The following is a 115,343-nucleotide window of genomic DNA, read 5'->3' as shown; positions in this document are numbered from 1 at the left end:
GGATATGGAAGCCGCGCTGCGTGAAAACCGTATGACGCTGGAAGCGATTCGCGTTACGCAGTCCGATCGCGATCTGTTTAAGCACCTGATCTCCGAAGCGACCAGCTATGTGTCCGCCGACTACATGCGCCACGCCAATGAGCGCCGCATTCACCTCGATGGCGCGCTGCAGCTGCGTAACGAGCTGTTTACCAGCCGCAACCAGCTGGCGTCTGAGCAGTATCGCCACATTGAGATGGCGCGCGAGTTGTCCGAACACAACGGGGCGGAGAACGATCTCGAGACCGATTATCAGGCGGCGAGTGATCACCTGAATCTGGTGCAGACCGCGATGCGGCAGCAGGAGAAGATTGCGCGTTATGATGCCGATCTGGAGGAGCTGACCTACCGCCTGGAAGAGCAGAATGAAGTGGTCGCCGAAGCGCGTGAGGTGCAGGAAGAGAACGAAGCCCGCGCCGAAGCCGCTGAAATTGAAGTGGATGAGCTGAAGAGCCAGCTGGCCGATTTCCAGCAGGCACTTGATGTGCAACAAACGCGCGCCATCCAGTATCAGCAGGCGCTGCAGGCGCTGGAGCGAGCGCGTACGCAGTGTCAGCTGCCGGATCTGACCATCGATAACGCCGCTGACTGGCAGGAGACCTTCCAGGCGCGCGAAGAGGAAGCTACCGAACGCCTGCTGCGTCTGGAGCAGAAGCTGAGCGTGGCCGAAGCGGCGCACAGCCAGTTTGAGCAGGCGCTGGCGCTGGTCACCAGCATCGCCGGTGAAGTGAGCCGTCAGGATGCCTGGCAGACCGGCCGTGAGTTGTTGCGTGATGCGGCGAATCAGCGCCATCACGCCGAGCAGCTCTCTTCGCTGCGCCTGCGTCTGAACGAGCTGGAAACGCGCCTGCGTGAACAGCACGACGCCGAACGTCTGCTGGCTGACTTCTGCAAACGTCAGGGCCAGCAGTATGAAGCCGATGCGCTGGAGGGCCTGCAGCGTGAACTGGAAGCGCAGATCGAACAGCTGAACGAAAGCGTGGCCGATGCCGGTGAGCGCCGCATGCTGATGCGTCAGGAGCTGGAGCAGCTGCGTGAACGTATCAGCACGCTGACAGCACGGGCACCGCACTGGCTGGCCGCGCAGGAGATTCTGACGCAGCTGAGCGAGCAGACCGGTCAGCAGCTCAGCAGCAGCCAGCAGATCACGGAATACATGCAGCAGCTGCTGGAGCGCGAGCGTGAAACCACCGTAGAGCGCGATGAAGTGGCCGCGCGGAAACGTGAGGTTGAGCAGCAGATCGAACGGCTCAGCCAGCCGGGCGGTGCAGAAGATGCGCGCCTGACGCAGCTCGCTGAGCGATTTGGGGGTGTGCTGCTGTCAGAGATTTACGATGACGTTACGCTGGACGATGCGCCGTACTTCTCGGCGCTGTACGGTCCGTCACGCCACGCCATCGTGGTACCGGATCTGTCGCTGGTGCGTGAAATGCTCGACGGCCTGGAGGAGTGTCCGGAAGATCTCTATCTGATCGAGGGCGATCCGCAGGCGTTTGATGACAGCGTGTTCAGCGTGGATGAGCTACAGAACGCGGTAGTTGTGAAAGTGGCGGAGCGACAGTGGCGCTATTCGCGCTTCCCGAAAATACCGCTGTTTGGCCGCGCCGCGCGTGAGAACCAGCTGGAGCTGCTTGGTAACGAGCGCGATCGGCTGGCAGAGCGCTTTGCCACTCTCTCATTTGACGTGCAGAAAACGCAGCGTCTGCATCAATCCTTCAGCCGCTTTATCGGCAGCCATCTGGCCGTGGCGTTTGACGATGATCCGGAAGCGCAGATTCGTCAGCTCAGCAGCCGCCGTGGCGAGCTGGAGCGTGCGCTGGCGCAGCACGAAAATGATAACCAGCAGCAGCGTGCGCAGTTTGAACAGGCGAAAGAGGGCGTAGCTCAGCTCAACCGTCTGTTACCGCGCGTTAATCTGCTGCTGGATGATTCGCTGGGCGATCGCTGTGAGGAGATCCGCGAGCGGGTTGAAGAGGCACAGGACGCGGCACGCTTCCTGCATCAGCACGGCAGCAAACTCGCGAAGCTGGAGACGCTGGTTAGCGTGCTGCAGAGCGATCCGCAGCAGCACGATCAGCTGCAGCGCGACTATCAGCAGGCGCAGCAGCAGCAGCGCGATGCGCGTCAGCAGGCCTTTGCCCTGACCGAGGTGGTACAGCGTCGGGCGCACTTCAGCTACGAAGACTCTGCCGGCATGCTGAACGGCAACAGCGATTTGAATGACAAACTGCGCCAGCGTCTCGAGCAGGCTGAGGGCGAACGCAACCGTGCGCGCGAACGTCTGCGTGAGCATCAGGCGCAGCTGACGCAATATTCACAGGTGCTGGCATCCCTGAAGAGCTCTTATGACGCCAAGCGCGACATGCTGAAAGAGCTGCAGCAGGAGATGCAGGATATTGGCGTGCCAGCGGACGCCAGCGCTGAAGCGCGGGCGCGTACCCGGCGCGATGAGCTGTACAGTGCGCTCAGCCATAACCGCGCGCGTCGCAATCAGCTGGAGAAACAGCTTACCTTCTGCGAAGCCGAAATGGACGGCCTGCAGAAGAAGCTGCGTAAGCTGGAGCGCGATTACCACATGATGCGTGAGCAGGTGGTGAGCGCCAAAGCGGGCTGGTGCACCGTACTGCGTCTGGTGAAAGATAACGGCGTGGAGCGTCGTCTGCATCGCCGTGAGCTGGCCTATCTGAGCGGTGACGAGCTGCGTTCGATGTCGGATAAGGCGCTGGGGGCGCTGCGTCTGGCGGTAGCGGATAACGAGCATCTGCGCGATGTTCTGCGCATGTCAGAAGATCCCAAGCGGCCGGAGCGCAAAATTCAGTTCTTTATTGCTGTCTACCAGCATCTGCGTGAACGTATCCGCCAGGATATTATCCGCACTGACGATCCGGTTGAAGCCATTGAGCAGATGGAGATCGAACTGAACCGTCTGACCGAGGAGCTGACGGCGCGCGAACAGACGCTGGCGATCAGTTCACGCAGTGCGGCGAATATCATCCGCAAAACCATTCAGCGCGAGCAGAACCGTATTCGCCAGCTGAACCAGGGCTTGCAAACCGTGAGCTTCGGCCAGGTGCGCAGCGTACGGCTTAACGTGAACGTGCGGGAAACCCACGCCATGCTGCTGGATACGCTGTCGGAAGAGCATGAACAGCACCAGGATCTGTTTACCAGCAACCGTCTGACCTTCTCGGAAGCGCTGGCAAAACTGTATCAGCGCCTGAATCCGCACATTGACATGGGCCAGCGTACCCCGCAAACCATCGGCGAAGAGCTGCTGGACTACCGCAACTATCTTGAGATGGAAGTCGAAGTGAACCGCGGCTCAGACGGCTGGCTGCGCGCAGAGAGTGGCGCGCTCTCCACCGGTGAAGCTATTGGTACCGGCATGTCAATTCTGGTCATGGTGGTCCAAAGCTGGGAAGAGGAGTCCCGCCGTCTGCGCGGCAAAGATATTTCGCCGTGTCGCCTGCTGTTCCTGGATGAGGCTGCGCGTCTGGATGCCCGTTCAATCGCGACCCTGTTCGAGCTGTGTGAGCGTCTGGAGATGCAGCTGGTGATCGCCGCACCGGAAAATATCAGTCCGGAGAAGGGCACCACCTACAAGCTGGTACGTAAAGTCTTTAACAATACGGAGCATGTGCACGTGGTCGGACTGCGCGGTTTTTCTGCCGATCCGGCACCGGTTAAACATGAAAATAGCGGGCTGGGTCTGGAAACAGAAAATAGCTAGCGGCTCATCTGGTTAAAAACCGGCGCTCCGGTTAATCTGTAAGCGGCATCTGTCTTTGAGGCAGGTGCCGTTTTTTATTCATATACTCAATCATAAGAGTAAGGCAGTACACGGCGCTATCAGGATGCTGTGTCTTTGGTAAGAAGGGGGCAGGGATGTTGCTGAACAATAAAAACAGATTTAACCGTGCTGTACTGGCACTCACTTTGTCACTGACTGGCGCGCCCCTGGCGATCGGCCAGGCAGCGATGGGCTCGGCCCTGTCAGGCACCACACACAGTACGCTGTCGGTGGCGGCCAGTCAGCAGCAGATCCGGCAGGCATTCAGTGCCAGTGAACAACCCTTCTATCTGCCTGGTCTGGCCGGTATTTATGCCGCACGCAACATGGCGCCGCTGTGGCAGGATCGTGATGCCGTGCAGGCGTTCCAGCAGCAGCTGGCCGAAGTGGCGCTCTCCGGCGTGCAGCCGCAGTTTACCCGCTGGGTGAGCCTGCTCACCAATGCGGAGATTAAGGGGATCGCGCGCGATATCGTGCTGAGTGATGCGATGTTGGGCTATCTGCAGTTTGTCTCCGGCGTACCCACTCAGGGCGAAACATGGCTCTACAGCAATGTGCCGTACAAAATGAGCATGCCGTCGATCTCAGCCATTAATCAGTGGCAGAACGCGGTAAACGGCGGCGGCGGGCGGGCTTTTGTGCAATCGCTGCAGCCGCAGCATCCGCAGTATGCCCCTATGCACAGCGCGCTAAAAACCTTGCTGACCGATAACCGCCCGTGGCCACAGCTGCGTGATAAAGCCACGCTGCGTCCGGGCCAGATCAGCGATGACGTGCCGGCACTGCGCGAAATCCTGCAGCGCACCGGGATGTTAAGCAATGCACCTGCCGCAACCCCCAATCCGGCCGAGGATGCAGTGCCCACCGCGCCTGTACCGGTTAGCCAGAGCAACCAGCCGGTAGCGGTCAGCCCGTCAGCGACCAGCGTCAGCGATCTGCCACCTGCGAACCCGGAAGCCGCAGGGAACGTGAGTGCGGATACGCACCCCTCCAGTAACAATGTCTATGACACCACGCTGGTGGATGGCGTAAAGCGCTTCCAGCACTGGCAAGGGCTGGCGGACGATGGCGCCATTGGCCCGCGGACGCGTGAGTGGCTTAATGTGTCGCCGCAGATGCGTGCGGCGCTGCTGGCACTGAACATTCAGCGCCTGCGCCTGCTGCCGGACGATATGCATAACGGCATTATGGTTAACATCCCCAACTACTCGCTCACCTACTACAACAATGGCACGACGATTCTCTCGTCACGGGTGATTGTCGGACGTCCGGATCGCAAAACGCCGCTGATGCGCAGCGCGCTCAATAACGTGGTGCTTAATCCGCCGTGGAACGTCCCGACCACGCTGGTGCGCCAGGATATCGTGCCAAAAGTGAAACAGGATCCGGGTTATCTGTATAAACACGGCTATACGCTGCTGTCTGGCTGGAGCGCCGACGCAGAGGTCATCGATCCCTCAATGATTGACTGGCACATGGTGTCCGCGGCCAGCTTCCCCTATCGTATCCGTCAGGCGCCGGGGGCAACGAACTCACTGGGCCGCTACAAATTCAATATGCCCAGCTCGGACGCCATTTATCTGCACGATACGCCGAATCACGGGCTGTTCCAGCGCGACATCCGTGCACTGAGCTCAGGCTGCGTGCGCGTGAATAAAGCTTCAGAACTGGCCGATCTGCTGCTGCAGGATGCGGGCTGGAATGATAACCGTATCTCCGACACCCTGAAGCAGGGCGATACGCGCTACGTGCCGATTCGTCATCGCATTCCGGTCAATCTCTACTATCTGACGGCCTGGGTAGCCGATGACGGGCAGCCCCAGTATCGTACAGATATTTACAATTATGATAACCCCGCACGTTCCGGTAGCCAGGTGCTGACAAAAGCCGGGCAACTCCTGCTCTAATCGTTGATTTGGTTGCGATACCCCTTCTGTAAAACATACCAGGACCGGTCTTGAAAAATTGATTTCAGGCCGGTTTTGGTCATTCTGTGACGTGGCGCGGGTTGACTGGCCAGTTCACGGCAGGTACTGTTCGGCCTTGTGTGCTTTTTGCTCAAATTTTTATCGCTTTAGATTAGGTAACCCCGCTTCATGGCTAATTTTGATTCTCACCGTCGTCGATTATTGCTGCTGGGTGGCGCAGCGGCTGGATTGTCACTGCTGCCAGGCTCAGCTCTGGCCTCGCTCTCCACCTCACGCCCGCGCATATTGACGCTTAGTAACATGCATACCGGCGAAACCCTTAAAACGGAATTTTTCAATGGTAAGAGTTATGACAAGGATGAGTTAGCGCGTTTAAACCACTTCTTCCGCGATTACCGCTCCAACAAGGTTAAAAACATTGATCCGCATCTGTTTGATCAGCTTTATCGCCTGCAGACCCTGCTGAATACGCGCAAGCCGGTTCAGTTGATCTCGGGCTATCGCACGCTGGCGACAAACAATATGCTGCGTGAATCCGGTCCTGGCGTGGCAAAACACAGCTACCACACCAAAGGGCAGGCGATGGATTTCCACATTGAGGGCATTGCGCTGAGCAATGTACGCAAAGCGGCGTTATCTATGCGCGCCGGTGGTGTAGGATATTACCCGCGCAGCAACTTCGTACACATAGATACCGGGCCTGCAAGGCACTGGTCCTGATACCGGCAGCGCTGCGTGTGTCGGTCATGGAGCGCTATGAATTATCTGATTATTCCGGTCACCGCCTTCTCTCAGAACTGTTCTGTTATCTGGGACGACGAAACTCAGCAAGCCGCGCTGGTTGATCCAGGCGGCGATGCGGACACCCTTATTGCCGTACTGGCAGAGCGAGGATTAACGCCGTCGCAGATTCTGCTGACGCACGGACATCTCGATCACGTTGGCGCGGCGGCTGAGCTGGCGGCACACTATCAGGTGCCGATTGTCGGGCCGCATCCGCTGGATGCCTTCTGGCTGGATAATTTGCCCACGCAGAGCCGCATGTTTGGTTTGCCTGAGTGCGCGCCCCTGACGCCGGATCGCTGGCTGGAGGCGGGTGAAACTGTGCAGCTGGGCAACGTGACGCTTGAGGTCCTGCACTGTCCGGGCCATACGCCGGGGCACATTGTCTTTTTCGACCGTGCAGCACGTCTGCTGATTTCAGGTGATGTGATTTTTAACGGCGGCGTGGGACGCACCGATTTCCCGCAGGCAGTCACGAGGATTTGATCAACGCGATCAAAACCCGCTTACTGCCGCTGGGCGATGACGTGACCTTTGTGCCCGGCCATGGCCCGATCTCTACCCTCGGCCATGAGCGCATCAGTAATCCGTTTCTGCAGTAAATAGAGGAAAAGGCGCTAAACCGCAATCTTTCAGGCTATATCATCGCTGATGCTGAAAACCTGACACAGCGGTACTGTGGACTGGGGGAAGAGGGGATGTTGAGCTAAGCCGGACGGCACGCGGCAGGGATGCCGTGTGCCGGGGCTCGCAGGGAAGCGGGTGTAGCCGTTCCGGGCCTGCTCAATTTCCCCTCTGACCGTTCCGTATTACAGTGCGAAAAGGCGTTGCAACGTTAATTAATTAAACGAGAGGCCGCTTAAAGCACTGCCACAATCGCTTCGCACAGTGCTGACATATTGTCAGGCGTCATGCCGGCGACGTTCACACGGCCGGAGTTCACCGCGTACACGCCAAACTCTTCACGCAAACGCACCACCTGATCTTTCGTCAGGCCGCTGAAAGAGAACATACCGTTCTGCTTGATGATGAAGCTGAAGTCCTGCTGCGCACCTTTCTCGGCCAGGGTGTTCACAAACAGCTGGCGCATGCGCTGAATACGCTGACGCATATCGGTCAGCTCCTGCACCCAAATGGTCCGCAGCGCATCGTTACCCAGAATCGTGGCGACCACTGCCGCACCGTGCGATGGCGGGTTAGAGTAGTTAGCGCGGATGCTGAATTTCACCTGGCTGAACGCGGTCTTAGCCACTTCACTGTTCGCAGCAACCAGCGTCAGTGCACCAACGCGCTCATTGTACAGGCCAAAGTTTTTCGAGTAGGAGCTGGCAACGATCAGCTCCTGATGCGTGGCAGCAAAAATGCGCAGGCCCTCAGCATCCTCATCCAGGCCACGCGCGAAGCCTGATAGGCGAAGTCAAACAGCGGCAGCCAGCCTCTCTCCTGCGACAGCTGCGCCAGCTGTTGCCACTGGTCAGCAGTGGGATCGATACCGGTTGGGTTATGGCAGCAGCCGTGGAACAGCACCACATCACCGGCTTTGGCCTCCTGCAGTGAAGCGAGCATGCCGTCAAAATCCAGGCTATGGCTGGCGGCATTGTAGTACTGGTAATCGCACACTTCCAGACCCGCTGCGTTGAACACGTTGTTATGGTTCGGCCAGCTTGGATTGCTCACCCATACGCGTTTTACGCTGGTCTGATTAGCCAGGAAATCTGCCGCAACGCGCAGCGCGCCGGTGCCGCCTGGCGTCTGTGCCGTGCAGGCGCGACCGGCGCTAATCAGCGCGCTCTCTTTACCAAACAACAATTCCTGAGTGCAGTGCGCAAAATCAGCGAGACCATCAATGCTGAGATAGTTCTTGGTGGTTTCGTTCTCCAGCAGATACTGCTCAGCCTTCTTCACACTGGTCAGCACCGGCGTTTTGCCGGTTTCATCTTTATAAACACCAATGCCAAGGTTGATTTTATTCGGGCGGTCGTCGGCGCGAAACAGGTCAGCCAGTCCCAGAATAGGATCGGCAGGTGCGGCAGAGATAGATTCAAACATGAGTCAGTTCCGTTTGGGTGAACTTTAGCAAAATGAGCTATCAGGTTAGCGTCAGACGCAACGCTTGCCAACCGCTGATATAAAAAAGAAATAACCGTCGCGTGCAAAGTAATGGCGCTAATCGGGAGGCAGATCACTGAAATGCAAAACGGAGCCCGAAGGCTCCGTTTCAGAGGTGTTACGCAGATCTAATCGGCAGATTAGAACTGGTAAACCAGGCCAACGCCAACCACGTCGTCGGTAGAAGTACCGGTAGAGCGGGTGAAGTCGTTGTCGTCCAGCAGGTTGATTTTGTAGTCAACATAGGTGGACATGTTTTTGTTGAAGTAGTAGTAGGTACCCACTTCGATGTATTTAACCAGGTCAGCATCGCCGCCGCCGAAGGTACCTACAGCGTTCAGGTCCTTGCCTTTAGACTGCAGGTAAGCGATGGATGGACGCAGACCGAAGTCGAACTGGTACTGAGCAACCACTTCGAAAGCCTGTGCTTTGTTAGCAGCGAAGTTGAAATCGCCGTTTACGTTAGTACCGTTGTTGCCATACTGAGTAGTGTTACGTGACTCACCGTAGAAGGCTGCCAGGTAAACGTTGTTCGCGTCATATTTCAGACCGAAACCGTAGGCGCTTGCTTTATCGCCGTTGCCATCAGTTGCCTGCTGGTCAGTACGGTCAGAGTTGAAGTATGCACCCACTGCGCTGATGCCCATGCCAGTGTCATAGGACAGAGAGGTACCCCAGCCGTCGCCATTGTCGTAGCGTGGACCGCGGCCTTCGTTTTTGCCCTGATACTGAACAGCGAAGCCCAGGCCATCAACCAGACCGAAGAAGTTGCTGTTGCGGTAGGTAGCCAGGCCATTTGAACGGCCGGTCATGAAGTTGTCGTTGTCCTGATACAGGGTATCATCACCGAACACAGGCAGCTGGTCGGTATAGGCCATTGCGTCGTACAGTACGCCGTAGTTACGGCCGTAGTCGAAGGAGCCTGCATCACCGAATTTCAGACCAGCGAAGCCCAGACGAGTTTTAGAACCTGTGGTGCCCTGAGATTCAGCAACGTTAGCCTGCACGTTGTATTCCCACTGGCCGTAACCGGTCAGCTGGTCAGTAATCTGAGTTTCACCCTTGAAGCCGAAACGCACATAGGATGCATCGCCATCGCTGCCTGCATCATCAGAGAAAGTGTGACGCGCATCAACTTTACCGTAGAGGTCCAGTTTGTTGCCATCTTTGTTATAGATTTCTGCTGCGTTTGCTGCACCTGCAGCTAACAGAGCAGGGATAACCACTGCAAGAATGTTGCGCTTCATCATTATTTATTACCCTCATTGGAGTTATTTGGACATCTGCCACTGCCGTCAAGAAACCTTTACGGGAACCTTGAAAGAAGTTTGATGTCTCCTGTGTCTGCACGCATCTTTCCATCACGGGGTTGCTAATTCTAGCCCGAAAATGATTCAATTCTCGCAATTGAGTATCAAAAAGCAAAATTGTATTACATTTTGTAAAATTTCGGGAACTTTGTGAGAGAACTCAAAATTTACAAAAATAAAAAAAGGCCGGCGGTGCCGACCTCGATATATATATGAATTTCTTATATTTAATAGCTTAAATCAGAAATTCGCGTTGCGTGGGGTGCGTGGGAACGGGATAACGTCTCTTACATTTTGTACGCCGGTGACATAGGCGATTAATCGTTCGAAACCTAAACCGAAGCCCGAATGCGGAACGGTGCCATAGCGACGCAGATCGCGATACCACCAGTAATCCTCTTTATTCAGCCCCATCTCTGCCAGGCGCGCATCCAGAACATCCAGACGCTCTTCACGCTGTGAGCCCCCGATGATTTCACCGATGCCCGGCGCCAGAACGTCCATCGCTGCCACGGTTTTGCCATCGTCGTTCATACGCATGTAAAACGCTTTGATGTCTTTCGGGTAGTTTTTCACCACGACCGGCGCTTTGAAGTGCTGCTCGGCAAGATAGCGTTCATGCTCAGAGGAGAGATCCACGCCCCAGGAGACCGGGTTCTCGAAGCTTTGACCGCTCTTCAGCAGAATATCAACCGCGTCGGTGTAATCTACCTGCGCGAAGTCGGTGGTGACGAAGCGCTCCAGGCGGGCAATCGCCTCTTTGTCTACGCGTTCAGCGAAGAACGCCATATCGTCGGCACGCTCTTCCAGCACCGCTTTAAACACATACTTCAGCATGGCTTCTGCCAGCGCCGCAGCGTCATCCAGCGTGGCGAAGGCCACTTCCGGCTCCAGCATCCAGAACTCCGCCAGATGGCGACTGGTATTGGAGTTTTCGGCACGGAAGGTGGGGCCGAAGGTATACACTTTTGACAGTGCACAGGCGTAGGTTTCAGCATTCAACTGACCAGAAACGGTCAGGAAGGCCTCTTTACCAAAGAAGTCTTTATCAAAATCGATCTTGCCCTGCGGATCGCGCGGCAGGTTCTCCAGATCCAGGGTGGAGACGCGGAACATCTCGCCCGCACCTTCGGTATCGGAAGCGGTGATCAGCGGTGTTGAAACCCAAAAATAGCCGTTTTCATGGAAGAAGCGATGCAGCGCCTGCGCCAGCGTATGGCGAACGCGCGCCACGGCGCCAACCAGGTTGGTGCGCGGACGCAGGTGAGCCACTTCGCGCAGATATTCGATGCTGTGACGTTTCGCCGCCATCGGGTAGGTATCCGGATCGTCTACCCAGCCGGTCACCTCAACGCGGGTTGCCTGCAGCTCGAACGCCTGGCCTTCGCCCGGCGATTCCACCACTTTACCGGTGATAATTACGGAGCAACCGGTGGTCAGGCGCAGCACTTCATCCTGATAATTATTCAGAGAATTATTGACGACGGCCTGAACGGGATTAAAGCAGGAACCGTCATAAACGGCGATAAAGGAAAGACCGGCTTTGGAATCTCTTCGGGTACGCACCCAACCACGTACGGTGACTTCACTGTCAACCGCGACACGGCCGTGCAGTACATCCGCTACAGGCACTACGCTCATAAATTTCTCGCTATATAGATGAAAGGAGTTAATTAAGCCCCATTCCGGGGTTTTGCTATGTTACTTGCGAGCCACAAGGAAACAAGCAAAATTGGGAGTTTTTATCAGAGAGGAGCAGGGCGCACGCACCCTGCTGCTTATGTCAGCTGGCGCGTTTGACCAGCGGCAGATCGAAGGCTTTGCGCAGGGCGCGTACAAAGGCTTTATCCTGGCAGATGGTTTTGCCGGGGCTATCGGAGAGTTTTGCCACCGGTTTACCGTTGCAGGTCACCAGTTTGATCACGATATTGAGCGGCGTTACGCCGGGAATATCACACGTCAGGCGGGTACCGATACCGAACACCACATTGGCACGCTGACCGAAGTGGCGGTACAGCGCCAGCGCTTTATCCAGGTTGAGATTATCGGAGAAGACCAGCGTTTTACTGTTCGGATCGATGTCGAGACGCTGATAGTGCGCAATGGCTTTTTCACCCCACTCAACCGGATCGCCCGAATCATGGCGCAGCCCCTGATAACGGTGCGCGAAGCCCGGACCGAAATCGCGCAGAAACGCATCCATGGTGATGCAGTCGGTCAGGGCGATACCAAGCTGGCCGTTATACTCGTCCAGCCAGGATTGTAGCGCTGCGCGCTGGCTGTTCGCCAGCACCGGGCTGATCTGCTGGTGCGCCTGGAACCACTCATGCGCCTGCGTGCCCACCGGATTAAGCTGTAAACGGCGAGCCAGATCGTAGTTGCTGCTACCCACCAGCCAGGGGAACGCGCTTTTCAGCGTACTGACGATCCCCTCCTGTACCGCCTGAGAGTATCGGCGGCGGGTACCAAAATCCATGAGCTGGAAGCGCGACATATCCAGATCGCCCACCTGTTCACGGAAGTTCACCAGCTTGTGCTGCAGATGGGCAACGGCCTGTTCAACACCCAGTTCAGGCGTACGGTGGCGATGCACCACTTCACTGATCAGCGCCAGCAGCGGTACCTCCCATAAGATCACTTCACGCCATGGGCCCGCGATCTGAATGCGCAGATGCCCCTGCTCGTTGCGTACGTCAACCTGTGAAGGGTCATAGCGGAACTGCCGCAGCCAGCTAAGGTAATCGGCCTGGAAAAAGGGTAAGCCGCTGAGATAGGTGTATTCGTCATCGCTCAGGGTGAGGTCGCGCAGCATCGCGATCTGTGCACGAATTTCGTCGGCATACTGGCCGAGCAGCTCATCGCTGCGGCAGCGAAACTCTGCCGTAACCGGGACATCGTAATAACGATGATAAACGGCCTGCTGCATGTGAAGCTTGTACGCATCGGTATCAAGCAGCGTGGTCAAAATCGGGGAAGCGTGTCCAGTCATGGTGCGTTTCAGCATCCTCTTCCGCGGAGCAGAGCCCGGTGTTCAACAAAGTCATAAAGACGCAGGAGTATAAAACAGTAATGACCGCGATCACACCATAATTGCGGGTAGCGGGTCGAGGGTCATTTGTGCCATTGTTAATAAATTGTAGACTTCAGGCGCAACGCACGCATTGTGCGTGGCAACCAAAGCGCAACCCGCTTAGACTTTGAGGGTTCAACCTGTTAACCCTGCGAGAAGGATTTATGACGCAACAGCCGCAAATTAAATATCGCCACGACTACCGTGCGCCGGACTTCACCATTACTGATATTGACCTGACTTTTGATCTGGACGCGGCGAACACGCGCGTGACCGCCGTCAGCCAGGTTAAGCGCCTGGGCGCGGCGGATGCTGAACTGCGTCTGGACGGGGAAGATCTTACGCTGATCTCGCTGGCGGTGGATGGCAGCCCGTGGCCGCACTACCGTGAGGAGCCGGGCGCGCTGGTGATTAGCCAACTGCCGGATAACTTTACGCTGACCATCGTTAACGCGATTCAGCCGGATAAGAATACTGCGCTGGAAGGGCTGTATAAATCGGGTGATGCACTGTGCACCCAGTGTGAAGCCGAAGGTTTCCGCCACATTACCTGGTACCTTGATCGTCCGGATGTTCTGGCGCGCTTCACCACCACAATTTTCGCCGATGCGGCGAAGTACCCGTTCCTGCTCTCTAACGGCAACAAGCTGGAGAGTGGCCGCCACGAGGATGGCCGTCACTGGGTGAAATGGCAGGATCCCTTCCCGAAACCGTGCTACCTGTTTGCGCTGGTGGCGGGTGATTTTGACGTGCTGCGCGATAGCTTTACCACCCGCTCCGGCCGTGATGTGGCGCTGGAGATCTTTGTCGATCGCGGCAATCTGGATCGCGCCGACTGGGCCATGACGTCACTGAAAGCCAGTATGAAGTGGGATGAGGAGCGGTTTGGCCTGGAGTACGATCTCGACATCTTCATGATCGTTGCCGTGGACTTCTTCAACATGGGCGCCATGGAGAACAAAGGCCTGAACGTCTTTAACTCCAAATATGTGCTGGCAAAAGCGGAAACTGCAACCGACAAAGATTATCTCGGCATTGAAGCGGTGATCGGCCACGAATATTTCCACAACTGGACCGGCAACCGTGTGACTTGCCGTGACTGGTTCCAGCTCAGCCTGAAAGAGGGGCTGACGGTATTCCGCGATCAGGAGTTCAGCTCCGATCTCGGTTCGCGTGCGGTAAACCGCATTGATAATGTGCGCGTGATGCGTGGCGCGCAGTTTGCCGAAGACGCCAGCCCAATGGCGCATCCGATTCGTCCCGATCAGGTGATCGAGATGAACAACTTCTACACCCTGACGGTGTATGAGAAGGGATCTGAAGTGATTCGCATGCTGCACACGCTGCTGGGCGAAGAGAATTTCCAGAAAGGTATGCAGCTCTACTTTGAACGCCACGACGGCAGCGCGGCCACCTGCGACGACTTCGTGCAGGCGATGGAAGATGCCTCCAATGTTGATCTGTCGCAGTTCCGCCGCTGGTACAGCCAGGCCGGTACACCAGTGCTGTCGGTGCGTGACGATTACAACCCGGAGCTGGAGCAGTACACGCTGCACGTTACCCAGCACACGCCGCCGACCACCGGACAGCGAGAGAAGCTGCCGCTGCATATTCCGCTGGATATTGAGCTGTATGACAATGAAGGCAAGGTCATTCCGCTACAGCATAATGGTCACCCGGTGCACCACGTGCTCAACGTAACGGAGGAGTTCCAGACCTTTATCTTCGATAACGTCTATTTCCAGCCCGTGCCGTCACTGCTGCGTGAGTTTTCTGCGCCCGTGAAGCTGGATTACAAATGGAGCGATGCGCAGCTCACCTTCCTGATGCGCCATGCCCGTAATGAATTCTCGCGCTGGGATGCCGCCCAGAGTCTGCTGGCAACCTACATTCGTCTGAATGTGGCGCGCCATCAGCAGGGGCAGCCGTTATCGCTGCCGTTACATGTGGCCGATGCGTTCCGGGCGATTCTGCTGGATGAGCAGGGCGATCCGGCGCTGATGGCGCTGATCCTGACGCTGCCCTCTGAAAATGAGATCGCCGAGCTGTTTGAGATCATCGATCCCCAGGCGATTGCAGCGGTGCGTGATGCGCTGGTGCGTACGCTGGCGAAGGAGCTCAGCGATGAGTTCTATGCGCTCTGGCTGGCGAACCAGCGTGATGAGTACAAGGTTGAGCATGCTGAAATCGGTAAGCGCGCACTGAAAAACGTCTGTCTGAGTTATCTGGCATTTGGCGATGTGGCGCAGGCCGATAAGCTGGTGCAGGCGCAGTATCACGCCGCCAACAACATGACCGATGCGCTGGCGGCGCTCTCGGCAGCGGTAGCGGCGCAGCTGCCGTGCCGGGAAGCGCTGCTGGCGGCGTACGACGATCGCTGGCACCAGGATGGACTGGTGATGGACAAATGGTTTGCGCTACAGGCCACCAGCCCGGCGCCGGATGTGCTGAGCAACGTACGTAAACTGCTGACCCATCGCTCCTTTACCATGAGCAACCCAAACCGTATCCGTTCACTGATTGGTGCGTTTGCGGCGGGCAATCCGGCGGCGTTCCACGCCAAAGATGGCAGCGGTTATCAGTTCCTCGTGGAGATGCTGACCGATCTGAATACCCGCAATCCGCAGGTGGCAGCGCGAATGATCGAGCCGTTAATTCGTCTGAAGCGTTACGATGCTGAACGTCAGGCGTTGATGCGCCAGGCGCTGGAGGCGCTGCAAGGGCTGGATAAGCTCTCGGGCGATCTGTATGAGAAGATCACCAAAGCGCTGAACGCATAAAAAACAGAGCGTAATGAATGGCGCCGCTACAAACATCCGTAGCGGCGCGATTTATCGCGCATTTTTGCTCAACGCTGCTGCGCAAACTTCAGTGGCCGATCAGACTGGCCACGCTTCATTACGCGATCCAGCACTTCTGCTTCCAGTTCAGCCAGCCGCGCAGAGCCTTTGCGCCGCGGACGCGGTAAATCCACCGTTAAATCCAGCCCAATCTGCCCCTCTTCAATCAGCAGGACGCGATCGGCCATGGCCACCGCTTCACTGACATCATGCGTCACCAGCAGTACGGTGAAATGGTGCTGCTGCCACAGCGACTCAATCAGCCCCTGCATCTCAATGCGCGTCAGCGCATCCAGCGCCCCGAGCGGCTCATCCAGCAGCAATAAGCCTGGTCGATGAATCAGCGCGCGCGCCAGCGCAACCCGCTGCTTCTGCCCGCCGGACAGCGCCGCAGGCCACTCGTTCGCCCGCTCTGCCAGGCCAACGGCCTCCAGTGCCGCCAGCGCTGCGCTGCGCCATGCGCGGCCTTTCAGGCCAAGGCCGACATTATCAATCACCTTTTTCCACGGCAGCAGGCGCGCATCCTGAAACATCAGACGCGTTTCTTCGCGTGCGTGTGCCAGCGGCGCATTGCCCGCCAGCAGCTCGCCGTGCGTGGTGGACTCCAGCCCGGCCAGCAGACGCAGCAGCGTACTTTTACCGCAGCCGCTACGGCCCACCACGGCAACAAACTGCCCGGCCGGAATATGCAGGTCAATATGGCGCAAAATGGTGCGGTCACCATACTGCTTGGTTACGCCATTGACGCCCACCGGGGTGCCGCTGTTCAGACGCGCCGGGCTTAACGTTGCGTTGCTCATGCGTTCTCCTCCTTCAGTTGGTAAGCCGGATGCCAGCGCAACCAGAGGCGTTCCAGCAGCTGCGCGGCCACATCGGCCAGTTTACCCAGCAGGGCGTAAAGAATGATGGCGACCACCACCACATCGGTTTGCAGGAATTCGCGCGCGTTCATCGCCAGATAGCCAATACCGGCGTTAGCGGAGATGGTCTCGGCCACGATCAACGTCAGCCACATCAGGCCAAGCGCGAAACGCACACCCACCATGATTGACGGCAGCGCGCCCGGTAAGATCACCTGAATAAACAGGCTCCAGCCAGACAAGCCATAGCTGCGTGCCATCTCCACCAGGCCGCGATCAATATTACGGATGCCGTGATAAGTGTTGAGGTAGATCGGGAACAGGTACCCAGCGCAACCAGGAAGATTTTGGCGGACTCATCAATGCCAAACCATAAAATAACCAGCGGGATCAGGGCCAGATGCGGCACGTTGCGCAGCATCTGCAGCGAAGTGTCCAGCAGTCGCTCACCGGTACGCGAGGTGCCGGTGATCAACCCAAGAATCAATCCGAGAGAGCCCCCAATCGCAAAGCCTATTGCCGCTCGCCAGCTGCTGATCGCCAGATGCTGCCAAAGCTCGCCGCTGGCTGCCAGTTTCCAGAAGGTAATAACAATATTCTCCGGCGACGGCAGAATACGCGTTGATAACCAGCCACTCTGTGAAGCAATCTGCCACACCGCGACCAGCAGTACCGGCAGCGCCCACGGCAGCAGGGCATGCGACAGCTGTTTTGTTGCTTTGGCCATCTGCGGCTCCTTAACTCTGTGACACTTTTTGCGGGGTGAAATCATTGGCCACCGCTTCACCGTGCGCGGATACCACACGCGGGGCCGGCACATCAGGAACCGCCAGATCGAGATGCGGGAACAGTAGCTCGCCCACGCGATACGCCTCCTCCAGATGCGGATAGCCGGAAAGAATAAAGGTCTCAATACCGAGATCCTGATACTCCTGCATACGCGCCGCTACCGTGGCGCCATCGCCCACCAGTGCGGTGCCTGCGCCGCCACGCACCAGCCCTACACCGGCCCACAGATTGGGGCTGATCTCCAGCTTGTCACGGCGTCCGCCGTGCAGGGCGGCCATACGCTGTTGGCCTACGGAGTCGGTGCGGGCGAAGGCAGACTGCGCTTTGGCGATAGTGGCATCGTCGAGGTGAGCAATCAGACGATCGGCGGCTTGCCAGGCCTCTTCATTGGTTTCCCGCACAATTACGTGCAGGCGGATGCCAAAGCGCACCGTGCGACCCTGCGCCGCCGCTTTGGCACGTACCTGATCAATTTTCTCTTTCACTAACGCCGGCGGTTCGCCCCACGTGAGATAGACATCAACCTGCTCAGCCGCCAGATCCTGCGCTGCATCTGATGAGCCGCCAAACCACAGCGGGGGACGCGGCTGCTGGACCGGTTTAAACATCAGACGTGCACCGCGCACTTTGACGTACTTACCGTCATAATCGACGGTTTCCCCTTCCGAAACCCGGCGCCAGACGCGGGTAAATTCAGCCGATTCTGCATAGCGCTCACGGTGATCGAGGAACACGCCGTCACCGGCCAGCTCCTCCGGATCGCCGCCGGTCACCAGATTAAACAGCGCACGACCGTTGGACAGGCGATCGAGCGTCGCGGCCTGGCGGGCAGCCTGGGTAGGCGAAATCACGCCGGGGCGCAGCGCGACCAGAAAACGCAGGCGCTGCGTCACCGGGATCAGCGAGGCGGCAACCAGCCAGGCATCTTCACATGACCGACCCGTGGGAATCAGTACCCCACCGAAGCCAAGCCGGTCGGCGGCTTGCGCCACCTGTTGCAGGTAGCCATGATCGACCGGGCGGGCGCCTTCAGCGGTGCCAAGGTAGTGGCCGTCGCCATGGGTCGGAAGAAACCAGAATACGGATACGCTCATGATGTCACTCCTTATGGACGGGCTGATTGGGGATGCCATATGCGGTCAGCAATAGTGACTTTCACCGGCATTAAATGGCTGGCATAGAACAGATCGGCCGTTTGCTGCTGAGCCTGCGCGGTGTGCGCGCTGACCGGCGTAATGGTGGTGGGCGGGCGATGATCAAGGTAGCTGGCGATCACCGGCTGCGGCAGGCCCATCGCCTGGGCCAGCAGCGCGATACTCTGGTCGCGCTGGTTTAACGTCAGGGCATCGGCGTCACTAAAGGTGCGCAGCACCTGCGCGACAACATCGCCATGCGCTTCAGCAAACGCGCGCGTGGCTAAGTAAAACGAACCGGTCAGGTTCAGCGTGCTGCCATCTTTCAGTACGCGTACATTGCCTTGCAGCAGCGCGGCGGAGTAGTAGGGATCCCAGATCGCCCATGCATCAACGTCGCCCTGCTGGAAAGCGGCACGCGCATCTGCAGGGGTCAGGTAGGCGGGCTGAATATCGCTAAAGCTGAGTCCGGCCTCTTTCAGCGCGCGCAGCAGTAAGTTGTGCGAGCTGGACCCTTTCTGGAACGCGACTTTATGGCCTTTCAGATCGGCGACGCTGTGAATCGGGCTCTCTTTCGGCACCAGAATCACTTCAGATTTCGGCTTTGGCGGTTCCGAACCGATATACAGCAGATCGGCACCGGCCGCCTGGGCAAACAGCGGCGGAATATCGCCGGTACTGCCTATATCAATGCTATTGACGTTTAGCGCCTCCAGCATTTGCGGGCCGGCCGGAAATTCAATCCATTTGATCTGCGTATGCGGAAAGCGCTTCTCCAGTAGCTGGTGGGATTTGGCCAGCACCATACTGATGGAGCCTTTCTGGTAGCCAATACGCAGCTGTGCTGGCGTATCGTTCGCCTGAACGGCACCGCTCAGCGCAAACAGAGCGCTGAGCGCCGGTAACAGTAAAGCGGTCACTATCCTTTTCATCGGGGCTCCTTTATACCGCTTGTGCATAGGGCTGATGACGGCGCTGCAGCGCCTGCCAGAAGGTGTCAAGCGCTTCATCAATGCGCTGGTTCAGCAGGTCATCCAGCACGGGCTGACGGTCGTAATCGGTGATCTGCGTGTCGCTGGCGAATACGCCATGCAGCACCTCCTGTGCTTTCAGCGCGTTCAGGACGGGTTTCAGGGCATAATCCACCGCCAGCATGTGCGCCACGCTGCCGCCACTCGCCAGCGGTAGCACCACTTTGTGCGCCAGCGCGCGTTCCGGCAGCAGATCAAGCAGCGTTTTTAACGCGCCAGAAAATGACGCCTTATAAATGGGCGTGGCGACAATCAGGCCGTCAGCCAGCGCGAGATCCGCTTTCAGCGCCGTCAGCGCCGGTGAGTCAAAACGCGCATACAGCAGATCTTCCGGCTGAAAGTTGTGAATATTCCATGGCACAACCTCAACGCCACGCGCTTCCAGCCTCTGCTGGCAAAGGCTTAGCAGCGCCGCCGAGCGCGAAGGAAAGCGAGGACTGCCCGCCAGCGTAATAACCCGCATCGTCACTCCTTATAACTGAAAGTTATTGATTATCTATTATTGAGAACTGATGCGTTTAATCCTGACAGAGCGGGCGGCGAGGCGTAAATGATTTATCCGGCAATGATTAGTCGCAGAGCGGGATTACCCGCGCGCCTGTAAAGAGGAGAGAGTGAAGAAAAAAGGGACGCCTCAGGTTTATCCTAAATCCGCACCCGTTCAGGCCGCTTCATATAAGGGCGCCGCGTCACGCTTTACGTTTTAATGATTAAAAAGCCTGAAGCGTGACATTACTGGAGAGGAAAAAAGCGCCATGACGGAGTCAGTTACACTTTACCGCTGCGTTTTAAATTAAATTCCCGCAGATAACCAGGGAATTATGCGGTGATTCATTTTAATTCCTGCGACAGGGAATCGGATTAATGCCAGAGGAGAAACGTGTTTCTCTTATTTTAAATGGCCTGGCACTGATGAATAAGTGTATCAAAATCCGGATAATTATTAAGAAGTGCATGCGTTGTTATTAATGCTGTAACAGCTGTTGCCGGTTTTATCTGCGGCGGATAACAGTTGCTAAAGAGAAATTAAACATTCAGCGTCTGATAATAAGGCTGCCTGACGAATAGAAAGTAGAATAAGCGTTTAACGACTGTTTATAATCCCTCGAGTTTAATGACGACAGAAACTAACAGCGATTATCTTTGCGTTTATTTACGCTGCGTTTTGCCGCGTGTGTGCCCTGGCCGTTATCCAGTTTTATTCTTAGGGAGATGAATATGGGAAGTTCCGCCCCTGCTCAGCGTTTCGCTGAGCCACCAATGGCTGCGCCGCAGCCGCCACTCGCCGCCCTGGCCTGCTACAGGCTGCAGAGCCCGGCTGCAGGAGATGTCTCTGCCTCTGCGCTGCCGGATTATCCGCAAGGTATATACAGCGAGGATGATTTTCTGCTGTTTGCTGCCGATCCCTGGACGCCTTCCGCCGCGGTACTGGAAGAGATCGCCGGCCTGAGCGACCAGCGCCCGGAGCTCAACTGTTTTCTGATCTCCCTTGCGCCGCGCTCGCTCACCAGCGGTCTGCACGCCTCTGTTCAGCTGTTTCAACAGCTGCAAACGCAGCGCGCCTGGCGCCAAAATAACTTCGCGGTGATCCTGCGCGCCGGGCTGGCGAAGACCGCTGCGCCGCTGGAGACCCTGCAGGATGTGATGCTGGCGGGCCTGTTAAACAGTCAGTCCGTCTGGCTGATCAATGCGGCAGAGGAGAGCGAGGTAACAACAGAAAATCCGGCGCTCGCCTATCAGCAATTTATGTCGGAATATGAGAAAGTCACACGCCTGTCACATTTTATTCCGGAGCGAAACCGCTATCGTCAAAGTTATTTACGCAACGGATTAATGCAATTAGTTCAGCAGGAGTTAAATCACGAGAGCCAATTCTCTGATAATGTGCGATACGCGCTCTCTTACTTTGCCGACGATTTTCCGGCAAAAGGCGTGATGGAGAAACTGATGCTGAAACAACCGGACATCTATTTCTCATTAATGAAAGTGAGAAAAAGTCGCTAACTCAGCGCCAGCGTTAATTTTAAGAATTACTCCCGTGTGCGTTCCGGTATTTTTATGTCAGGCTTACCGCACTGAGAAAAATACCCAGACGCCAGAACCCTTATGTCCATAAAACGTAACGCGATTGCCAACTATGTTGGCCAGATCTATCTGACGCTGTCAGGTATTTTAGTTGTACCGCTCTATATTCAACATTTAGGCATGGAAGCTTACGGTCTCGTTGGCTTCTTCTCTATATTACTCACCTGGCTGCAGCTGCTGGACGCCGGTGTCTCCACGACGCTGATGCGCGAAGCGGCACGCTACCGGGCGAATCAGGCGGAGTTTGTCTGGTTCCCGGCGCTGTTTGCCACGCTGACCAAATTCTTCCTCTTCTCCACCCTTGTGCTGGTGGTGCTCGGCTGGCTGGCCACGCCGTGGATCGCCACGCACTGGCTGGATGCGCGGCATCTGCCGGCAGAGGATGTAGTGATCGCCGTGGCGATTATGGTGATTACCGCGGCGATCCGCTGGCGTACCAGCCCCTACCGCAGTGTGATTGTGGGGTTTGAACATCAGGTCTGGCTCAACGGCGTCAACCTGATCATCACCACGCTGCGCACCTTTGGCGCGGTGCTGGTGATTCAGCTGTTTCCTAACCCGGTGCTGACCTTCTTTGTCTGGCAACTACTGGTTTCCATTGCCGAAGCTGCCTGCTGCATCTGGAAATCCTGTCAGCTGGTGCCACGGGCGGCACGTAAAGAGAAGCGCGACGATCTGAAGGGCGTGCTGAAACCCTTTATTCGTTTCGCGCTAAGCGCCGCTTTCTCCAGCGCCGTCTGGACCTTTATTTCGCAGATCGACCGCCTGGTGCTGTCGAAAACACTGCCGCTCAGTGAATACGGCTCCTTTACTGTGGTTGCCACGGCAGCGACCGGTATTCTGCTGCTCAGCAGCCCGATTATGCAGGCGATTGTCCCACGCATGACCGGCATGAAGACGCGTCAGGAGGGGGATGCGGAGTCACTGAAGCTCTACCGTTACACCACGCAGGCGGTCTCCATCTTTATGGCACCGCTCAGTATTACCATCGCCTGTTACGCCGGGCCGCTGCTGTGGGCGTGGACGCAAAAAAGCCAGATTGTTGATGAGATGTCGTTTGTGCTGAGCCTCTATGCGCTGGGCAGCGGAATCCAGGCTATTTGCGGTTTGCTCTATCACCTGCAGTACGTCAACGGCAATCTCAAGCTGCACATGAAGGGCTTTACCTGCTTTGCCGTGCTGCTGGTGCCGCTCAACATCTGGTGTGCCATCCACTTCGGTGCGCTGGGGACCGGCTGGCTGTGGGTGGGACAGAACATCTTCTATCTGGTCGGCTGGGCGTGGCTGGTGCATCGCCGCTTCGCACCAGGCATTCACTTCACCTGGCTGACGCGTGATGTGGCGCTGATTTGGGCTGTGTCTGGGCTAATCGCCGGGCTCAGCACCTTGCTGCCGATTGACTGGAATCAAAACCGCTGGATCAACCTGCTGTGGCTGGGGCTGATTGGCGCTGTAAACCTTGGTGTGTGCTGCCTGTTGCACAGCCTGGTCCTGAAACGCCTGCGCGCTCCGTTACTGAAAGCAGAGAGAGGATAAACATGACAACCCGTCGCACGCCGACCGTCTCGGTCATTATCCCTAACTGGAACTGCGCGCCGTGGCTGCCGGAAGCGATGAGTTCGCTGCTGCGCCAGTCCTCACCGCCGCAAGAGATCATCATTATTGATGATGGCTCAAAAGATAACAGCGTGGCGTGGCTCAACGCCTTCGCCGCACAGCACCCGCAGGTGACTCTGCTGAGCGGTGAGCGCGGCGGCGTCAGCGCGGCCCGCATGAAGGGGCTTGCGGTGGCGACCGGTGATTTTGTCTACTTCATGGATGCAGACGATTTTGTCTCAACCGATCTGTTCGCTGACTTTCGTCGCGTGCAGGCGCGCCATGACGATCTTGATCTGTTCTGCTTTGGCGCGAAAATGTTCTTCGATCTGCCCGCCGCGCAGCGTCAGTATCAGTCTATTCATCAGCGCCACGTCAGCGGATTAATGCCGGGTGGTAGCGCCAGCCTGCGCACGCTAATCCAGCATCAGTCCGCTCATCGCGTGGTGTGGAGCAGCATTATCTCGCGCCGGCTGATCGATCAGCTTCAGCTGCAGTTCCTGCCGATTCAGAACCATGAAGATGCGCCTTTCATGTTTGCCCTCTACATGCAGGCGCGGAGTTTTTACTGCACCAGCCAGAGCTATTACTACAAGCGCTTTATGCTGACGTCACTGTCGCAGAGCACGCGCGATTTTTCGTGGATAAAAAACTACTTTATCGCCCGCGGCAGCAGCGAGCAGTTCCTGCGTGACCATCAGCTGCCGCTGGATGAAGCGCTGCTGGATGACTACTACCAGACGGTGATGCAGGGCTGCCTGTCGCAGATCCGCTATAACCATGTGAAGGTGCCGCCGGAGTGGCTGCCGCAGGTGAATCAGGTGGTGCGCAAAGTGCTGCAGCGCAGTGCGCGCCATAAGCTGCTGTGGTACTGCCCGACGGTATGGCGCGGTTTACAGGCCTGCCGGAACCGGATCGGACGCTATTCCGCACGTCGCTGACGGCGATCAAATTGTCTGACCCCAGAGTAATTTACTTTTGCGCCAGAGCACCTTACCATTCTGGCGCACAAATTCCCGTGCACCCGACTTTCACGAAGCTTCCGCCATTCAGGAGAGTGCATGTTATATCCTATCGTCCGGCCGGCGCTGTTTAAGCTCGATCCAGAGCGCGCGCACGAACTCACCTTTCAACAATTACGCTTTATCAGCGGCACACCGCTGGAAGGGCTGATTCGCCAGTCGCTGCCGTCCCGTCCGGTTACCTGCATGGGGCTGACGTTCCCGAATGCGCTCGGCCTTGCTGCCGGTCTCGATAAGAATGCAGAGTGTATTGATGCCTTTGGCGCCATGGGGTTTGGTTTCGTTGAAGTGGGTACGGTTACGCCGCGTCCGCAGCCGGGTAATGACAAGCCGCGTATGTTCCGTCTGGTGGAGGCGGAAGGCATTATTAATCGCATGGGATTTAATAATCACGGTGTTGATCATCTGGTCGAAAACGTTAAAAAGGCGCGCTTTAACGGTATCCTCGGCATCAATATTGGTAAAAATAAAGATACGCCTGTTGAACAGGGTAAAGACGATTATCTGATCTGCATGGAGAAGGTCTATGCCCATGCCGGATATATCGCGATCAATATCTCCTCACCCAACACGCCAGGATTACGCACGCTGCAATATGGAGAAGCTCTGGACGATCTGCTGTCAGCGATAAAAGCAAAACAGAAAGCGTTGCAGGCCTCGCACCTGAAATATGTGCCGGTTGCGGTAAAGATTGCGCCGGATCTCTCTGAAGAGGAGTTGATTCAGGTCGCAGACAGTTTAGTTCGTCATCAGATTGATGGTGTTATTGCAACAAACACTACGCTGGATCGTGCGCTGGTGACTGGCCTTAAATATGCCGAAGAGGCGGGTGGATTAAGTGGCCGCCCGGTGCAGTCGCGCAGCACGGAAGTGATCCGTCGCCTGGCACAGGAGCTGCAGGGCCGTCTGCCGATTATTGGCGTGGGCGGCATTGATTCTCTGGTGGCCGCTCGGGAGAAAATGGCGGCGGGCGCCACGCTGGTGCAGATATACTCCGGTTTTATTTATAAAGGTCCGGGTTTAATTAAAGACATCGTGACTCACCTCTAAGACATTTCTCACTTTCCCCGGCCGGGGGGTTTATTTATCCCTCCGGCTCCTTTATATTTTGTCCTGCTGGTGTATTTTTCAGCTTTTCCTTAGAGAATATTTTTAAATTAAGCGCCATTACACCCGAAATAGTGTGGATTGCCGTGAAGCAATCGCAGCAGAGTCAGGCTCTATGAGACCTGAATGCAGACGGGTTTAGCGCAGTGATAAACCACAGGGCACATCATGAAAATAAAACCGGATGACAACTGGCGGTGGTATTTCGACGCAGAACATGACCGCATGATGCTGGATTTGGCCGACGGCATGCTGTTTCGCTCACGTTTCTCGCGCAAGATGCTGACGCCGGATGCCTTTAATGAGTGTGGTTTTTGCGTTGACGATGCGGCGCTTTACTTCTCCTTTGAGGAGCGCTGCCGGCAAAGTGGATTAAAAGGCGATCAGCAAGCGGAGCTGGTATTGAACGCGCTGGTTGCCAGCCGCTTTCTGAAACCACTGATGCCCAAGAGCTGGCACTTTACCCGCTATATCCGCAGCTGGCAGCCCGCCGCAGGTGATATGGTTGCCGTGACGCTGGCCGACAGCGGTGAGCAGGCGCAGCTGCTGGTGGTAGAGAGCGGCGAAAATGCGGCGCTCTGTCTGCTGGCGCAAAATGCACTGACGGTGGCCGGAAAAGGTATGCAGCTTGGTGATGCCATCAAGATCATGAACGACCGCCTGCAGCCGCAGCAGCAGGAACAGCCCGCGCATTATGCCCGGGCAGTGTAACGCTTACACCAAATCAATATCACCTGCCGGAATACAGCTGCAGCTGAGAATAGTGCCGTCATCCCGTACTGCGCTCTGCTTCAGCGCTTTTACCTCGCCTGAGACCAGTGTCATCCTGCAACTGCCGCAAATGCCGGCGCGGCATGAGTAGGGCACGCGGAAACCCTGCATCTCCAGCTGTTCCAGTAAGACCTGCTGGTTGTCGCCGGTAAAGGTGGTGCCCTGGTAGCCAATCGTGACGTTTGCCAGGCTGCTGTTTTTTACCGCCAGCGTCTCCACCACCTCTCCGGGCCCGTAAGCGCGCGGCGTCTGGCGCTCAAGCACCTCCAGCGTGTCGCCCACGCGGATAATGCCGCTGTTAAGCGCTATCAGATTTAAACCAAAATCGATGTCGCCGCTACCGTCCTGCGCGCTGCGAAAACGCTGCAGCGTGGCCAGCGGTTCGCCGTCGGGATGTTTACGGCCGCTCTCGGTGCCCACCGTGGTAAATACGCAGCGGCTGCACGGCTTCGGCATCTCAAATGTAATCTCGCCAATCTTCACCCGTCTCCAGCTGTCCTCTTCCCAGGCGCTGGCGCCGCTGATAATCAGATTGGGCCTGAACTGCTCAACGCGCACGCTGGCCGGGCAGCGCTGCTGCAGATCCTGCAGTGAAGCCATGTTCACCAGCAGATAGGGAAAACCATCGGCAAAGCTGAGCGGGATCGCGTCAAAGCGTTTTACGCGACGGGTTAATTCGTCGCCGACCCAGCGCAGCTGCACCGGACGCGGAAAAAACTGACTCAGCCAGCGGTTGATCGCGTCCGGCGCGATGCGGGCAGTAAAGTGGTTGCCCCACACTTCGGTGGGCGCGGCCTGCGCCGCGAAGTCGGCAAAACGGATCAGCGCCTGGCTGCCGTCCGGCGCGGTAATAAACAGTCCGTCCGGCAGCAGCGCGGGCGTGAAACGCACCATCTCCGGAAACTGACGTGCAGTGATAAAGGTGCCGTCCGGCTCGGTCACCATGAAGATGCGATCGAACGCCAGACCGCTTTCCTGCACCTGCGCGTGCGACAACTGCAAACCCCGCATTGACTTAACCGGGTGAATAAACAGGCGAGAGAGCGTAATCATCGGAACTCCGTGCGGACAAAAAGAAGCTAACTTTATGACATAGGACGCTGATTCGCTATAATGCGCAACAATTTTAGCAAGAGTAAAAGTGACGATATGAATTCTCTGTTTGCCAGTACGGCGCGTGGGCTCGAAGAGCTGTTAAAAACTGAGCTGGACGCGCTGGGTGCGCAGGATTTGCAGGTGGTGCAGGGCGGCGTCCACTTCCGAGCCGACGACCGTGTTATGTACCAAAGCCTGCTGTGGAGCCGTCTGGCTTCACGTATTTTGCTGCCGCTGGGAGAGTTCGGCGTCTGGAGCGATCTCGATCTCTATGTCGGTGCGCAGAGCATCCCGTGGAGTGAGATGTTCGACAGCAATACCACCTTCGCTATTCACTTCAGCGGCACCAATGAGGTGATCCGTAACAGCCAGTTCGGCGCGCTGCGTATTAAAGATGCGATTGTTGATAGCTTTACCCGCCAGAACCTGGAGCGGCCGAGCGTGGATCGTGAGCAGCCGGGTATTCGTATCAACGCCTGGTTAAACAAAGATCGCGTCAGCATCGCGCTGGACCTGAGCGGTACGGCACTGCACCAGCGCGGCTACCGCCAGCAGACCGGCCAGGCACCGCTGAAAGAGAACCTGGCGGCGGCGATTGTGATGCGCGCCGGCTGGCAAAACGGCACGCCACTGGTGGATCCAATGTGTGGTTCCGGCACGCTGCTGATTGAAGCGGCGCTGATCGCCTGCGATCGTGCGCCGGGCCTGCTGCGCTCTCACTGGGGCTTTACCCGCTGGAAAAAACACGATGCGGCGTTGTGGCAGGAGGTGCGCAGCGAGGCACTGCAGCGTGCGCGCACCGGCACGGCAGCGACCACGTCGCGCTTCTTCGGCTATGACAACGACGGCCGCGTGCTGGAGTGGGCGCGTGCCAATGCGCGCCGCGCCGGCGTGTTTGAGCTGTTCACCTTTAACCAGCAGGATGTGCTGAAGCTGAAAAATCCGCTGGCGGGAGAAGCGATCACCGGTACGGTGCTGAGCAACCCGCCGTACGGCGAGCGTCTGGAGAGCGAACCGGCGCTGATTGCGCTCCACAGCCAGCTGGGCCGCATCATGAAACAGCACTTCGGTGGCTGGAATCTGTCGCTGTTCAGCGCTTCGCCAGAGCTGCTGAGCTGCCTGCAGCTGCGTGCGGAGCGCCAGTTCAAAGCGAAAAACGGTCCGCTGGAGTGCGTACAGAAAAATTATCAGCTGGCAGCAAACAGCGCAGAAGGCGGCGCGCAGATCGCCGAAGATTTCGCCAACCGCCTGCGCAAGAATATTAAAAAGCTGGAGAAGTGGGCGCGTCAGTCAAATATTGAATGCTATCGCCTGTATGATGCCGACCTGCCGGAGTACAACGTGGCGGTCGATCGCTATGGCGAGTGGGTGGTGATTCAGGAGTATGCTCCGCCGAAAACCATCGACGCCAGTAAAGCTCGCCAGCGTCTGTTTGATGTCATCAGCGCCACCTTAAGCGTGCTGGAGATCCCGGCGAACCGTCTGGTGCTGAAAACGCGCGAGCGGCAGAAGGGTAAAAACCAGTATCAGAAGCTGAGCGAAAAGGGCGACTTCTTCGAAGTGCAGGAGTTCAACGCGCGCCTGCTGGTGAACCTGACCGACTACCTGGATACGGGCCTGTTCCTGGATCACCGTATCGCTCGCCAGATGCTGGGTCAGATGAGCAAGGGCAAAGACTTCCTGAACCTGTTTGCCTACACCGGCACCGCCAGCGTGCACGCCGGGCTGGGCGGCGCCAAATCCACCACTACGGTTGATATGTCCCGTACCTATCTGGAGTGGGCGGAGCGTAACCTGCGTCTCAACGGTCTGACCGGCCGTCAGCACCGTCTGATGCAGGCAGATTGCCTGAGCTGGCTGCGCGAGAGCGATGAGCAGTTCGACTTAATCTTTATCGATCCGCCGACATTCTCAAACTCCAAACGCATGGAAGACGATTTCGACGTGCAGCGCGACCATCTGATGCTGATGCAGAATCTGAAACGTCTGCTGCGTCGCGGCGGCACTATTATGTTCTCTAACAACAAGCGCGGTTTCAAAATGGATCTGGACGGTCTGGCACGTCTTGGTCTGCAGGCGCAGGAAATTACCCAGAAAACGCTGTCGCAGGATTTTGCGCGCAACCGTCAAATTCACAACTGCTGGCTGGTTAGCCACGCCGGTAAGGAATAAGTTTTATGTCTCTGATCAGTATCCATGGCGCTTACCTCTCATTCAGCGATGCGCCGCTGTTGGATAACACCGAACTGCATATCGAAGAGGGCGAGCGCGTCTGTCTGGTTGGCCGTAACGGTGCCGGTAAGTCCACGCTCATGAAGATCATCAACGGCGAGCAGCCGCTGGATGATGGCCGTATTATTTATGAGCAGGACTTAGTGGTCTCCCGCCTGCAGCAGGACCCGCCGCGCAACATTACCGGTTCGGTGTATGACTTTGTGGCCGAGGGCGTTGCCGAGCAGGCTGAACATCTCAAGGCCTATCACGCGATCTCGCATCTGGTGATGGAAGACCCGAGTGAAAAGAACCTGAATGAGATGGGCCGCCTGCAGACGATTCTGGATCATCAGAACCTGTGGCAGCTTGATTCGCGCATCAACGATGTGCTGCAGCAGATTGGTTTAGCGCCGGATACCGAGCTCTCTTCGCTCTCCGGCGGCTGGCTGCGTAAAGCGGCGCTGGGCCGCGCGCTGGTGAGTAACCCGCGCGTGCTGATGCTGGATGAACCGACCAACCACCTCGATATCGAAACCATCGACTGGCTGGAGACCTTCCTGAAGACCTTCACCGGCAGCATTGTATTTATCTCGCACGACCGCTCCTTCATCCGCAATATGGCGACGCGTATCGTCGATCTGGATCGCGGTAAGCTGGTGTCATGGCCGGGTGATTACGATCAGTTCCTCGTCGGTAAAGAGGAGGCGCTGCGGGTTGAAGAGATGCAGAACGCTGAGTTCGATCGCAAGCTGGCGCAGGAAGAGGTGTGGATTCGCCAGGGCATTAAAGCGCGCCGTACCCGTAATGAAGGGCGCGTACGCGCGCTGAAAGCCCTGCGTCGCGAACGCTCAGAGCGCCGTGACGTAATGGGCAAAGCCAACATGCAGGTTGGCGAAGCGGCGCGCTCCGGCAAAATTGTCTTTGAGCTGGAGAACGTGAACTACAGCGTAGAGGGCAAAACGCTGGTACACGATTTCTCCACCCAGGTACAGCGTGGCGACAAAATTGCGCTTATCGGCCCGAACGGCTGCGGGAAAACCACGCTGCTGCGCCTGATGCTTGACCAGCTCAAAGCCGACAGCGGCCGGGTGCACTGCGGCACCAAGCTTGAGATCGCTTACTTTGACCAGCACCGCGCCGAGCTCGATCCGGACAGAACCGTGATGGATAACCTGGCCGAGGGCAAGCAGGAGGTGATGGTCAACGGTAAACCGCGCCATGTGCTGGGCTATCTGCAGGACTTCCTGTTCCATCCCAAACGCGCCATGACGCCGGTGCGTGCGCTGTCCGGTGGTGAGCGTAACCGCCTGCTGCTGGCGCGTCTGTTCCTCAAGCCCAGCAACCTGCTGATTCTTGATGAACCGACCAACGACCTGGATGTGGAGACGCTGGAGCTGCTGGAGGAGCTGGTGGATGGCTATCAGGGCACCGTGCTGCTGGTGAGCCACGATCGTCAGTTTGTCGATAACACCGTTACCGAGTGCTGGATTTTTGAAGGCAACGGTGAAATCGGTGCGTTTGTCGGCGGGTACCATGATGCGCAGCTGCAGCGTGCCGCCTATAAGCAAACCAAAACGGCCGTGAAAGCGGCAACGCCGGCGGCAAAACCGGCTGAGAAAAACGAGTCCGCCAAACGCAGCGCCGGCAAGCTAAGCTATAACCTGACGCGCGAGCTGGAACAGCTGCCGCAGAAGCTGGAGCAGCTGGAGACGCGCATTGGTGAACTCCAGGCGCAGATGAGCCATCCGGATTTCTTCAGCCAGCCGCATGACAAGACGCAGCCGGTACTGGATGCCCTGGCTGAGACCGAGAAGGCGCTGGAGACAGCATTTCAGCGCTGGGAAGAGCTGGAAGCGCTAAAAAACGGCGCATAACGCAGAGGACATCAGCATGTGTGCAACGCATCAGGCGCAGCATTGGATGCTCTGCCCACACTGTGATTTAACCGTAAAACTGCCCGCCGTACCGGTGGGCAGTCGCGCACGCTGTCCGCGCTGCCATACCACGCTCATCGCCAACTGGCATGAGCCGCGTAAACGCCCTACAGGTTATGCGCTGGCGGCGCTGTTTATGCTGCTGCTGGCGAACCTGTTCCCTTTTATCACCATGCACGTTGCCGGACTGAGCAGCCAGATATCGCTGCCACAGATCCCACAGGTGATGGTGCGTGAGGATTATCGCAGTCTCGCCACGCTGTTTATGCTGTTCGTGCAGGGCATACCGGCGTTCTGCATGATCACCATTCTGCTGCTGGTAAACCCGGTACGCATGCCGCACAGCCTGCGGCTGGGGCTGGCGCGCATACTGTTCCAGCTGCGTAGCTGGGGCATGGCGGAAATCTTTATGGCGGGCGTGCTGGTGAGTTTCGTTAAGCTCATGGCCTACGGTGAAATTGGCCTGGGCAGCAGCTTCTGGCCGTGGTGTCTGTTCTGTGTACTGCAGTTACGGGCATTCCAGTGCGTCGATCGCCGCTGGGTGTGGCAGCGTATCGATCCGCTGCCACCTTTACCGCGGCAGCCGCAGGCGGGTATCAGTGGCTTGCAGCAGGGATTACGCAGCTGCCCCTGCTGTACTGCCATTCTGCCTGCCGCACAGCCACACTGCCCACGCTGTGGCGTGAACGCCGCGCCGCGCCGTCGGCACAGCCTGCAGTGGACGCTGGCGCTGCTGCTGACCTCGGTGATGTTGTATATCCCGTCGAATATCATGCCGATCATGGTGACGGAGACACTTGGCTCGCAATATCCCTCCAACATTATGTCCGGGGTGATCTTGCTGTGGAGCGACGGCTCGTGGCCGGTTGCACTGGTAATTTTTATCGCCAGTATTATGGTGCCTTCGCTGAAGATGGTGGCGATTGGCTGGCTTTGCTGGCACGCCAGCGGACGCGGCCGGCGCGATGGCGAGAAGATGCACCTGGTTTATGAGGTGGTGGAGTTTGTTGGCCGCTGGTCAATGATTGATGTGTTTGTTATCGCTGTGCTCTCTGCGCTGGTGCGTATGGGCCAGCTGATGAGTGTTTATCCTGCGCCGGGCGCGCTGTTATTTGCTTTGGTGGTGATACTAACAATGTTCGCCGCCATGGCATTTGACCCGCGACTGATCTGGGATCGCCTACAGGAAACTGAACCTAAGGAGCCGCGTCTTGACGGACAATCAACACGGCATTGCTAACATCGACCAGATTAAACGCTGGTCGCCGGTCTGGATCGTACCCATTGTTACGCTGTTAATCGGCGGATGGATTCTGTTTTATCACTTCAGCCATCAGGGCCCGCAGGTCACCCTGATTACCGAAAGTGCCGAGGGCATCGTTGCCGGTAAAACCACCATAAAGAGCCGCAGCGTGGATATCGGCACGGTTGAGAGCGCGGTACTGACTGATGATCTGCATCACGTTGAGATCACTGCGCGCCTGAACGCCGGCATGGAAAAACTGCTGCATAAAGATAGCGTGTTTTGGGTAGTGAAACCGCAGGTTGGGCGTGAAGGGATCACCGGACTTGGCACGTTACTCTCGGGCGCCTACATCGAACTGCAGCCGGGCGCAAAGGGCGAGCAGCCGGAGCACTATCAGCTGCTGGATGCACCGCCGCTGGCGCCGCCGGATGCGAAAGGCATCCGCGTCATTCTTGATAGCAAAAAAGCCGGTCAGCTGAATGCGGGCGATCCGGTGCTGTTCCGGGGCTATCGCGTAGGGACGGTGGAGACCAGCAGCTTCGACACCGATAAGCGCATGATGACTTATCAGCTGTTTATCGCCGCGCCGTACGATCGACTGGTCACCACTAACGTGCGCTTCTGGAAGGACAGCGGCATCGCCGTGGACATGTCGGCCTCCGGCATGCGCGTCGAGATGGGCTCGCTGACCACGCTGTTCAGCGGCGGCGTCAGTTTCGACGTTCCGGACGGCTGGGAGCTGGGCGAGCTGGCCAAAAACCAGAGCGATTACCATCTGTTTGACGATCAGCGCAGCATTCAGGATTCGCTCTACACCGCGCATACTGATTTCCTGATGTTCTTCACGGACTCCATTCGCGGCCTGCAGGTGGGGGCGCCGGTTGAGTTCCGTGGCATTCGTCTGGGTACCGTGGCGCAGGTGCCGTATATGATTCCGGGTGTAAACCAGGCGCTGAATACCGACTATCGCGTGCCGGTATTGATCCGTATTGAGCCGGATCGCTTTATCAGCCGGCTGGGTGGGGACTTCAATCTTGAGAAGCATCTGCAGGATGGTAAGCGACGCGGACTGCGCGCCACGCTGAAAACCGGCAACCTGCTGTCAGGCGCGCTGTTTGTCGATCTCGACTTCTATGACAATGCGCCCGCCTATAAAGGCCCGAACGAGGTGGCCGGACTGGAGGTGATTCCAACCGTAAGCGGCGGGCTGAGCCAGATTCAGCAGAAGCTGATGGCCGCGCTGGATAAGATCAACGCCTTGCCACTCAATCCGATGCTGAATGAGGCTACCGGCACCCTGAAAGAGAGCCAGCGCACGCTGCAGCAGATGCAGAAGACGCTGAATAACCTTAATCAAATTACCGGCAGCCCGGCGATGAAAACCTTGCCAGCGGATATGCAGCAAACGCTGCGCGAGCTGAATCGCAGCATGAAAGGGCTGCAGCCGGGCTCGCCCGCCTATAACAAGCTGGTGGGTGATATGCAGCGTCTGGATCAGGTTCTGCGTGAACTGCAGCCGGTGCTGAAAACGCTCAATGCAAAGAGCAACGCACTGGTGTTTGAAGCAAAACCGGGTCAGGACCCACAGCCAAAGAGGGCGAAACAGTGAAAAAAGGGCTGATTATCGGCGCGTTGCTGCTGCTGGCAGGGTGCAGCAGCACCATTGATACCACTTACTATCAGCTGCCTGCGGGCAGCAGTGTGGCGAGCGTGCGGAGTGAAGCCGGCAGCGACCAGCCGATGATATGGGTTGAGCAGGTCAGCGTGCCGGACTATCTGGCAGGTAACGGGCTGGTCTATCAGACCAGCGATGTAAAATATGTTATCGCCGCCAATAACCTGTGGGCCAGCCCGCTGGATCAACAGTTACAGCAGACGTTGGTCACTAATCTGAGCAAGGCGCTGCCGGGTCGGCTGGTGGCCAGCAAACCGGTGGGTGACACGCACGACACGCTCAACGTTAACGTCACAGGGTTCCAGGGACGTTATGATGGCCAGGTGGTGGTCAGCGGTGAGTGGCTGCTGCAGCATCAAGGGCATCTTATCAAACGCGGCTTCAATTTTACGCTGCCGCAAACGGAAGATGGCTACGATGCGCTGGTGCGCACTTTAGCGCTTGGCTGGCAGCAGACGGCACAGCAAATTGCTAATGGCGTAGTCGCACTAAATTAGGAATTGTTCGAAGCTTATGCTAAGTCTCTGAATTGCCGTGCTGCGATAGCGCGTCAGTCAGGGACTTTTTTATTGGCGAATCAGCCAGATATACGCTGCGTTGACAAATTATTATGTCTTTTTAAGGTCATTCAGATGACATTGGCGTGAATTTTGCGCATTGACCTTTCGGTGCGCTGAGGTTAGAACATTATTGTGGCTGAACATTAATTCGCCACTCTATATCTTTCCACCAGATTCCACCAGACCTGAAATGAGGGAAACGAGGTATGAAGAGACAGAAGAGAGACCGCCTGGAACGAGCACATTCTCGAGGCTATCAGGCCGGCATTACAGGCCGCTCTAAGGAGCTATGCCCTTATCAACTGATCGATGCCCGGTCTCACTGGTTGGGAGGTTGGCGACAAGCCATGGAGGACAGGTCGGCGGTGGCCTAGCACTGCCGGATGTCTATCGATAGGGAATGAACCTCCGCTGCGTGCGGAGGTTTTCGTTAGCGGATTTAGAAAGCAGAGGTATCTTTGAACAGACCCACTTTCAAATCCGTTGCGGTATAAATCAGGTTACCGTCAACAAACACTTCGCCATCGGCCACGCCCATCACCAGCTTGCGGTTGATCACGCGTTTGAAGTGGATTTTATAGGTCACTTTTTTCGCCGTCGGCAGAACCTGACCGGTGAATTTCACTTCACCCACGCCCAGCGCACGGCCTTTACCTTCCGCGCCCAGCCAGCCAAGGTAGAAACCTACCAGCTGCCACATCGCATCCAGACCGAGACAGCCAGGCATTACCGGATCGCCTTTAAAGTGGCAATCAAAAAACCACAGGTCAGGGCGGATATCCAGTTCGGCTTCCACGTAGCCTTTGTCGAAGCTGCCACCGTCTTCAGTCATTTTGACGACACGGTCCATCATCAACATGTTGTCGGACGGCAGCGGCGGGCCATTTTCGCCAAACAGTTCGCCGCGCCCTGAGGCAACCAGGTCTTCTTTGCTATAGGATTCGCGTTTATCTACCATGTTCTCAATATGCCTTCTTTTAGTGAAGTCCGAATATTAGCGAACAGTTGTACGCTGAGCAATGCTATCAGTTGTGGTTAAACCAGTTAAGCCAGCGTAACGGCCATGCGCGCGGGCGTGACTCCTGCTGATTAAATTGTGTAATGCGCTCCTGAATGGTATTCAGTAACGATTCACCGCTCTCACTTTGCCAGACGACACCGGTTAACAGCGGCAGCGCTTCGTCGACGCGCTCAATCGCCCAGATGTGGAACTGACCCTGCTGCACCGCATCGACCACATCCTGGCTCAGGCTCAGATGGCGCAGGTTACTGGCAGGCAGAATCACCCCCTGTTTGCCGGTCAGCTCGCGTGCCTGACAGATATGGAAGAAGCCCTCAACCTTCTCATTGAGACCACCAACTGGTTGCACATTACCAAACTGATCGACCGAACCGGTGACGGCGATGTGCTGGCTGAGCGGTTGATTTGCCAGCGCGCTGATTAACGCACACAGCTCGGCCAGTGAAGCGCTATCCCCGTCGACCTCGGAGTAGGACTGTTCAAACACCAGCGAAGCGGAGAAGGGCAGCTGCTGCTCAAGCTCCAGTTCGGCAATCAGGTATGCCTGCATGATCATCATACCTTTGGCGTGAATATTACCGCCCAGCTCGGCTTTACGCTCTACGTCGGTAAACTCCCCATCGCCCGGATGTACCACGCAGGTGATACGCGACGGTTCACCCCATGGACGTGGATGGCCGGGGAACTCAATCACAGAGAGGCCATTAATCTGACCCACCACTTCGCCTTCGGTCTCGATCATGATCTGGTTGAACAGGATCTCATCGCGCATACGGTCGACCAGGAAGCTTTCACGCCACTGACGGGCTTCCAGCGCATCTTTCAGCGCTTCAGCATTTATCGCTTCGCCGTGCAGCGACGCTTCCTGTAACTGACGGCGTAGCCAGCGCGGGCAGAGCGGCAGCGTCTCCTGATCGCCGGACATGCGCACGGCTTCATTGATGAGCGGTGGCCAGAAATCGGCTTCCGGCGCGGCTAAACCGGCCTGTCTGGCCTGCGTCAGCGTCCACTGGCACCACGCCGTCATATCCTCTTCATCAACGATTTGCAGGTTCTCTTCGAACTCGCTGTAGAGCGCCATCTCATGCACTTCAACGTCCAGCTCCTGGAAGCTGGCAAGCGCATCACGATCGCCACACAGCACCAGACGCAGCTGCAGCGGCAGGGAGGGGATGGTGAGAGGCAGTGGCTGGCGCTCATCCTGGGAGTACCAGTCAAAGCGGCCCTGTTCTATAAACTTACGCAGACGCAGCCACAGCAAAGGCTGCGACAGCAGGGTATTGATCGACAGAATCAGCGTGCCGCCATTTGCCCGATGCAGCAGACCCGGCTCCAGCTGCACGCGATCTTTGTACTGGCGCACGCAGCCAAACAGCTGTTCGGACTCAACCCAGTCGGCAAAATGCACGCCGCCACGGCTGGTGAACGGCCGGCTGGCATCCGCAGGCGGAAGCAGGCTGACGGTATCGCCCATGATATGGTAATCACCGCCGTACAGGGCCGTTTCATCAGGCTGGAAGCGGCGCGCAGCTTCAGCAATACAGGCGAGATAATCGCTGTTCTCCTGACTGCGCAGCAGCAGCAGCGGGAAACCCAGCGTTTGATGATGTAAATGCGCCAGCGCATTCAGCAGACGCGGCTGAACCGCGGCAAGACTATCGCACTCTTCCAGGGAGACGGTAGAAAAAATGGATTGGTAGCGGGTGTTATCCGGCTGCAGGGCTTGCCACGTAATTTGAGAGCTGGTCAAAATATTCGCATTAGTCTGATTCAGGAAAAGCGCGATTATACAGGAATCAGCCTGGTTAAGCACTGTGGAGTTCTGGCCCGAATTGTGACGTCCACAACATGTTTTTCCTTGCTGCATCCAGGAAAAAAGCTGTTATTCTTAGATTGTTACGTGATCACGATGAGATTCCGATGAAATACCAGCAACTCGAAAATCTTGAAAGTGGATGGAAGTGGAAATACCTGGTGAAAAAGCATCGGGAAGGGGAGTTGATCACCCGTCATCTGGAGCTAAGCGCTGCGCAGGCGGCCGTGAATGAGCTGCTGGCGATTGAGAATCGTCCAACTGAAGTGGGCGACTGGATTGCGCAGCACATTCATCCTGACCTTGAAAATCGCCTCAAGCAGACGATCCGTGCGCGCCGCAAACGCCATTTCAATGCTGAACATCAGCACACGCGCAAGAAATCGATCGATCTGGAGTATCTGGTGTGGCAGCGTCTTGCGGGGCTGGCTCAACGGCGCAGCAGTACGCTCTCTGAGACCATCGTACAGCTGATTGAAGATGCAGAGCGTAAAGAGAAGTATGCCAGCCAGATGTCAACGCTAAAACAGGATCTGCAGGCTATCCTCGGGAAGGGCGACGCGGATAAGAGCTAAGCGCTAAGCGCAGCGTTTGCCGCGTGTCAGCTGATTACATAGCAGCCATAAAAAAAACCCCGCCAAAGCGGGGTTTTTTATTACGCGATAACTTAAGCCTGTGGCTGAGTTACAACGTCTTTGATACCTTTCACGTCGATTTCAACGCGACGGTCTGGCGCCAGGCAGTCGATCAGGGCGTTACGGCCTTTCACGCTGTCACAGGTGTTGCCAGTAACCGGGTTAGATTTGCCCATGCCACGTGCAGAGATCTTGTTAGAAGGGATACCTTTAGATACCAGGTAATCAACTACAGACTGTGCGCGCTTCTCAGACAGTTTCTGGTTGTACTGCTCTGAACCGATGCGATCGGTGAAGCCCAGTACTACAACAGAGCCGTCTTTCGGATCCATTGAGCTCAGCTGGCTGTACAGCTGATCCAGAGCCTGCTGGCCTTCTGGCTTCAGGGTTGCTTTGTTGAAGGTGAACAGAACGTCAGACTTCAGGGTGAAACGCTTGGTTTCAACAACCGGAGCTGGTGCTGGAGCCGGAGCAACAACAGGTGCTGCATCTTCATCCTGACCGAAACGGTAAGAAACGCCAACGCTCAGCATGCTGTTGTCTGGACGTGCGCCAACAGTACCTGCATCACCGATGTTGTTAACCCACTGGTAGTCCAGGCGGGTAGCCCAGTTTTTGGTCAGTGCGTATTCAACACCTACAGCAGCCAGCGGAGAAACGCCGGTGTCGTGATCGCTGATACGAGTGCCGTTAGCAACATTAGCCTGAGTAGAGTCTGCACGCCATACCATACCACCCAGACGGGTGTACACGTCCAGATCGTCAGCAATTGGGTAGCTCAGTTTAGCAGCCAGCTGAACGCCTTGTGCTTTGAACGCGCCATTTACTTCGTTGCCTTTGTTAGGCATACGGCCCAGCCAGTCGTAGCCCAGCTCGAAGCCCAGGTATGGGTTCGCCTGATAGCCCAGGAATGCACCTGCGCCCAGCTGAGATTCGTGAGTTGGACCGTCGTTGTTCGCGTAACCGTTACCGTAGTAACCAGTATCGTGGTACTGAGACCAGCCCAGTTTAGCACCGGTATACCAGGTGTTATCTTTAGGAGCGGCCTGCGCTACGGTAGCGAAGCCAGCCAGTGCCACTGCAATTGCGATAGCTGTCTTTTTCATTTTGCGCCTCGTTATCATCCAAATAGGCAATGAGCAAAAAAGTTGCTCTTGGTTGTAATCCTTCGCCGGGTCTGAACGCTCGCTTATGACTCTACCGAAAAAAAACGGAGGTTATTGAGCACCCTGGCGAGGTAAAGTCTACAACGAGATTGGAAACTTACAAGTATGATGTGACGCCGGAAGATAAAAAAACAGGGATTTATACACACATTTTAACAAATGACATGGCAAAATTTTCGCTACAGAAAAAGGAAAATGTCGCTAACCCATTGTCAAAGCTGGCGGGAAAAGAATCAGTGGGTTAGCCGCAACTTCTGTAAAAAAAATCCTGAGAAAAATCTTACTTTTACTTAATGAAACAAATCTGAGGGAATTTTTGCTGCATTTGATTGTCTGGAGAAGGCGCGATCGTGACCCTGTGGTCGCATAATTAACCCCAGCGCTTCGCCTTCTGTTGCTGCCTGCTCCAGTTCCAGACGCTCACTGTCCGTTAACTCATACGGAATCCACGCCAGAACCACACTGTAATTTCCTGTGCGCAGCGCTTTTACCATACTCTCAACCGTGCTGAAGCGCGCTGATTGTGTGATGTGCATACTCTTCTCCAGCGGTAATCCGGACTGCTGCATCCAGCTGCGATTCAGTTTGCAGGCTGGCGTCAGCCACAGCTGCCACCGTGACTGCGCACTCAGCTGCTTCAGAACCGGCAACAGCAGCAACGGCATCATACCCGGTTGTTCGCTATAGCGTAATTCCGTGATTCCCCCCATAGAGGATTGCGTTAAGCCGGAAGCAGCGAAACGGCGGGAACGATCGGCAGGGCCAGAGAAGTGAGTACGCATATTTTTAATCACTCAGTAATGAACTGTATGGATGTACAGTACTGGCTTCGTGAACAAAGATCAACCTCAATTTCTGAAAATGCCTCGCAAATTCTGCACAAGATCCGGTCTGAAACGCTTTTATTCATTGAACAGCTAAATCGTTTTTTCTATCTTCTAACTGAATGAATATCCGAGCTTTTATAGGAAATTTCCCGCGCATGGAATCAGAATAAGGGGACGTTATGAAGAGAAGTAACCCGGTAGTTGAACGATCAAAAGCCCAGCTGGCAGCCTTGGGTAAAATCGAATCCCGCACTCAGTTTGGTGGTTACGCGCTGGCCGTTGAGAAGGTGGTTTTTGCCTATATTAACGACGATGCGCTCTACCTGCGTGCCAGCGAGGCGCTTCAGCATTACGCCACGCAGCGACCCATGGAGCCGCTGGTGTATCGTAAACGCGGTATGCCCGTCACGCTGAGCTACTTTAAAGTGGATCAACAACTGTGGCAGGACAAAGATCAATTATTGCGGCTTTCGGCCAGCTCACTGCAGGCCGCACAGGATGAAGCAGCCACCAGACATGTCTCACTGAGGCTAAAAGATCTGCCCAATCTCAGCCTGCGCCTGGAGCTGATGCTACACAAGGTGGGCATCAGTTCGGTCAGACTATTGTACGAAACCGGTTCACGTGAAAGCTGGCTAAAACTGCGTGCCCTGAATAAAGATATTGGCTTAAAGACCCTGCTGGCACTGGAGGGTGCGATATCCGGGCATCATGAGGCCGCGCTGCCGGCGGCGGTGCGCGAAGAGCTCAGCGTCTGGTACCAGAAGACGCTCCGCCAGCACGCAGCCGGGGAGCGACTATCCCCTTAGCGACTGGCGAGCGTACGGCGCAGGCGGGCGATTTCAGGCAGCAGGGCAATCAGTAATCCCAGCTGCTGGATAACCAACGGAGCCTGCGCTTCCGCAGCGTTTTTCAGTGCGCTGAGGCGCTGCATTAACGCCTGCTGCATCGCATTGGCCTGGGTTTCATCGACGCGCTCAATTTGCAGTACGTCCTCGACAAAACATACCGCATCGTCCAGCAGCTGGAGTAGCTCGCCTTCGGGCAGGCGATCGCGGTGGGCGCCGAGCGCAGAGATGTAACTCAGGAAGGAGTGATTCAGGCAGAGCAGGCGAAACGCATCTTCCCGCAGCGGCTGCTGCAGTTTCAGCTCGCTGCTCATGTTGGAGACCACAGAAGCCAGCTCCGCGTCGGCGTTGTGAGCATCACGACGCGCAATACGGTAGGCAAGGCGGTTATCTTTGCCCTGGTGATATTGCTCCATGATGGCATCCAGGTAACGGCAGTTGGCATTCAGGGTGCGATCGGCCACGGTGCTAAGCTGCCGGAAGCGCCAGTCCGGCCAGACAAAGGCCACCGCCAGCCAGGCAAGACCGCAGCCAAGCAGCGTATCCACCACGCGCGGCAGGGCCACGTCGAAACCTTCACCCAGCAGATTAAAGCACAGCAGCACCAGCAGCGTGATGAACAGCGTGGCCTGGGCGTACTGAATCTGACGGAAGGCAAAAAACAGCACGCCACTGAGCACAATCAGAATGAGCTGGCCTTCGATCGACGGCACCAGCCATAGCACCGGCAGCCCAATGGCGATGCCCGCCAGCGTGCCACCGATACGCAGCGCCAGCCGCCGTCGCGTAGCGTTGTAGTTAGGCTGGCACACAAAAAGGCTGGTAAGCAAAATCCAGTAGCCACGATGCAGGCCGGTGATCTGGATAAACGCATAGCCTACGCACAGGACCAGCGACATGCGCACCGCATGGCGGAACAGCGCAGAGGACGGACTCAGATGGCGGCTCAGGCGCAGGCGTATATCTGCCCAGCCGCTCAGCCCTTCGCGCGAAAGATTAATGTCGGCTGGTGTGAGCGGCTCGGCCAGTATCTGTTCGGATTCAATCGATGCCAGCTGTGCATCGATAGCGCGTAAGTTGCGCAGCAGCCAGAACAGCGGCCGGATATGAGTGGCTTCGGGATCCTGCTGCTGCAGACGCTGCAGGGTACTCTCCAGCCGCTCGAAACTACGCTCGAAGTGACTGTCATGATGCCAGCGCTGCCGCAGCACAATGTTCTCCGCCAGCTGGCGACACGCCTGCGCCTGCATATTCAGCAGTCGCTGAAAGCGAAACAGAACTTCGTTATAGCGCCAGTCATCGCGCAGCAGATGGTATTGCAGATGTGAGGAGCTGGCGCGTTCATGAATATCCTGCGCCACAAAGTAGTAGTGCAGGCTGCGCCGGGTACTGCGTGAGCCACGGTCGCCGCGCAGACGGCTCTGGATGGTGCTCTTGGTTTGATTAAGTTGTGCCACCAGGGCGCTGTTGACCATGGCAGTCGCGATCAGCGCCGCGTCATCCTGCTCACCGCCATCCGGATCAAACAGATTGGCTTTGGCCTCCAGATAGCGCGCCAGCTGGGAAAAACTGGCGGCCAGCTGCTCTTGCACCGGGCGCACCGGGAACATCAGGTGGCCAATAAACGTCAGCAGGTTGTACCAGAGCGCGCCAATCAGCAGTAGCGCGGGCTGCATCCACCACTGCGGAAACAGACCGATGCCAAGCATGGTGTAAACCGCAATCAGCAGCGCGCCAAAGGCGATGGTCGCATAGCGCTGGCCCAGCGCGCCCAGCAGAATAAATCCCCAGCTGGAGAGCGCCAGGCCGCCTGCGAAGGCCCAGGGATAGGGAAACAGCAGCTCAACCGAAACGGAAGCGATACAGAAACACAGCAGGGTAATGACCAGGTTACGTACGCGTCCGGTCCAGCGATCGTCAAGATCGGCCAGCGCCGCCGCCACAACGCCCAGCGTCAGCGGGATGGTCCACTCAATTTGCTGCAGCCACCAGGGAAAAGCCGCGCAACCCGCCAGCGCAAAGAAAATGCGCAGCAGATAGCGCAGACTGCTGTTGAACAGGTAACGTCGCCAGCCCGGTGAAGCATCATGCATCATTATTCGCCTCAGTAACGACGACGCGCGTTCGCTTCACGCGCGGCCTGCGCCTCTTCAACCGAGACCACACGGCGACCAACGGGCCACAGCGCAATCGCCGCAATCTTGAAATGCGCAATGCCGGTGGGGATGCCGATAATACTCAGACACTGCACAATGCCGGTGGAGATATGCATCAGGCACAGCCACCAGCCAAAGAAGATCAGCCAGAACAGGTTCAGAAAGGTTCCGCCGGCGTTCATTACATGGCTTTTGCTGTCCGGACGCAGCACATCGACGTGTACCGCTTCATTGCCAAACGGTAACAGCGACAGTTTGGTGATCTCCCAGCATGAGCGCGTCAGCGGCAGCGTAAAAATCAGCACGATGCTGATCAGCGTCGCAAATAGCCAGCCCAGGGTCGTGATAAAACCACCCAGTATGAAATTAAGAATATTAAGCACGGTGCGCATAACGCATTTTCCTTTTGCAATCCGCAATATGTGTCGCCCAGTTTAGCCTCTTTAAGGCTGGAGCGGTAAGAGTCTGACAGGTAAACTGCGCGATAATTGCATTCCACATGACGGTGCGAAGATGGAACTAAAAGCTACATCCATGGGCAAACGGCTGGCGCAGCACCCCTATAATCGGGTGCGTCTGTTGGCGGCCGGCGTGGAAGTCAGTGGCGATCGCCATGAATATCTTATTCCGTTCAACCAGCTGCTGAGCATCGCCTGTAAACGCGGTATGGTCTGGGGCGAACTGGAGTTCCACCTGCCGGAGGAGAGAGTGGTACGTCTGCACGGCACCGAGTGGCAGGAGACCCAGCGCTTTTTCCACTATCTGCAGCACGCCTGGCAGCAGTGGAGCCAGGAGATGAGCGACGTCAGCGCGCAGGTGCTGACAGCGCTGCAGCAGGAGATCATCACATTCACTGAACAGGATCGCTGGCTGAAGCGCAGTGAGCTGGCGGACATTAAAGAGAGTATAACCCGACAGTTTGCCGCCTTGCCGCTGCCGCTCGCGCGCCTGGAAGATTTCGATAACTGCCGCGAGCAGTGGCAATTTTGCCAGCAGTGGCTGGAGCAGGGTGAAACCGCTATTCGCGCGCGTAATCGCCAGTGGACTCGCGAAGTCATCAGCCATTTTCACGAATTCTTTTCTACCGTGGAAACCACGCCGCTTAATTCTTCCCAGTGTGAAGCTGTAGTCAATGGCGAAGACGCCTTGCTGGTGCTGGCGGGCGCGGGCAGCGGGAAAACCTCGGTGCTGGTGGCGCGTGCTGGTTGGCTGATGCAGCGCAGGCTGGCGCAGCCGGAGCAAATTCTGCTGCTGGCGTTTGGCCGTCAGGCGGCGGAGGAGATGAACGAACGTATACAGGCGCGGCTCGGTGACAGCGCCATTCAGGCGCGTACGTTCCACGCGCTGGCGCTGCATATCATTCGCGAAGGTAGTAACAAACAGCCGGTCATCAGTAAGCTGGAGAGCGACAGCAAGGCGCGCCGGCAGCTGCTTATCGATAACTGGCGCGAGCAGTGCAAAAGCAAGAAAGCGCAGGCCAGCGGCTGGCGGCAGTGGCTGCAGGACGAGCTGGCGTGGGATGTACCGGAAGGGCCTTTCTGGCAGGATGACAAGCTGGCGCAGCGGCTGGCTTCCCGGCTGGAGCGCTGGCTGGGCTGATGCGCATGCACGGCGGCGCGCAGGCGGCAATGATTGCTGATGTACCAGAAGCGCTGCGTGATAACTTCAGCAAGCGCGTTAAGCTGATGGCGCCGCTGCTAAAAGCGTGGAAAAGCGCGTTGAAAGAGGAGGGCGCAGTGGACTTCTCCGGCCTGATTCATCAGGCGATTGCCGTGCTCGACAAAGGACGCTTTATCAGCCCGTGGAAACACATTCTGGTGGATGAGTTCCAGGATATTTCACCGCAGCGCGCCGCCTTGTTAACCGCGCTGCGCCAGCAGAATAAGCGCACCAGTCTGTTTGCAGTGGGCGATGACTGGCAGGCGATTTATCGCTTCAGCGGCGCCGAAATGAGCCTGACCACCGCGTTTCATCACTATTTTGGCGAAGGCGATCGCTGCGTGCTGGATACGACCTACCGCTTTAACGATCGTATCGGAGACATTGCAAATCGTTTTGTGCAGCAGAACCCGCACCAGTTACGTAAGCCGCTTAATAGCCTGAGTAAAGGCAATAAAAAGTCAGTGACGCTGTTGCCGGACGATCAGCTGGAGGCGCTGCTGGATAAGCTGAGCGGGTATGCAAAACCGGATGAGCGCATACTGTTACTGGCACGCTATCACCATCTGCGTCCGGCCGTGCTGGATAAAGCCAAAACGCGCTGGCCGAAGTTAGCGCTGGATTTTATGACCATCCATGCCAGCAAAGGGCAGCAGGCCGATTTTGTCATTGTGCTGGGGCTGCACGAGGGGCGCGACGGCTTCCCGGCGCAGGCGCGTGAATCGATTATGGAAGAGGGATTACTGCCGCAGCCCGAAGACTTTGCACACGCCGAAGAGCGGCGGCTGGCGTACGTGGCACTGACCCGCGCCCGCCAGCAGGTGTGGCTGCTGTTTGATAAAGCGCGGCCTTCAGCGTTTGTGGACGTGTTCCGCGAACTGGGTGTGCCGCAGAGTCGTAAAGCCTGATGATCAGGCTTTCAGACGCTCAGCCAGATAGCGCTGATAGTCGGGAATCTGAATCGCACTCTCTGCCGCAAACAGCGGCGACCGGATAATGAAGTCTGCCGTTGAGCGGTTGGTTGCACCGGAATGTTCCACACGGTGGCAAGGCGCAGCAGCGCTTTGACATCCGGATCGTGCGGCACCGCATTCAGCGGATCCCAGAAGAAGAACAGCACATCGATTTTGCCTTCAGAAATCATCGCGCCAACCTGCTGATCGCCGCCCATCGGGCCGCTCAGCATGGCATTCACGTCCAGACCGGTATGGCGATTGATCAGATTACCGGTCGTCCCGGTGGCATACAGCACATGAGATTGCAGCGCGCTCTGGTTGATTTTTACCCACTCCAGCAGCGAGGCTTTGCAATGGTCATGGGCAACGAGGGCAATGTGTTTCTGGACTTTCAGGGTACGAACGGTCTGCTCCATAGGGCTTCCTGTCTCTGCTCGGGCATTAAGGTTAGAGCACGAGTTTACCCCTGGCGTTTCGTTGCTATCAACTTGCGCGTAAGGTTTTCATCCAGCTGATAAAACGCAGGCGCGTTGCGGCATCAAAACGCTGAAACCAGCGCTGAAGCGCGGGCAGATCGCTGGCGTCCTGCCAGGCAAAATCGAGGTTCAGGCTGGTGTCCGGGATGTGGCCGGTTTGCAGGGCGAAACGCGGCACCGAAGCCACCTGGGCCGTACGGTTATATTTCACCATCGCCTGTTCCACATCACTGCTGTCGTCTGGCGGCAACCGATCGCGAATGCTGGCAATCTCATTACCGTGTTCATCTATCAGCTGAAAATTGAGCGACCTGTCAAAATGCGTACGTTCACGACGGCTGTTCAGCGCGGGCAGACGGATCGCCACCGAATGCGCATCGGCGCTGAAGGTCACAATCATGGGTACAGACTGGAAATGGCTGGCATCGGCGCCCGCTTTTTCAACGCGAAACAGAAACTGATGCTGACCGCGCTCCAGCTCAAGGCTATCCGCACCTTTCAGCAGCGAGCCTGAGATTTTGCGCCCATCCAGCACCAGCAGATCGATCTGCGGATCGAGCTTCAATGTGATGGCATGGCAGGACGCCGATACGAGCAACACGAGTAAACCCGTAACAGCTAAAGACAGCTTCATTTCTACTCCCGGAAAAGGGGGGGATAACGGCGATGTGTAGCAAATTATTACATTATGGCAGTAAATTTACATTTTAACATATTTATTCGTGCTGCCGCGCAAAGTTTCACGCGCCCGGCTTGCACTTTGCGCGCCGATGCCCTCTACACTCTTGAGAGCGAAACAAGGAGAAAAGTATGAACGATCAAATCATCCGCGATGTCCTGACGAACACGAAACGCATCGCGCTGGTCGGTGCCAGCGATCGCACTGACCGTCCCAGCTATGGCGTGATGAAATATCTGCTCGATCAAGGTTATGAGGTGATACCGGTGAGCCCGAAGCTGGCCGGACAGACGCTACTGGGACAAACCGCTTACGCCACACTGGCGGAGATCCCGGGTAAAGTCGATATGGTGGATGTGTTTCGCAATGCAGAAGCCGCGTGGGGCGTCGCGCAGGAGGCGATTGCGATCGGGGCGAATACGCTGTGGCTGCAGCAGGGGATAATTAATGAACAGGCTGCCGTGCTGGCGCGTGATGCCGGGCTGACGGTCATTATGGATCGCTGCCCGAAGATTGAGATTCCGCGGCTGGGATTGACGCGCGCCGTGCAGTAACGCAAAAACGGCGACCTCAGGTCGCCGTTATCATTAATGACGCAGGCTCGGGGCCTGCAGCTGCTGCCGGATGGAAGCCGCAAGCTCATCCATAGAGGGCTGTTCCGGATGTTCAAACGAGGTCTCACCCGCCAGCTGAATCTCAGCCACATAAGTGTGCACCTGTTCGCCCTCTTCATCTTCCATCACGACGTGGTACCACGGCGCAGCGCGCAACGACTCCGTTGCGCCGACTTCATCCAGCTCAGGTTCGTCCAGCGAGTACTCCGCATCAACATCGACGATTACGCCGAGCACGCCGGAAAGACGATGGCGTACCTGCTGACCAATTCCAAATTTACTGGCAATCATTGTGACCTCCCAAAACTTTGCCCTGCTACCAATATGGTGGCAGGGACAGCGTTTTCAAGTCACAGCACGCGGCAGGCAAATCCTTTCAGATAAAGTCCTTCAGGATAGCTGGCGATCACCGGATGGTCGGCTGCCTGACGGAACTGCTCTATAAATTGTACATCACGGCCGGCATCTACGGCGGCATCAGCGATAATCTTCTGGAACAGATCGGTCGCCATCAGGCCAGAGCAGGAGAACGTCAACAAAATCCCGCCGGGATTAAGTAGCTGAATGGCCAGCATATTGATGTCTTTATAACCGCGACAGGCACCCATCAGCTGATTTTTATTTTCAACAAATTTCGGCGGATCCATAACGATCAGGTCAAACTTCTCGCCGCTGTCACGGTAGCGACGCAGCAGTTTGAACACATCATCACGCACGAATTGCGCGCGCGACACATCAAGCTGTTCAGCTCAACGTTCTGCTTCGCGACATCCAGCGCATCCTGAGAGGTATCAACACTGATCACTTCGCGGCAGCCGCCCAGCAGCGCGGAAACGGCGAAACCGCCAGTGTAAGAGAAGCAGTTCAGTACGCGGGCGTTTTCTGCGTAGCGGCGCGTGGCAAGACGGCTGTCGCGCTGATCCAGGTAGTAACCGGTTTTATGACCGCCCTGAATGTCAACCAGCAGCTTCATCCCGTGTTCGGTAATCGGTAACAGTGCCGGTGGCAGCTCGCCCGATACCGGGCCCTGAGCCAGCTCCAGACCCTCTTTTTTACGTACTGCAACATCAGAGCGATCGTAGATGGAGCAGGTCGGGAAGCTCTGCTGCAGGGCGGAGATAATCGCCGGACGCTGGTACTCGGCACCCGCCGACAGCAGCTGCAGGACCAGAAAATCGCCAAAGCGATCGATAGTCACGCCGGGCATGCCGTCAGATTCACCGGCGATCAGACGGTAGCTGTCCAGCCCGTCACGTTGCGCCAGCCAGGTGCGCCATTGCTGTGCCTGCTCAAAAGCGCGCACGAAGAAGGCGATGTCGATTGACTCATCCTGCTGCCAGCTCCAGACGCGAGCACGAATTTGCGACTGCGGTGAATAAGCGGCGCGGGCCAGCCATTTGCCATTGCTGTCACAGACATCAATAGTTTCACCCGACTGGGCTTTACCTTCCATACGGGCGACGGCACCGGAGAATACCCACGGATGGCGGCGCAGCAGGGATTTTTCACGTCCCTTAGCGAGAATCAATCGAACGGTCATATTTGCTATGCTTACCTGAAAAAATGAGGCGTCATTCTCCGGTGGATGACGGCAAAATGCAACGCACAATGGGGAGATCGCCATGGCGACCACAAGCTACAAAATCTGGGTGTATGGTACGGTGCAGGGCGTGGGTTTTCGCTACTACACTCAGGCGCGGGCCAATGAGCTGGGCGTGACCGGCTACGCGCACAATCTGCAGGATGGCAGTGTTGAAGTGCTGGCTGCCGGTGAAGAGCAGCAGGTTCAGGCGCTGATTGAGTGGTTAAAAGCGGGCGGGCCGCGCAGCGCACGCGTTGATAAGGTGCTGGCCGAACCGCATCAGCCCGCCACCTTTCCGGCGCGCTTCACCACCGGCTGATTAAAGGCACTTCGCCGGTTTCGGCAGGCCGGCAATTTTTGTTGCTTGCTTAGCCGGCCCCTCCGGGAACAGGCGAAACAGATAGCGGCTGTTACCTTTCTCTTCGCCATACTTTTGCGCCATGGCTTTAACCAGCATGCGCACCGCGGGCGAGGTATTAAACTCCTGATAAAAGGCCCGCACAAAGTGCACCACTTCCCAGTGCGCATCACCCATCTCAATCGCTTCGTTTTGGGCGATAGCCGCAGCCAGCTCTTCACTCCAGTCCGCACTGTTTTTCAGATAGCCTTCCGCATCAGTGGCAATCTCTTTACCGGCAAAAATCACGTTGACTCCTCATTACACCTTTTGCCTTATTGTAAATTCGCCGGCAGCTAAAAAGCAAAAACCCCGCCGCAGCGGGGTTTTGGTAAAGCGACAGCCTTAGTCTTTGCTGGCGAAGCCCAGCAGGCTCAGCAGGCTGACAAAGATGTTGTACAGCGACACATACAGGCTCACGGTAGCGCGGATATAGTTGGTTTCGCCGCCGTGGATGATGTTGCTGGTTTCCCACAAAATGGCGCCTGCAGAGAACAGAATAAACAGGGCGCTAATGGCGAGGTGCAGCGCTGGCAGCTGCAGGAAGATATTTGCCACGACGGCGACCAGCAGTACCACAAAGCCAGCCATCATCATGCCGCCAAGGAATGACATATCGCGACGCGTTGTCAGTACATAGGCAGAACAGCAGAAGAACACCAGCGCGGTACCGCCCAGCGCCATGGCGATCACATCACCCATGCCCGCCGTCAGGAAAGCGCTGAGAATTGGGCCAAGGCAGTATCCCAGGAAGCCGGTGAACGCAAAGGCGGCCAGAATGCCTGCCGGGCTATTGGCCAGACGGTAGGTCAGAAACATCAAACCGTAAAACCCGACCAGCATCAGGATCAAACCCGGCGAGGGCAGGGCGTACACGGTGCTGAGCGTGGCGGTTACGGCAGAGAAGGCCAGCGTCAGGCCCAGTAAGAAGTAGGTATTACGCAGAACTTTGTGCGTACTGATTAACGATTGCTGCTGTGACGAGCTAATAATTCTGTCCATCATGCGCTCCTTAAGAGAGAGAACACCAAATATCGCCTGAGAATACGCAGCGGCTGTGGAACAGAAAAGGCGTTTTACCCTTCTTTACGCGATAAATCGCTGTTTCGCTGAGCAGAATGGCGATTTTGACGACAAAAAAAAGATTTTTGGCGGTTTTTCAGGCGAACGATTCACGTGACGCTTTACATCGTTCGGGGGGATGTTTATAGTGCGCCTCATTGCGGAGGGGTGGCCGAGTGGCTTAAGGCAACGGTCTTGAAAACCGTCGATGGGCAACCATCCGAGAGTTCGAATCTCTCCTCCTCCGCCATCACTCTTACAGAGTGACGTTACAAAAAGATTTCCGGAGGGATGGCCGAGTGGCTTAAGGCAACGGTCTTGAAAACCGTCGATGGGAAACCATCCCAGAGTTCGAATCTCTGTTCCTCCGCCATATTAAAGAAGCCCGCAGCGATGCGGGCTTTTTGCTTTTCAGCATTCACCCAATCCGAAAAAACCTCTCCTTGCTCTTCCGTCACCGGCCCGCACCTAACGGCAGACGCGTTTGCTGCTATAGTCCAGTCACGGTTTTTGCAAACATCTGGCGATTTTCCGATGCAAGCTGAGTTACACTGTGCGGTAATTCGCTCTTTGGCCGGCTAATCGTTTGAAAGCCAGAGTGTTTCACTGATGAATTATGGAATAGGCACAATGATCAAGAAACTGAGTCTTTGCGCGTTGTCAGTTATCGCGGCGCTTCCGGTGGGCATGACCGCTTACGCTGCGGATGGGGATATGCAACTTCAGCAGGTACTGATGCTGAGTCGTCACAATCTGCGTGCGCCGCTGGCTAACAATGGCAGCGTGCTGGAGCAATCCACGAAGAAGAGCTGGCCGCAGTGGGATGTAGCCGGTGGCGAGCTGACCACCAAAGGCGGCGTGCTGGAAGTCTATATGGGTAACTATACCCGTCAGTGGCTGGCACAGCAGGGCCTGGTAGAGAAAGGGACCTGTCCGGATAGCAGTAACATCTTTGTCTACGCCAACAGCCTGCAACGTACCGTGGCCACCGCGCAGTACTTTGTCACCGGCGCCTTCCCGGGCTGCGACGTTGCGGTAACCCATCAGGATGCGATGGGCACGATGGATCCCATCTTTAACCCGGTCATTACCGATGACAGTGAAGCGTTCAACAAAAAGGCGCTGGCGGCAATGACGGCTGCCAATGAGAAACTGGCGCTGAAGCCGGCGCTGCAGCGCCTGGAAAAGATTGTTGATTACAAAGCTTCACCGGCCTGCAACGGTAAAAAGCAGTGCGACCTCAGCAGCAGCGATAACACCTTTACTGCTGAAAACGGCAAAGAGCCTGGCGTAAACGGCCCGCTGAAGATTGGTAATTCGCTGGTGGATGCCTTTACGCTGCAATATTACGAAGGTTTCCCGGCGGATCAGGTTGCCTGGGGCCAGATCAAAACCCCGGAGCAGTGGAAAGAGCTGGCCGCTATCAAAAACGGCTATCAGGATGCACTGTTCACCTCACCGACCGTCTCGCGTGAAGTCGCGGCTCCGCTGGTGGATTATATCCGCAGCCAGTTAGTCGATCAGGACAAAGCCAGTGCGCCAAAAGTGACGCTGATGGTGGGTCACGACTCCAACATCGCTTCACTGCTCAGCGCGCTTCAGGTGAAACCTTATGAACTGCCGGGCAACGATGAGAAAACGCCTATCGGTGGTCAGGTGGTGTTTGAGCGCTGGCACGATGCGAAAAACAATAAAGATCTGCTGAAAGTGGAATACGTCTATCAGACGGCCGATCAGCTGCGTAACGCTGATGTGCTGAGCCTGAAAAATCCGCCGAAGCGCGTAACGCTGCAGCTGGCCGGTTGCGATACCGATGCGAACGGCTATTGCAGCTGGGATCAGTTTACCGCTGCGCTGAACACGGCGTTGCAGGGCACGCCACTGCAGCCAGCGGCACCTGCGGCACAGCCAGCACCGGCTGCCGCCCCAGCAGAGCAGACGCCGGAGAAGAGCGATCGCCCGGCGGCAGAGAGCGCGAACAGCGACAAAGCCGCCGCGGACAAAGCGGCTGCTGACAAAGCGGCTGCTGACAAAGCCGCAGCAGATAAAGCCGCCGAGGATAAAGCAAAAGCTGCTAAAGCCGCTGACGATAAAGCTAAAGCAGAGAAGGCCGCTGCGCAGAAAGCGGCTGAAGAGAAGGCGAAAGCCGATGCCTCTGCGGCACAGAAAGCTCAGGCGGATGCGGTGCCAGAGAAGTCACAGGCTGAAGCCAAACCGGCCCAGCAGCCAGTTGCCGCCAGTAACTAAGCGACAGCGCCATGTAAAAACCCCGCCGCGGCGGGGTTTTTTGTGTGGTTTAACCGGCGACAACCACCAGTTTCTGGTTGGCAAACTCTTTCAGACCGAGATCGGACAGCTCCCGACCGTAGCCAGAGCGCTTCACGCCGCCAAACGGCAGCTCGGCTGCGGTATCGCTCTGTGAATTGATAAACACCATACCGGTCTCAATCTGCGAAGCCATGTTGCGGCCGCGTGTGATATCGCGGGTCCAGACTGAGCCGCCAAGGCCATAGTGGGAGTCGTTCGCCAGCGCGATCGCGGCGCGATCGTCCGCCACAACGTACACCTGCGCCACCGGCCCGAAAAACTCCTGATAGTAAGCCGGGTTCTCGGGCGTCAATCCGGTAAGGACCGTGGGCTGGTAATAGCAGCCAACGCCCTCAATCACTTTACCGCCAAATACCAGATTTGCACCGTGCTGCACTGCGTCATCAACCTGTTTTGCCAGGCGGTCACGCGCATCTTTGGATGATAGCGGCCCCAGGGTGGTTTTTTCATCAAGCGGATCGCCCGGTATCGCGGACTGCATCGCTGCGCTGAATTTCGCCATAAACTGATCGGCAATCTTCTCATGCAGGATAAAGCGCTTCGCGGCGGTGCACACCTGGCCACAGTTGCTCAGACGCCCCTGTGCACCCTGGCGTACGGCTTCGTCGATGTCTGCGTCATCCAGCACCACGAACACATCGTTACCGCCCAGCTCCAGCGTCGATTTTTTCAGATGCTTACCCGCCTGTTCTGCCACAGCGCTACCTGCGCGCTCTGAGCCGGTCAGGGCAACACCCTGAACGCGTGAGTCGGCGATGAGATCCGCAACCTGCTCACTGGAGATAAACAGATTGGTCCAGGCACCCTGCGGCGCGCCGGCTTCCAGCACCAGCTTTTCAAACACATCGGCACAGTGCGGCACGATGTTTGCGTGCTTCGCCAGCACCGGGTTGCCCAGCGCCAGATTCGGCGCCAGAACGCGCATCAGCTGATAATAGGGGAAGTTCCACGGTTCAACCGCTACAATCACGCCAATCGGATGGTACTCCAGCCACGCATCACCCACTTCACTCGGGTAAGGCTGTGCCTGTAAAAAGGTCGCAGCGTGTTCGGCATAGTAGCGCGCAATACTGGCGCAGATTTTCACTTCACCACGGCTTTGCCCAATCAGTTTACCCATCTCTTTACTGGCTATGGTTGCCAGCTCTTCAGCACGCTGATCGATCAAATCCGCCAGCCGATGCAGCACCTGCAGGCGCGGCTGAATATCTCCTTTGCTCCATGCAGAGTGGTACAGCGCATCAGCAGTGTGCAGCGCCTGCTGCGCATAGGCATCATCGTGTGCGGGCCACTCTTTTAGCAGTTGATTATTAGCGGGGTTGATACTTTGATAGGCGGACATACAAGCCTCCCTGGTCACTCCTGAAAAACAAGGCGGGACGGGCCCGCCTGCGGATTACACGTTTTTGCGTTCGACGGTCTTATCATCCCACGTCAGGACATCCTGATCGGTCTTTTCAAAGGCGCGGAGTAATACATCGTCACTGCCTTGCTGCCGCCAGATCTCCTCGGCCAGGCGCTCATCGTAATTCGCAACTTCAAAAATGGCCTCGGCAATTTCGCGTGAGGTGTGGCGCAGGGTGGCCCATTCGCCCACATGATGTGCTTTAGACTGTTCTGTCGTCATACCTGTCTCCTGTTGGGGTTATCCTTTCAGTTTTACCGCCAGTCCGGCGACGTATCGGCCCTGATAACGGGCAATCTCCAGCTCTTCAGCTGACGGCTGGCGTGAGCCATCGCCGCCGGCGAGCGTGGTTGCGCCGTAAGGCGTACCGCCGCGCACCTGAGAAATATCAAAAAGTTCTTTGGTGCCATAACCAATCGGCACAATCACCATGCCGTGATGCGCAAGGGTGGTCCACACCGAGGTTATGGTCTGCTCCTGACCACCACCGGTCCCGGTGGAGGCAAAAACGCTGGCAATCTTGCCGTACAGCGCACCGGATGCCCACAGTCCGCCGGTGCGATCCCAGAAGTTACGCATCTGTCCGGACATGTTGCCAAAGCGCGTCGGCGTGCCCACGATAATGGCGTCATACTGCGGCAATACATCAGGCGTCGCTTCCGCAGCCGTCTGATTTACCTTGCCGCCCACCTGTGCAAAGCGCTCGGGGTCCATGCTCTCGGGCACGCGCAGAATAGTCACCTCTGCGCCGTCCACGCCTTTAGCGCCCTCCGCGACAGCCTGCGCCATGGTTTCAATATGGCCGTACATCGAATAGTAAAGCACCAGAATTTTTGCCATTGCTTCCATCCTGTTGGGTGTGGTGAGTAGAAGGAAGTATAGAAGAGGCTGCGCAAGGTGCTGGACAGTGGCTGACCAATCAGCACCACCGCTGCGGTTTATATGCCGATAACCCTCTGTAAACTGGTGCTTTATGTGGAAATGCGCATGTAAAGCAGCGGGATATGTGTTTCAAAGTATGAACACGCGGTAGAAGATCGTCTCTCCTGGCTACTCTTTAACCTGGTGGCGTGAACGTACGCCTCCTGCTTTTCACCTAACCTGAGTGAAAAGCCCATCCCACAGAGACTAACTCCCTGGAGGAAATGATGGCTCAACATCGTGGAGGATCAGGCAATTTTGCCGAGGATCGTGAAAGGGCGGCAGAAGCGGGCCGGAAAGGCGGTAAAAACAGCGGCGGTAATTTCAGGAACGATCCGCAACGCGCTGCCGCAGCAGGTGAAAAAGGGGGACGCAGTCGCAGCAAGAAGTAACGCTGTCCCCGATTGCTCCCCGCCGCCGGGCATGCCCGGCGGTAACAAACATTGCATTATCCGTCCCCGATCAGCAAAAATAGCCGCCGGTTATCTAATCTGGTGCGTTATGTCCGCTTCTACTTCTCGTCTCAGCCTGCGTATTACCCGGCAGGAGCTGGTGCTTATCTTTATTACCATGGTGTGGGGTGGCACGTTCCTGGTGGTGCACCGGGCAATGGCACACTCAGGCCCCTTCTTTTTTGTGGGCTTGCGCTTTGCTGCGGCCTCACTGCTGCTGGCCGTGTTCTTCCGCCGCTATCTGCGCCAGGTGACCCGGCTGGAGATAAAAGCTGGCGTGCTGATTGGCCTCGCCATCGCCGGCGGTTATGGCCTGCAGACCTGGGGCATGCAAACCATCTCCAGCAGCCAGTCGGCATTTTTAACTGCGCTGTATGTGCCGGTTGTGCCGCTGCTGCAGTGGCTGTTTCTGCGCCGTCCGCCTGGCCTGATGGCCTGGATTGGCATCACGCTGGCGTTTATTGGTCTGGTGCTGGTGGCGGGCCCGCAGGACGGCAACCTGACGCTCAATGCCGGAGAGATTGCCACGCTGCTGAGTACATTGGCGATTGCGGCAGAGATTATCCTGATCAGCCGCTATGCCGGGCAGGTCGATGTGCGCCGGGTAACGCTGATTCAGCTGATGGTGGCATCCCTCTGTGCGTTTCTGTTGATGATCCCGAACGGGGAGTCACTGCCAGCCATGTCAGCGCCGCTGCTCTTCAGCGCGTTAGGCTTAGGGGCGGCCAGCGCCCTGATTCAGGTCACCATGAACTGGGCACAACGCAGCGTGTCGCCTACGCGCGCCACGGTTATCTATGCCGGAGAGCCGGTATGGGCCGGCGTAGTGGGGCGCATTGCCGGCGAGCGCTTGCCGGCAGCGGCTCTGCTGGGCGGGGCGCTGATTGTCTGCGGAGTGATTGTCAGCGAACTGCGGCTACGCCGTAAAAAAACGGTGCCGGTTGAGGCACCGCAGGAGCCTTAAGGGTGCTGGCGTGCCGCCTGCTTTTCCGGCGCGGCACGACGCTTTTGCAGCAGGGCGTTCAGAAAGATAGCGCCGAATGTTGCCGTACCGATGCCGCCCAGCGTGAAGCTGCCGATCTTCAGGGCAAAATCACCGGCACCCAGCACCAGCGTGGTGGCGACCATGATCAGATTGCTGTTCTGGCTCAAATCTACCTGGTTTTGCAGCCAGATACGCGCGCCCGCTACCGCAATCAATCCAAACACCACAATCGATGCGCCGCCAATCACCGGGCCGGGAATGGCATGAATCAAGGCGCCAAACTTGGGTGAAAAGCCCAGTACCAGCGCGATGATTGCCGCTGCGACAAACGCCAGCGTTGAGTAGACCTTCGTCACCGCCATTACGCCGATATTCTCGGCATAGGTGGTTACGCCGCTGCCGCCCAGGGTGCCGGAGAGCATGGTGGCCAGTCCATCCCCGACAAACGCGCGGCCCATCCATGGATCGAGGTTACGCCCGGTCATGCCGGCGACTGCCTTAATGTGCCCAAGATTCTCCGCCACCAGGATGATAGCGACAGGCGCGATCATCACCATTGCCTGTACATCAAACACCGGCGCGGTGGTATGCGGCAGCCCAAACCAGGCCGCGCCAGCCACGCCGCTAAAATCCACCGGTTTGCCGAAGCCCATAACGTTAGTGAGCAGCGCATAGATCGCCCAGGCCATCAGCAGCCCGACCAGAATCAGCAACCGTTGCAGCAGTCCATGAGTAAACACCGCGACCAATCCAATGCACAGCACCGTTACCACGGCCATCCAGCTATCAAACATCGAAGATGAGACGCTGTGCACGGCGATGGGCGCCAGATTAAGGCCGATCGCCATGACAACGGCGCCGGTTACCACGGGCGGCATCAGTCGCTCTATCCAGCCGGTACCGATTTTTATGACGATCAGGCCAATCAGCGTGTAGAGCGCCCCGCAGGCGATTACGCCGCCAAGCGCCAGCGCCATGTGCGGATTCAGCCCCTGTCCGCTAAATCCGGTAACGGCAATGACCACGCCGACAAAGGCCGCGCTGGAGCCAAGATAGCTGGGCACACGACCACCGGTGATGATGAAAAACAGCAGCGTACCTATACCCGAAACCAAAATGGCCAGATTAGGGTCCAGGCCCATCAGTAACGGCATCAGCACCGTCGCGCCAAACATCGCCACGGCATGTTGCAGGCCAAGAATCAGCGTCTGCCCGGCAGGCAGCGTTTCGTCCGGCGCGATCAGCCCGTCATCGTTCATTGCTGACTTTTTCTGCCAGCGGGGAAACCAGGAACTCGCCATTATCTTCTCCAGAGCAGGGGAAAGCGGGCCGCTGTTGCGGCGTTAACGGGCATCCTGCCGCAGCAGCGGGTGATAGCTGCGGTCAAACCACGCCAGACCGTGCTGTGCCTCGCTGCGCGCCAGCGCAACGACTTCACATAGCAGCACGTCATGCGTGCCCGCGCTGACAACCTGTGTAATGGTGCAGTCGAATGCCACCAGAGCCCCCTCCAGCCGCGCGCCCCGCCGCCGGGACGGGCGTGCCAGTCGCCGGCGGCGAAGCGTTCGTCCATGGCGGTTTTGCCACCAAACAGGGTGGACAGCGCCTCCTGACCGGCGGCGAGCGTATTCACACACAGCACACCGTTTGTGCGGAAGAGCGGCCACACCGACGCGTTGCGATTCAGGCACACCAGCAGCGTGGGCGGCGCATCCGTTACGCTGCACACTGCCGTGGCCGTAAACCCGGCCCTTCCGGCCGGACCGTCAGTGGTGATGATGTTCACCGCAGCGCCCAGTGAGGCCATCGCGTTGCGGAAATCCTGCTGCTGCACCCCGGCCAGCGCCGGCAGTTCAAGTACGCTCATGGTAATTCTCCCGTCTTTAGCTCGCCTGACGCGCAGGCTTTGCTGTTTCTGCCAGCCACTGCAGCAGCAGCGCGTTGAAGTTGTCACTGTCGGTCACACTCATCGCATGTCCGCCCCAGGCCATCTCAATCAGGCTGCCGTTGGGCAACGCCTGTGCCAGCTGCGCCGAGCAACTCCACGGTACCAGGAGATCGTCCTGACTGCACAGGGCCAGAACCGGCTGGGTAATGCGTGCGGCATGCGGACGGAAATCGGCGCTTTTTAATGCGTGCAGGCGCCGCAGCAGATTCTCCATGCCCTGGAAATGCGTGACGTGATGCGCATCCTCCGCCGTAATCCGCGTCTGATGCTGTGCCAGCCACTCCGCCGGATAGAGAAACAGCGGCTGGGCACGCACAAATGCCTCAACCCCTACGTGCATTAACAGATCCTGACGAACCCGGAAGCAGCGCGCGGTATGGTCACTTAGCGCCAGCCAGCCATTGATCACCACTACGCGACCCACCTGCTGCGGGTAATCCAGCGCCAGCTGCAGGCCAATCAGCCCACCCAGCGCATGGCCGACGATGTCGTAGCGGGTAATGCCGTGCCGGGCCAGCGCATCGGCCAGCTCGCGCGCCATCATTGCCATGCTGTAACCCTCTGGCAGCGTATCGGCACTGCGGCCGGTGCCGCGCTGGTCGTAAGTCACCACGCGGTAGTGCGGTGTCAGCGCCGCCAGCTGCGGCTGCCAGAAGCCGGCAACGCCGCCAAGACCCGATGACAACACCAGCGTTGGCGCATCCGCGTGCGTTAAGCCATGCATGTCCAGTTGCATCATGCCTCCCGTTTGCCGATGTGCGCCACGCTGGCGATCTCAACTAACGCATCCGGTTTGACCAGCCCGCACTGAATACAGAAGCGGGCCGGTTTTTCACCGGGGAAGTAGTCGGCATAAACCTGATTAACCGCGGCGTAGTGCTGCCAGTCGGTGATGAAGATGGAGTTGAAGGTCACATCGGCCATACAGCCTCCGGCTGTTTCAATCACCTTTTTGATGGTCTCCAGCACATGCCGGGTCTGGGCCGCGGCATCGCCAACGTGCACAACGTTATTGTCGGCATCAAACGGCAACGTTCCGGATACATACACCACGCCATCGGCCAGCGTAGCGGGAACAAACGGCGCGATGGGCGTGCCGGTGCCGGCGGGGATAATCACACTTTTGGGCATCACTTTACTCCTCAGGGTGGCAGGTGAACGGCACGTCAGTTTTGCAGCGCTTCGCAAAAGGTTGCGGTGTCGCTGACCCAGCCGAAAAAGGTTTCGATGTTAAAAAGAGCGGCCTGCTGAGCAAACGCTGGTCCGGCCTGATAGGTGGCGTCTTCCAGTACCACGCCGAAATACTCCAGGAAGAAGCCATCGCGCAGGGTCGATTCCACACACACGTTGGTCGCGATGCCAGTGAAGACCAGATGACGAATGCCGCGGCTGCGTAACATGCTATCGAGCGGCGTGTTAAAGAAGCCGCTATAGCGCGGCTTCGGCAGCACGATATCGCCCGGTTGCGGCACCAGCTCATCCACCAGCGCGTAGTCCCAGCTGCCCTTTGCCAGCAGCGTGCCCTGCAGTTCCGGCTGCTTACGCATGGTTTTCAGCGCATTGGATTTGTGAAAGTTAGGCGACCCTGCATCGCCAGCTTCGATATAGCGATCGTCCCAGCCGTTCTGGAACCAGATGATCTGCATGCCCGCTGCGCGCGCCGCCGTCACCGCCTGATGAATCTTGCCGATTACCGGCTGCGTGGCAGAGACATCAAAGCCGGCGCGATCAAGGTAACCGCCTGGCGTGGCATAGGCGTTCTGCATATCCACGACGATCAGCGCACTCCGGGACGGCGGCAGCGCAATAGCTTCCGGTCGCGCAGGCAGGGTGATGTGCGGCGAGGTAGTGGTATGGGCACATACGACGATAGACATTACGCCACCTCCTGCTGCGCGGTGAGCAGTTCGCGACGGCACTGCATCAGCGGCTGAATGCGCTCGCCAAAATCTTCAATCCCCTGCAGGAAGTCATCAAAGGTCAGCAGTACGCCCTGCGTACCCTCTACCTGGGCCACCTCATCCAGCATGCGCGCGATGCTCGCCCAGGACCCTACCAGCGTGCCCATATTGATATTGACGGCAGAGGTAGGATCGGCCATTTGACGCACGTTGGTGTCGCTGCCGGATCGCGTATCCTGCTGGCTTTGCGTGGTCAGCCAGGCAAGGGCCTCATCGTCCGCTCCCGCTTTGTAGTGCTCCCATCGGGCGCGTGCCGCCTCATCGCTTTCAGCAGCGATGATCATAAACAGCACGTAAGAGCCGACCTCGCGCCCGGCCACGTCAGCCGCCTGCTTCATGCGCAGGGCGGTGGAGGCAAACGCCGCCGGGGTATTCACGCCTTTGCCAAAACAGAAGTTGTAATCGGCGTGCTGCGCCGAGAAGGCCATGCCCGCATCGCTCTGTCCGGCACAGATCACTTTCATTGGCTTCTGCGGCTGCGGACTGACCCGGCAGTCGTTCATGGTAAAGAACTCGCCTTTGAAATCGCTCTTTCCGCTGCCCCATAAATCGCGCAGCACGGTGACGTACTCCGTCAGATAGTGATAGCGGCTGGCAAAATACTCATCGCCTGGCCACAAGCCCATCTGCTCGTACTCCGGCTTTTGCCAGCCGGTAACCAGGTTAACGCCAAAACGGCCGCCTGAGATGGAGTCGATGGTCGCGGCCATGCGCGCGACAATGGCCGGCGGCAGCGTCAGCGTGGCGGCCGTGGCGTAGATTTCAATGCGGGACGTTACAGCGGCCAGGCCCGCCATCAGCGTGAAAGACTCCAGATTGTGATCCCAGAATTCGGTTTTACCGCCAAAGCCGCGCAGCTTGATCATGGAGAGCGCAAAATCGAAGTGATAGTGCTCGGCGCGCTGCACAATGGCTTTATTGAGTTCAAAGGTCGGCTGATACTGCGGCGCATGGGTAGAGATGAGCCAGCCGTTGTTGCCAATCGGAACGAAAACGCCAATTTTCATGTGAAACCTCTCTGCATCGAAGGGGATTGCTTCACGCGCTGCGCTGCTTCCTGCACACCTCCTGTGGGCGGCGCTCAGGATTAAATGTGCAAGAGCTGTGCCACTCTTTAAATAATGAATACAATCAACAGGTTATTTTTTTGAGTGGAGTAAGTGGTCCGTTTCGGACCGTTTGGTCAAAACTGTGTGCACGCTATTCAGGCGTGCCGTGGTCAAAAAAGGTGCAGGGGCAACATTAGGCCGCGCGGACAGGCTTTGTTATGATGCCCGTTCGCCAAATGGATGAGGTAATAGTGTGAAAAGCGATGAAAAACAACCGGGCCGCCGTTCACGTGCCGTCGCCGCAAAGCGGGCGGCGATTCTGGAGGCAGCGTTAGCGTTCTTCTCGCAGTACGGTATTCACGGCACCAGCCTGGATAAAGTGGCGGAGCGCGCCGACGTATCGAAAACCAACCTGCTTTACTACTATCCCTCCAAAGAAGTGCTGTATGTCGCAGTGTTAAAAGAGATTCTGGATGTGTGGCTGGCGCCACTGCGTGCGCTGCGTCACGATCACGATCCGCTGACGGCCATTGGTAACTATATCCGCCTTAAGCTGGAGGTTTCGCGCGATCACCCGCAGGCTTCCCGGCTGTTCTGTCTGGAGATGCTGCAGGGCGCGCCGCTGCTGAAAGGCGAACTGGCGGGTGATTTGAAAGCGCTGGTGGATGAGAAAGCGGCGATCGTCGAGCAGTGGATAGCCGAAGGGCGCATTGCGGGCGTGCAGCCACAGCATCTGTTCTTTTTGCTGTGGGCTACGACACAGCACTACGCGGACTTTGCCTCGCAGGTGGAAGCGATCACCGGGCAGACACTAAACGATCCGGCGTTTTTTGCGCAGACGCTGGAAAACGTACAACGCATGATTATTGAAGGGATCCGCGTACGCTGATCTTTTTGAGCAGGAGAGTGCATGGATTCGCTATCGCAATTGACGCTGGGCGCCGCGGTTACCGTGGCGGTTATGGGCAAGCGTGTGCCGCTGTGGCAGTCAGCGCTGGTGGGGGTGGTGGTGGGCACCTTGCCGGATCTGGATGTGTTTATCGATCACGGTGATGCGATTCGCAACATGACGCTGCACCGTACCGAAAGCCATGCGCTGCTGCTGTTGACGCTGATTGCCCCGCTGCTGGGTTGGCTGGTGGCCGGTGCCACGCGGAGCCGACCGCAGTGGCGTAGCTGGTGTCTGGCGATCTGGCTGGCGCTGATCACCCATCCACTGCTCGATCTGACCACGGTATACGGCACGCAGCTTGGGCTGCCGCTGACGGATTTCCCGTTTGCTATCGGCAGTATGTATATCATCGATCCGCTCTACACTTTGCCGCTGTTGATAGCACTGGCGGTGGCGCTGTGGCGGCGGGATGCGCGCGGTTTGCGCTGGAACCAGGCCGGGCTGCTGGTCAGTACGCTCTATCTCGGCTGGAGTATGCTGGCGCAAAGTATTGCGACGCACCATATTGAGCAGTCGCTGCGGGAGCAGGCGGTGCAGCCGCAGCAGATTCTGGTGACGCCCACCGCTTTTAATACGCTGGTGTGGCGCACGGTGATCATACAGCCGGATCGCTATGGAGAAGCGTACTGGTCACTGCTTTCGCCCGGGCGGCCATTAGCCATCCGCTGGCAGGATCGCCATGCAGCACTGTTTGATGCCTTTAAAGGCCAGTGGCACGCCGAGCGTGTGGCGTGGTTCAGTCACGGGTTCTATGCGATGCGCGAGCAGAACGGTAACACGCTGATAGCGGATCTGCGCATGGGTGAGGAGCCCGCTTATACCTTTACCTTTAACCTTGGTACACCGCAGCAACCTGCGGCTGCTCCGGAGCGGGAACCCTCATTGCGACCGTCACTGTCTCAGGCGTGGCATAAATTCCGTGAAAGGCTGTAAGTCCGGGGCTGTCGGGTGGCAAAGCCAGCCGTTAGCCGCCCAACGGGGCGGCTAACGGGCGGTTATTGCGCTTTACGGCGGCGCAGCAGCCATCCCATGGTCAGCACCACAAACCACAACGGCGTGATCATCAGCGCCTGACGGGTATCCTCCTGCAGCGTCAACAGGACCAGCACGAAGGCGAAGAACGCCATGCATACCCAGCACATCAGTTTGCCCAGCGGCATTTTGAAGTTTGATTCCGCATGGCGCTGCGGATGCTGTTTACGGTACGCCAGGTAACTGCACAGGATAATGGTCCAGACGAACATAAACAGAATCGCAGAGACCGTCGTTACCATGGTAAACACCGTCATCACATCCGGGATCAGATAGATCAGCGCAACGCCAGCCAGCAGACAGAGGCAGGAGAAGAACAGGCCGGTAGTCGGCACGGCACGCGCTGAAAGACGGCCAAACGACTTATGCGCCACGCCCTGTTCTGCCAGACCGTACAGCATGCGGCTGGTGGAGAAGATGCCGCTGTTCGCGGACGAAGCTGCCGACGTCAGCACCACAAAGTTAACGATACTGGCCGCCGCAGGTAGGCCAATCAGCACGAACATCTCAACAAACGGACTGCGATTCGGCAGCACCTGATTCCACGGCGTCACCGCCATGATCACCAGCAGCGCCAGCACGTAAAACATGATGATACGCAACGGTATTGCATTGATGGCGCGCGGCAGCACTTTGTGCGGATCTTTGGTTTCCGCGGCGGCGGTACCCACCAGTTCGATACCCACGAAAGCGAAGACCGCAATCTGGAAGCCGGCAAAGAAACCGCTCAGCTTTCGGGAACATGCCGCCGTGGTCCCAGATGTTGCTCAGGGCCGCTGTACTGCCGCCAGGTGACGGATAGTGCATGCTGACCAGCACGATGCCGGTAATGATCAGGGCCACAATGGCGACGATTTTAATAATCGCGAACCAGAACTCCATCTCGCCAAACAGCTTCACCGTAGCGATATTCAGGGCCAGGAACACGAACACGCAGAGCAGGGCACTCATCCAGATAGAGAAATCCGGGAACCACAGCTGGAAGTAGGCGCTGATCGCCACCACATCGGCGATGCCGGTCACCACCCAACAGAACCAGTAAGTCCAGCCGGTAAAATAGCCCGCCCATGGCCCCAGCAGATCGGCGGCGAAATCGCTGAACGACTTATACTCCAGATTGGAGAGCAACAGCTCGCCCATGGCGCGCATCACGAAGAACAGCATAAAACCGATGATCATATACACGAAGATGATCGAGGGACCGGCCAGGCTGATGGTTTTACCGGAGCCCATAAACAGGCCGGTACCGATGGCACCGCCGATGGCGATAAGCTGGATATGACGGTTATGCAGGTTGCGCCGGAGTTTTTCCGGCTGTTCGGCCTCGACGAGCGCCTCTTTTGAGTGATCAACCATAAAAATATCTTTCCTGTCTTGATGTTGTGTCAGCTCTGATGGCTGTTAGATGACGTGCTATTGCACAGGGCAAGAGGGCATAAGATAGTGGAAAGGCAGCAACTCTCGGTAATGGTTTTTAAACATTTGTGACCTTTTACGCGCTTTGCTCTGTCAGAAAATATTTACATGGCAGGCGCGACCGTCATTTTGCGTAAATCTTCAGCAAATAAGCCTTTTATTCTCCGTTATGGGGGACGGGCTTCTACACTTGCTACTCCTTTCTCTTCATAAAGTGAGGCGTCGTGCGCGCATTACTGGCAGTCGTTCTGCTCGCGCTGTGCGGCTGGTGGAGCCTGCCGTGGCTGAAAACCCATCTGCCGCCGCAGTGGAACCCTTTTACGCCGCTGCAGGTGACCGATCCGCCGGGCTGGATGGCGCGCTACAAGCTGCAACGGCTCAGCAGCGATCCTGCGGCCTGTCTCGCCGTGATGCGTCAGGCTCATGAGCAGGGGTTAGTGCAGTTCCGCGAAGTGCCGCCCATGCAGGGTAAGTGCCCTGTCGCACAACCGCTGCGCATTAGCGGGTTTGGAGACGTTACGCTGAGCAGCAGTTTTCTTGCCAGCTGCCCCATGGCGGTTACCAGCACCATGTATGTGGTGCAGAGCAACGCAGCGCTGCGTCAGGCAGGCATCCATAGTCCGCTGCGACGCATTACGCATGTGGGGAGCTATGCCTGCCGCAATATTTATCATCGACAGGAGGGGCGGCTTAGCGAACACGCCACGGCAGATGCCTGGGATATCACCGGCTACCAGTTGGCAAATGGCCAGTGGTTACGGGTGGGAAAAAACTGGCAGCAGCCCGCGCAGGCATCCGCCGGGCTGCACGCATTGTGGCGTAACGGCTGCGCCACGTTTGGCAATGCGTTGGGCCCCGATTACAACGCCGCACACGCCGGGCATTTTCACCTTGGCATGCGCGGTGCCGGCTTCTGCCGCTGACTCAGACGGCAGGATTAAGTCCGCGTTTTATCAGGAAATGGTTAGCCGGCCATGAGAAAACAAAGCCGATTATCATCGCGAGCTGCAACATAGACCAGAACGCCACCAGCAGAGGATTGAGCTGCTGATTAAGCACGAACTTTAGGGCCAGCGCCATAAAGATAAAAATGCCGGACTGATAAACCAGCAGCGGAAAGATTTCCGTTTTAAAGGCTAATAATAACGTGCGGACAAAGTGTATTTTTCCCGCTGGCGAATGGCCATGAATTGAAAAAGCAGACCCATCAGTAAAAGAAACCAGCACGCAAATTAATGCCTGTAACCACAGGGCAGGATTAATAGCGAAGTGATTTAAAAGGGTGATTATTGGCAACGTCATTATGTCGCCAAATATACAGGCGGCGGCTGAGAGCGAGGTTGAGATAAATATGGTTTGCCAGCTGTTAAAACCCTCTTTTTCAGGCGGAATCAGCAGGGCAAGCTTCGCCTGACGTGAAAGTTTTCGTCCCAGATACCACCAGGCAAGCCAGCCGATAAAAGGCATATATAAGCCGGTTATCGGCCAGACAATATTCATGATCGCTACCGGATGGGGATGACGGAAAAGGTCTTTAACGATCATCAGGGCAGTGCAGACGCCCACGACAAGAAAGGGTAGAGCCAGCTGGTTCAACATAGTCACTCTCGCTGAGTTTGCGGATACGCGCGGCGTTGCGCCTGCAGCCTGCTGCGATAAGGGCTGGTGGCAAAAGGCAGTACCGATCAACCCGTTCACGCTTTAAGCGTAGCTCGAAAAAGCGGCAGAGAAAAATCCGTCAGGCAGCACTGAGCCGATCGCAGACACCAGCATTTACTGGAATTAACCCTGAAATGAAAAGCACCTTACGATTAATTATTTCTGATATCTAAAGTAACCGTAACGGTAAAAGGGTAATTTAGGTTAATGACGATGCTAAACATTTATCAATCTAATGATAAATTTCGATGGAGAGGATGATTGAAACTACTTCAGAAAAATCCTATTCTAATCTGAGTGGTGGTTTTAAAGGGGTTGTTCCGCCGCAAGATAACAGCATCTTATCTTAATCAATTGGTTAACTTATTGACAACATGCCGCTGAACGTTACTGATGCATTGTTGTTCTGTTTTCAATCACTCTTTTTTCTCCGGCTAATTTATTTTTTTCATTAGTCGCTACGAATACTAAGGTGCAATAGGGCGTGAAACATCGCCAGGTCAACAATGACGATCGATAATTATTTCGTCTGGCGCGGCGAGACTGAAAAACAATTTCAGGCGCTGACGGAAGTGATGGAATTGAAATCGCTTTTACAAACACATATTGAAGCGCTGGGTTTTGATGCGTTTGCCTTTCTGGTTCAGCATCCCGTGCCTTTTACCCGGCCGCGCATTTTTCTGTTTAGCACCTATCCGGAAAAGTGGTTAAAGCGGTATGAGAGCCAAAATTTTTACGCCATCGATCCAATATTAGTCCTGTGCCAGCAGCCAGGGCGCGGCGTCGAGTGGACGCAGGATGTTTTTGCTGAGGCGGGCGCTTTTTGGGCAGAAGCGAATGCGGCGGGACTGCAGAGCGGCTTTTCGTGCTCGGCAATGGCGTCAAATCGTGCCATTGGTATATTATCTATATCATCGCAACGATCGGGCCAGACCCAGCTAAGACGCGTTCAGCTGGAAGTGCAACTGCATTTCCTGGCGGAACTGAGTTTGCGCGTGCTGGATCGGCTGAATGATAGTTCGATGGTGGTTTTATCCAATGATTTTAGCCAGCGTGAACTGGAAATACTGAAATGGACCGCAGAAGGAAAAACCTCTGTGGAAATTTCGCTTATTCTGGCGATATCCGAACACACGGTGAATTTTCACCAGAAAAATATGCAAAAGCGTTTTAATGTTTCCAATAAAACGCAAATTGCCTGTTATGCCGCAGCGATTGGCCTGATCTAGCAAAATAGCAACTACTAATTTTAGTAGTTCCTTACCCGCAATCAGTTGTCTACCCTGCGCCGGAAACTTCGCCAGGCTGGCGCTAACAAATCATTGCAAACATGAGGATGTCAGGGGCGCATGATGAAAATAATTCAAACACAGCTAAAGGATATGCCGTCCTCTCTGTTGGCCGAATTGGGCACTTATCGTTACAGCGTTTTTGCGCGGGGCGAAGGCTGGTCGATTCCGCCGCGTCTCAGCACACCGGGTCAAGAGTACGATCGCTATGATCGCTCTGATGTTACCTGGCTTATCGCCTGGACCGCGCGTAAGGGCATTTGCGGCTGCGCACGTCTGCTGCCATGGCATGAGCCGGAAGTGCCGGAAGGCATGGTACTGCCGTTTGATCAGGACAAAGTGTGGGAAATGTCGCGCTACTCGGCGCGTCTGGATGTGGATGCCGAATTGCCGCTGAATATTCTCTGGCACTCAGTACAGCTGGCAGAGCTGAGCGGCATGGAGTACTTGATCAGTTCCGCTACGCCAATGCTGGAGAAGATGTTTGAGCAGCATAATGTGGTGTATGAGCCGCTGTCGCCGGGGTTGATTCAGTCAGAAGATAATCTGTTTGCTATTCGTATTCCGGTTCAGCAGCCAGCGCTGGCAGAGAAGTATCGCGGTACGCGTCGATTTAGTCCGGAGGAGGTACTGCCTTCACTGGGCGTCATGGTCAACTGGCAGTCACACAGCTAAATACCCCGCGCAGGGTGCGCGGGGAGCGCCGCTTACTGACGATAAGCGGTTTTAATTTGACGAATGGTGTTACTGAACACCTCAGCCTGCGGTTTATCCGCCAGCGCATTCTGTACGTAGCGCTCCATGTTAATGATCACTTTACCCGCATCCGCCTGGCCCATTCCCTTCAGAATCAGGGTGATCATCATTTTCAGGCAGGCCACTTCGTCAGCCAGTGCCTGTGTATCGCGCGACGTTACAAAGTCTTCATCACTCATCTTTTTCTCCTTGGTGGTGTTCTTTAACACAGCCTGATTCTCTCTGTGCCTAAAAAACAGAGTATATCATATGCTTGACGAGAGAATTTACGGCAACGAAGCAGCCTGATTTTTGCTGCTGAATAATGGGCCTTTGTATTATTTATCAGCAGGTGGAAATTAGCCTGAAGCGATATTTTATTTATCCGGCTGCTAAGGGTGAGTAAAAGCAGTTATAAATTATAACGTAATGATATTAGTCACAATTTCACAATTCTATTTTTGCATGGTATTGCATTTTTCTAAAAACACAACGCTTACTGATTGCTATTTGATGTGCATCATTTCATTTGGGATTTATCTGTTGCCGCTGATGTTTTTTCCTGCCAAAAACCGGTAAGATAACGCCCCTGTAATATATTTCCCCCTCACTAACCTGCGGAGTACGTCCCGTTGATCAGCCTGCTTCTTGTTGATGACCATGAACTGGTACGCGCCGGTATTCGTCGCATACTGGAAGATATGAAGGGACTGGTAATTGCCGGGGAAGTGGCGTGTGGTGAAGATGCGGTGAAGTGGTGCCGCAATCATCCGGTAGATGTGGTGCTGATGGATATGAACATGCCCGGCATCGGCGGCCTGGAGGCGACGCGCAAAATTGTGCGTTACAACCCGGACATCCGCATCATCATGCTAACGATTCACACTGAAAACCCGCTGCCCGCCAAAGTGATGCAGGCCGGTGCCGCAGGCTACCTGAGCAAAGGGGCAGCGCCACAGGAAGTCGTGAGCGCAATCCGGTCGGTCCACGCCGGCCAGCGTTACATTGCCTCAGATATCGCGCAGCAGATGGCGCTGAGCCAGATCGAGCCACAAAAAGCCGAATCACCCTTCAGCTGTTTGTCGGAAAGGGAATTGCAGATTATGCTGATGATCACCCGAGGGCAAAAGGTGACGGAAATTTCCGAGCAGCTCAATCTCAGCCCCAAAACCGTTAACAGCTATCGCTACCGTATGTTCAGCAAACTGAACATCAGTGGCGATGTCGAGTTAACGCATCTGGCCATCCGACATGGCCTGTTCAATGCGGAGCCGTTAATCAGTAGTGAATGACGTTTTTGATTCCAAAGCCTTTCTCAGCACCGTAACCAGCCAGCCCGGCGTCTATCGCATGTACGACGCGGCAGGAACGGTGATCTATGTCGGCAAAGCCAAAGACCTGAAAAAGCGCCTCAGTAGCTATTTCCGCACGCAGGTGGGGAGCCGCAAAACTGAAGTGCTGGTCAGTAACATCCACACCATCGATGTTACGGTAACGCACACCGAAACCGAAGCGCTGCTGCTTGAGCATAATTACATCAAGCTCTACCAGCCGCGTTATAACGTGCTGCTGCGTGACGATAAATCCTATCCTTATATTTTCCTTAGCGGCGATCCTCATCCGCGGCTGGCGATGCATCGCGGTGCGAAGCATGCCAAAGGCGAATATTTCGGCCCGTTTCCGAATGGCTACGCGGTGCGTGAAACACTGGCGCTTCTGCAGAAAGTGTTCCCGATTCGCCAGTGTGAAAACAGTGTGTACCGCAACCGCTCGCGCCCGTGTCTGCAGTATCAGATAGGCCGTTGTCTTGGTCCGTGCGTGGCCGGGCTGGTAAGCGAGGATGAATACGCGCAGCAGACCGATTACGTGCGGCTGTTCCTGGCGGGTAAAGATGACCAGGTCATCAATCAGCTGGTGGCACGCATGGAGCAGGCCAGTGAAGGATTACGCTTTGAAGAGGCGGCACGCCTGCGCGATCAGATTCAGGCGGTACGTCGTGTGACTGAAAAGCAGTTTGTCTCCAATCAGGGTGACGATCTTGATGTCATGGGTGTTGCGTATGATGCCGGCATGGCCTGCCTGCACGTGCTGTTTATCCGACAGGGTAAAGTGCTGGGCAGCCGCAGCTACTTCCCGAAAGTGCCTGCGGATACGGAGCTGACCGAAGTGGTGCAGACCTTTGTCGGGCAGTTCTATCTGCAGGGGAGCGAAGCGCGCACCCTGCCGGCAGATATTCTGCTTGATTTCACCCTGCCGGAGCGCGAACTGCTGGCCGAATCGCTGAGTGAGCTGGCGGGGCGTAAAGTGAATATTCAGACTAAACCGCGTGGCGATCGCGCCCGGTATCTGAAGCTGGCGCGCACCAATGCGGCCACGGCGCTGACCACGAAGCTCTCCCAGCACTCCACCATTCAGCAGCGTCTGGCTGCGCTGGCGAGCTTCCTGGAGCTGGATAGCATCGGTCGCATGGAGTGTTTCGACATCAGCCACACTATGGGTGAACAGACCATCGCCTCCTGCGTGGTGTTCAACCGTGACGGTCCGCTGCGTTCTGACTACCGGCGTTACAATATTGAGGGCATCACGCCCGGCGATGATTATGCTGCGATGAACCAGGTGCTGCGCCGCCGCTACGGTAAAGCGCTGGAAGCGGACAAAATCCCCGATGTCATTCTGATCGACGGCGGCAAAGGCCAGCTGGCGCAGGCGAAGCAGGTATTTGCTGAGCTGGATGTGTCATGGGATAAAGATCGGCCGATTCTGCTCGGTGTCGCCAAAGGTAGCGATCGTAAAGCCGGTCTGGAAACGCTGTTCTTTGAAGCGGAAGGCGAGGGCGTTTCGCTGCCGCCGGACTCACCGGCGCTGCATGTCATCCAGCACATTCGTGATGATGCTCACAATCACGCAATTTCCGGTCACCGCAAAAAACGGGCTAAAGTGAAAAATACCAGCGCGCTGGAGAGCATTGAAGGGGTCGGTCCAAAACGTCGTCAGCAGCTGCTGAAGTACATGGGGGGCCTGCAACCGCTGATGAACGCCAGCGTTGACGAAATCGCTAAAGTACCGGGTATCTCCTTCGCTTTGGCGGAAAAAATATACCACTCGCTGAAACACTAACATTGAAACAGGGGGGGCAATGTAGGAACATACGGTAAATCCTACTCCCACCAGACAGTTACTGGCATATGCAATTTAACATTCCGACGTGTCTTACCCTGTTTCGAGTCGTACTGATTCCTTTCTTTGTGCTGGCGTTCTATTTGCCATTTCACTGGGCTCCCTTCGCGACGGCGCTGATTTTTGTGATTGCTGCGGTAACTGACTGGTTTGATGGCTTTCTGGCGCGTCGCTGGAAGCAGACGACACGTTTTGGTGCCTTCCTCGATCCGGTGGCCGACAAAGTGATGGTGGCGATGGCGCTGGTGCTGGTGGCGGAGTATTTCCACGCATGGTGGATCACGTTGCCGGCAGCGACCATGATTGCACGCGAAATTATTATCTCGGCATTGCGTGAATGGATGGCGGAGATTGGCAAGCGCAGCAGCGTGGCAGTCTCCTGGATCGGTAAAGTGAAAACCACGGCGCAGATGCTGTCGCTTTTCGCGCTGCTGTGGCGTCCGGATGCCACGGTTGTAGGCATTGGTGTGGTTGCGCTCTACATCGCCGCCGTGCTGACTTTCTGGTCTATGTTCCAGTATCTGAGCGCGGCGCGCGGCGATCTGCTCGATAGCTGATCGATGCGATTTAAAAAGCAGCAAACAGACGCAGTGTGTGGATAATTTTATTGACTCATTGCGTCAGATAAGTAGAATGCATCGCATCGAACGGCAGCAAGGCTACAAGAAGCTGAGCAAAATCAGTAAGTTCGGTGAAGTGCAGTAATGCGGGAATAGCTCAGTTGGTAGAGCACGACCTTGCCAAGGTCGGGGTCGCGAGTTCGAGTCTCGTTTCCCGCTCCAGTTTCAGTAATGCGTGTTAAACGGGTTACTTATCAGCATTAAGGCGCGTTGGCAGAGTGGCCATGCAACGGATTGCAAATCCGTCTACCTCGGTTCGACTCCGGGACGCGCCTCCAGTTTACACCCTGCCCGGGTGGTGAAATCGGTAGACACAAGGGATTTAAAATCCCTCGGCTTATGGTCGTGCGGGTTCAAGTCCCGCCCCGGGCACCATTTCGAATAAGCCAAATAAAATAAAGCACTATAAGCAATGTCGTAACCGCCCAAGGGCGGTTTTTTTGTGCCTGCTAATTATCAAGCCCGGCACCGCCGGGCATGAGATCAATCCTGCGGTTGTCCCACCGGACCTTCACCTTCACTGGCCCCCGGTACCGATTGCTTACTCGGCGCATGGGGACGTCCATCGCTGCCCACCGCATCACTGTGCTGCATACAGCCCGCCAGCACCATCAGCGTTGCCGCTACCAGACCTGCTTTCATTAATCCCTGCATCGATCCTCCGCTAAATTATTTCAGATATAAATCAATAATATTCATTAACTTGCCTGCTTAAGCAAAGGCGTGAACCCGTAATTTTGCAAGCGAAGCGGCAGGTAATAACTACTCTCCGTTTCCCAGCCGCTCCACGCGTCGCCGGTACTCGCCGGGTGTACAGCCAAATTCACGCGCAAAGGCTTTGTGAAACGAGGACTCGCTGGCATATCCCACCGCCAGCGCGACAGTGATGATCGGCGCCGGATCACGCGCCAGATGCTGTGCCGCTATGTGCAGACGAATCGTGGTGAGAACCGCCAGTGGCGTGCTGTCCGCCAGCTGGCGGAACAGGGCGGCGAAGGAGGCGCGTGACATAAATACGCGCGCCGCCATAGTGGCAACGCTCCAGGGGTGATCCGGTGTGGCGCACAGCTGGGCAATCAGCGGGCCAAGCCGCGAATGCAGGGACAGCGCCAGCAAACTACCGTGCTGCACTGTGGCAGAGACGCCATCGCGCACGGCAAGGGTAAACAGCGCGCTGATCTGCTGGCTACGCAGCGCCTCGCTCCCGGGTTGTGTCTCCGGCGCCGCGTCTGTCAGCCATGGCAGCACTGCCGAAAGCCAGCGTGCCTCCGGAGATTCCGTCGTGGGCGCCAGCAGCAGCACCTCAGGCAGCGCCGTGAGGAAGGCGTGGGCCGTTGCAGGCAGCTCCAGCAACCCACACACCAGCTGTACCGGTTGTGTATGTCGCTGATAGATGCGGTGCGCGGCATTTTGCGGCAGAAATACCACGCTGCCGGCGTGCAGCACATACTCTGCGCCGGAGGGCATCGCCAGCTGCACGGAGCCGCCGGTTACCGTATGCCAGCGCACCGCGCTCAAATGTCCGGCATGGTGTGGCAACTGCCACTCGCCGCTCAACACGCAGTTCTTATCAATGCTGCCCCGGGGATTATGCAGCAGCAGTAAATTACTCAGTGGGTCCATGCTGATTCCTGATGACCATCTCCGCAGGCACTTATCATTCAGACGCACAGACAAAAAAGCCAGCGTTACAGCAAAAAAGCCTGCGGCGATGCTGCGTAATCTGATGCCTGACATTCTTCACAGGCTACGTTCAGGAGAGGAGAGCATGAAACATTATCAGGCAGCAATCATTGGCTTTGGCAAGGCGGGTAAAACGCTGGCGGCAGCACTGGGGCGTGCGGGCTGGCGCGTAGCCCTTATCGAGCAATCGTCCGCGATGTATGGCGGTACCTGCATCAATGTGGGCTGTATTCCCACCAAAACCCTGGTGCATGAGGCCCAGACAGCCAGCGATTTCGCTGCCGCGATGCAGCGTAAAAGTGAGGTTGTCAGCTTTCTGCGTGAGAAGAACTACCTTAATCTCGCTCACCTTGAGCAGGTCGATATCATTGATGGCCGGGCAGAGTTTGCGGATGCGCATACCCTGAACATCGTTTCCGATCAGGGCGCACAGGCTATCTATGCTGACAAAATCTTTATCAATAGCGGAGCAGAAGCGATATTCCCCTCCATCAGTGGCCTGCAGCCCGGGCCGCGCATTGTCGATAGCAGCGGCATCCTGAACCTCACGGCGCTGCCCAAACGTCTGGGCATTCTTGGCGGTGGCTATATTGGTATCGAGTTTGCCGCTATGTTTGCCAGCTTTGGCAGCGAAGTGACCCTGTTTGATAGCGCGCCGCAGTTTCTGCCGCGGGAGGATGCGGATATCAGCGCGGCGGTGCAGACAATACTGCAGGATCAGGGGATACGCATGGCGCTCCATACCACCGTCAATGCCGTGAGCAGCAGCAGCGACAGCGTGACGCTGCATACCGCGCAGGGCGATCGTCAGGTGGATGTGCTGCTGGTGGCGACGGGCCGTCGTCCGGCTGCCCGACAGCTGAAACCGGAGAACGCGGGCGTGATGCTGGATGCGCGCGGGGCGGTCAGCGTGGACAGGCAGTTGAAAACCTCAGTGGACCATATCTGGGCGATGGGCGATGTCACCGGCGGCCCGCAGTTTACCTATATCTCGCTGGATGATTATCGCATCGTGTACGATCAGCTGCTTGGCAAGGGAACACGCAGCACCGACGATCGCGCTAATATCCCCTGGTCGGTCTTTATGACGCCCACGCTCTCGCGTATCGGCCTGACAGAAGCGCAGGCGCGCGAGCAGGGCAGGGATATTCAGGTGGTATCGCTGCCGGTCGCGGCCATACCGCGGGCGCGGGTGGTAAACGATACGCGTGGCGTGCTTAAAGCGTGGTGGACAGGCAGAATCAGCAGATTATCGGCATGGCACTGCTGGCGGTGGATTCACATGAAGTGATCAATATCGTCAAAACGGTGATGGATGCCGGGCTGCCTTATACCGTGCTGCGCGACCAGATATTTACTCACCCCTCGATGAGTGAATCCCTTAACGATCTGTTCGCACTGGTAAAATAAGCCTGACCGGACGCCCGTCTCCGGCGTCCGGGTGGCGCGATCAGCCGAGATTGCCGCTCAGGCGATCGCGGAAGTCGCTGCTGCGGTTGTCCAGGCCGATAAAGGTCACCGTCGCGCCGTGACGCTGATAGCGGTACTCAATGGCATCGAGTGCCGCTACGCTGGAGGCGTCCCAGATCTGCGCATGGGTTAGATCGATGGTCACCGTTTTTGGGTCGTGACCATAATCAAAATGTTCAAACAGATCGTTACTGCTGCCGAAGAACAGGGGGCCGCGGACGGTGTAATGCACCTGTTCACCGTCTTCACTGAGTTGACGTTCTGCGTGGATCACGTGCGCGATGCGGCGGGCAAAGAGCATCATCGCGAGGATCACGCCAATCAGCACGCCGAGTGCCAGATTGCCGGTCCAGACGGTGACGGCAACGGTTATTACCATCACTGCGGTCTCTGACCAGGGCATGCGCTTCAGCGTTGCCGGCTGCAGGCTGTGCCAGTTAACGGTCTTCACTGCCACCACCATCATAATGCCAGCCAGCACCACCATCGGGATTTGCGCCATGATCTGGCTCAGGCCGGTAACCAGCAGCAGCAGCACGATACCCGCCGCCACGGTTGAGACGCGGGTGCGTGCTCTCCCCAGCTCAACGTTGACGATGGTCTGACCGATCATGGCGCAGCCGGCGATACCGCCGTAGAAACCGGCCAGGATGTTGCCTACGCCCAGTGCCCAGGATTCACGGCGTTTGCCGGAAGGCGTATCGGTCAGATCATCCACCAGTTTGGCAGTGAGCAGCGACTCCATCAGGCCAACGAAGGCAATAGAGAGCGCGGTCGGCCAGACAATCTGCAGCGTATCCAGGTTGAACGGCACCAGCAGGGTGGTGAAATCGGGCAGGCCGGCGGTCATCGGACCTTCATCACCCACGTTCGGCACGCGGTAGCCCAGCAGCAGCGCCACGGCGGTGACGGCTACAATCGCCACCAGCGGTGACGGCAAGCTTTTCAGCACCTTCGGCAGTAACAAAACAATCGCCAGCGTCACCGCAAACAGCGCCCACACCAGGCCGGATTGACCCCAGACGTGCGGCACCTGGGCAAAGAAGATCAGTATCCCCAGCGCATTCACGAATCCGATCATCACTGAGCGCGGAATATAGCGCATCATGCGCGACAGGCCGGCCACGCCAAAAATAATCTGGATGATACCGCCAAGAATCACTGCCGGCAGAATGTACTCAACGCCGTGGGCGTGCACCATCGGGCCAATCACCAGCGCCACCGAACCGGCGGCTGCGGTCACCATCGCCGGACGGCCGCCCAGGATCGACAGCGTGAGGCACAGCACCACCGAAGCCACCAGACTGACTTTGGGATCAACGCCTGCGATAACGGAGAACGAGATGACTTCAGGAATTAACGCCAGTGCGGTAATGACGCCGGCCAGACACTCACGGGTTAGCAGGGCGGGCGAACGCAAGACGCGTCCGACCGTGATATCGCTTGCCGCCGCAGCAGCAGGATCGCTCGGATGACTCATAGATTTGCAGGCTCTTTTATTATGATGCGCATGCCGTCACGGCACGGCAGTAACCGTCGGGATAGTAAACGCAGAGGATGTTACCGGGCGATGATGCCAGATGCCAGCAAAACGCGGCAGAGAAGTTCGATTCCGTCCCTGGAATCCGGTGCGGCTACACCGAAAAATCGTCGGGTGTTTTATTCACGACCATTTCAAGCAGATGGCGATAGATATCCAGCTGTACCACATCGCTCTCCTGCTCCATGCGGGCAATCAGTGCGGTAATAATGGCTTTATTGGTGACCGGCATACCGGCCTGCAGAATTTCGGCAATCAGCTGACCAAAAACTTCCATCTCGCTGATTTCGCTGTTTCCCGCCTGTTTGAAATAGTCGGCGATGTCTGCGCTGCTGTTAGCGGCATTTTGCATGTGTAAGCCCTTTAGATTGGCCGAGGGTGGCGGGCACCTTCAGTTCCATGATGAGAAATTTGCGCGCGGACAGGCGCGAAAAAACCAACGCATCACACCAACAAAAAAGACACCTCTGAAGGTGGAAATCCACAGCACCTTCAGAGGCGACGCAACGTGCATCATTCGTTACTGAATCGTTATCCGATTCATGGCGGAGAAAGTTATACAATGTCGGGTAACTTGTACAATGGAGAGCGTGAGCATTTTGTGCTTATTTTACTATCTATATGAATTGAATGAGTAATTATTTACAATAAAACTTATACACACAACGTGTACAACACTGAAAAATGGCGTTTTTTTGTGCTTAAGTCAAATTGGCAATTCAGTTCAGGGGCGACTAAATTTGCACAGGAGAGATGCGCTTTTCTTTCGTGCCGGCGTTCGATTATAATTACGCACATATTTAGTTAGACCTCTAACCATTAGGCCGCTACGCTTTGAGCGATTATCCTCAACCCTTCTCACGTCTGCTTCATCTGACCGCGCACGCCTGGCGGTTAGCGGTTGATCGTCGCCTCAAAGAGAGCGGCCTCAGTATGAGCAGCTGGCTGGCCATCGCCAGCGTAGCCACCGCCACAGAGCCTCCCACGCAGAAAGCGCTGGCGCAGCTGCTGGGCCTGGAGGAGGCCAGCGTGGTGCCGCTGGTGGATCGGCTGGTGAAACAGCAGCTGCTGGCGCGCGTACAGCCAAAAGAGGACCGACGTAAACGCCTGCTGGTGTTGACCGAACAGGGCAGCGTGGCCTTCGCTGAAGTAAAAACGCAGGCGGACGCGCTGCGGGCGCAGTTGCTGAAGGATGTCGAACCGGCAGAGCTGGCGATAACCGAGAAGGTGTTGCAGCAGCTGCTTGACCGGTTAGGAAGCGTATAACCGTGGCGAAGCGCAATCCCTATGCGCAGCGTGAGTGGCTGCCACATGAAAAACCGATGCTGCCGGGATCGCCGTCAACCCCTTTGCACTCGCCGACAAAGCGCGTGGCCTTTGGCCTGATCGGCTTGCTCATCTCAATCACCGGCGCGCTGAGTAACGCGCTGGTCACCGCCAACCTTACCAACCTGCAGGGCACCTTTGCCGCTTACACCAATGAGATTGCCTGGCTGCCGGCGGTGTATGTCATGGGCAATATCTCTATTAACCTGCTGCTGGTGAAATTCCGCCAGCAGTTTGGCCTGCGCCTGTTCACCGAAGCCTTTCTGGTGCTGTATGTCATCGTGGCGTTTTTCCATATCCTGGCCAACGATCTCAGCTCGGCGATCATTGTGCGCACCGCACACGGTATGGTGGGCGCGGCGCTCAGTTCGCTGGGGATCTATTATCAGATTCAGGCGTGGCCGGCAAAGCACCGGCTGAAGGCGCTGGTCATCGGGATTACCGCTTCGCAGCTGGCCATCCCGCTGGCGCGGCTGTTCTCAACCGAGCTGCTCCAGCTGGAGGAGTGGCGCGGATTGTATCTGTTTGAGCTCGGGCTGGCGCTGATTGCGCTGGGCTGCGTACTGGTAGTGAAGCTGCCGCCCGGCGATCGCATCAAAGCGTTCGAAAAAATGGATTTTGTCACCTTCATGCTGCTGGCGCCGGGCATGGCGCTGCTGTGCGGCGTGCTGTCTCTGGGGCGCATTGAGTGGTGGTTCAGCACGCCATGGCTTGGCGTTTGCCTGGCGCTTTCGCTGGTGCTGATTGTCGCCGCGGTGGTGGTGGAACATAATCGCGCCAATCCGCTGATCAATACCCGCTGGCTGAGTAACGGCATGATGGTGCGGCTGGGCATTGTCATGATCATGATGCGCATTGTGCTGGCGGAGCAGAATACCGGCGCGGTGGGTTTCCTGCAGCAGCTCGGGTTGCTTAACGACCAGATGCAGGGGCTGGCGCTGGCCATCATTTCCGGGGTGATCTGCGGCATGGTCGCTAGCGCCCTGACCATCAAGCCTAACCACCTCAGCTGGCCGATTGTGACCTCGCTCGCCATCATGATTGTCGCCTCGCTGATGGATGCGCAATCCAGTCCGCTGACGCGCGCGAATAATCTCTATATCAGTCAGTTCCTGCTCGGCTTTAGCAGCGCCTTTTTCCTTGCGCCGGCTATGCTGCTGGGTATCGGCGGGGTGGTGACGCAGCCCAAAAACCTGGTCAGTTTTGTGGTGCTGTTTGGCATGAGCCAGAACCTCGGCGGATTGATTGGATCGGCGATTCTCGGCACCTTCCAGACGTGGCGTGAAAAGTATCACTCCAGCCTGCTGGGCGATCAGCTGTCGCAACTTGATCCCAACGTCGTTGATCGACTCAGTCAATACAGCGCGCTCTTCCGTAATCAGCTAACCGACAGTGCGCTGCTCACGGCGCAGAGCACCAGCCAGCTGCAGACCATCGCCACGCTGCAGGCGAATGTGCTCGCGTATAACGATACTTATCTGCTGACCGCCGCGCTGGCGCTGATCACGCTGATGTGGGTGCTGTGGCGCCTGACGCGTCAGCGCTATCTCAACTGGCGGCAGGCGCGCCACAACCTCATTGAACAGCGCCAGCAGGCGACTTCAGAAAACCGAACGGAGACATCATGAGTCAACAGGACGATCTTCAGGCTGCAGAGCGCGAGCGCACTAACCGGCGGCGCATTCTCTCCATTGCCGCAGGCAGCGGTATCGTGATTGTCGGCGTACTGGTTATCCTCTATGCCTGGCAGCTGTGGCCGTTCACCAGCACCGTTCAGTCAACGGAGAACGCCTATGTGCGCGGGCAGGTAACCTTTATCAGCCCGCAGGTGAGTGGTTACCTTACAGAGGTGAATGTGGTGGATCTACAACCGGTGACCAAAGGCCAGCTGCTGATGACCATTGACGATCGCATCTACCGCCAGCGGGTGCATCAGGCCCAGGCGCAGCTCGACATGAAAATCGCCGCGCTGAACAATAACCAGCAGCAGCGCCGCAGCGCTGAGGCGACCATTGCCAGTAATAAAGCCGCGCTGGAGAATGCCAAAGCCCAGGCGCTGAAAAGCGGCCTCGATCTCAAACGTGTGGAAAATCTGGCTGCTGACGGCTCGCTCTCGGTACGCGAGCGCGATGCATCACGCGCCGCCAATGCGCAGGGCCAGGCGCAGATGCGTCAGGCGGAAGCGCAGGTGGCCGTGTCGCAGCAGAATCTGCAAACGGTCATCGTCAATCGCGCCTCGCTGGAGGGTGACGTTGCCAGCGCGAAAGCCGCCCTGGAGCTGGCCCGGATCGATCTGGCGAACACGCGGATTATTGCGCCGGACAGCGGCCAGCTGGGGCAGCTTTCAGTACGCAAGGGAACCTGGGTTACCGCTGGCACGCGCCTGACCTCTGTCGTTCCGGATAACAAATGGATTATCGCTAACCTCAAAGAGACGCAGCTGGCGCGGGTGCGTCCCGGCCTGCCGGTGACCATCCGCGTGGACGCGCTGGAGGGGAGACGCTTTGATGGCCGCGTTGAGTTTATTTCGCCCGCGGCCGGTTCAGAGTTCAGCGCCATTTCGCCGGATAACGCCACCGGTAACTTTGTCAAAATTGCCCAACGTATTCCGGTACGGATCAGAATTCTGGGTGATGACCTGCAGCAGTTGCGCCCCGGTATGTCTGTGGAAGTGAACATTGATACTGCGGCTGAACCGCACAAGGATGCGCCATGAAGCGGCTACTGCTGGCCTCGCTTAGCGCGCTGATGCTGAGCGGCTGCGCCACGGAGGTGGAGAGAGCGCCATCGTCTCTACCGATTCCGGATAGCTGGCGGCAGCAGGTCGGGCCGCACGCCGCGCCGGAGGCGCAGTGGTGGCAAGCTTTTGGTGATAATCAGCTTAACCGGTTGGTGGAGCAGGCGCTGCAGCACAACAGCGATATCTTGATCGCCCGCTCCCGCGTCGATCAATACCGTGCTCAGCTGCGTGCCGCACAGGGCGATAACTTCCCGACGCTCTCTGCGGGCGTGGCGGCGACGCATCAGCGTGCGCTCTCATCCGCGACCGGAGAGCCCTATGAGAGCGCAGTGTTTCAGGGACTGCTGCAATCAAGCTACGACGTCGATTTGTGGGGCAGCCGCAGTAGCAGCATCCGCGCCACGCAGGCTACGCTGGATGCGCAACGCGCCGCAGCGTCTGCGGCAGAACTGACCGTAGCCAGTTCGGTAGCCTCCGGCTATCTCAGCCTGTGCGCGCTGGATGAGCAGCTGCGCGTGACCGAAGCGACGCTGGCAACGCGGGAGAACTCGCTTAAGCTGGCGCAGCGTCAGTTTGAGGCGGGTTACACCTCCCGGCTCGAGTGGATGCATGCCGCCTCAGAGTATCAAACCGCCAAAGCGCAGGTGCCGCAGTTGCAGCATCAGATTGAGCAGCAGGAGAACGCGCTAAGCGTGCTGGTAGGGATGAATCCGCGCGCCATTGCGCGCAATAGCCAGTTTGATCATATCCGGCCGCAGACGCTGCCGGCGCTGCTGCCCTCGCAGCTGCTGAATCGTCGCCCGGATATCGTGCAGGCGCAGCGCCAGCTGCTGGCCGCCGATGCCTCGCTGGACTCGGCGAAGGCTCAGCTGTTGCCATCGCTCAACCTGACCGCCAGCGGCACGCTGCAAAGTAGTCATCTGCATGAGCTGCTGGCAAATCCGTTCCGTCTGTGGAGCATAGGCGGGAGCGTGCTGGCGCCGTTACTCAATCGTGAAGCGCTCACCGCGCAGGTTGACGTGGCGATGGCCTCGCGCAATCAGGCGCTTTACGGCTATGAAAAAGTGGTGCGCAACGCCTTCTCGGAAGTGGATGACGCAATGGATGCCATTCGCCGCAGTGAGCAGCAGCTTACCGAGCTGGAGCAGCAGGCGCGCTTTGTGGCTGAAGCGTACCGTATTGCCCATAACCGCTATCAGAACGGTTACGCCTCTTATCTTGATGAACTCGATGCGCAGCGCACGCTGTTCACGACGCAGCTCAATATTGTCTCCGTGAAAAATACGCTGCTGCTGGCGCAGATCGATCTCTACCGCGCGCTGGGCGGCGGCTGGCAGGGTTGAGGGCCGTACCGCAGTAACCGATCGCCTTACATTCGGCTAAAACCAGGATACCCACATTAACGTTCGCCATCAGTGGCGAACGCTCATGATCTCTCCCTGCAGGATTTCGCTTGCATTTAGCACCGCACCCCGCATAATCGCAAACAGCAATAATAATGATTCTCAGTATGTTTTGCATTAGGGGATATCCATGCGCAAACCGCCTTTCAATCCCGGACTGAAACCGACGCTGCTGGCTGTAATGGTTAGCGCCGGTTGTTTGCCAGTGATGGCTGCAACAACTCACACCAACACCACTCAAAAAGAGCAGCAGGCGCTTACCGTAACCGCCACGCCAGAGAGCGATTTCAGGCCCGGCGGTAATGATGTAGTGCCGGCTTTCCTTGACGGACAGATTGCACACGGCGGCCGTCTCGGCATGCTCGGTGAGCAGAACGCCATGGATGTGCCGTTCAATGTGATCGGCTACACCTCAAAGATGATTCAGGACCAGCAGGCGCAAACCATTGCTGATGTAGTGCGTAACGATGCGGGCGTACAAAACGTTAAAGGCTACGGCAACTTTGCTGAGAGCTACCGCATTCGCGGCTTTGAGCTCGACGGCGACGATATGACGTACGGCGGGTTAGCGGGCGTTGTGCCGCGTCAGGTGATGGATGCTTCGCTCATTGATCGCGTCGAGATCTTTAAAGGCGCGAACAGTCTGGTAAACGGTGCGGCCTCATCGGGCGTCGGCGGTATGATCAACCTGGAGCCAAAACATGCGGAAGAGGCGCCCATTACGCGCGTTGGCGTTGATTACACCTCTTCATCACAGGTCGGCGGCACGCTGGATGTGGGACGCCGCTTCGGCGATAACAATCAGTTTGGTGTACGCCTGAATGCGGTACACCGTGAAGGCGAAACCGGCGTTGACGGTGAGAAGAAACGTACCACGGCTGCCTCCGTAGGGCTTGATTACCGTGGCGATCGGCTGCGGACCTCACTGGATGTGGGTTACCAGAAAAAGAGCTTCCACGGCGGTTTGCAAGGGGTGAAATTTGCCGGCGCGGGCGTCATCCCGGCCGTACCGTCCAATTCGCACAACTACAGCCAGAAATGGGTGTACAGCGATATGGAATCTGAGTTTGGCATGGCCAAAGCGGAGTACGATATTACCGACAGCTGGACAGCCTATGCCGGGCTTGGTGCGCAGCACGCGCATGAAACCGGTAACTACGGCGCGCCCACCATTACGAACAGTAACGGTGACGGCAGCATCAGCAGCTTCTACTCCAACCGCATTCAGGACAACATGAGCGGTATGGTTGGCCTGCGCGGTGATTTCCATACGGGATGGGTCAGCCACAAAGTCAACGTGGGCTACTCTGCGCTCACCACAAATGCAAAAAACGCCTACAACATGTCGCTGGTCGGCACGCCGTTTAATATTTACAACAGCGGCGATGTGGCAGAGCCCGCCGCGACGTTCGCGGGCGGCAAATTCTCCGATCCGCTTACCACTTCACGCACCCGTACGCAGGGATATCTGCTGAGCGATACGCTGGGCTTATTTGACGATACGCTGCTGTTTACCGTGGGTGCGCGTCATCAGAAAGTAGTGGTGCGCAGCTATAACTACAACACGGGTGCCGAGAACGTCGACTCGCGCTATACCAACGACCGCTGGATGCCGACCTACGGCGTGGTGTATAAGCCGTGGAAAGAGGTTGCGTTCTACGCTAACCACACCGAAGCGCTGCAGCCGGGTGAAACCGCGCCTAAAGATGCGGTTAACTACGGTACCGTCACGGGCGTGGCTCACTCGAAGCAGAATGAAATTGGCGTGAAAACCGATTTTGGCCGCATCGGTGGCTCGCTGGGTCTGTTTGAGATTCAGAAACCCTCCGGCATCATCAACAGTGACAATGTCTATGTGATGGACGGTGAACAGCGCCATCGCGGCCTGGAAGCCAATGTGTTCGGCGAGCCGGTGCTGGGGCTGCGCCTGAATGCCAGCGCGACTTGGATCGATCCGGTGATGAAGAGAACCAACGGCGGCACTTATGACGGTAAACAGGCTATTGGCGTACCGCGCTACACTTACGTGCTGGGCGCTGAGTATGACATCAAACCGATCGAGGGGCTGACGGCCACGGCGCTGCTCAACCACAGCGGTTCACAATACGCTAACTCTGCCAATACCCTGAAGCTGGATAGCTACACAACGCTGGATCTTGGCGTGCGCTACCGCATGAAGGTTAATCAGAATGATATGGTATGGCGCGTGGGCGTTGAGAACGTCACCAATGAGAAATACTGGTCGAATGTGGACGATACCGGCACCTACCTGGCGCAGGGCGATCCGCGTACGCTCAAAGTCAGCATGAGCTACGACTTCTGAGCAACCGACAGCGGCGTAGCCTGACGCGCCGCTGTCATTGCATAGCGAAATAATTCTGTAACTTAATCACTATTCCATTACACTCTGTGCGGCAATCCTGCTGAGAAACTCGCCTTTTGCTATTGAGTCACCATGCATTCACCCGACGATCATGACGAACCTTTACGCCAGCCGCTTGATGACGCGCACTTCGCCATTGTGGTGCTTGCAGTGACATCGGTGACGCTTATAATCTTTGTCCTGATCATAACGCTATGGATGAGCTGAGGCCTGCAGCGTAGGCCCGCAAGGAGATGTCGATGGAATCCCGCGATGACAAACTGATTGCAATTATCGGCCTGCTTTCTGCCTGTTTAATTGGCGTCGTGTTCCTCTTCACCATGACCTGGTTAACCGATGTGCGGCAGCCTGCCGATTCCGGGCTGGATGTACAAACCTGCCCGTCTGTCCCACGTACGACTCAACAAACTTAATCCTGCTGGCGGTTCTGCCACTTAATCTGCTGGCTGCGCAGCTCCAGCGCCAGCGCTTCATGCAGCGTACGGTTGCCATTGGCATCGCCTAAACCCAGCAGCGCTCCCGGTGAGCGGCGATCGTCAGCCCACGCCGGATACTCAATCACCGGATAGAGGGAAACGCCCTCCAGCGCCACACCCTGTTCCAGCGCCAGTCGCGCTTCTTCACTGATATGACGTAACCATGGCGCTCGCGCATCACCCTCTGCGCCGGTCTCTGCCAGCAGCAGCGGGCGCTGATAGCGCTGCCAGCACTGCAGCAACAGGCGATGCAGCGGCTGATAGTGCGCGTGATCGGGCGGAATAGTGGCGCCGGAGAAGAACCAATGATTATCCGGGTAGTAGTTGAGGCCTAGAATATCGAGAAAATCTTCACGTCCGCCCAGCTCCGGCGCGCTCCGTCCGGCCAGCCAGTCCCAGGCCTCGAACTGCGCCTGATGCTGGCTATCCGCGTATGGCTTGCTGTCGGGGTTATCAGGATCGGCAGCGATCTGCACCAGCGGATCGGTCAGGACGAAACGCGCGTCAGGATAGACCTCGCGAATCGCATACATCGCCGCCAGCGACGCGCGCACCAGCTGGCGCTTTAGCTCGCGGCCGCGTTCACTGGCATAGGGATCAAGCCAGGAGACATCGGCCCCGGCCCATGACCAGAAGGAGATTTGGTTGATGGGGGTGAAAAAGGGCTGCTCAATGCCCTCATCGCGCATCAGCTGCGCCATTGCCCGGGCAAAGCGTCCAAAGTGATCCACGAACGGTGCTTTCCAGATATCCAGATGATCGGGATAGCCGAAGTGCGCCAGCTCCCAGATGATCTGCATATTGTGCCGCGCCGCCGCGTGCACCATCGGCAGGAAACTGCGCCAGTCATACGCATTGGGCGTGGCTTCAATCAGGTGCCAGCGTGCGCCATCACGCGCCGTGTGCAGGCCTAACTGCGCCAGCGAGGCGTAATCTCGCTCCAGCAGCATGTCATGACCGCTGCTGATCACCATATCAATCCGTCGCCCGCCGCTGCGACAGGCGGTAGAGCAGGGGAAGCTGCCCTGAAAAAAGCTGCGAAACAGGTGGGGCCGATGGCGCGGGGATAGCTGAGTCATAATCCTCTCCTCACGGTGAACGCTGCATGCAGAACGCCTGGCTAAGTCTAGACTAAATTAACGGTGCACCAGGGAGCGGAAGCGGAAGGCTCCGATTGCGAACCGGTGCAGTTGCTACCAATAATAATAACGTCAGCCCAGTCAGGGATTAACAATGAGCGAAGCGGCAACGCAGCGGCCCGATGAGCGTCCGCGCGATGAATTACGACAAAGTGTAGAGCAGCAGTGTGCGCAGCATCCGGATCTGAGCGGTATCCATCCGCTGAATGATGGGCTGGATGCGTTTGCCGCCCGTTATCTATTAATGGGCATGGCGCAGCACACCATTGATGTGCAGTACTACATCTGGCACAACGACATGTCAGGCCGGTTACTGTTCAGCGCGTTACTCGATGCTGCCCAGCGCGGCGTGCGGGTACGTCTTTTGCTGGATGATAACAACACTCCGGGACTGGATGACACGCTGGCTGAACTCGATCGCCATCCCAATATCGCGGTGCGTCTGTTCAACCCCTTCTCATTCCGTACGTTGCGGGCGCTGGGCTATCTGACTGACTTTGCCCGCCTTAACCGCCGCATGCACAACAAAAGCCTGACGGTAGACGGCGCGGTGACGCTGGTGGGCGGTCGCAATATTGGGGATGAATATTTTGGCACCGGCAATGAGCCGCTGTTTACCGATCTGGATGTGCTGGCCATCGGTCCGGTCGTTGCAGAGGTAACCGACGACTTTGAACGCTACTGGCACAGTAAAGCGGTCTCACCGCTGCGCAGCGTGGTGGATATTGATGCCGGGAGCGCTGAGGCCGTGCGCTTGCCGCCCGAGTGGCAGCACAGTGAACCGGTGCAGCGCTATCTGGCGCGGCTGGAGAGATCGCCCTTTGTCAGCCAGATGGCGCAGGGCGCACTCGACATGACCTGGGCGCATACGCGGCTGCTGAGCGACGATCCGCGTAAAGGCCTGGGCAAAGCGCGCCGCCGCAGCCTGCTGCCGCAGCGCATGCTGGAGGTTATCGGCACGCCCCAGCAGCAGTTCGATATTATCTCGGCCTATTTTGTGCCAACGCGTGCCGGCGTCGCGCAGCTGTTAACGCTGAAACGGCGCGGCGTAAAAATTGCCATTCTGACTAATTCGCTGGCTGCGAATGATGTCTCGATTGTGCATGCCGGCTACGCGCGCTGGCGTAAGAAGCTATTACGTCACGGTATCGCCCTGTATGAACTGAAACCGCAGGCCAGGGCCGGCGACGCCCCACACGATCGCGGCCTGACCGGTAACTCAGGTTCCAGCCTGCACGCGAAGACCTTCACCGTCGATAACCGCAAGGTGTTTATTGGCTCATTTAACTTTGATCCCCGCTCAGCGGTGCTGAATACCGAGATGGGGCTGGTGATTGAGAGTGAAGCGCTGGCGCAGCAGACGCATCAGCGCTTTAGTCACGGCATGCGCGATCGCGCCTGGGCACTGCGGCTGGATAAGTGGGGCCGGGTTAACTGGGTGGAGTACGGTGATGAAACCGGCGAAGTGGTGCATAAACATGAGCCGCAGTGTACGTGGCTGCAGCGTTTGCTGGTCAGGTTAGTGTGGCGGCTGCCGGTAGAGTGGCTGCTGTAAGGCTGCGGGATGGCTGGCGACCGGTCAGGGCCGCCATTCATTCCGTTACTTCGGCTGCTGAGGTTTGCCTGAAAACAGAAAACGCAGCAGCGGAATACGCAGATGGATTTCGTACAGTAAAAAGGCGATACCGAACACCATTACCAGGCCGGTGAAAAAGCCCAGCGTATTGTTGCTGATGTGCGGAGTGACGAAAATACCGTACAGGATAGTGAGTGGGTGGTGCACCAGATAGATAAACAGCGAAGCATTCACCAGATACATGATGCGGGGCGAATGGCTGTTCAGCAGCTTGTGACCAAAGCTGAAGCAGACATTCAGCATGCACAATCCCATCAGCGTAGAGATAAGCGCATCCATCTCATACAGCCACCCTTCACCGCTGCTGTAGCGCTGATTCAGGCAGTACGCGATAAAGACCACAATGGCCCCAAAGCACATCACCGGATTAAAGCGCACAAACAGCGCCTTCAGGGCCGGATGTTTCCAGCTCAGCGCGCCCAGCATAAAGAACGGCAGGAAGAACAGGGATTGCATCACGGCGATGCTGAACAGACCATCCATCAGCAGGGCCGGCGCAAAGTAGAAGATTATGCGGCGGAAGGCGCACCATAGCAGGGCGTAAGCCAGCAGCGCCAGCGTCAGTTTGCCCCAGCCAACCTGATGATAATCGATACGGTGCTGCTGCTGGCGCAGCCAGCGGAACGTCAGCATGCCCAGCGCAGTGAGGATCACCAGCACCAGCAAAAACCATAGATGTGAAATCAGATCCCACATCAGTGCGTTGTACTTCTCGTACAGAGAGAAGCGTGACCAGTCGCCGACCTTATCCGTGAGATTTTTCAGCAGGAAAAACTGCGGCAGCGTAATGAGCGGCACGGCAGTAAGCAGTGGTATGCCCACACGCTCCATGCGCACCTTCAGCCAGCGGTTTGGCTGATAGCGCAGGTAGAGCATGTAGGAAAAATAGCCTGAAATAACAAAGAACACCTGCATGCGGAAGGCGTGAATAAAATCATTAAACACCGTCAGCCACAACGAAGCATCATGGCTGTTTACCGACCAGCGTTGGGTGGAGTAAATCAGGGAGACGTGAAATGGCACGCCCAACAGCATTAAATAGGCTCGAATCGAGTCGAGAAAATATTCACGTTCGGGTTTTGCTGAACTCATAAGCTTCCGGTTGGTCAGTTTACTTGCCGGTTTCACCCTGAAACCGGATTATGCCGGCTCAAATTCTGGCGGCTGTAAACAGCGTATACTATCAGGTGAATCTGGTTCTTGATCTTCCGGGTTTAATTATCTGAAAAGTACACTTTTGGCTTACGAATCAGCGGAACAATCTTTTACATAAGCTGTCGGAAAACCGAATAATCCTTTAAGATAAATGGGTTTGATCTAAGCACACGAAAGGGGGGGATGTGCTGACTAAAGTGAAAAATAAAGGCGGGCTGGTGAAGATGCGCTGGACAAGTGCTGCAGTTCTGCTGGCGTTGTACGCCAACAACAGCTGGGCGTTTACTATTGATGATGTGGCGAAACAGGCTAAGACACTGGCAGGAAAAGGTTTTGAAGCGCCAAAAAGCAATTTACCCTCTCAGTTTCGTGAAATGAAATTTGCTGATTATCAGCAGATCCAGTTTAACCACGACAAAGCATACTGGGGCAAACTGCGTACGCCGTTTAAGCTCGAATTCTATCATCAGGGGATGTATTTCGACACGCCGGTAAAAATCAATGAGGTTACCGCGTCGTCCGTCCGTGAAATCAAATATAACCCTGATTATTTCAACTTCGGCAACGTTAAGCACGATGCCGATGCCGTTAAAAACCTTGCTTTGCCGGGTTTAAGGTTCTCTATCCTTTGAATAAAAAGGGTAAAGACGACGAAATTTCCAGCTTCCTGGGCGCAAGCTATTTCCGCGTCATCGGTGAAGGCCAGGTTTATGGTCTCTCCGCGCGTGGTCTGGCTATCGATACCGCGCTGCCATCGGGCGAAGAGTTCCCGCGCTTTAAAGAGTTCTGGATCCAGCGTCCGAAACCGCAGGACAAACAGCTGGTGATCTATGCGCTGCTGGATTCGCCGCGTGCTGCCGGTGCATACCGCTTCACTATTAAACCGGGCAAAGCCTCGACCGTTGATGTGCAGTCTAAAATCTATCTGCGCGATAACGTTGGCAAGCTTGGCGTGGCACCGCTGACCAGCATGTTCCTGTTCGGCGCTAATCAGCCTTCGCCGGTCAGCAATTTCCGTCAGGAGCTGCATGACTCAAACGGTCTGTCGATCCACGCCGGTAACGGCGAGTGGATCTGGCGTCCGCTTAATAACCCGCGCCACCTGGCGGTAAGCACCTTTACCGTGGAAAATCCAAAAGGATTTGGCCTGCTGCAGCGCGGCCGCGATTTCAGCCACTACCAGGATCTTGACGATCGTTACGATCTGCGTCCGAGCGGCTGGGTTGAGCCACAGGGTGACTGGGGCAAAGGCCGTGTAGAGCTGGTTGAGATTCCAACTGCCGACGAAACCAACGACAACATCGTTGCGTTCTGGACGCCGGAGAGCCTGCCAGAGCCGGGCAAAGAGATGAACTTCCAGTATCGCCTGCACTTCACACGTGATGAGAATCAGCTGCACCAGGATGATGTCGCCTGGGTGAAGGATACGCTGCGTTCCGCTGGCGATGTGAAGCAGTCAAATCTGGTGCGTCAGCCTGACGGCTCTATCGCTTTCACCGTTGACTTTACCGGTAAAGAGATGAGCACGCTGCCGGAAGATACGCAGGTTGCACCGCAGGTTAGCGTAGGCAATAACGCTGACGTGGTGGAGCAGAGCGTTCGCTACAATCCGGTGACCAAAGGCTGGCGTCTGGTGTTGCGTCTGCGCGTGAAAGATAACAAGCAGCCGACCGAAATGCGTGCGGCGCTGGTGAGCGGCGACAAGACATTGACGGAAACCTGGAGCTATCAGTTACCTGCCAATGAATAAATCGACTTTTTTACCTCAATCATACGTGGAGGCGCTGCCGCTTGATGCGGCAGGGCGCGCGCGTCTCAGCGCCTCGCTGCAGAACGCGCAGGCGTTCCACGCGATCCATACGCTGCTGGGGCATGATATTGCCGCCAGCGAACGCCCGGATGATGCGCCGCTGCAATCGGTCTCATCCCGGGTTGAGATGGCCTGGCCGGACTCCCTTGCCGGCGGTCAGCAGCTCAGTAAGGATTATCTTGATCGCACCACGCTGAAGGCGATGCCGCCCGTAAAGCGTTCGCTGATGTTCCCGGAAGCCTGGCGCACCAACCCGATTGCGCGCGCCTGGGATTCGCTGCGCGGACAGAAGGCTAATCCGCGTTATGCCACGGTTGAAGAACAGAGGGCGGAAGATAAGTGGCGTCATGTCGGCTCAATGCGTCGCTACGTGCTGCTGATTCTGACCATTTTGCAGACCGTGGTCGCAACCTGGTACATGAAGACTATTCTGCCGTATCAGGGCTGGACGCTGCTCGATCCCGTCGAGCTGTTTAACCAGAACTGGCTACAGTCGGTGGAGTTGATTCTGCCGTACATCCTGCAAACCGGGATCCTGTTCCTGTTTGCCATCCTGTTCTGCTGGGTCTCGGCCGGTTTCTGGACCGCGCTGATGGGCTTCCTGCAGCTGCTGATTGGCCGCGACAAGTACAGCATCTCTTACTCTACCACCGGCGATGAGCCGCTGAACCCGGACCACCGCACTGCGCTGATCATGCCGATCTGCAATGAGGACGTGGAGCGCGTGTTTGCGGGGCTGCGCGCGACATGGGAATCGGTGAAGCGCACCGGCAATGCGGAGCACTTTGATGTCTACATCCTGAGCGACAGCTACGATGCCGATATCGCCATTGCCGAGCAGAAAGCGTGGATGGAGCTGGTGCGTGATGTGGGCGGAGCCGGCAAGATCTTCTATCGCCGCCGTCGTCGTCGCGTGAAGCGTAAAAGCGGCAACATCGATGACTTCTGCCGTCGCTGGGGCAGCAACTACAGCTACATGGTTGTGCTGGACGCCGATAGCGTCATGAGCGGTGAGTGCCTGAGCGGCCTGGTGCGCATGATGGAAGCTAACCCGAACGCCGGGATTATCCAGTCTTCGCCGAAAGCATCGGGAATGGATACGCTCTATGCACGCTGCCAGCAGTTCGCTACGCGCGTGTATGGTCCGCTGTTTACGGCCGGTCTGCACTTCTGGCAGCTGGGCGAATCGCACTACTGGGGCCATAACGCCATTATTCGCGTGCAGCCGTTTATTGAGCACTGTGCGCTGGCACCGCTGCCCGGCGAGGGTTCGTTTGCCGGTTCGATTCTGTCGCACGACTTCGTAGAAGCGGCCCTGATGCGCCGTGCGGGCTGGGGCGTGTGGATCGCTTACGATCTGCCGGGTTCCTATGAGGAGCTGCCACCGAATCTGCTGGATGAGCTCAAGCGTGACCGTCGCTGGTGCCACGGTAACCTGATGAACTTCCGCCTGTTCCTGGTAAAAGGCATGCACCCGGTGCACCGTGCGGTGTTCCTGACCGGCGTTATGTCCTATCTCTCCGCACCGCTGTGGTTTATGTTCCTGGCGCTCTCTACTGCGCTGCAGGTGGTACATACGCTAATGGAGCCGACCTACTTCCTGCAGCCGCGCCAGCTGTTCCCGGTGTGGCCGCAGTGGCGTCCCGATCTGGCGATTGCGCTGTTCTCGACCACGCTGGTGCTGCTGTTCCTGCCGAAGCTGCTCAGCGTCGTGTTGATCTGGTGTAAAGGGGCGAAAGAGTATGGTGGGGCGTTCCGTCTGTTTGTCTCGCTGCTGCTGGAGATGCTGTTCTCCGTGCTGCTGGCGCCGGTGCGTATGCTGTTCCACACCGTGTTTGTGGTTAGCGCCTTCCTCGGCTGGGAAGTAGTGTGGAACTCTCCACAGCGTGACGATGATGCTACGCCGTGGAGTGAAGCGTTCCGCCGTCACGGCTCACAGATGCTGCTGGGTATTGTCTGGGCAGTCGGTATGGGCGTGCTGGATCTCAACTTCCTGTGGTGGCTGTCACCCATCGTGTTCTCACTGATTCTGTCGCCATTCGTTTCGGTGATGTCCAGCCGGGCAACGGTCGGCCTGAAGAGTCGCAAAGCGAAGCTGTTCCTGATTCCGGAAGAGTTTGAGCCGCCGAAAGAGCTGGTTGATACTGACCACTATCTGCAGCTGAACCGCGAACGTGCACTGAAAAACGGCTTTATGCACGCGCTGTTCAACCCGGCGTTTAATGCGCTGGCGACGGCCATGGCAACATCACGCCATAAGCAGAGCACCTTGCTGGATCACGCACGCGATCGCCGTGTCGATCAGGCATTGAGCGATGCGCCGGAGAAGCTGAATCGCGAGCAGCGTTTGCAGCTGATTAGCGACCCGGTAGTACTGGCGCGCGTGCATTCACGTTTGTGGGAGAGTGCCGGGAAGTACCATCAGTGGGTTGAAAGCTATCAGAAGCTGAAGCTGAACCCTCAGGCGCTGCCTCAGCGTACCTGATGACCGGCAGTATGGAAAAAGCGGCAGAGATGCCGCTTTTTTTTGTCTCATTTTCCCGACCGTGCGTTAAGCAGTGCAGCGTGGAGCGAAGCGTTGCCTGACACAATCTTTACGCGCCGGGATATACCTTTTTCTGGTGTGGCGGGTAAACTGGCGCCAGTTCATTGTGAGTACAGATTGTGAATCCATTCATGAAATCAATTGCCCTGTGTGCTGCGATGCTGCTGCTGAGCGGCTGCGGTAGCATCATTAGCCGCACGCTTCCCGGACAGGGGCACGGCAATCAATACTATCCCGGCGTACAGTGGGATGTGCGCGACGGGCCATGGCGCGTGCTGACCATCCTTGATCTGCCGCTTTCGCTGGTGATGGACACCCTGCTACTGCCGGTAGATGCCCATCACGGCCCGTACGAATAAATTACGCCCGGTTATCAGACGGGCTGTTGTCGTCTTCCCACTCTTGCGCTGCGGCTTCACCCTCTTCAAGGTCACGCGGCGGCTCCAGCTGGAACTCACCCTCATCCCATTCGTGCAGAGTATTTTCCGCCTGCCACTCCTGGCGCAGTTCGATCTCATCGAAGTTGCCATCAAACACCGCCTGCGCGGCTTCACCACTGCATATCGGCAGGCACTCACCCTGTTCATCTTCATCGGCAAAGAACTCTGCCTGCCACATGATATCGCCATCCTGCATAACGTACTTCTGCAGCGCAAACTGGCTAACGCTGGCATCCTCTTCGGCCACATCCGGCTGGCTGGCAAGGAACTCTTCGCGTGCAGCTTCAATCGCTTCTTCTAAGGTACTGAACAGGCTCATCATCAACTCCGTGTCTGTTTAAAGGGGATTTCTCAGAAGGATAGACGAAAAATCGCGGCGCGCAGGGCAGGGAGCGACAAAGAGCGGGCGAATGGATAAAAACCATCCGCCCGATCCGGCTAAATCATTTTTTGCGGAAAGTGATGTACCGGGCGGACAGATTCACGAATAACCGGCGACGAATAACGAATACAGCATTTAATACAGGGCTTCACCTTTTTAAAATTAATGCGCGCGGTCGATAACGCCTGATTTAAATTATAGAGCGTGCCGATAAATATCATGTCCTGCTTAGCGGGCAGACGTTTACACTCTTGCCGATGCAGTAAGTGATAACCTTCCTGATCGGTAGCGATCGTTACGTAGTAATAGATGCCTTTATTCATATTATGTGTCCTGAGAGATATGCTGTGTGTAATCTTTTTATAATTTTTAAATGTGCAGTTATTAAATAACTGTCGCTTCCGAAATTAACTGCAATCGATTTCATGAACCAATTCCAGAAATGCATAAAGAAATGTTCTCTTGAAGTTAAAAAGAATATGTGACGAAGATATCAGAGCAACCCTCTGTTTATTCAGTTAATTTTATTGCATTGATTAGCAGGCTCACATCATCAAGCATTGTTAAATAGGAAAAGGCCTGGATTTAAAGTAAAACAGGACCGCAGCAGAGTAACGTGAATGATAAAGCAGACTTTAGCGAATAACGAAATAGCTTATTAAAGGTAGCGCGTTATTATTCTATTCCGCCGGAAAGCATAAAATAATTGATCCTTACAGAGAGAATTTGCTGCTGTTGTCTGAAAAAAAATGGCACCGCAGCTTCGTTTTTATCTCGCCAGGATTAATCGGATTGCAGTCTCAACGCTGTTGTAACCGTGCGCAGAGAGTAAGAGGCGGAGCACAGGTTGTGCTCCGCGCCACATCAATAGCGTGAAGGCTGACCTTCCGGATGTGTTTTGAAACGGCGGTGCAGCCACATATACTGTTCCGGTGCCAGCAGCACAGTCTCTTCTACCACCTTGTTCATCACGGTAGCGGTATCCAGCTCGCTCTCCAGAGAGAACTTCGCGCGGATGTCCGGCATCATCTTCAGCTCGTAGCCGCGCGCGTTCGGCAGACGGCGCGCCAGGAACGGTATCACGCTGGGGTTGCCGAGGCGGATCAGCATATGGGTACCGGTTGTGGTGGCAGCCTCCTGCACGGCGAAGAACGGGGCGAACACGCTGCTGCGCGGGCCGTAATCGTGATCGGGCGCGTACCAGATGATGTCGTTGTTCTTCATGGCGCGAATCATGCCTTTCAGGTCTTTACGATCCAGCATGCTCTTGTTGGAGCGCATCCGGCCCCAGGTTTGCAGCCAGTCGAGCAGTTTATTGTCGTTCGGGCGATAGACGCCAATTCCCGGATTGTGCATGCCGAAAACGCGTGCGCCCAGCTCCAGCGTGAGGAAGTGCATGCCGATGAGCAAAATGCCGCGCTTCTCCGCCAGGGCGTTCGCCACATGCTCCAGTCCGCTGGTGGCTACCCATTTACGGATGCGCCAGTCTGGCCAGAACCACGCCATGCCGGTCTCGATCAGCCCCATACCGACTGACTCAAAATTGTGTTTTACCATCGAGGTACGCTCGCTGGTGGGCATATCCGGAAAGCACAGCGCCAGATTGCGCTGCGCAACTTCTACGCGACGCGTCATAAACCGCATGGCGATGCGCCCCAGTCCGCAGCCAATGGTGTGCAGCACAGGATAGGGCAGCAGGACCAGCAGATAGAGAAAACCGATGCCAATCCACGTCAGCCAGTAGCGCGGATGAAGAAGTTCACGGGAAAATTGCGGAAGTTGCGTCATGGAAATGTCAGTATCCTGCGTCTTGTGCCAGAGAGTCCGGTTTCTGTTATTTGGCGCGATTATGCCATTTTTTCTCGCTGACTGAAATCCGCCATCGCCTGCAGTCAGGCGCACAGCAGCATGTTTGCGCACGAAACTGCAATCATAGCGCAGAAAAACGTACTTACCTCTCATCGGCAGGAGAATTGCACCAGGGACTTTGCATCCTGTGTAATTCAGGTATCATGTGCGCGCTAAATTTCTCTGATTGCTAACAGGTGTTCACCATGCCAGTGTTACACAACCTCGTTTCCAATAAAGAGCTGAAAGATCGTATGCTGGCCGAGACCGAGCCGCGTACCACAGTCTCTTTTTATAAATATTTCCAGATTGCCGATCCACGGGCCTTCCGCGATCGTCTCTATATCGCATTAACCCAGCTTAAAGTCTTTGGCCGCGTTTACGTGGCGCATGAAGGGATCAATGCCCAGATCAGCGTACCTGCCAGTCGCTTTGAGGCGATGAAAGCGATGCTCTATGCCTTTGATCCGGCGCTGGATAACCTGCGCATGAACATCGCGCTGGATGATGACGGCAAATCCTTCTGGGTGCTGCGCCTGAAAGTGCGCGACCGCATCGTGGCTGACGGTATTGACGACAGCAGCTTTGATGCCAGTAACGTCGGTAACTACCTGAAAGCGGACCAGGTTAACGCACTGCTGGACGATCCTGATGCGGTATTTGTGGATATGCGCAACCACTATGAGTTCGAAGTGGGCCATTTTGATAATGCGCTGGAAGTGCCGGCCGATACCTTCCGCGATCAGCTGCCGATGGCCGTGGATATGTTGCAGGATCAAAAAGATAAAAAGATCGTCATGTACTGCACCGGCGGGATTCGCTGTGAGAAGGCCAGTGCGTGGATGAAGCACAACGGCTTTGATGACGTTTATCACATCGAAGGCGGGATCATTGAGTACACGCGCCGCGCGCGTGAGCAGGGTTTACCGGTGCGCTTCAAAGGTAAAAACTTTGTATTCGATGAGCGTATGGGCGAGCGCATCACGGAGGATATTCTCTCCAGCTGCCATCAGTGCGGCACGCCGTGCGACAGCCACACCAACTGCGTCAATGACGGTTGCCATCTGCTGTTTATTCAGTGCCCGAGCTGTGCTGAGAAGTATCACAACTGCTGTAGTCCAATCTGCATGGAAGAGGCGAAACTCTCACCGGAAGAGCAGCGCGCCCGTCGCGCCGGCCGTGAGAACGGCAACAAGGTGTTTAATAAGTCGCGTGGCCTGCTAAACATGACCATGGCAATTCCTGCGCCGGATAAAAATTAATGCAACATAGCCTGACGCAACACATTGCGTCAGGCTGATTCCGTTATTGACGCACGCCCTCTACGGAAATAATCAGCTCGGCCTTCTGTGAAGCCGGACCCAAATCTTTGCTGATATTAAACTCTTTCAGTACCACTTCGCCGCTCGCTTCAAAACCAGCACGGTAACCGCCCCACGGATCTTTGCCTTCGCCCATCAGGTGCGCATCAAGCGTGATAGGTTTCGTCACACCGTTAAGAGTCAGATTACCGGTGATTTTATAATCTTTACCCTCTTTTTTTACCTCCGTTGAGGTGAATGTCGCTTGCGGGAATTTTGCCGTGTTGAGGAAATCAGCGCTGCGCAGATGTTTATCACGCTCGGCATGATTAGTATCCAGGCTGGTGGTATTGATGGTTACGTTGACTTTATCTGCGGACGGATTGGCTTCATCAAAGGTAAAGCCGCCATCGAAATCTTTAAAGCTGCCGTATAACCAGCTGTAACCCAAATGCTGAATGCGGAACTGGACAAACGCATGCTGCCCCTCTTTATCAAACTTATACTCCGCCGCACTGGCGTTGAGGCTGGTGGCCAGCAGCGCAGCCGCGCTCACTGCCAGCAGGGTTTTCCTGATCATGTTACTTCTCCTTTTCAGAGGTTAAGGGGATGCGATAACCGAGCATCCGTTTTAGCGTAGTGTCGCGATCGACAAAATGGTGTTTCAGTGCTGCCAGCGCGTGCAGCGCAGAGAGCAGTACCAGGCTCCAGGCCAGCCACAAATGGATATCGCCCGCCAGATCCGCCTGCTGTCCGGCACCGCTGAACAGTGCCGGCACCTCAAACCAGCCAAATACAGAGATTGGCTTGCCGTCAGCGGTTGAAATCAGGTAGCCGCTAAGCAGCAGTACCAGCAGCAACACGTAGAGCAAGCCGTGTGCGGCCGTTGCAGCACGACGGACGGTGGGAGAGTAGCTGGCGAGCGGTGCGGGCACAGGGGATATCACGCGCCAGCACAGGCGCAGCAGCAGTGCCGCAAACAGGATAATACCGATGCCTTTATGAATTTCCGGCGCGCTGTGATACCAGCCATCGTAATATCCCAAACCTACCATCCATAAACCCAGCACAAACATACCGTAAATAGTCAGCGCCATTGTCCAGTGTAAAAGCAGGGTGAGCGCACCATAGTGCTGTGGAGAATTGCGCCACATAATATAAAGCCGTATGAGTGAAATAAGTGGTAATGAGAATCTACAACCTGAAATAAAAAAGCAACCGGCCTTACTTTTCTATAAATTCAAAAGCGCGTGTTCAGAATTAAGAGGTAATAATTTGCGGTTTAATTCAGTTTTTCTGAATAGCCAGTAACGTACCGGCAACGGAATAATAAATACCGGACATTACTACACCAAATGCGGCAAAAAACGGGCTCAAGTGTCAATTTTTGTCAGTGGCGGTCAATAAAAGTAAAGGAGCCGATGCGTCAGACGCACCGGCGGCGCCATTTCAGGCAAAACGCGTTAATGAGAAGGGCGATAAATCAAAGGAGAAGGGTTTATTCTGCGCAAACTCACTGGCCAGCTCACCCAAAACGCTGGCGAATTTAAAGCCGTGGCCGCTGAGACCGGTGATGATTAAGCGGTTTGGTTCGCCTGGCAACGTATCAATGATGAAATCCTCATCGGGCGTATTGTCATAACTGCACGCTTCACCGTGCAGGCAGACGCCAACGCCGGGCAGGAACTGACGCAGGAAGCCGAACGCTTCACTGCCGTCAGCCGCTACCGTGCCAAACGGCTTGCGGTCCGCTGGCGTTTGCATCTGCTGACCACCATCGTGCCGGCCCACTTTCAGCGCATTGTTATCCGCCGGGAAGCCGTAGAAATGGCTGCCGTTGGGCATCTCAACGGTAAAACCCGGAAACTGATTATTTTCGCTGTAGCGCCCATCGGCCTGATACCAGGCGAAAATTTTACGTACCGGAGTAACAGGCAAATCGCTGACCAGCTGGCTTACCCAGGTGCCGGCGCTGATCAGCAATTTACGCGCGCGGAAGACGCCATCACTGGTGGTAACCTGCTGCAAATCGCCCTCGCGACCAATTTCAGTGACCGGGCAGTTAAACAGCTGCGCACAGCCCGCTTGCTCTGCCAGCTGGACCCAGCTGCGCACCGCCTGTTCACACTTCAGAAAACCGGAGTTGGGTTCAAATACGCCAATATAACCATCCGGCACGCTGAACTGCGGCCAGCGTTTGCGCACTTCATCAGCCTGCAGGATCTTTACATCCAGCTGCCAGGCTTTCGCGCTATCGATAACGTTTTGAATAAAGGAGGAGGTGAGCGGGGCGAGATTAAGAATGCCGCTGCGATGCATAATGCGCTCGCCGCTCTGGCGCTCCAGCGCATCCCACAACGCCTGCGCGCGCAGCACCAGCGGCACATACCGCTCGCCCTCGCCGTAGGCATGGCGAATCAGGCGGGTTTCGCCATGATGTGTTCCCTGATTATGAGGAGGATGGGCGCTGTCGATCATCAGCACCGATAACCCCGCCTGAGTCGCATAAAACCCGGCAGCCGCGCCCACTGAACCACTTCCCACCACAATCAGATCATAAATCATGACGACACTACTCCTGCAAAACGGCGAAATTTTTCAACAGCATACCAAAAGAGAGGGCCCATGAAAAAGGCACCCTGTTGGGTGCCCTTTCACGCGATGGCAGAGATTAGTGCTTTTGATTATCGCGTAGGTATTGCTCAGTGGACTCAATCTTTGCAATGCCAGCTTCGAGTATAGAGATGAACTGTCTGGCTACGTCGGTGGTAAGCCAGTATGTTGGGCCCACGTCAGCTTCTTCTTCTTTCTGATCCTGCGATGATAGCGAGTGCAGGCGGATCATCATGGCGTCATAACTGTCAACGGTGCTGATATCCCATCCCACCAGCGGATGAGTCTGAATGACGTCTTTATTTCTGTCCATTATAACCTCCTTATTACTCGTTAAACGAAGTGCTTCTTGAGGTTCAATGCGGCTGTTACTTGCACTAGCGGGTTAATTATAACATGAAATTAACAGTGCATTAGTGAAAAAGTGTGGCGATTAAAAAGAGAACAAAATAAATGCTTCGTAAAGTGAGCTTTTGGCAAATAATAAAACGCCCGCGCTGTCGGGCATTTTATTGTGTTACCGGTGCATCACTTCAACAGGATTATCGGCTATTTAAGGATAAAACTTTAGGCCGTCAGGGGAGAGGTAAAATGTCTGAATTCAGGCTTGCGGCTCAGCGGGCAGCTGACCATTACGCTTCTGAATCTCCTCCGCCAGACGGGCAAAATGCTGCTGTAACTGTGCGTCATAGTTCTGGTTTTGCGCTTCAAGTAACAGATTATGCACCAGTAACTGGCTGGCACGGTCGTCCAGACAGAAGGTGAGGCTGGCGAAGGCATTCTCCAGTACGGTTAACCGGCGCTGCTGCTCGGCAATGAAGGCCAGTAATTCGCCAAACGTCATTGCCTCTTCTGGTTTTTCATTGGTCATGAGTCAAACATCTCCTGTAAGCATGGCGAGGCAAGAATAGGGGATCGTTTAACATCAGTCTAGATGGCGGCTGTTTTTCTGGCGAGAGGGAAACAGAAACAAAAAAAGCCGGGTGGCGAAACCCGGCAAAAACGGCACAGTGGCGGTTAATCGGTAATAAACCAGTCGTCGGCGCTCTCCCAGGTCTCCTGCAGGATATCGGTAATGCGATCCCGGGACTCTTTGCAGCCGCCGAAGACGCTAAGCTGGTTGCCGCCGGCGTAACGGACTTTTACGTGATGGTTATCGTCAGGAAAATCGTGTGTGATACGGCGCGTCAGTTCGGCGCTGAGCGCATCAAGCGCACCGTCAGGAAGGGGCTTAGTTTTTGCTACGGTAATTTCAACACGCATACACGCCTCCGGAGTAATTTACTGTTTATTTGTACAGTATTATTACCCCGAAGGCAAGCGGCAAAAATTTATTCTTTGATACGCCAGTTCAGCGTTTCGCCGGCGAGGAAGGGCACCAGCGTATCGTCAGCGAGGGCGATACGCTCTGGCACGGTCCAGGATTCACGCACCAGCGTCAGGGTGCCTTCATTAAGCGGCAGGCCGTAGAAGTTCGGGCCGTTCTCTGAACAGAAGGCTTCAAAATGGTCCAGCGCATTGAGCTCTTCAAATACCGTCAGGTAAGCGGGCAGTGAGGTCGGCGCATTAAACACGCCGGCGCAGCCACAGCTCGCCTCTTTCAGATGACGCAGATGCGGGGCCGTATCGGTACCGAGGAATACCCGACGGTTACCGCTTGCTACCAGTTTACGCAACGCTTCCTGGTGGGTATTGCGCTTAAGAATCGGCAGGCAGTAGAGGTGCGGACGTACGCCACCAACCAGCATATGGTTGCGGTTGAACATCAGGTGCTGCGGGGTAATGGTAGCGCCTAACAGCGCATTTCCGTCCGCCACATAGTCGGCCGCCTCTTTCGTGGTGATGTGCTCCATAACCACTTTCAGCGCCGGAAACTGTTCGCGTAGCGGGTGCAGCACAGTTTCAATAAAGCGCGCTTCGCGATCGAAGATATCAATATGCACATCGGTGACTTCGCCATGCACCAGCATCGGCATACCAATCTGCTGCATGCGATCCAGTACGCGGGCAATTGAGGCGATGTTTGTTACGCCATGGCTGGAGTTGGTCGTGGCATGGGCCGGATAGAGCTTTGCCGCGGTAAAAGTGCCGTTACGGAAACCGCGTTCAATCTCATCCGGGTCCAGTGAGTCAGTGAGATAGCAGGTCATCAGCGGCGTGAAGGCATGCTCAGCGGGCAGCGCAGCAAGAATACGTTCACGATACGCCACGGCAGCATCGACGCTGATTACCGGCGGCACCAGGTTTGGCATGACAATCGCACGGCCATTGACTGCGCTGGTATAAGGCAATACGGCGTTGAGCATTGCACCATCGCGCAGATGGATGTGCCAGTCGTCAGGGCGGCGAATCGTGATGTGCTGGGGTTGGGCTGTCATTCAAAGGGCTCCGGCTGAGATGAAACGAAATGGCGCGTTTAGGCCGGGGAGTAATCATAAGGGGGCAAGCAACCGTTTGCACGGGATTTTATCAGGTAAATAATACGTTTGGTCGCCAGGGGGAACGCGAGTTTTCGTCTGCGGATTGGGTGAGGCGTGTTCTTCGGGTAACCCTGCGTGCCGCTATGGCGCAAAAGCGGGCTCGCTTTGTCTTTCGATGGGATGAAACGCAGGCTGGCAAATCCCCCCGCACAATTTATCGCTGCCGGATGACGTCCGGGCTTACCTCACGCTCTCTTCTTCGCTTTATCATCATCGTTGCTATGTCTGAGCACCTAACGCGGTTGACTTTCGGAGTGGCGACCCGCAAGGCCGCCAGAACTGAATACACTTTCGGTGCACTGGCGGTACAGCGGGTCGCCGCTCCGGGTGCAGTTTAATCAGCACTAAAGAAGCCTGCAGGCCACGCGATCTGCCCCTGTCCGTCACGTTTAATCCGTGAACGGAATCACCAGCTCACCCGGTTTAACTTCCAGCCCTTTCGCCAGTTTCTTCGCCAGCGCTTCGCCCTTACTGCGATCCGAGCTCAGCACGTAAGCCGGTTTCTCGTTAAAGTAGCGCTTAAGTGACTCATTAAGATAGGGCGTCAGGGTTTTCATGATCGACGCCATCTTCTCTGGCTGCACTTGCGCATCAATGATCTCCAGATCCTGCAGATAGATTGCGCCTTCCTGAGCGTTATACACCGGCTGAGCCTTCATCTTTAATAGCATCTCCGCCTGTTGCGGGCCGAACAGGGAGCTGACATTAATGTTGGCTTTGCCGGACAGGGTAACTTTGCTGGGCTCTTCACGGCCAATCTGGCTGCTCAGATCGCTCAGAACGATATGCGCATTGACCAGGCCAGAGACGCCGATATCTTTTTCATAATTGTTGCGCTTTTGCAGCGCCTGGTTCACTTCCTGCTCGCTGATCGTGTATTGCGTCAATTGGTTACAGCCGCTCAACAGCACGGCAAAAAACAGGGCGCACAGCCCACAAAACGCCTTTTTCATCATGTCCTCATCCTGAACGGTACGGCAAAACAGCGCTAAGCGTGCCTGAATCAGGGCCAGGTGTCACCAGGAGAGAGATGAGAAACGCACGCTGCGCTTCTCATCGGAGGAGGGATTATGCAGCGATTGATGACAGCAGGTTTACCTGGGTCTGTTTCGCCATATTATCGCGGTAATCCGCTACCCGGCTGGGCCACTCGATACCCGCGACCAGCGTCAGTGAGCGCAGCAGCGGGAACAGATGGATGTCATCTTCCGAAAGCTCGCCGTTAACGGCGTTGGGTTTGACGATCAGTTTGTCGAGCTGGCGGAGATCGTCGCTGATGTTTTTAATCAAACCCGGCGCATGCTTACGCAGTTCGGCGAAATCACCGATGCTGGCCTGCTTCTTCTCGCGGAAGTAATTACGCGCTTCCGGCGTGGCAAATTCCGCAAACGCGGCCTCCGCGATACGCGGAATCAGCAGCTTATTGATGTAACCGTTAACGTGACGCAGCCAGTCGCTGATGGCCGGATTATTTTTGCCGTTCAGTAGCGGTTCGCGATCCTGCTTATCGACCCAGCGTACGATATCCAGGCTCTCCGGCATGGCACTGCCATCCTCTTTCTGCAGGATGGGTGCCATCTTCTGACCAATTAATCTTTTTGGCGTCGCTTCATCGTCATTGAGCATCACAATCAGCTCAACCGGCAGGTTTTTTAATCCAAAAATCATGCGGGCTTTAACGCAGAATGGGCAGTGATCGTAGATGTAGAGTTTCATCCCGTTTCTCCTCTGGTTCTCAGGGTGACAACCGTCACCCTTTTTCCGGTCGTGCGGGAAGTATGGAAGAGATCACCTGAAGGGGCAAACTAACTGCTGAAAATCACCGGTGCTACCGGGCGCGGCTGGAACTGCCACCACAGCGCGAACAGGGTGATAAGACCCACGCTGCTCAGCAGCATCCACGGCAGCTCCGGCAGCGCCATCTGCTGCCCCAGATCGAACATCCAGCCGCCGCCGGAGTAGCCAATCAGTCCGCCTATGGCCAGCCCCAGCCGGCTAAAGCCCATATAGCTGCCGCGAGCACGCGCGCTCGCCAGCGATGCGCTCAGGGTTTCGCGTGCCGGCTCAGCGATAATCGATCCGAGATAGAACACCGCAATCAGCAGAAACAGCGAGGGCAGGGAGTCCGTCATGCCCACCGGTAACAGGCTGAACGTCATCAGGAACAAGCCGGCCATCAGGCGGGTTTCCAGCCGGAAACGCTTTTCACTCCAGCGCGCCAGCGGATAGAGCAGGCTAAGCGACAGCAGCGCCTCAATGGCGTACATCCATTTCACCGCGGCAGGGCGCCCGCGACCTGATTGACCATCACCGGCAGCATCAGCATCACCTGCACTGCCAGAATGTAATAACCGGTCAGTGTCAGTACGTACCGGCGGAAACGCTTATCGCGCCACACGCGCTGCAGACCTTCGCGCATGGCAATACGCTCAGTTGAGAGGCGCCAGGCCGGTAGCCACAGCGCATTGAACAGCGCCGCACCCACAAAGACCGCTGCACCCACCCAGCACACCAGGCGGAAATCCCAGGCCAGCAGCCAGCTACCGATCAGCGCACCCAGCACGGCGCCAGCGCTGTCCTGCATCATCAGCAGTGAGAAGAACCGGCCGCGTTCACGGGCGCGCACCAGCTTAATCACCATCGCGCTGCGCGGTGGATCAAACAGCGTGCCGCCCAGCCCTGAAAGCAGACAGGCCAGCCACAGTACCCAGGGTTCATGGGCCAGCGCCATACAGGCGAAACCGGCCGCGCGCATCAGCATGCCGGTGACGATCAGCGGGCGGGCGCCAAAGCGATCGGCGATTGCACCGCCGAAAATGCCAAAACCCTGCTGCACGAACTGACGCAGGCCGAGCGCAATACCGACCATCAGTGCCGCCCAGCCGAGCTGTTCAACAAAGTGGATGGAGATCAGGGGAAAGACGACGAAGAACCCCAGCACCACCAACATGTTATCCACTAAAAGAAACGTTTTTCCAAGGCGTCGTGCCCGCGCAACCCGTGACATGCTGAATCCTGAGCAAAATGAAGAAGAAGTGACCAGTTGGTCCATTCTCTGCCTGGCCGTGGGGGAAAAATAGCGTTTTCAGGATGATATTTTTTTATCCAGGCTGAAGAAAAATTAATCCTCATCAGGAATCAATTCTGCGCGACGCTGCGCGGGGTTTTACCGCAGCCGGAGTGGCGGTTATAGTGAGAAGTGTCGCCGCTGGCGTACATCTTTCTTTCGTTATGGATTTCAGGAGTCATGATGTTTGGCTATCGCTCTGCCGGCCCGCGCGTGCGGCTCACCACCGACCGTCTGGTCGTCCGTTTAGTCCACGAGCGCGACGCCTGGCGACTGGCGGACTACTACGCTGAGAACCGCACCTTTTTAAAACCCTGGGAACCGGTACGCGATGAGAGCCACTGTTACCCCTCCGGCTGGCAGGCGCGGCTGGGGCTGATTGCGGATATGCATAAGCAGGGGAGCGCGTTCTATTTTGTACTGATGGACCCTGAAGAGCACGAGGTACGCGGTGTGGCGAATTTCAGTAACGTGCTGCGCGGCTCCTTTCACGCCTGCTATCTCGGCTACTCCCTCGGGGAGAAGTGGCAGGGGCAGGGCATGATGTTTGAAGCGCTGCAGAGCGCCATACGCTATATGCAGCGTCAGCAGCGTATCCACCGCATCATGGCAAACTACATGCCGCACAATCAGCGCAGTGGCGATCTGCTGGCCCGCCTGGGGTTTGAAAAAGAGGCTATGCCAAGGATTATCTCCTGATTGACGGACGCTGGCAGGATCACGTGCTGACGGCGCTCACCTGGCGCGAATGGACCCCGGATCGACGTTAAAAATAATAAAAGGAATATGAGATGAAGATGGCTTTATCCGCGCAGGCGCTGCGCGTGATCGGTTGCCTGCTGGAGAAGCAGGTCACAACGCCGGAGCAGTATCCGTTATCCCTCAATGGCGTTGTCACTGCCTGTAATCAGAAATCCAACCGTGAACCTGTCATGAACCTGAGCGAAAACGAGGTGCAGATGCAGCTCGATGAGCTGGTAAAAAAGCACCTGGTGACCGCTAACAGCGGTTTTGGTCAGCGCGTCAGTAAATATGAACAGCGTTTTTGTAACTCCGCCTTTGGCAATTTACAGCTCAACAGTGCCGAAGTGGCGGTGCTGACGCTGCTGTTTTTACGCGGGGCACAAACGCCGGGCGAACTGCGCACCCGCAGCGGGCGTCTGCATGAGTTTAGCGAGATGGCCGAAGTGGAACAGACCCTGAACGGCCTGATAAGCCGCGATGACGGCCCGATGGTGGTGCGGCTGGCGCGTGAGCCAGGCAAGCGGGAAAGCCGCTACATGCACCTGTTCGGAGGCGAAGTAGCGGAAGAGAGTACGGGCGCACCGGAGAGCGATGATTTACCGTCGCGCGTGGCGCAGCTTGAGGAGCGCGTGGCGCAGTTACAGGCACAGCTGGAACAGCTGCTGCAGAGGGAGGTTTAAGATGACGCTGCGAATTGGTGTGGTCGGGCTAGGCGGGATTGCGCAAAAAGCCTGGTTACCGGTGCTGGCGCAGGCCAGCGGCTGGCAACTGGCTGGGGCATTTTCACCTAATCAGGCGAAGGGCCAGCCGATCTGCGACAGCTATCGGATACCCTACTTCTCCCGACTGGATACGCTGGCGGCCGCATGCGATGCCGTCTTTGTACACAGCAGCACCGCCAGCCACTATGAGGTGGTGAAAGCGCTGCTGCTGGCCGATAAAGATGTTTGTGTAGACAAGCCTCTTGCTGAGACGCTGCAGCAGGCCGAGGCGCTGGTGGCGCTGGCCGATAAGCGTAAGCGCAAGCTGATGGTCGCCTTTAACCGCCGTTTTGCACCACGTTACCAGCAGCTTAAAGCGGAGATGGGGCGGGCGGCATCGCTGCGCATCGAGAAACATCGCGCGGACAGCGTGGGCCCCAACGATCTGCGTTTCACCCTGCTGGATGACTATCTGCACGTGGTGGATACCGCGCTGTGGCTGGCGGGCGGCAAACTGACGCGCCAGCTCGGCCATATTCAAACCAGTGAACAGGGCGCGATGCTCTATGCCGAGCACCACTTCTCCGCCGGGGCGCTGCAAATCACCACCAGCATGCATCGCCGCGCGGGGACGCAGCGTGAAGTGGTGAGCGCCATCTGCGAGGGCGACTATATCGAAATTAATGAGATGCGCGAGTGGCAGCAGGAGAATCTCTCCGGGCTGCGCAGCGATGTGCCGCCCGCGTGGCAGAGTCATCTGACGCAGCGCGGTTTTAGCGGCGCGGCGCACCACTTTATTCAGTGTGTGGAAAATCAGACGATGCCTGAAACCAGCGGCGAACAGGCACTGGCGGCGCAGCGTTTGGTCGAGAAGCTGTGGCGCGATGCCGAACAGGAATAACCCCTTGTAACACTCAATGCTGGTCATTTCCCGCCGTGGCAGTAGACTATCGCCGGACATCGCAGGATGTCCGCGCTAAGTTGCTCATTTATCCGACACTTTTCAGGATGCGCCACTCATTATGAATTTGCTGAAATCGCTGGCTGCGGTCAGTTCGATGACCCTGTTTTCCCGCGTGCTGGGCTTTGCCCGTGATGCCATTGTGGCGCGCGTATTCGGTGCCGGTATGGCTACCGACGCCTTCTTCGTGGCGTTCAAACTGCCCAATCTGCTGCGCCGGATTTTCGCAGAAGGGGCGTTCTCCCAGGCCTTCGTTCCGATTCTCGCTGAATATAAAAGCAAACAGGGTGAAGAGGCCACGCGGGTGTTTATCGCCTACGTCTCCGGATTGCTGACGCTGGTGCTGGCCGTGGTCACCGTGCTGGGTATGGTCGCCGCACCCTGGGTGATCGTGGTCACGGCACCGGGTTTTGCCGATACCGCCGACAAGTTCGCGCTGACCAGTTCGCTGCTGCGCGTGACCTTCCCGTACATTCTGCTGATCTCTCTGGCCTCGCTTGCCGGTGCCATTCTTAATACCTGGAACCGTTTTTCGGTACCGGCATTTGCCCCGACGCTCCTTAACATCAGCATGATTGGCTTTGCCGTCTTTGCTGCGCCGCACTTCAATCCGCCAGTCATGGCGCTGGCGTGGGCGGTGGTGGTCGGTGGCCTGTTGCAGCTGTGCTATCAGCTGCCGCACCTCAAGAAGATTGGCATGCTGGTGTTACCGCGCCTGAACCTGCGCGATGCCGGCGTCTGGCGCGTGATGCGGCAGATGGGCCCGGCGATTCTCGCGTGTCGGTGAGCCAGATTTCGCTGATCATCAATACCATCTTCGCCTCGTTCCTGGTATCGGGCTCGGTGTCGTGGATGTATTACGCTGACCGTTTAATGGAGTTCCCCTCCGGCGTGCTGGGCGTGGCGCTGGGCACCATTTTGCTGCCGTCGCTGGCGAAGAGTTTTGCCAGCGGCAATCACGATGAGTATTCACGCCTGATGGATTGGGGGCTGCGCCTCTGCTTCCTGCTGGCGCTGCCAAGTGCGGTGGCGCTGGGCATCCTCTCCGGCCCGCTTACCGTGGCGCTGTTTCAGTATGGCAAATTTACCGCTTTCGATGCAGCGATGACGCAGCGTGCGTTGATCGCCTACTCTGTGGGTCTGATGGGGCTGATTGTGGTGAAAGTGCTGGCGCCGGGCTTCTATTCGCGTCAGGACATTAAAACACCGGTGAAGATTGCGATTGTGACGCTGATTGTAACGCAGCTGATGAACCTGGCCTTTATTGGCCCGTTGAAACACGCCGGGTTGTCACTGTCGATTGGTCTGGCGGCGTGCCTGAATGCGGCGCTGCTGTACTGGCAGCTGCGTAAGAAGGCGATCTTCCAGCCACAGCCTGGCTGGATGCGTTTCCTGGTGCGCCTGTTGATTGCGGTGGTTGTCATGGCCGCGGCGCTGGTGGGCATTCTGCAGCTGATGCCCGCATGGGAAGAGGGGCATATGTGGTGGCGGCTGATTCGTCTGGCAGCGGTCTGTGCCGTCGGCGGCGGCGCCTACTTTGTCATGCTGGGTTTGATGGGCTTCCGGCCTCGCGATTTTGCCCGCCGCACCACCGCGTAGTAGCGGCGGCGGTGTGGTTTAGCGGCGGCCCACAAGGCCGCCAGATGCGCGATTTTCCTGCCGTCTCCGCAATTCGCCCGCAAGACAAACAGAAAAAGGCCGCCATCATCGATGGCAGCCTCACGGTATGTCGCCTGTGGCAGACTTACCCTTTACGACTCAGCGTCGCCTGACCTTTGCCCAATCCGTCCGGGCCATAAAAGGCCTGGGTCTGATGCGGCTTCAGCACCGCCAGCGCGTCATGGGTATACGTCATCTGATGTTGCAGCAGCATGCCATTATGCTTATTGGCATCGCGCAAACGGCGCGTATGCTGCTGGATACTCACCCAGCGACGGGCGATATCACTGTGACCACCATACGGCGCCTGCATACCCAGCGTTTTCTCGGTTTTGCGGCGCATCTCGTCCAGATAATTCAACGTGGTCAGCAGCGCGGTTTTATCTTCTGTTATGCGCTGCAGCAGGTTGCCATTGATCTGTGCGGCAGAAAGTTGCTGCTGTTCTTCATCAATTACCACGGTAAGTGACGCCAGCACATCCTGCATTTTCTCTAAGGTGGTCAGCAGATTATCCATCGGGATCAGTTGCCTTCTAAATACGCCCGGGTATCGGCAATCAGCGCATCGGCGATCTTACCGGTATCCATTTTCAGTTCGCCATTACGAATGGCGTTTTCAGCTGCTCTACGCGTGCTGTGTTAATGTCTTTGCTGCCCGGCTGCATCAGCTGTGCCTGCGCGGCACTCAGCTTCACTTCCGCACCGTTTTCAGTGGTGGTGCTGGTGGCTGGCGCGGCGTTCTGGCGCACTTTGCCGGCATTGTCATTGCTGTCACGGGTCTGTACAGTGCTAACCGGTTTCAAAGGCTGCGTTCTGTCGATGCTCATGGTAGTGCTCCTGTAAGGGTCAGCTGGGGGTTAGCCAACTGAGTCAGCATAGCGTAATCGCTTTGTTGATATCTCTATCGGCAGAACAACAGGGTTCTTTAACGCTTTATAGCGATATCAGAATATTCCCATCCGCGTCGACACGACCGCTAACAACCTGACCATTTCCCATCCTCACACGTACCATTTGTGCTGCGCCAGCGTTGTTCAGCGCGCGTCCTTCGCTGCTGGCATTAAACCCATTTCCGCTGGCAATCACCATCACATTTTGACCCGCTTTCACCCGCCACGGCTGACGCAGCATGGAGGTCGTTACCGGCTGGCCTGGCGGAATATCGCGCAGGGCAATGGCATCCACCAGGTTATCCGCGTTGATCAGCGCGCGGGCCGGCAGCGTATCCAGCCGGCCACTCTCCAGACGGAAGTCACTGGCGCCTACGCTGGTGCCACGCGCTAACTGGCGATTCGCCACCAGATACTGCCCGGTCACCTGCACCTGTACCTGCAGATAGCGACGATTCTGCCCGCAGTTGGCAGCAATGCTCAGATTACCCCACTGGCGGCTATTGCCCGGCAGCAGCAGTTGCGGTGTCTCGCACGCGGGCCATTGCGTCTGTGGCGTCCGCACCACCACCGTCATGCCGGCGGCATGCTGCGGATCGCGCGCTTTAAAAAATGCCGTCAGCTGCGCGCTGAGGTCGGCTGCATAGCCGGGCGCGGCAAAGGCCAGCCAAAGCGTGGCCAGCAAAAAAGTCGATCTGCGCATGAACGCCTCCTGACATGAAGATGGCACCGAGTCTACGCGCGATGTGAAAAATTCAAGGTCAAAAATAGCTGTGATTTTTGCTGCTATTCAGACGATAGCCCTTGCTTTTGTCCAATTAAGCTGTCAGCTCGAAATTCTCATTCGCGGAGGAAGCATGCTCGACAAACTCGATGCCGCGCTGCGATTTGGTACTGAAGCGTTAAATTTGCGGGCTCAGCGTCAGGAGATCCTGTCGTCCAACATAGCCAACGCCGATACCCCGGGCTACCAGGCTCGTGATATCGACTTTGCCAGCCAGCTGAGCAAGGTGATGCAGAACGGCCGTGCGGCGGGCAGTGGCCTGGCGCTCAACGTTACGTCTTCACGGCACATTGAAGCGCAAACCAACTCACAGCCGTCACTGGATCTGCTGTACCGCATTCCCGATCAGCCTGCCGCGGATGGAAACACCGTGGATATGGATCGTGAACGTACGCAATTTGCTGATAACAGCCTGAAATATCAAACCGATCTCACCCTCATCAGCAGCCAGATTAAAGGCATGATGAGTGTTCTGCAGGGGCAATAACCATGGCATTGCTGAATATCTTTGATATCGCCGGCTCGGCGATGACCGCGCAGTCGCAGCGGCTCAACGTCAGCGCCAGTAACCTGGCCAACGCCGACAGCGTAACCGGTCCGGACGGCCAGCCATACGTAGCGAAGCAGGTGATCTTCCAGACCGATGCCGCGCAGGGTGCGGCAACCGGCGGCGTCAAAGTGGCCGGTGTGGTGAACGATCCAACGCCGGCCAAACTGGTTTACGACCCGGGTAACCCGATGGCCGACCAGAAAGGCTACGTCAAAATGCCTAACGTCGATGTTGTGGCAGAAACCGTTAACACCATGTCCGCGTCGCGCAGCTATCAGGCAAACGTCGAAGTACTGAACACGGTGAAGTCAATGATGATGAAAACCCTCACCATGGGTCAGTAACGGAGAAGCATCATGAGTCTTGCAGTAGGGATTAAAGACAACCTCGACCCAACGGTACTCAGCTCCAGTAGCGCCGGTACCGGGAACAGTGCGCAGGAGCTGCAGAACCAGTTCCTGAACATGCTGGTAACCCAGCTGAAAAACCAGGATCCGACCAATCCAATGGATAACAGTCAGCTGACCACTCAGCTGACGCAGATCAATACCCTGAGCGGCATTGAAAAACTCAATACCACGCTGGGTTCGATCTCCGGCCAGATAAGTACCAGCCAGTCGCTGCAGAGTTCAACGCTGATTGGGCATGGCGTGATGATCAAAGGCAGCCAGGTGCTGGTCGGCAAAGGCACCACTACGCCGTTTGGCGTTGAGCTGGGTACTGCGTCAACCGCCACCAGCGTCACCATCAAAGACGGTAACGGCAGCGTAGTACGCAGCATCGATCTCGGCGGTCTGAGCGCTGGCGTTCACACCTTCTCCTGGGATGGCAAGCTGGACGATGGCACCACCGCGCCTGATGGCAAATATACCGTTTCACTCGCCGCCAGCAATGGCAGCACCCAACTGGTGGCACAGCCGCTGAACTACGCCTATGTCAATGGCATCAGCACCGTGAATAACACCGCAAAACTGGATCTCGGCACCATGGGCTCCGCGACCCTCGATGAAATTCGTCAGATTCTCTGACTAACCCCTTAGCAGGAGAAATTACATGTCTTTTTCACAAGCGGTGAGCGGCCTGGGCGCTGCCTCCAGCAACCTTGACGTCATTGGTAACAACATCGCTAACTCGGCCACGGCCGGTTTTAAATCCAGCACCATCGCCTTCGCCGATATGTTTGCCGGCTCTAACGTCGGTATGGGTACTAAAGTTGCTGCGGTGATTCAGAACTTCAACGACGGTACCACCACGTCAACCAGCCGCGGCCTGGACGTCGCGCTGAGCGGCAACGGCTTCTTCCGTCTGACCGATGCCAGCGGCGGCGTGTTCTACTCCCGTAACGGCCAGTTCACGCTGGATGAGAACCGTAACCTGGTGAACACTCAAGGCCTGACCGTCACCGGCTACCCGGCTAGCGGTACACCGCCAACCATCCAGACCGGTGCGAACCCGGTGGCGCTGAGTATTCCTACCACTCAGATGTCCGCGCGCGCGACCACCACGGCGACCATGGTCTCTAACCTGAACTCAACCGATGCAGTGCCAACCGGCGGCGCTTTCACCACCACTAACGTAGATACCTACAACGCCAAAAGCACCGTGACCGTGTATGACTCACAGGGTAACGACCACGCACTGGATCTGTACTACGTTAAAACCGCTAACAACGAGTGGACCGTACACGCTATCGACTCCACCACGGGTCAGGCTGCCGGCGATTTCGGGCTGAGCTTCGATGAAAGCGGTAAGCTGAAGTCAATGACTCAGGGCGGAACAACGACCTTAGGCCAGACATCGGCCTCGCTGAATATTGCCGGTGCCAACGGTGCGGCTAACGGTACGATCACTTTAAGCGTGCTCGGCAGCCTGCAGCAGAACACCGGCAAAACCAACTTCGGTAACCCGACGCAGGATGGCTATGCCCCGGGCGATCTGACCAGCTACACCATCAACGATGACGGCACCATCACCGGCACTTACTCCAACCAGAAAACCCAGCTGCTGGGTCAGATCGTGCTGGCGAGCTTCTCTAACCCGGAAGGTCTGAAGTCGGAAGGTGACAACGTCTGGTCAGCCACTAACTCCTCTGGTCAGGCGGCAGTCGGCCTGGCGGGTACCGGTACCTACGGCAACCTGACCTCCGGCGCGCTGGAAGCATCCAACGTTGACCTGAGTAAAGAGCTGGTCAACATGATCGTTGCGCAGCGTAACTACCAGGCTAACAGCCAGACCATCAAAACGCAGGACCAGATTCTTAACACCCTGGTCAACCTTCGTTAATACGCTAACGGGATTGCTTTATGGATCACGCAATATATACCGCGATGGGCGCGGCAAGTCAGACGATGGAGCAGCAGTCTGTCACCGCCAGCAACCTCGCCAACGCCTCGACGCCGGGCTTCCGTGCTCAGCTTAACGCGTTGCGCGCGGTGCCGGTCAGCGGCTGGTCACTGCCGACGCGTACTCTGGTGGCGGCGTCAACGCCGGGTGCGGATATGACCCAGGGGTCGCTCGACTACACCGAGCGCCCGCTCGATGTGGCGGTGCAGCAGGATGGCTGGCTGGCGGTGCGTACCGCTGACGGCAGCGAAGCTTACACCCGCAACGGCAACATGCAGATCAGCCCGACCGGTCAGTTGACCATTCAGGGCAATCCCGTGATGGGTGATGGCGGTCCGATCGCCATTCCGCAGGGGGCAGAGATCACCATTGCGGCCGATGGCTCCATCACCGCGCTGAATGCCGGCGATGCGCCAAACGCCACCGTGCAGCTGGGGCGCCTGAAGCTGGTGCGCGCCACCGGCCAG

At 56.6% G+C, this 115,343-nt stretch carries 97 protein-coding genes, 5 tRNA genes and 13 pseudogenes (1 of these 115 running past the window's edge); 59 read left to right on the top strand and 56 right to left on the bottom strand.

What is annotated here, in order from left to right:
• The 4 genes and pseudogenes from mukB to HA48_RS01910 form a co-directional block, all read left to right on the top strand.
• On the top strand, window positions 1-3,769 hold the 3' portion of the coding sequence (gene mukB, locus HA48_RS01925) for a chromosome partition protein MukB (RefSeq protein WP_128599533.1). 698 nt of this gene lie to the left of the window's left edge; the window shows 3,769 of its 4,467 coding nt (coding positions 699-4,467); its start codon lies off the left edge, out of view; the stop codon is at window positions 3,767-3,769.
• Between the two features lie 155 nt (window positions 3,770-3,924).
• The gene (ldtD, locus tag HA48_RS01920; RefSeq protein WP_128599532.1) at window positions 3,925-5,736 is read left to right on the top strand and encodes a L,D-transpeptidase; all 1,812 of its coding nucleotides are present in this window, start codon (window positions 3,925-3,927) and stop codon (window positions 5,734-5,736) included.
• Between the two features lie 189 nt (window positions 5,737-5,925).
• Entirely contained in the window at window positions 5,926-6,477 is a 552-nt protein-coding gene (gene mepK, locus HA48_RS01915) for a peptidoglycan L,D-endopeptidase MepK (RefSeq protein ID WP_128599531.1), read from the top strand.
• A gap of 36 nt (window positions 6,478-6,513) precedes the next feature.
• Window positions 6,514-7,142, top strand: a pseudogene (locus HA48_RS01910) (MBL fold metallo-hydrolase).
• 257 nt (window positions 7,143-7,399) lie between these two features.
• On the opposite strand, the pseudogene HA48_RS01905 reads toward HA48_RS01910, so the two are convergent.
• From HA48_RS01905 to pncB, 4 genes and pseudogenes are all read right to left on the bottom strand, one after another.
• Window positions 7,400-8,589: pseudogene (locus tag HA48_RS01905) on the bottom strand (amino acid aminotransferase).
• A gap of 200 nt (window positions 8,590-8,789) precedes the next feature.
• Entirely contained in the window at window positions 8,790-9,899 is a 1,110-nt protein-coding gene (gene ompC, locus HA48_RS01900) for a porin OmpC (RefSeq protein ID WP_279626732.1), read from the bottom strand.
• Between the two features lie 300 nt (window positions 9,900-10,199).
• Entirely contained in the window at window positions 10,200-11,600 is a 1,401-nt protein-coding gene (gene asnS, locus HA48_RS01895) for an asparagine--tRNA ligase (RefSeq protein ID WP_128599530.1), read from the bottom strand.
• A 142-nt stretch (window positions 11,601-11,742) separates the two neighbouring features.
• On the bottom strand, window positions 11,743-12,948 hold the full coding sequence (gene pncB / locus HA48_RS01890; RefSeq protein WP_167377135.1) for a nicotinate phosphoribosyltransferase: 1,206 nt from the start codon (window positions 12,946-12,948) through the stop codon (window positions 11,743-11,745).
• Window positions 12,949-13,193: 245 nt separating this feature from the next.
• Here pncB and pepN point away from each other — a divergent pair, with 245 nt between their 5' ends.
• Window positions 13,194-15,809 (top strand): aminopeptidase N, encoded by a 2,616-nt coding sequence (pepN, locus tag HA48_RS01885; protein WP_128599528.1) that lies wholly within the window; start codon window positions 13,194-13,196, stop codon window positions 15,807-15,809.
• A 68-nt stretch (window positions 15,810-15,877) separates the two neighbouring features.
• Here pepN and ssuB read toward each other — a convergent pair whose 3' ends face one another.
• From ssuB to ssuE, 5 genes and pseudogenes are all read right to left on the bottom strand, one after another.
• A complete protein-coding gene (ssuB, locus tag HA48_RS01880) occupies window positions 15,878-16,669 on the bottom strand; it encodes an aliphatic sulfonates ABC transporter ATP-binding protein (protein WP_128599527.1) in 792 nt (263 codons plus the stop codon).
• A pseudogene (gene ssuC, locus HA48_RS01875) lies at window positions 16,666-17,456 on the bottom strand (aliphatic sulfonate ABC transporter permease SsuC). The gene ssuB and the pseudogene ssuC overlap by 4 nt, the downstream one beginning before the upstream one ends.
• Before the next feature lie 10 nt (window positions 17,457-17,466).
• Complete coding sequence (gene ssuD, locus HA48_RS01870; RefSeq protein ID WP_128599526.1) at window positions 17,467-18,612, bottom strand: FMNH2-dependent alkanesulfonate monooxygenase; 1,146 nt, start codon at window positions 18,610-18,612, stop codon at window positions 17,467-17,469.
• Between the two features lie 11 nt (window positions 18,613-18,623).
• On the bottom strand, window positions 18,624-19,583 hold the full coding sequence (locus HA48_RS01865; RefSeq protein ID WP_128599525.1) for a sulfonate ABC transporter substrate-binding protein: 960 nt from the start codon (window positions 19,581-19,583) through the stop codon (window positions 18,624-18,626).
• Window positions 19,584-19,593: 10 nt separating this feature from the next.
• Window positions 19,594-20,145, bottom strand: a complete 552-nt coding sequence (ssuE, locus tag HA48_RS01860; RefSeq protein WP_128599524.1) for an NADPH-dependent FMN reductase — start codon at window positions 20,143-20,145, stop codon at window positions 19,594-19,596.
• Window positions 20,146-20,900: 755 nt separating this feature from the next.
• Here ssuE and HA48_RS01855 point away from each other — a divergent pair.
• The 5 genes from HA48_RS01855 (at window position 20,901) to HA48_RS01835 (ending at window position 26,203) form a co-directional block, all read left to right on the top strand.
• Window positions 20,901-21,686 (top strand): hypothetical protein, encoded by a 786-nt coding sequence (locus HA48_RS01855; RefSeq protein ID WP_128599523.1) that lies wholly within the window; start codon window positions 20,901-20,903, stop codon window positions 21,684-21,686.
• 102 nt (window positions 21,687-21,788) lie between these two features.
• Window positions 21,789-23,303, top strand: coding sequence for a lipopolysaccharide biosynthesis protein (locus tag HA48_RS01850; RefSeq protein WP_128599522.1), 1,515 nt, complete (start codon window positions 21,789-21,791; stop codon window positions 23,301-23,303).
• A gap of 2 nt (window positions 23,304-23,305) precedes the next feature.
• On the top strand, window positions 23,306-24,304 hold the full coding sequence (locus HA48_RS01845) for a glycosyltransferase family 2 protein (protein ID WP_128599521.1): 999 nt from the start codon (window positions 23,306-23,308) through the stop codon (window positions 24,302-24,304).
• Between the two features lie 120 nt (window positions 24,305-24,424).
• Window positions 24,425-25,435, top strand: a complete 1,011-nt coding sequence (gene pyrD / locus HA48_RS01840) for a quinone-dependent dihydroorotate dehydrogenase (RefSeq protein WP_128599520.1) — start codon at window positions 24,425-24,427, stop codon at window positions 25,433-25,435.
• Between the two features lie 225 nt (window positions 25,436-25,660).
• Window positions 25,661-26,203 (top strand): cell division protein ZapC, encoded by a 543-nt coding sequence (locus HA48_RS01835; protein ID WP_128599519.1) that lies wholly within the window; start codon window positions 25,661-25,663, stop codon window positions 26,201-26,203.
• 3 nt (window positions 26,204-26,206) lie between these two features.
• Here HA48_RS01835 and HA48_RS01830 read toward each other — a convergent pair whose 3' ends face one another.
• Window positions 26,207-27,316: a YcbX family protein gene (locus HA48_RS01830; protein WP_128599518.1), complete on the bottom strand. Its 1,110-nt coding sequence runs from the start codon at window positions 27,314-27,316 to the stop codon at window positions 26,207-26,209.
• A 96-nt stretch (window positions 27,317-27,412) separates the two neighbouring features.
• Here HA48_RS01830 and rlmKL point away from each other — a divergent pair, with 96 nt between their 5' ends.
• The 6 genes from rlmKL (at window position 27,413) to rmf (ending at window position 35,361) form a co-directional block, all read left to right on the top strand.
• Window positions 27,413-29,530 (top strand): bifunctional 23S rRNA (guanine(2069)-N(7))-methyltransferase RlmK/23S rRNA (guanine(2445)-N(2))-methyltransferase RlmL, encoded by a 2,118-nt coding sequence (gene rlmKL, locus HA48_RS01825; RefSeq protein WP_128599517.1) that lies wholly within the window; start codon window positions 27,413-27,415, stop codon window positions 29,528-29,530.
• A 5-nt stretch (window positions 29,531-29,535) separates the two neighbouring features.
• Window positions 29,536-31,446, top strand: coding sequence for an ABC transporter ATP-binding protein (locus HA48_RS01820; RefSeq protein ID WP_128599516.1), 1,911 nt, complete (start codon window positions 29,536-29,538; stop codon window positions 31,444-31,446).
• 16 nt (window positions 31,447-31,462) lie between these two features.
• On the top strand, window positions 31,463-32,746 hold the full coding sequence (gene pqiA / locus HA48_RS01815; RefSeq protein ID WP_128599515.1) for a membrane integrity-associated transporter subunit PqiA: 1,284 nt from the start codon (window positions 31,463-31,465) through the stop codon (window positions 32,744-32,746).
• Window positions 32,718-34,361 (top strand): intermembrane transport protein PqiB, encoded by a 1,644-nt coding sequence (pqiB, locus tag HA48_RS01810; RefSeq protein WP_128599514.1) that lies wholly within the window; start codon window positions 32,718-32,720, stop codon window positions 34,359-34,361. The genes pqiA and pqiB overlap by 29 nt, the downstream gene beginning before the upstream one ends.
• On the top strand, window positions 34,358-34,924 hold the full coding sequence (pqiC, locus tag HA48_RS01805; RefSeq protein WP_128599513.1) for a membrane integrity-associated transporter subunit PqiC: 567 nt from the start codon (window positions 34,358-34,360) through the stop codon (window positions 34,922-34,924). Before pqiB ends, pqiC begins: the two co-directional genes overlap by 4 nt.
• A 269-nt stretch (window positions 34,925-35,193) precedes the next feature.
• A complete protein-coding gene (rmf, locus tag HA48_RS01800; protein WP_071668711.1) occupies window positions 35,194-35,361 on the top strand; it encodes a ribosome modulation factor in 168 nt (55 codons plus the stop codon).
• Window positions 35,362-35,426: 65 nt separating this feature from the next.
• On the opposite strand, the gene fabA is transcribed toward rmf, so the two are convergent.
• Both fabA and HA48_RS01790 read right to left on the bottom strand, forming a co-directional pair.
• The gene (fabA, locus tag HA48_RS01795; RefSeq protein ID WP_128599512.1) at window positions 35,427-35,945 is read right to left on the bottom strand and encodes a bifunctional 3-hydroxydecanoyl-ACP dehydratase/trans-2-decenoyl-ACP isomerase; all 519 of its coding nucleotides are present in this window, start codon (window positions 35,943-35,945) and stop codon (window positions 35,427-35,429) included.
• A gap of 67 nt (window positions 35,946-36,012) precedes the next feature.
• On the bottom strand, window positions 36,013-37,875 hold the full coding sequence (locus HA48_RS01790) for an AAA family ATPase (protein ID WP_128599511.1): 1,863 nt from the start codon (window positions 37,873-37,875) through the stop codon (window positions 36,013-36,015).
• Between the two features lie 53 nt (window positions 37,876-37,928).
• Between HA48_RS01790 and matP the strand changes: the two genes are divergently transcribed.
• Window positions 37,929-38,396 carry a macrodomain Ter protein MatP gene (gene matP, locus HA48_RS01785; protein ID WP_139807973.1) on the top strand — a complete coding sequence of 156 codons (468 nt, stop codon included), beginning with the start codon at window positions 37,929-37,931 and terminating at the stop codon, window positions 38,394-38,396.
• A gap of 92 nt (window positions 38,397-38,488) precedes the next feature.
• Here matP and ompA read toward each other — a convergent pair whose 3' ends face one another.
• On the bottom strand, window positions 38,489-39,562 hold the full coding sequence (ompA, locus tag HA48_RS01780; RefSeq protein WP_128599509.1) for a porin OmpA: 1,074 nt from the start codon (window positions 39,560-39,562) through the stop codon (window positions 38,489-38,491).
• A 350-nt stretch (window positions 39,563-39,912) separates the two neighbouring features.
• A complete protein-coding gene (gene sulA / locus HA48_RS01775; RefSeq protein WP_128599508.1) occupies window positions 39,913-40,404 on the bottom strand; it encodes an SOS-induced cell division inhibitor SulA in 492 nt (163 codons plus the stop codon).
• 224 nt (window positions 40,405-40,628) lie between these two features.
• Between sulA and HA48_RS01770 the strand changes: the two genes are divergently transcribed.
• Entirely contained in the window at window positions 40,629-41,258 is a 630-nt protein-coding gene (locus HA48_RS01770; protein ID WP_128599507.1) for a TfoX/Sxy family DNA transformation protein, read from the top strand.
• Here HA48_RS01770 and yccS read toward each other — a convergent pair.
• Window positions 41,255-43,393, bottom strand: coding sequence for a YccS family putative transporter (yccS, locus tag HA48_RS01765; RefSeq protein WP_128599506.1), 2,139 nt, complete (start codon window positions 43,391-43,393; stop codon window positions 41,255-41,257). The two genes, HA48_RS01770 and yccS, sit on opposite strands and share 4 nt — an antisense overlap.
• Before the next feature lie 8 nt (window positions 43,394-43,401).
• Window positions 43,402-43,845 carry a YccF domain-containing protein gene (locus tag HA48_RS01760; protein ID WP_128599505.1) on the bottom strand — a complete coding sequence of 148 codons (444 nt, stop codon included), beginning with the start codon at window positions 43,843-43,845 and terminating at the stop codon, window positions 43,402-43,404.
• A gap of 121 nt (window positions 43,846-43,966) precedes the next feature.
• On the opposite strand from HA48_RS01760, the pseudogene helD reads away from it, so the two are divergent.
• Window positions 43,967-46,020 (top strand): annotated as a pseudogene (gene helD / locus HA48_RS01755) (DNA helicase IV).
• A 3-nt stretch (window positions 46,021-46,023) separates the two neighbouring features.
• On the opposite strand, the pseudogene HA48_RS01750 reads toward helD, so the two are convergent.
• A pseudogene (locus HA48_RS01750) lies at window positions 46,024-46,484 on the bottom strand (methylglyoxal synthase).
• A gap of 67 nt (window positions 46,485-46,551) precedes the next feature.
• Window positions 46,552-47,178 (bottom strand): YccT family protein, encoded by a 627-nt coding sequence (locus HA48_RS01745; RefSeq protein WP_128599504.1) that lies wholly within the window; start codon window positions 47,176-47,178, stop codon window positions 46,552-46,554.
• A 176-nt stretch (window positions 47,179-47,354) separates the two neighbouring features.
• Between HA48_RS01745 and HA48_RS01740 the strand changes: the two genes are divergently transcribed.
• Window positions 47,355-47,777, top strand: a complete 423-nt coding sequence (locus HA48_RS01740; protein ID WP_128599503.1) for a CoA-binding protein — start codon at window positions 47,355-47,357, stop codon at window positions 47,775-47,777.
• A gap of 33 nt (window positions 47,778-47,810) precedes the next feature.
• Here HA48_RS01740 and hspQ read toward each other — a convergent pair whose 3' ends face one another.
• A complete protein-coding gene (gene hspQ / locus HA48_RS01735; RefSeq protein ID WP_128599502.1) occupies window positions 47,811-48,128 on the bottom strand; it encodes a heat shock protein HspQ in 318 nt (105 codons plus the stop codon).
• 59 nt (window positions 48,129-48,187) lie between these two features.
• A pseudogene (gene rlmI / locus HA48_RS01730) lies at window positions 48,188-49,377 on the bottom strand (23S rRNA (cytosine(1962)-C(5))-methyltransferase RlmI).
• A gap of 82 nt (window positions 49,378-49,459) precedes the next feature.
• Between rlmI and yccX the strand changes: the two are divergent.
• Complete coding sequence (gene yccX, locus HA48_RS01725) at window positions 49,460-49,738, top strand: acylphosphatase (RefSeq protein WP_128599501.1); 279 nt, start codon at window positions 49,460-49,462, stop codon at window positions 49,736-49,738.
• On the opposite strand, the gene tusE is transcribed toward yccX, so the two are convergent.
• A complete protein-coding gene (gene tusE, locus HA48_RS01720; protein ID WP_128599500.1) occupies window positions 49,739-50,065 on the bottom strand; it encodes a sulfurtransferase TusE in 327 nt (108 codons plus the stop codon).
• Window positions 50,066-50,161: 96 nt separating this feature from the next.
• Window positions 50,162-50,818: an FtsH protease modulator YccA gene (gene yccA, locus HA48_RS01715; protein WP_128599499.1), complete on the bottom strand. Its 657-nt coding sequence runs from the start codon at window positions 50,816-50,818 to the stop codon at window positions 50,162-50,164.
• Window positions 50,819-51,040: 222 nt separating this feature from the next.
• Between yccA and HA48_RS01710 the strand changes: the two genes are divergently transcribed.
• From HA48_RS01710 to agp, 3 genes are all read left to right on the top strand, one after another.
• Window positions 51,041-51,128 (top strand) — tRNA-Ser (locus HA48_RS01710).
• Between the two features lie 35 nt (window positions 51,129-51,163).
• A tRNA-Ser gene (locus tag HA48_RS01705) sits at window positions 51,164-51,251 on the top strand.
• 257 nt (window positions 51,252-51,508) lie between these two features.
• Window positions 51,509-53,125, top strand: coding sequence for a bifunctional glucose-1-phosphatase/inositol phosphatase (agp, locus tag HA48_RS01700; protein ID WP_208613093.1), 1,617 nt, complete (start codon window positions 51,509-51,511; stop codon window positions 53,123-53,125).
• A 49-nt stretch (window positions 53,126-53,174) separates the two neighbouring features.
• On the opposite strand, the gene HA48_RS01695 is transcribed toward agp, so the two are convergent.
• From HA48_RS01695 to wrbA, 3 genes are read right to left on the bottom strand one after another with little or no spacing between them, the layout of a single operon-like run.
• Window positions 53,175-54,548, bottom strand: a complete 1,374-nt coding sequence (locus tag HA48_RS01695) for an NAD-dependent succinate-semialdehyde dehydrogenase (protein WP_128599497.1) — start codon at window positions 54,546-54,548, stop codon at window positions 53,175-53,177.
• A gap of 54 nt (window positions 54,549-54,602) precedes the next feature.
• A complete protein-coding gene (locus HA48_RS01690) occupies window positions 54,603-54,833 on the bottom strand; it encodes a YccJ family protein (RefSeq protein ID WP_128599496.1) in 231 nt (76 codons plus the stop codon).
• A gap of 18 nt (window positions 54,834-54,851) precedes the next feature.
• Window positions 54,852-55,451 carry an NAD(P)H:quinone oxidoreductase gene (gene wrbA, locus HA48_RS01685; protein ID WP_128599495.1) on the bottom strand — a complete coding sequence of 200 codons (600 nt, stop codon included), beginning with the start codon at window positions 55,449-55,451 and terminating at the stop codon, window positions 54,852-54,854.
• Window positions 55,452-55,759: 308 nt separating this feature from the next.
• On the opposite strand from wrbA, the gene HA48_RS01680 reads away from it, so the two are divergent.
• Together HA48_RS01680 and HA48_RS01675 are read left to right on the top strand one after the other, a co-directional pair.
• Window positions 55,760-55,924, top strand: coding sequence for a con-10 family general stress protein (locus HA48_RS01680; protein WP_128599494.1), 165 nt, complete (start codon window positions 55,760-55,762; stop codon window positions 55,922-55,924).
• A gap of 109 nt (window positions 55,925-56,033) precedes the next feature.
• Window positions 56,034-56,948: a DMT family transporter gene (locus HA48_RS01675; RefSeq protein WP_128599493.1), complete on the top strand. Its 915-nt coding sequence runs from the start codon at window positions 56,034-56,036 to the stop codon at window positions 56,946-56,948.
• Here HA48_RS01675 and rutG read toward each other — a convergent pair.
• From rutG to rutA, 6 genes are read right to left on the bottom strand one after another with little or no spacing between them, the layout of a single operon-like run.
• Entirely contained in the window at window positions 56,945-58,270 is a 1,326-nt protein-coding gene (rutG, locus tag HA48_RS01670; protein WP_128599492.1) for a pyrimidine utilization transport protein G, read from the bottom strand. The two genes, HA48_RS01675 and rutG, sit on opposite strands and share 4 nt — an antisense overlap.
• A complete protein-coding gene (locus HA48_RS01665; protein ID WP_425270653.1) occupies window positions 58,270-58,836 on the bottom strand; it encodes a flavin reductase in 567 nt (188 codons plus the stop codon). Before HA48_RS01665 ends, rutG begins: the two co-directional genes overlap by 1 nt.
• A 16-nt stretch (window positions 58,837-58,852) precedes the next feature.
• Complete coding sequence (gene rutD / locus HA48_RS01660; RefSeq protein ID WP_128599491.1) at window positions 58,853-59,653, bottom strand: pyrimidine utilization protein D; 801 nt, start codon at window positions 59,651-59,653, stop codon at window positions 58,853-58,855.
• Window positions 59,653-60,048, bottom strand: a complete 396-nt coding sequence (rutC, locus tag HA48_RS01655; protein ID WP_128599490.1) for a pyrimidine utilization protein C — start codon at window positions 60,046-60,048, stop codon at window positions 59,653-59,655. Before rutC ends, rutD begins: the two co-directional genes overlap by 1 nt.
• A gap of 35 nt (window positions 60,049-60,083) precedes the next feature.
• A complete protein-coding gene (rutB, locus tag HA48_RS01650) occupies window positions 60,084-60,794 on the bottom strand; it encodes a pyrimidine utilization protein B (RefSeq protein WP_128599489.1) in 711 nt (236 codons plus the stop codon).
• Entirely contained in the window at window positions 60,794-61,885 is a 1,092-nt protein-coding gene (gene rutA, locus HA48_RS01645; RefSeq protein WP_128599488.1) for a pyrimidine utilization protein A, read from the bottom strand. The genes rutB and rutA overlap by 1 nt, the downstream gene beginning before the upstream one ends.
• A gap of 295 nt (window positions 61,886-62,180) precedes the next feature.
• On the opposite strand from rutA, the gene rutR reads away from it, so the two are divergent.
• Window positions 62,181-62,816, top strand: a complete 636-nt coding sequence (gene rutR, locus HA48_RS01640) for an HTH-type transcriptional regulator RutR (RefSeq protein WP_128599487.1) — start codon at window positions 62,181-62,183, stop codon at window positions 62,814-62,816.
• Between the two features lie 21 nt (window positions 62,817-62,837).
• Window positions 62,838-63,812: a metal-dependent hydrolase gene (locus HA48_RS01635; protein WP_128599486.1), complete on the top strand. Its 975-nt coding sequence runs from the start codon at window positions 62,838-62,840 to the stop codon at window positions 63,810-63,812.
• A gap of 62 nt (window positions 63,813-63,874) precedes the next feature.
• On the opposite strand, the pseudogene cycA reads toward HA48_RS01635, so the two are convergent.
• Window positions 63,875-65,267 (bottom strand): annotated as a pseudogene (gene cycA / locus HA48_RS01630) (D-serine/D-alanine/glycine transporter).
• Window positions 65,268-65,551: 284 nt separating this feature from the next.
• On the opposite strand from cycA, the gene HA48_RS01625 reads away from it, so the two are divergent.
• Window positions 65,552-66,250 (top strand): extensin-like domain-containing protein, encoded by a 699-nt coding sequence (locus HA48_RS01625; RefSeq protein ID WP_128599485.1) that lies wholly within the window; start codon window positions 65,552-65,554, stop codon window positions 66,248-66,250.
• 1 nt (window position 66,251) lies between these two features.
• Here the strand turns inward: HA48_RS01625 and HA48_RS01620 are convergent, their stop codons facing one another.
• Window positions 66,252-66,926 (bottom strand): DUF4396 domain-containing protein, encoded by a 675-nt coding sequence (locus HA48_RS01620; RefSeq protein ID WP_128599484.1) that lies wholly within the window; start codon window positions 66,924-66,926, stop codon window positions 66,252-66,254.
• Window positions 66,927-67,492: 566 nt separating this feature from the next.
• Here HA48_RS01620 and HA48_RS01615 point away from each other — a divergent pair.
• Window positions 67,493-68,215, top strand: coding sequence for an autoinducer binding domain-containing protein (locus HA48_RS01615; protein WP_128599483.1), 723 nt, complete (start codon window positions 67,493-67,495; stop codon window positions 68,213-68,215).
• 123 nt (window positions 68,216-68,338) lie between these two features.
• Entirely contained in the window at window positions 68,339-68,950 is a 612-nt protein-coding gene (locus HA48_RS01610) for an acyl-homoserine-lactone synthase (protein WP_128599482.1), read from the top strand.
• A gap of 32 nt (window positions 68,951-68,982) precedes the next feature.
• Here the strand turns inward: HA48_RS01610 and HA48_RS01605 are convergent, their stop codons facing one another.
• Window positions 68,983-69,210, bottom strand: a complete 228-nt coding sequence (locus HA48_RS01605) for a DUF2594 family protein (protein ID WP_039383713.1) — start codon at window positions 69,208-69,210, stop codon at window positions 68,983-68,985.
• 432 nt (window positions 69,211-69,642) lie between these two features.
• Here HA48_RS01605 and uvrY point away from each other — a divergent pair, with 432 nt between their 5' ends.
• From uvrY to HA48_RS01575, 6 genes are all read left to right on the top strand, one after another.
• The gene (gene uvrY, locus HA48_RS01600) at window positions 69,643-70,302 is read left to right on the top strand and encodes a UvrY/SirA/GacA family response regulator transcription factor (RefSeq protein WP_128599481.1); all 660 of its coding nucleotides are present in this window, start codon (window positions 69,643-69,645) and stop codon (window positions 70,300-70,302) included.
• The gene (gene uvrC / locus HA48_RS01595; RefSeq protein WP_128599480.1) at window positions 70,295-72,127 is read left to right on the top strand and encodes an excinuclease ABC subunit UvrC; all 1,833 of its coding nucleotides are present in this window, start codon (window positions 70,295-70,297) and stop codon (window positions 72,125-72,127) included. Before uvrY ends, uvrC begins: the two co-directional genes overlap by 8 nt.
• A gap of 68 nt (window positions 72,128-72,195) precedes the next feature.
• Window positions 72,196-72,744 carry a CDP-diacylglycerol--glycerol-3-phosphate 3-phosphatidyltransferase gene (gene pgsA / locus HA48_RS01590; protein ID WP_128599479.1) on the top strand — a complete coding sequence of 183 codons (549 nt, stop codon included), beginning with the start codon at window positions 72,196-72,198 and terminating at the stop codon, window positions 72,742-72,744.
• 149 nt (window positions 72,745-72,893) lie between these two features.
• Window positions 72,894-72,969: transfer RNA gene (locus tag HA48_RS01585), tRNA-Gly, on the top strand.
• 42 nt (window positions 72,970-73,011) lie between these two features.
• Window positions 73,012-73,085 (top strand) — tRNA-Cys (locus HA48_RS01580).
• 11 nt (window positions 73,086-73,096) lie between these two features.
• Window positions 73,097-73,182 (top strand) — tRNA-Leu (locus HA48_RS01575).
• 108 nt (window positions 73,183-73,290) lie between these two features.
• Here the strand turns inward: HA48_RS01575 and HA48_RS22160 are convergent.
• Both HA48_RS22160 and HA48_RS01570 read right to left on the bottom strand, forming a co-directional pair.
• Window positions 73,291-73,461, bottom strand: a complete 171-nt coding sequence (locus HA48_RS22160; RefSeq protein WP_167377134.1) for a hypothetical protein — start codon at window positions 73,459-73,461, stop codon at window positions 73,291-73,293.
• Window positions 73,462-73,569: 108 nt separating this feature from the next.
• Window positions 73,570-74,430: a helix-turn-helix domain-containing protein gene (locus HA48_RS01570; protein ID WP_128599478.1), complete on the bottom strand. Its 861-nt coding sequence runs from the start codon at window positions 74,428-74,430 to the stop codon at window positions 73,570-73,572.
• A 145-nt stretch (window positions 74,431-74,575) separates the two neighbouring features.
• On the opposite strand from HA48_RS01570, the pseudogene rclA reads away from it, so the two are divergent.
• Window positions 74,576-75,900, top strand: a pseudogene (gene rclA / locus HA48_RS01565) (reactive chlorine resistance oxidoreductase RclA).
• Between the two features lie 40 nt (window positions 75,901-75,940).
• Here the strand turns inward: rclA and HA48_RS01560 are convergent.
• Together HA48_RS01560 and HA48_RS01555 are read right to left on the bottom strand one after the other, a co-directional pair.
• Window positions 75,941-77,440, bottom strand: coding sequence for a SulP family inorganic anion transporter (locus HA48_RS01560; protein ID WP_128599477.1), 1,500 nt, complete (start codon window positions 77,438-77,440; stop codon window positions 75,941-75,943).
• A gap of 154 nt (window positions 77,441-77,594) precedes the next feature.
• The gene (locus HA48_RS01555; protein WP_128599476.1) at window positions 77,595-77,852 is read right to left on the bottom strand and encodes a biofilm/acid-resistance regulator YmgB/AriR; all 258 of its coding nucleotides are present in this window, start codon (window positions 77,850-77,852) and stop codon (window positions 77,595-77,597) included.
• 482 nt (window positions 77,853-78,334) lie between these two features.
• Here HA48_RS01555 and HA48_RS01550 point away from each other — a divergent pair, with 482 nt between their 5' ends.
• From HA48_RS01550 to HA48_RS22155, 7 genes are all read left to right on the top strand, one after another.
• Window positions 78,335-78,766, top strand: coding sequence for a MarR family winged helix-turn-helix transcriptional regulator (locus HA48_RS01550; protein WP_128599475.1), 432 nt, complete (start codon window positions 78,335-78,337; stop codon window positions 78,764-78,766).
• Between the two features lie 2 nt (window positions 78,767-78,768).
• Window positions 78,769-80,454, top strand: coding sequence for an MFS transporter (locus HA48_RS01545; protein WP_128599474.1), 1,686 nt, complete (start codon window positions 78,769-78,771; stop codon window positions 80,452-80,454).
• Window positions 80,451-81,542 carry an HlyD family secretion protein gene (locus HA48_RS01540; RefSeq protein WP_128599473.1) on the top strand — a complete coding sequence of 364 codons (1,092 nt, stop codon included), beginning with the start codon at window positions 80,451-80,453 and terminating at the stop codon, window positions 81,540-81,542. The genes HA48_RS01545 and HA48_RS01540 overlap by 4 nt, the downstream gene beginning before the upstream one ends.
• Window positions 81,539-82,909: an efflux transporter outer membrane subunit gene (locus HA48_RS01535; protein ID WP_128599472.1), complete on the top strand. Its 1,371-nt coding sequence runs from the start codon at window positions 81,539-81,541 to the stop codon at window positions 82,907-82,909. Before HA48_RS01540 ends, HA48_RS01535 begins: the two co-directional genes overlap by 4 nt.
• A 190-nt stretch (window positions 82,910-83,099) precedes the next feature.
• Entirely contained in the window at window positions 83,100-85,292 is a 2,193-nt protein-coding gene (locus HA48_RS01530; RefSeq protein ID WP_128599471.1) for a TonB-dependent receptor, read from the top strand.
• A 132-nt stretch (window positions 85,293-85,424) separates the two neighbouring features.
• On the top strand, window positions 85,425-85,559 hold the full coding sequence (locus HA48_RS22760) for a hypothetical protein (RefSeq protein ID WP_279626731.1): 135 nt from the start codon (window positions 85,425-85,427) through the stop codon (window positions 85,557-85,559).
• A gap of 32 nt (window positions 85,560-85,591) precedes the next feature.
• Window positions 85,592-85,765 carry a hypothetical protein gene (locus HA48_RS22155; RefSeq protein WP_167377133.1) on the top strand — a complete coding sequence of 58 codons (174 nt, stop codon included), beginning with the start codon at window positions 85,592-85,594 and terminating at the stop codon, window positions 85,763-85,765.
• Here HA48_RS22155 and HA48_RS01525 read toward each other — a convergent pair.
• The gene (locus tag HA48_RS01525; protein ID WP_128599470.1) at window positions 85,762-86,907 is read right to left on the bottom strand and encodes a beta-glucosidase; all 1,146 of its coding nucleotides are present in this window, start codon (window positions 86,905-86,907) and stop codon (window positions 85,762-85,764) included. The genes HA48_RS22155 and HA48_RS01525 overlap by 4 nt on opposite strands.
• Window positions 86,908-87,061: 154 nt before the next feature.
• On the opposite strand from HA48_RS01525, the gene HA48_RS01520 reads away from it, so the two are divergent.
• Complete coding sequence (locus tag HA48_RS01520) at window positions 87,062-88,522, top strand: phospholipase D-like domain-containing protein (protein WP_128599469.1); 1,461 nt, start codon at window positions 87,062-87,064, stop codon at window positions 88,520-88,522.
• Window positions 88,523-88,567: 45 nt separating this feature from the next.
• On the opposite strand, the gene mdoC is transcribed toward HA48_RS01520, so the two are convergent.
• On the bottom strand, window positions 88,568-89,695 hold the full coding sequence (mdoC, locus tag HA48_RS01515) for a glucans biosynthesis protein MdoC (protein WP_128599468.1): 1,128 nt from the start codon (window positions 89,693-89,695) through the stop codon (window positions 88,568-88,570).
• 287 nt (window positions 89,696-89,982) lie between these two features.
• Between mdoC and HA48_RS01510 the strand changes: the two are divergent.
• From HA48_RS01510 to HA48_RS01500, 3 genes and pseudogenes are all read left to right on the top strand, one after another.
• Window positions 89,983-91,508: pseudogene (locus HA48_RS01510) on the top strand (glucan biosynthesis protein G).
• Window positions 91,501-94,053, top strand: coding sequence for a glucans biosynthesis glucosyltransferase MdoH (mdoH, locus tag HA48_RS01505; RefSeq protein ID WP_128599467.1), 2,553 nt, complete (start codon window positions 91,501-91,503; stop codon window positions 94,051-94,053). The pseudogene HA48_RS01510 and the gene mdoH overlap by 8 nt, the downstream one beginning before the upstream one ends.
• Window positions 94,054-94,244: 191 nt before the next feature.
• Complete coding sequence (locus HA48_RS01500; protein WP_425270652.1) at window positions 94,245-94,472, top strand: YceK/YidQ family lipoprotein; 228 nt, start codon at window positions 94,245-94,247, stop codon at window positions 94,470-94,472.
• Window position 94,473: 1 nt separating this feature from the next.
• On the opposite strand, the gene HA48_RS01495 is transcribed toward HA48_RS01500, so the two are convergent.
• From HA48_RS01495 to HA48_RS01485, 3 genes are all read right to left on the bottom strand, one after another.
• Window positions 94,474-94,872 (bottom strand): MysB family protein, encoded by a 399-nt coding sequence (locus tag HA48_RS01495; RefSeq protein WP_128599465.1) that lies wholly within the window; start codon window positions 94,870-94,872, stop codon window positions 94,474-94,476.
• A gap of 119 nt (window positions 94,873-94,991) precedes the next feature.
• The gene (locus tag HA48_RS22350; RefSeq protein ID WP_128599464.1) at window positions 94,992-95,258 is read right to left on the bottom strand and encodes a hypothetical protein; all 267 of its coding nucleotides are present in this window, start codon (window positions 95,256-95,258) and stop codon (window positions 94,992-94,994) included.
• A 541-nt stretch (window positions 95,259-95,799) separates the two neighbouring features.
• Window positions 95,800-96,723 carry a Kdo(2)-lipid IV(A) acyltransferase gene (locus tag HA48_RS01485; protein WP_128599463.1) on the bottom strand — a complete coding sequence of 308 codons (924 nt, stop codon included), beginning with the start codon at window positions 96,721-96,723 and terminating at the stop codon, window positions 95,800-95,802.
• A gap of 266 nt (window positions 96,724-96,989) precedes the next feature.
• Here HA48_RS01485 and trhO point away from each other — a divergent pair, with 266 nt between their 5' ends.
• Entirely contained in the window at window positions 96,990-98,045 is a 1,056-nt protein-coding gene (trhO, locus tag HA48_RS01480) for an oxygen-dependent tRNA uridine(34) hydroxylase TrhO (protein ID WP_128599462.1), read from the top strand.
• Window positions 98,046-98,088: 43 nt separating this feature from the next.
• Here the strand turns inward: trhO and HA48_RS01475 are convergent, their stop codons facing one another.
• The 10 genes and pseudogenes from HA48_RS01475 to mdtH form a co-directional block, all read right to left on the bottom strand.
• On the bottom strand, window positions 98,089-98,664 hold the full coding sequence (locus tag HA48_RS01475) for a YceI family protein (RefSeq protein ID WP_162288091.1): 576 nt from the start codon (window positions 98,662-98,664) through the stop codon (window positions 98,089-98,091).
• A gap of 1 nt (window position 98,665) precedes the next feature.
• Complete coding sequence (locus HA48_RS01470) at window positions 98,666-99,241, bottom strand: cytochrome b (protein ID WP_208613094.1); 576 nt, start codon at window positions 99,239-99,241, stop codon at window positions 98,666-98,668.
• 292 nt (window positions 99,242-99,533) lie between these two features.
• Window positions 99,534-100,649: an N-methyl-L-tryptophan oxidase gene (gene solA / locus HA48_RS01465; RefSeq protein ID WP_128599460.1), complete on the bottom strand. Its 1,116-nt coding sequence runs from the start codon at window positions 100,647-100,649 to the stop codon at window positions 99,534-99,536.
• Between the two features lie 106 nt (window positions 100,650-100,755).
• Window positions 100,756-101,010 (bottom strand): biofilm formation regulator BssS, encoded by a 255-nt coding sequence (bssS, locus tag HA48_RS01460; RefSeq protein WP_013508627.1) that lies wholly within the window; start codon window positions 101,008-101,010, stop codon window positions 100,756-100,758.
• Window positions 101,011-101,298: 288 nt separating this feature from the next.
• Window positions 101,299-101,568, bottom strand: coding sequence for a hypothetical protein (locus tag HA48_RS01455; protein ID WP_128599459.1), 270 nt, complete (start codon window positions 101,566-101,568; stop codon window positions 101,299-101,301).
• A gap of 146 nt (window positions 101,569-101,714) precedes the next feature.
• Complete coding sequence (dinI, locus tag HA48_RS01450) at window positions 101,715-101,960, bottom strand: DNA damage-inducible protein I (RefSeq protein ID WP_128599458.1); 246 nt, start codon at window positions 101,958-101,960, stop codon at window positions 101,715-101,717.
• 68 nt (window positions 101,961-102,028) lie between these two features.
• Window positions 102,029-103,075, bottom strand: a complete 1,047-nt coding sequence (gene pyrC / locus HA48_RS01445) for a dihydroorotase (protein WP_128599457.1) — start codon at window positions 103,073-103,075, stop codon at window positions 102,029-102,031.
• 491 nt (window positions 103,076-103,566) lie between these two features.
• Window positions 103,567-104,130, bottom strand: a complete 564-nt coding sequence (locus tag HA48_RS01440; RefSeq protein ID WP_128599456.1) for a lipoprotein — start codon at window positions 104,128-104,130, stop codon at window positions 103,567-103,569.
• A 115-nt stretch (window positions 104,131-104,245) separates the two neighbouring features.
• On the bottom strand, window positions 104,246-104,893 hold the full coding sequence (gene grxB, locus HA48_RS01435) for a glutaredoxin 2 (RefSeq protein WP_128599455.1): 648 nt from the start codon (window positions 104,891-104,893) through the stop codon (window positions 104,246-104,248).
• Between the two features lie 89 nt (window positions 104,894-104,982).
• Window positions 104,983-106,184: pseudogene (mdtH, locus tag HA48_RS01430) on the bottom strand (multidrug efflux MFS transporter MdtH).
• Between the two features lie 243 nt (window positions 106,185-106,427).
• Between mdtH and rimJ the strand changes: the two are divergent.
• From rimJ to murJ, 4 genes and pseudogenes are all read left to right on the top strand, one after another.
• Window positions 106,428-107,014: pseudogene (gene rimJ, locus HA48_RS01425) on the top strand (ribosomal protein S5-alanine N-acetyltransferase).
• Window positions 107,015-107,035: 21 nt separating this feature from the next.
• Window positions 107,036-107,668: a DUF480 domain-containing protein gene (locus HA48_RS01420; RefSeq protein ID WP_128599454.1), complete on the top strand. Its 633-nt coding sequence runs from the start codon at window positions 107,036-107,038 to the stop codon at window positions 107,666-107,668.
• A 1-nt stretch (window position 107,669) separates the two neighbouring features.
• Window positions 107,670-108,590 carry a Gfo/Idh/MocA family protein gene (locus tag HA48_RS01415; protein WP_128599453.1) on the top strand — a complete coding sequence of 307 codons (921 nt, stop codon included), beginning with the start codon at window positions 107,670-107,672 and terminating at the stop codon, window positions 108,588-108,590.
• Between the two features lie 121 nt (window positions 108,591-108,711).
• A pseudogene (gene murJ, locus HA48_RS01410) lies at window positions 108,712-110,249 on the top strand (murein biosynthesis integral membrane protein MurJ).
• Between the two features lie 145 nt (window positions 110,250-110,394).
• On the opposite strand, the gene flgN reads toward murJ, so the two are convergent.
• From flgN to flgA, 3 genes and pseudogenes are all read right to left on the bottom strand, one after another.
• Window positions 110,395-110,826, bottom strand: a complete 432-nt coding sequence (gene flgN, locus HA48_RS01405) for a flagellar export chaperone FlgN (protein ID WP_128599452.1) — start codon at window positions 110,824-110,826, stop codon at window positions 110,395-110,397.
• 5 nt (window positions 110,827-110,831) lie between these two features.
• Window positions 110,832-111,136, bottom strand: a pseudogene (flgM, locus tag HA48_RS01400) (flagellar biosynthesis anti-sigma factor FlgM).
• Between the two features lie 106 nt (window positions 111,137-111,242).
• The gene (gene flgA / locus HA48_RS01395; protein ID WP_128599451.1) at window positions 111,243-111,902 is read right to left on the bottom strand and encodes a flagellar basal body P-ring formation chaperone FlgA; all 660 of its coding nucleotides are present in this window, start codon (window positions 111,900-111,902) and stop codon (window positions 111,243-111,245) included.
• A 154-nt stretch (window positions 111,903-112,056) separates the two neighbouring features.
• On the opposite strand from flgA, the gene flgB reads away from it, so the two are divergent.
• The 5 genes from flgB to HA48_RS01370 form a co-directional block, all read left to right on the top strand.
• Window positions 112,057-112,470, top strand: a complete 414-nt coding sequence (gene flgB / locus HA48_RS01390) for a flagellar basal body rod protein FlgB (protein WP_128599450.1) — start codon at window positions 112,057-112,059, stop codon at window positions 112,468-112,470.
• A 2-nt stretch (window positions 112,471-112,472) separates the two neighbouring features.
• On the top strand, window positions 112,473-112,877 hold the full coding sequence (gene flgC, locus HA48_RS01385) for a flagellar basal body rod protein FlgC (protein ID WP_128599449.1): 405 nt from the start codon (window positions 112,473-112,475) through the stop codon (window positions 112,875-112,877).
• Window positions 112,878-112,889: 12 nt separating this feature from the next.
• Window positions 112,890-113,561: a flagellar hook assembly protein FlgD gene (gene flgD, locus HA48_RS01380; protein WP_128599448.1), complete on the top strand. Its 672-nt coding sequence runs from the start codon at window positions 112,890-112,892 to the stop codon at window positions 113,559-113,561.
• A 25-nt stretch (window positions 113,562-113,586) separates the two neighbouring features.
• Window positions 113,587-114,816, top strand: coding sequence for a flagellar hook protein FlgE (gene flgE, locus HA48_RS01375; RefSeq protein ID WP_128599447.1), 1,230 nt, complete (start codon window positions 113,587-113,589; stop codon window positions 114,814-114,816).
• A 20-nt stretch (window positions 114,817-114,836) separates the two neighbouring features.
• Window positions 114,837-115,343: flagellar basal body rod protein FlgF (locus tag HA48_RS01370; protein ID WP_139807972.1), on the top strand; the 507-nt coding region annotated here is incomplete at its 3' end.

Source organism: Pantoea wallisii, assembly GCF_002095485.1.
GTDB classification, from domain to species: Bacteria; Pseudomonadota; Gammaproteobacteria; order Enterobacterales; family Enterobacteriaceae; genus Pantoea; species Pantoea wallisii.
This window is presented reverse-complemented; position numbering and strand designations above follow the sequence as displayed.

Bases quoted from the DNA above. Each gene is read 5' to 3' on its own strand.
- ldtD (WP_128599532.1), top strand. From the start codon at position 3,925: ATGTTGCTGAACAATAAAAACAGATTTAACCGTGCTGTACTGGCACTC.
- mepK (WP_128599531.1), top strand. From the start codon at position 5,926: ATGGCTAATTTTGATTCTCACCGTCGTCGATTATTGCTGCTGGGTGGC.
- ompC (WP_279626732.1), bottom strand. From the start codon at position 9,899: ATGATGAAGCGCAACATTCTTGCAGTGGTTATCCCTGCTCTGTTAGCT.
- asnS (WP_128599530.1), bottom strand. From the start codon at position 11,600: ATGAGCGTAGTGCCTGTAGCGGATGTACTGCACGGCCGTGTCGCGGTT.
- pncB (WP_167377135.1), bottom strand. From the start codon at position 12,948: ATGACTGGACACGCTTCCCCGATTTTGACCACGCTGCTTGATACCGAT.
- pepN (WP_128599528.1), top strand. From the start codon at position 13,194: ATGACGCAACAGCCGCAAATTAAATATCGCCACGACTACCGTGCGCCG.
- ssuB (WP_128599527.1), bottom strand. From the start codon at position 16,669: ATGAGCAACGCAACGTTAAGCCCGGCGCGTCTGAACAGCGGCACCCCG.
- ssuD (WP_128599526.1), bottom strand. From the start codon at position 18,612: ATGAGCGTATCCGTATTCTGGTTTCTTCCGACCCATGGCGACGGCCAC.
- HA48_RS01865 (WP_128599525.1), bottom strand. From the start codon at position 19,583: ATGAAAAGGATAGTGACCGCTTTACTGTTACCGGCGCTCAGCGCTCTG.
- ssuE (WP_128599524.1), bottom strand. From the start codon at position 20,145: ATGCGGGTTATTACGCTGGCGGGCAGTCCTCGCTTTCCTTCGCGCTCG.
- HA48_RS01855 (WP_128599523.1), top strand. From the start codon at position 20,901: ATGGGAAGTTCCGCCCCTGCTCAGCGTTTCGCTGAGCCACCAATGGCT.
- HA48_RS01850 (WP_128599522.1), top strand. From the start codon at position 21,789: ATGTCCATAAAACGTAACGCGATTGCCAACTATGTTGGCCAGATCTAT.
- HA48_RS01845 (WP_128599521.1), top strand. From the start codon at position 23,306: ATGACAACCCGTCGCACGCCGACCGTCTCGGTCATTATCCCTAACTGG.
- pyrD (WP_128599520.1), top strand. From the start codon at position 24,425: ATGTTATATCCTATCGTCCGGCCGGCGCTGTTTAAGCTCGATCCAGAG.
- HA48_RS01835 (WP_128599519.1), top strand. From the start codon at position 25,661: ATGAAAATAAAACCGGATGACAACTGGCGGTGGTATTTCGACGCAGAA.
- HA48_RS01830 (WP_128599518.1), bottom strand. From the start codon at position 27,316: ATGATTACGCTCTCTCGCCTGTTTATTCACCCGGTTAAGTCAATGCGG.
- rlmKL (WP_128599517.1), top strand. From the start codon at position 27,413: ATGAATTCTCTGTTTGCCAGTACGGCGCGTGGGCTCGAAGAGCTGTTA.
- HA48_RS01820 (WP_128599516.1), top strand. From the start codon at position 29,536: ATGTCTCTGATCAGTATCCATGGCGCTTACCTCTCATTCAGCGATGCG.
- pqiA (WP_128599515.1), top strand. From the start codon at position 31,463: ATGTGTGCAACGCATCAGGCGCAGCATTGGATGCTCTGCCCACACTGT.
- rmf (WP_071668711.1), top strand. From the start codon at position 35,194: ATGAAGAGACAGAAGAGAGACCGCCTGGAACGAGCACATTCTCGAGGC.
- fabA (WP_128599512.1), bottom strand. From the start codon at position 35,945: ATGGTAGATAAACGCGAATCCTATAGCAAAGAAGACCTGGTTGCCTCA.
- HA48_RS01790 (WP_128599511.1), bottom strand. From the start codon at position 37,875: ATGCAGCAAGGAAAAACATGTTGTGGACGTCACAATTCGGGCCAGAAC.
- matP (WP_139807973.1), top strand. From the start codon at position 37,929: ATGAAATACCAGCAACTCGAAAATCTTGAAAGTGGATGGAAGTGGAAA.
- ompA (WP_128599509.1), bottom strand. From the start codon at position 39,562: ATGAAAAAGACAGCTATCGCAATTGCAGTGGCACTGGCTGGCTTCGCT.
- sulA (WP_128599508.1), bottom strand. From the start codon at position 40,404: ATGCGTACTCACTTCTCTGGCCCTGCCGATCGTTCCCGCCGTTTCGCT.
- HA48_RS01770 (WP_128599507.1), top strand. From the start codon at position 40,629: ATGAAGAGAAGTAACCCGGTAGTTGAACGATCAAAAGCCCAGCTGGCA.
- yccS (WP_128599506.1), bottom strand. From the start codon at position 43,393: ATGATGCATGATGCTTCACCGGGCTGGCGACGTTACCTGTTCAACAGC.
- HA48_RS01760 (WP_128599505.1), bottom strand. From the start codon at position 43,845: ATGCGCACCGTGCTTAATATTCTTAATTTCATACTGGGTGGTTTTATC.
- HA48_RS01745 (WP_128599504.1), bottom strand. From the start codon at position 47,178: ATGAAGCTGTCTTTAGCTGTTACGGGTTTACTCGTGTTGCTCGTATCG.
- HA48_RS01740 (WP_128599503.1), top strand. From the start codon at position 47,355: ATGAACGATCAAATCATCCGCGATGTCCTGACGAACACGAAACGCATC.
- hspQ (WP_128599502.1), bottom strand. From the start codon at position 48,128: ATGATTGCCAGTAAATTTGGAATTGGTCAGCAGGTACGCCATCGTCTT.
- yccX (WP_128599501.1), top strand. From the start codon at position 49,460: ATGGCGACCACAAGCTACAAAATCTGGGTGTATGGTACGGTGCAGGGC.
- yccA (WP_128599499.1), bottom strand. From the start codon at position 50,818: ATGGACAGAATTATTAGCTCGTCACAGCAGCAATCGTTAATCAGTACG.
- agp (WP_208613093.1), top strand. From the start codon at position 51,509: ATGATCAAGAAACTGAGTCTTTGCGCGTTGTCAGTTATCGCGGCGCTT.
- HA48_RS01695 (WP_128599497.1), bottom strand. From the start codon at position 54,548: ATGTCCGCCTATCAAAGTATCAACCCCGCTAATAATCAACTGCTAAAA.
- HA48_RS01690 (WP_128599496.1), bottom strand. From the start codon at position 54,833: ATGACGACAGAACAGTCTAAAGCACATCATGTGGGCGAATGGGCCACC.
- wrbA (WP_128599495.1), bottom strand. From the start codon at position 55,451: ATGGCAAAAATTCTGGTGCTTTACTATTCGATGTACGGCCATATTGAA.
- HA48_RS01680 (WP_128599494.1), top strand. From the start codon at position 55,760: ATGGCTCAACATCGTGGAGGATCAGGCAATTTTGCCGAGGATCGTGAA.
- HA48_RS01675 (WP_128599493.1), top strand. From the start codon at position 56,034: ATGTCCGCTTCTACTTCTCGTCTCAGCCTGCGTATTACCCGGCAGGAG.
- rutG (WP_128599492.1), bottom strand. From the start codon at position 58,270: ATGGCGAGTTCCTGGTTTCCCCGCTGGCAGAAAAAGTCAGCAATGAAC.
- HA48_RS01665 (WP_425270653.1), bottom strand. From the start codon at position 58,836: ATGAGCGTACTTGAACTGCCGGCGCTGGCCGGGGTGCAGCAGCAGGAT.
- rutD (WP_128599491.1), bottom strand. From the start codon at position 59,653: ATGCAACTGGACATGCATGGCTTAACGCACGCGGATGCGCCAACGCTG.
- rutC (WP_128599490.1), bottom strand. From the start codon at position 60,048: ATGCCCAAAAGTGTGATTATCCCCGCCGGCACCGGCACGCCCATCGCG.
- rutB (WP_128599489.1), bottom strand. From the start codon at position 60,794: ATGTCTATCGTCGTATGTGCCCATACCACTACCTCGCCGCACATCACC.
- rutA (WP_128599488.1), bottom strand. From the start codon at position 61,885: ATGAAAATTGGCGTTTTCGTTCCGATTGGCAACAACGGCTGGCTCATC.
- HA48_RS01635 (WP_128599486.1), top strand. From the start codon at position 62,838: ATGGATTCGCTATCGCAATTGACGCTGGGCGCCGCGGTTACCGTGGCG.
- HA48_RS01620 (WP_128599484.1), bottom strand. From the start codon at position 66,926: ATGTTGAACCAGCTGGCTCTACCCTTTCTTGTCGTGGGCGTCTGCACT.
- HA48_RS01615 (WP_128599483.1), top strand. From the start codon at position 67,493: ATGACGATCGATAATTATTTCGTCTGGCGCGGCGAGACTGAAAAACAA.
- HA48_RS01610 (WP_128599482.1), top strand. From the start codon at position 68,339: ATGAAAATAATTCAAACACAGCTAAAGGATATGCCGTCCTCTCTGTTG.
- HA48_RS01605 (WP_039383713.1), bottom strand. From the start codon at position 69,210: ATGAGTGATGAAGACTTTGTAACGTCGCGCGATACACAGGCACTGGCT.
- pgsA (WP_128599479.1), top strand. From the start codon at position 72,196: ATGCAATTTAACATTCCGACGTGTCTTACCCTGTTTCGAGTCGTACTG.
- HA48_RS22160 (WP_167377134.1), bottom strand. From the start codon at position 73,461: ATGCAGGGATTAATGAAAGCAGGTCTGGTAGCGGCAACGCTGATGGTG.
- HA48_RS01570 (WP_128599478.1), bottom strand. From the start codon at position 74,430: ATGGACCCACTGAGTAATTTACTGCTGCTGCATAATCCCCGGGGCAGC.
- HA48_RS01560 (WP_128599477.1), bottom strand. From the start codon at position 77,440: ATGAGTCATCCGAGCGATCCTGCTGCTGCGGCGGCAAGCGATATCACG.
- HA48_RS01555 (WP_128599476.1), bottom strand. From the start codon at position 77,852: ATGCAAAATGCCGCTAACAGCAGCGCAGACATCGCCGACTATTTCAAA.
- HA48_RS01540 (WP_128599473.1), top strand. From the start codon at position 80,451: ATGAGTCAACAGGACGATCTTCAGGCTGCAGAGCGCGAGCGCACTAAC.
- HA48_RS01535 (WP_128599472.1), top strand. From the start codon at position 81,539: ATGAAGCGGCTACTGCTGGCCTCGCTTAGCGCGCTGATGCTGAGCGGC.
- HA48_RS01530 (WP_128599471.1), top strand. From the start codon at position 83,100: ATGCGCAAACCGCCTTTCAATCCCGGACTGAAACCGACGCTGCTGGCT.
- HA48_RS22760 (WP_279626731.1), top strand. From the start codon at position 85,425: ATGCATTCACCCGACGATCATGACGAACCTTTACGCCAGCCGCTTGAT.
- HA48_RS22155 (WP_167377133.1), top strand. From the start codon at position 85,592: ATGGAATCCCGCGATGACAAACTGATTGCAATTATCGGCCTGCTTTCT.
- HA48_RS01525 (WP_128599470.1), bottom strand. From the start codon at position 86,907: ATGACTCAGCTATCCCCGCGCCATCGGCCCCACCTGTTTCGCAGCTTT.
- HA48_RS01520 (WP_128599469.1), top strand. From the start codon at position 87,062: ATGAGCGAAGCGGCAACGCAGCGGCCCGATGAGCGTCCGCGCGATGAA.
- mdoC (WP_128599468.1), bottom strand. From the start codon at position 89,695: ATGAGTTCAGCAAAACCCGAACGTGAATATTTTCTCGACTCGATTCGA.
- mdoH (WP_128599467.1), top strand. From the start codon at position 91,501: ATGAATAAATCGACTTTTTTACCTCAATCATACGTGGAGGCGCTGCCG.
- HA48_RS01500 (WP_425270652.1), top strand. From the start codon at position 94,245: ATGAAATCAATTGCCCTGTGTGCTGCGATGCTGCTGCTGAGCGGCTGC.
- HA48_RS01495 (WP_128599465.1), bottom strand. From the start codon at position 94,872: ATGAGCCTGTTCAGTACCTTAGAAGAAGCGATTGAAGCTGCACGCGAA.
- HA48_RS22350 (WP_128599464.1), bottom strand. From the start codon at position 95,258: ATGAATAAAGGCATCTATTACTACGTAACGATCGCTACCGATCAGGAA.
- HA48_RS01485 (WP_128599463.1), bottom strand. From the start codon at position 96,723: ATGACGCAACTTCCGCAATTTTCCCGTGAACTTCTTCATCCGCGCTAC.
- trhO (WP_128599462.1), top strand. From the start codon at position 96,990: ATGCCAGTGTTACACAACCTCGTTTCCAATAAAGAGCTGAAAGATCGT.
- HA48_RS01475 (WP_162288091.1), bottom strand. From the start codon at position 98,664: ATGATCAGGAAAACCCTGCTGGCAGTGAGCGCGGCTGCGCTGCTGGCC.
- solA (WP_128599460.1), bottom strand. From the start codon at position 100,649: ATGATTTATGATCTGATTGTGGTGGGAAGTGGTTCAGTGGGCGCGGCT.
- bssS (WP_013508627.1), bottom strand. From the start codon at position 101,010: ATGGACAGAAATAAAGACGTCATTCAGACTCATCCGCTGGTGGGATGG.
- HA48_RS01455 (WP_128599459.1), bottom strand. From the start codon at position 101,568: ATGACCAATGAAAAACCAGAAGAGGCAATGACGTTTGGCGAATTACTG.
- dinI (WP_128599458.1), bottom strand. From the start codon at position 101,960: ATGCGTGTTGAAATTACCGTAGCAAAAACTAAGCCCCTTCCTGACGGT.
- pyrC (WP_128599457.1), bottom strand. From the start codon at position 103,075: ATGACAGCCCAACCCCAGCACATCACGATTCGCCGCCCTGACGACTGG.
- HA48_RS01440 (WP_128599456.1), bottom strand. From the start codon at position 104,130: ATGAAAAAGGCGTTTTGTGGGCTGTGCGCCCTGTTTTTTGCCGTGCTG.
- grxB (WP_128599455.1), bottom strand. From the start codon at position 104,893: ATGAAACTCTACATCTACGATCACTGCCCATTCTGCGTTAAAGCCCGC.
- HA48_RS01420 (WP_128599454.1), top strand. From the start codon at position 107,036: ATGAAGATGGCTTTATCCGCGCAGGCGCTGCGCGTGATCGGTTGCCTG.
- HA48_RS01415 (WP_128599453.1), top strand. From the start codon at position 107,670: ATGACGCTGCGAATTGGTGTGGTCGGGCTAGGCGGGATTGCGCAAAAA.
- flgN (WP_128599452.1), bottom strand. From the start codon at position 110,826: ATGGATAATCTGCTGACCACCTTAGAGAAAATGCAGGATGTGCTGGCG.
- flgA (WP_128599451.1), bottom strand. From the start codon at position 111,902: ATGCGCAGATCGACTTTTTTGCTGGCCACGCTTTGGCTGGCCTTTGCC.
- flgB (WP_128599450.1), top strand. From the start codon at position 112,057: ATGCTCGACAAACTCGATGCCGCGCTGCGATTTGGTACTGAAGCGTTA.
- flgC (WP_128599449.1), top strand. From the start codon at position 112,473: ATGGCATTGCTGAATATCTTTGATATCGCCGGCTCGGCGATGACCGCG.
- flgD (WP_128599448.1), top strand. From the start codon at position 112,890: ATGAGTCTTGCAGTAGGGATTAAAGACAACCTCGACCCAACGGTACTC.
- flgE (WP_128599447.1), top strand. From the start codon at position 113,587: ATGTCTTTTTCACAAGCGGTGAGCGGCCTGGGCGCTGCCTCCAGCAAC.